Source organism: Flavobacterium sp. KACC 22758 (genome assembly GCF_028736135.1).
Taxonomy (GTDB): domain Bacteria; phylum Bacteroidota; class Bacteroidia; order Flavobacteriales; family Flavobacteriaceae; genus Flavobacterium; species Flavobacterium johnsoniae.
On record NZ_CP117878.1, the window covers coordinates 2,594,793 to 2,710,135 of the forward strand.

Consider the following 115,343-nt stretch of genomic DNA (forward strand, 5'->3'; position numbering starts at 1 on the left):
AGAACTGCTTGATGCACAGAACCAATGGGTGAATGCGCAGCTTAACACTAATATTTCGCTTTATAACTCCTGGATTGCTTTTGCAGAATTAGAAAGAGCCAACGCCACTTTTACTTTTAACTAAAAACAAAAAACATGAAATTAACGATTCACAAATATCTAAAAAAACATATCGCAGTCTCCAAAAAAGGGTTGGGTTTATTGCTTGCTTTAACGCTTTTTTACGCCTGTAAAGAAGAAAAAAAGGAAAATTCGCCCTTTGAAAGCGCAGATGTCATCCCGATTAAAACAGCTCCGGTCGAATCTTTTGCTCTTAACAATACCATAAGCGCATCAGGTTTAGTAACAACAGAAAATCAGGCCAATTACGGATTTAAAATAGGAGGGATCATCAGTCGTATTTATGTTGAAGAAGGCCAGTTTTTTAAGAAAGGCCAGCTTCTGGCATCATTAGACGAAACAGAGATAAATGCAGGATTGAACCAAACCGATTTGAATCTCAAAAAGTACGAGCGTGATTATAAACGAGCAAGCAATTTGTACAAAGACAGTGTGTATACATTAGAACAGCTTCAGAATACAAAAACGGGTCTTGACATTGCTAAAAAGCAGAAAGATGCAGTGGCTTTTAATGCACGTTATTCTAAAATTTATGCTGCGGCAGATGGTTTTGTTTCGAAAAAAATAGCAAACGAAGGAGAAGTAGTTGGCGCAGGATCGCCAATTCTAGCTATAAATGAAACCAGCCAGAACAATAATTATCTGCTAAAAGTAGGGTTGACAGACAAAGAATGGGCCGCGGTAAAAGTAGGGCATAAAGCCACTGTGACGCTTGACGGTTATCCTGATGAAAAATTCGATGCCTTTATTTTTAGAAAATCGCAGGCGGCAGATGCGGCATTGGGCTCCTTTCAAGTCGAATTAAAACTGAGCCTTAAAAAAAGTAAACCAGCGGTGGGAATGTTTGGAAAAGCCGAAATAAAGGCAGAACAATCAGAAGATTTCATCATCATTCCGTACAATTCACTTATTGAAGCTGACGGAAACAAAGCGTTTGTTTTTATCGTGGAAAACAACAAAGTAAAACGCCAGTCCGTGACCATTAATAAATTTGAGAACAATAAAGTATTCATAAAAGAAGGTCTTCAGAAAACAGATCAGATTGTGATCTCCAACAGTGCTTATCTCAACGAACAATCAACTATCAAGATCATTAAATAATCAGTATTATGAAAATAACAAACTTTGCTGTTAAAAATTATCAGTTTACACTGATTATCTTTCTGCTGGTTGCTGTGGTAGGGTATCTTACGCTGTTTACCATGCCCAGGGCGGAAGATCCTTCAACGCATCCGCCGCAATATTTAATTACGGTAATTTATCCCGGGACAAGTCCGAAGGATATGGAGGAGCAGGTTGTAAAACCAATCGAGAATAAAATTTACGGACTCGAAAACATCGAAAAAATATTAACCACAGTAGAAGACGGTGTTGCTGCTTTTCAGGTAAAATTTAAATACGGAGTAGATGTTGATAATAAATATCAGGAGATTTCTACGGAAATGAATGCCCTTAAAAACAGCGAACTTCCAAAAGATATTTATCAGATAAAAACCGAAAAAATTGCTTCTTCTGATGTGAAAATCCTTCAGATAGCGTTGGTTTCAGAAAATGCATCAGACAAAAAACTTCGTGATGAAGCGGATAAACTTAAATCTAAAATTGAGAAAATTACCAATCTGAAAGATGTAAAATATGCTGGAATTCCCGAGCAGGAAATTCGTATTGATTTACAGCTTGAAAAGTTGGCCCAATTAAAAATTCCGTTAAATGTAGTCATGGCAAGCCTGCAGAGCGAAGCGGCCGATATTCCAGGAGGAAGCATTGATTTAGGCAGTAAAGTATTTAATGTAAAAACCAGCGGTAAATTTAAAAATGCGGACGATGTATCCAATACAGTAATTTACAATGCTAACGGTAAAATAATCTATATGAAAGATGTAGCCGAAGTAGGCTACAAGTCGCAGGTTGTCGATCATATTACCCGCATCAACGGACACCGATGTGTACTGGTTACAGCAGGTATGAAAGACAATGTAAACATTACAGATGTGCAGAAAGAATTCCTGCCAATTGTAGATGAATTTTCTAAAGAATTACCCTCAAACATCAAATTAGTAAAAAACTTCGATCAGGCGAATATGGTATCGCAGCGTTTGGGACATTTAGGTTTTGATTTTACGCTGGCAATTGTTTTGGTAATTGTGACATTACTTCCATTAGGTTTAAGAGCTTCGGGAATTGTGATGATTTCCATTCCGTTATCCCTCGCATTGGGATTAATTGCAATGAATGCTTTTGGCTTTTCTTTAAATCAGTTGAGTATTGTTGGTCTTGTGGTAGCTTTAGGATTGTTGGTGGATGACAGTATTGTGGTAGTCGAAAACATAGAGCGATGGCTGCGGGAAGGACATTCTAAAATGGATGCAGTCCTTAAAGGCACCAAACAAATCGGAATTGCCGTTGTAGGCTGTACTGCAACACTTATAATTGCATTTTTACCGCTGGCTTTCCTGCCGGATGTTTCGGGAGAATTTATCAGAAGTCTTCCAATGGCAGTTATTACCAGTGTACTGGCATCGATGATTGTCGCTTTGACTTTGGTGCCGTTTTTAGGAAGCCGATTTTTAAAAACGCACGATCATGCGGGAGGAAATATTTTTCTTCAGTATCTGCAAAAATTCCTGACCAGAGCGTATCGTGATATTATGCCCAAAGCATTAAAATATCCTAGAACAACTATTGCTATTTCTATAGTTTTAAGCATCACTGCTTTTGGATTGTTTAAAGTAACGGGTTTTAAATTATTTCCAACTTCAGAAAAACCGATGTTTCTCATCAATATAAAAATGCCCCTTCAGGCCAATATTTCAGAAAGTGACCGTGTGACCAAAATTGTAGAAGCAGAGCTTAAAAATCATAAGGAAATTGTGTATTACACTTCGAACGTTGGTAAAGGAAATCCGCAGATTTATTACAATGTGCATCCCCAGGACAGAAAACCCGATTTTGCGCAGATTTTTGTCCAGCTCGAAGATGAAGCTAAGCCATCAGAGAAAACAGCTTTGATTGAAGAACTTCGAAATAAATTTAAAACGATGCCTTACGCAAAAGTGGAGGTCAAAGATTTTGAACAGGGAACACCATTAGAAGCTAATATTGTCGTAAGATTATTTGGTGAAGATCAGGAAGTGTTACGTAAGCTTTCTTCACAGGTAGAGACTATTCTTAGAAATCAGGAAGGAACCGTGTATATCAACAATGAACTGAATACGTATAAAACAGATCTTAAAGTTAAAATAAATAAAGAAAAAGCCAGAACACTGGGAGTATTGACAAGCGATGTAGATAAGGTAATCCGTCTTTCGGTAGCAGGATTAACTGTTGGCGATTATATAGATGATAGGGGAGATGCCAGAAATGTTACGCTGACATTGCCCCGAGATAAATTTTCGAACCTTGACGCTTTGAAAAACTTGTACGTAAATAACCTTCAGGGAACTCCGATTGCCCTAAACCAGATTGCTGAAATTTCGTTTGAAACTTCTCCAACGGCGATTAACCATTTTAATAAATCACGCTTTTCAAAAGTAACCGCTTTATCGGCAAAAGGGTATTATGCCAATGATTTATTGACACACATAGTTCCAAAACTGGATCAATTGAAAATGCCAAAAGGATATTACTATAAATTATCAGGTGAAAAAGAATCCGAAGGCGATGCGCTGGGCGGTAATTTTTTGGCCGTAATTATTTTGAGTACCTTTTTGTTTGTGGCGGTTTTACTGCTGCAGTTTAAAACTTTTAAAGGAATTATTATTGTATTATCTATTATTCCGCTTGGGATTTTAGGTGGCGTGTTATTATTGCTTCTCAATGGAAGCCCTATGTCTTTGGTTGCTATAATCGGTTTTATTGGTCTTTCGGGAATTCAGGTAAAGAACTCTTTGCTGCTGGTAGATTTTACCAATCAGCTAAGACAGGAAGGATATTCGATTGATGAAGCTATTGCAATTGCAGGAGAAACGCGTTTTCTGCCTGTAGTACTGACTTCAATTACTGCAATTTGTGGTTTAATTCCGATTGCATTAAACTCAAATCCTTTGATTGCACCATTGGCAATTGTGTTAATTGGCGGTTTAATCAGTTCTACAATATTATCACGAATTGTAACGCCCGTGATGTATAAATTGATACCTCCTAGTATTGAAAAGATGTAAGAAGAGAGAGAAGATTTTTTTTTAAAATTATGATTATTTTTAAAGCTGGCAGCGTGTATAGACTGCTGGCTTTTTTTCTTGAAAAAGATTGATAAGGGAAGACAGGAACTTATCAAATTAGGAAAATGTAAAACTTAATTCAGCTCTATTCTTGGTGTTTGAATCCTGTTAAGTTATCGAATGCTAAAATTAAATTTATCTTGTTTTTCATATAAATACTGTTTTTCTGAAGTTTGTTTATTTATGAAGAAAATAAAGCAAAAACGAGTCAAACTCATTTATTGATAAGGGTTAAATAAAAAAAAGGCGCCAATTGTCTTCAAATGGCGCCATTTGGCTTTGTGACCCCGACAGGACAAATTTCAACATTTTTTTTGGATGATTTGAAGAAATTGGCTTATTATATGTAGTTGTTTGTCTTCCAGTGGTTTTGGTAATTTGGTTTAGATGTCCTGTTGGGGATTGAAGTAAAGTTTACGCAGCTTATACATGATTTTAGCATAAAATTTATTCAGATAATTTTATATTCACCTAAAGGCCAAAAATAAATGTAGCTACATTTTGTAAACATAAGAATTAGCTAAGTAATTAAATTTCTGCAATATTATCTTTCTTGAAAAATTTTCTTCTTATGGTTTAATCCCCAATCTTTCATAGCGTATATGATAGGGGTCAAGGTATCTGCATAGGGTTCTAAGCAATATGATATTTTGACAGGATAATCGTTCGTTATAATCCGTTTGATCAGCTGGTGCTGTTCAAGTTCCTTAAGTTCTTTTGAAAGTACTTTGGGAGTTAATCCTGGAATGCTCTCTTGAATTTCAGTAAATCGGCTGTTTCCTACACCTACAGAAATAATGATGGATAATTTCCATTTTCCATTAATTACTTCAAGTGTGTCCCGTACTGGCTTAACGGTATTTAGGCACTCACAATAAGGTTTCTTTTTCGGCATGATAAATTATTTATTTCGCTTTCCTTTAGGAAAGAGCTATACAAAGGAAAGTGATTTTGTTTAATTTTGCAATATAATTAATCAAAATATTCATTTATGAATGCCGCAGGAAAAATGCTTATTGGACTTCATCTTGGAAATGGATACGGATCTCAATCGGGGGCTTGGCGTATGCCGGGAGTTGATCCCGAAAGCTATACGAGTTTTGATATTCGTGTAAAGCAGGCTCAGGCTGCAGAGCGTGGAAAATTTCAATTTATATTTTTGCCGGATGGTCCCGGTGCAGTTATGACAGATATTGAAACTGAATCTCCCGTTTTCAATCTTGATGTGATGATGACCCTCGCCGCAGTGGCCAGAGAAACTCAATATATTGGATTGGTCGCTACCGGATCAACCACTTTTAATGAACCCTTTAATCTAGCCAGACAATTTAAGGCTTTGGACATTATGAGCCATGGCAGGGCCGGATGGAATGCAATTACATCAAGCGGAGAAGATGTTGCAGCCAATTACGGAAAAAGAATTCCGTCGAGCCAAGATCGTTATGGACGTGCCCATGAGGCTATCCAACTCATTCAATCACTTTGGGGGAGCTGGGGAAAAGATGCCTGGATACACAACCAAAACAGTGGGCAGTTTGCAAAGAAAGATCAGATTCTTCCAATCAACTTACAAGGTAAGTACGTCGGTTCAAGAGGACCTCTATACATTCCACCATCAGAGCAGGGACAGCCAATTATCTTTCACGCAGGTGGCAGCCCTAATGCACATCAATTAGCAGGACGTTTTGCCAGCGTGGTAATAGGTGCTGCATTTACAATTGAAGATGCAAGAGCGCAGCGCAATGCATTTAGAGCGGCGGCAAAAAGTTACGGTCGTGATCCGGATGAAATCAAATACATTGCCGGACTGATGACCACCATTGCCAAGGACAGACGCACGGCGCTCGATCGCCGAATACAGTTAGGAGGCAGTTCACTTATACAAAAATTTGAGTACCTGCAAAAAATGCTGGGTATTCCACTTGATCTTTCCTTGATAAATGAACCAATTTCAGAATTGCAGCTGGAAAATGCCCGTCCATCTCCTTATGATCCTCGTTCTTCCAATGCATTGAAAATTGCTAGGCAAGGCTGGTCCGTTCTTGATATTCTTGCTCACGGCGTGATAGATTACCATCCTGTAATTGCAGGGCCGGGCGTAGAAGCGGCAGATCATATGCAGTCTTGGTATGAAGCAGGTGCCGCAGATGGTTTTTGGATTTCACCAGATGTTAATTCGGATGGAATTGATGCCTTTGTGGATCAGGTTGTTCCGCTGCTACAGGAGCGAGGGCTTTTCCACAAAGAATATGAAAGCAAAACTTTGCGCGGACACCTTGGAGTTCCGGATCAGTATGGAATTGATCCAAGGGTTTAAATTGAAAATTATAACAAATGAAACTTATATAATATGAAAATAGGAATAATTGGAACCGGTGCAATAGGCGGTACGATCGCAAAAAAAATGGCACAAGCCGGTCATGAAGTGAAAGTGAATAATACAGATCAGGCTGAAAAATTAGAGGCCCGTGCTGAGGAGTTGGGTGCTACAGCAGCAACACTAAAGAATGTTGTAAAAGATGTAGATGTCATTATTTTATCATTGCCTACCATAGCAATACCAACTTTGCCTAAAGATTTGCTGGCAGGCGTTCCGGAAAATGTAATTGTGGTAGACACATCCAATTATTATCCGTTCCGTGATGCCGATATTGAAGAGATCAAAAACGGAAAAGTAGAAAGTATCTGGGTATCCGAGCAATTAGGAAGGCCTGTTGTAAAAGCTTTCAATAATTTGCTGGCAGAGACGCTGGCAAACGGCGGAAAAAACAGCGGTGCTGAAGACAGAATAGCAATGGCTGTAGCGGGTGATGATCCGCAGGCTAAAAAAGTAATTGCCGCATTAGTTAATGATGCTGGTTACGATGCAGTTGACTCGGGCGGACTTTCTGAATCTTGGAGACATCAGCCTGGAACTCCTGCTTACTGCACGGAACTTAATGAAGAAGAATTAAAACAGGCACTCTCTGATGGTGTAAAAGAAGCAGCACCGTCATTAAGAGATAAGGCTATAGCTGATCTTTCTGCCCTGCCTTCCTATCCATCACATCCAGATGTCGTAGAATACAACAGAGGATTGTTTCAAAAAAATCCTAATTCAAAATAATTTATAATGACTGCACTGCAAAATCCCATCTCATTTATTGAAAGGGATTTTGTTTTTTTATATTCCTTCTTTGAAACAGTGAACCAGAGCCATTACAATTTCGTTAAAATGTTTCATTATTGCCTACTTTTGTATCACAACCGTCTGTACTATCTGTGCGAACTTTGTCCATATCAAAATATTAAGAATTAATATCATGGCAAAAACAATTTTTATAACAGGTGCTTCCCGTGGATTCGGAAGAATTTGGGCAGAGGCATTTTTAAAACGTGGCGATAATATAGTTGCGGCTGTTCGCAATCCTGAAACACTAACCAAGCTTAATAAAGAATTTTCATCATCTCTTTTGGTGCTAAAACTTGATGTTACTGATAGAAACGAAAGTTTTGAGGCAATTGAAACTGCAAAAAAGCACTTTGGCAGTATCGACGTGTTAATAAACAATGCCGGTTTTGGACATATAGGGGCGGTAGAGGAATTAAAAGAGCAGGACGTAAGAACTCAGTTTGAAACTAATGTACTGGGATCATTATGGACTATTCAGGCAGTTCTGCCTATCATGCGCCAGCAAAAATCAGGACATATCATTCAGCTTTCAAGTGCGCTGGGTTTGAATACGGTATCATTAATGGGGCTGTATAGTGCAACAAAATTCGCTGTTGAAGGCCTTACTGAAACACTCGCGGGTGAAGTAAGCGGATTTGGCATTAAAGTTACCATAGTAGAACCAGGTGGTTTTTCTACAGATTTCTTCGGGACCACTTCTCTTGCACTCAGCGAATCAATACCAGCTTACGACGGTGTACGAAAAGATTTTTATCAGCATGCCGGCGAGCAGGATTCAGGTAACCCTGCAGCCACTGCCAAAGCTCTTGTCAAGCTTGTTTATTCTGAAAATCCGCCACTCAGATTACTGCTGGGAAAAACTGCTTTTCCCTGGGTGCAGCACACTTACTCAGAAAGACTGAAAACATGGGAATCATGGCAGGATGTGTCGGTGGCGGCACATGGTTAATGGAAGTTTAAATTAGCAGAATCTAAATTTACCGGATCTGTTTTTACAATTAAGAACAATGATACATTTCAAAAAAATCAGCGATCTGCATGAAGCGCTCGATATCAAACCTCCCCAGCACCCGCTCTTTAGTGCCGTATATGGTGAACGGGACAGTTGCAGCGGTAATAGTATTCTAGAGTTTTCATCTGAATTTTATATTATAGGATTTAAAAAATTGAAATCTGGAAGCATGCAGTATGGCAAAACAAAATATGACCATGACCGTGGTTCCATGTCCTTTACAAAGCCCCAGCAGAAAGTAGTCTTTAAAAATGTGGAATTAGAGGAAAAGGGATTTCTAATTATGATTCATGAAGACTTTTTACCGGGAACAGTCCTTTATAACGAAATTAGGAAATATAGTTATTTTGATTACGAGGTTAATGAGGCTTTACATCTTTCACCTGCAGAGGAGGATATCATTTGGAATCTGTATTTCAATATTGAAAAAGAGTACAACAACAATACTGATGAACTCAGCAAAGCTATTATCGTAAGTCATCTAGATTCCATGCTTAAATATTCACAGCGCTTTTATAAAAGGCAGTTTATAAACCGTACAGAGCTCACCGGTTCTACAGTTACGAAGTTTAACGCTTTGCTTGCTGCTAATTTTGAAGAAAGAAAAACAAAAAATATTGGATTACCAACGGTATCTCTCATGGCAGAAAAGTTGAATGTATCTTCCCGTTATTTAACTGATTTGCTCAAACAGGAAACAGGAAAGACTGCTCTGGAGCTTATTCATCTTTTTCTAATCGGCGAGGCAAAAAACTTACTGACCGAAGGCGAACTGAATATAACTGAAATTTCTCATCTGCTTGGTTTCGAAAATACGACTTATTTTTCACGCCTTTTTAAAAAAGAAGTAGGAAGCACGCCAAATGAATTCAGGGCAAACATACTAAATTAAAAGTGGTAAACATCATAAAAAAAAGTAAGAGATATACTGAATAAAGAATTATTTAAAAATACATAAAGTTAAAAACAATAAAAAATGTCAAACAATCAAAATAAAATAGCATTAGTAACAGGCGCAAGTCGCGGACTTGGAAAAGATTCGGCTTTACAGCTGGCGAAAAAAGGATTTGATATCATCCTTACCTATCAGACCAAAAAAGAATTTGCGGACCAGGTGGTAAAAGAAATTGAAACTATTGGACAAAAAGCGTTTTCATTGCCTTTGGATATTTCTTCAACTGCCGGTTTTGACCAATTTGTAACTGAAGTAAAAGATGTTTTAGATGCTCAATTTTCTTCTGCAAAATTAGATGCGCTAGTAAACAATGCGGGTATCGGAATTAACCAAAGTTTTGAAACAACAACAGAAGAAATTTTGGATGCAATGACAAATATCCATTTCAAAGGCCCATATTTCTTAACTCAAAAACTATTACCATTACTGAATGATGGAAGCAGCATTGTAAACACTTCTTCTGGTTTGGCAAGATTCTCTTTTGCTGGATATTCCGTTTATGGCGCGATGAAAGCTGCAGTCGATTCATTATCAAGATACCAGGCATTGGAATTGGGAAGCAGAAAAATAAGAGTTAATTCCGTAGCTCCAGGGGCTATTGAAACTGATTTTGGCGGGGGCGTTGTACGTGATATTTCAGATTTGAATAAACATCTGGCTTCTGAAACTGCTTTATCAAGAGTCGGCTTGCCCGATGATATTGGAAGTGTAGTAGCCTTTCTTTGTTCTGATGATTCCAAATGGATTAATGCGCAGCGAATAGAAGTTTCGGGCGGATATAGAATATAATGGACCATCATAAAAAAAAAGCTATTGAGCTGGTTTCTAATGGTTTTATACGTTAGTTTTATCAATCCAAAGGCTTTTGTTTTGATTAATAAAACGAGTTAAGTTATTTATAGAGTAATAAAAAAAAAGGCGTCAATTGTCTTCAATTGACGCCTTTTGGCTGTTGTGACCTCCACGGGACAAATTTCAACAAAATTTATGGAAGATTTTAAGATTGGCGTATTATATTTAGTGTCTGTCTTTCATTGGCTTCATGAATTTTATTTAGATTTCCTTTTGGGCATTGATGTAAAAAATAGATTGTTTTATGGCTGTATACTAAAATACAATTCTACAAATATTTGGAGGATCTGAAAAGATTGTTATACTTAATGTAGAATTGTCTTTATTTGGCTCTATTGCTTATTGGCTGGGATTTTAAAATAAATCTATTTGGTTTGCGAAACCCTTTTTTAACATAATGATAATTTATTTGCTTAAATAAGTCTTCCTTGGATATTGCAGTAAAAATTTCATGGTTGAAGGCTAAAATTTATTTTACATTAACATTAGTTTTTTGCTTGTAAAAGTTTCAAGCCCTAATCTCAAAGTGCAGCGTTGTATAAAGACAAAGAGAAAATATTTCAAACTCCCGATGTCATCTATTTATTTCGTTCAAAAGAAAATCCACTCTCTCTCTTATCTTTATTTTTGGAACCTCAATGACTTTGTAGCCGTATTCTGAATATATTTCTTTCATTTTTGTAAATGTTAATTGAGCTTCATCCCAGCTCTGCTTCCTTTCATCATCGGTTTTATAAATTTCTTTCCAAGGTGGCAGTATAAAAACTTTTTTGTTATAGGCATACTTTTTTGATATCTCGTTTTTCTCTTTTGATATTGGAATGTTTTCCATTTTCATATAACAAATTGAATCTAAAATTCCTCTATCAAAGAAAAAGGGCATGGAACCTTCTAAATCTACTTCATCATAACTTCTCACCGAAGCATTAAACATTAATTCTGCATACAGCTCTTTATTTTTCCATGGCAATCCTTCACCGCTAACTGTAAGTTGCTGCTTAATTATTTTTCGAGCATCTTCTTGAACTACTTTAAAATTATACTTGGCCAGTTCATCTATTAAAGTTGTCTTACCAACTCCAGGACCGCCAGTAATAATATAAAAATTGTCTTTTTTCATTAGTTAAAAATTCTTTTAAATTTATTTCTACTTTTTTAAATTAACTAAATTATCTTCATCTAAACAAAGAATAAATCAACTATTAGCAACATTTGATTAGCAATCAATAACTGAAATAGGTGAGAGGGCAATTAGAATATAAGCCAATTTCTAAAATTATATAATGTAGTAAGTAGATGAAAATTAGTTTAGTACGATTTAAGAAGTGTTAATCTTGATTTAGATCATATAAGGTGATCGAATCCTGTTAAGTAATCGAATGATCAACTTAAAAACAATGTGTTACATTTCTTATAAATACATTTTTTATTTTGATTTAAAAAGACAAAATAAAAGCAAAAACGACTCGAAGTTAGTGTATCTATTAATATTAATAAAAAAAAGGCACCAATTGTCTTCAATTGACGCCATTTGGTAGAGTTCTTATGAAAAAGATATGCAAATGGCTACTGATTTTGCATAAGTAAAATAATGATTTAAAATAAAAAAAGAGACTCGAAAGTCTCTTTGGGAAATTATATATCTTCTATAAATTATTTATTTATCAATTTTTCAAGCCTCGCCATCATTTCATCTTTCTCTTTCAGCATACGTTCGTATAAAGCAATTTTTTCTTCGTGCAATTTAATAAATTGATCAATTTGATTTATTGTAGAATTGTAAAATACAGATGCAGGCTGCTGGCAATTATCAAATGTATTAGAAATAATATTTATCGCCTGCTCCTCATCAAAATTCTGAAAAGCTTCAACAGGAATTTTTAATACAGCTGAAATTTGTTTCAGAAGGCTTTCTTCAATTACATCTTTCTGCTCCAGCATAGAAATTTTCTTTTGATTCCATTCTTCTCCAAGATCATAAGCTAAAGCTTCCTGCTTTATATTAAGCATTTCTCTAAAACGTTTTACGTTTTTCCCCTGATGTATTTTCTGTTCCATAACGAATATCAATTTTTCTAAAGGCTTAAAGATAAAACCATTTTTTGAATTAAAACCTGTGTTTAAAAATAAAAAAAAAATCCCATTTCGTTAGAAATGGGATTTTTTTTTGTGACCTCGACTGGATTCAAACCAGTAACCTTCTGAGCCGTAATCAGATGCGCTATTCAGTTGCGCCACGAGGCCTTTTTGTTATCAATTAGCTATTTTTTTGTAGCTTTGTTGATTGCTTATTGCGGGTGCAAAGATAGACATAAATGTGACATATACAAACATAAAATAAGATAAAAATAAAAAAAAATGAAGATTGAAAATTATATACGTGATATTCAGGGATTTCCAAAAGAAGGAATTTTATTTAAAGATATCACTCCGCTGTTAAATAACGTTGAAGCCAGACAGGAATGCTTGTCAATTCTGGTAAATTCTCTAAAAGGACAGAAAATCGATAAGGTGGTAGGAGCAGAAAGCCGCGGCTTTTTCTTCGGAATGTTATTAGCGCAAGAACTAAAAGCAGGATTTATTCCGGTTAGAAAACCTAAAAAACTGCCTTTTGATATTATTTCAGCTTCATACGAATTAGAATACGGAACAGACAGCCTGGAAATGCACATAGATGCCATTAAAAAAGGCGATCGTATTTTAATTCATGACGATGTACTGGCAACTGGCGGAACAGCAAAAGCCGTTTGTGAATTGGTGGAAAAACTAGGCGGAGAAATTGTACAATGTAATTTCCTGATGGAGTTAACTTTTCTAAACGGACGTGAAAAAATTAAAGATTATCCGGTTTTTGCTGCGCTGGCTTATTAATTAGACAAATACAATTTTATGTTTAACAGCATACAGCACTAAACCTATTCTGGTTTTTATTTCTAATTTATCAAATAAACATTCCCTGTAACCGTCGATGGTTTTAGGACTCAAACACATTTCTGAGGCAATTTCTTTGTAAGTCATCTCGGTGCAGGCATGTTTAATAAAAACCAGTTCTTTTTCTTTTAAATTCACTTTTTTATTGTCGCTGTTGACTTTGTTAATAAGAATTCCTGAAACCAGTTCGGTGTAATAAAATCCTTTTTCAATAACACATTCAATGGCGTCTTTAAAAATATCTGGTGACGTATCTTTCAGCAGATAACCTTTTGCGCCATTTGTAATCATTTTGATGATTATTTCCTCGTCGTCATTTACAGAAAGGGCAATTACTTTTAAATCAGGTCTGTTTTCCTTAATCCATTTCATGGTGCTTAATCCGTCTAAAACAGGCATATTTACATCAAGTAAAACCAAATCTATATTGGTTTCCGGGTTTTCCTGCAGATAGGAAATAAAAACTTTTCCATTCTCAAATCGGTCGATAACTTCATAATCTCCAAAACTTTTTATTAAAAGTTCTAATGACTGAGAAAAAAGCTGATGATCGTCGACTATAATAATTTTACTTTTAGTATTCAGTTTCATTGGTTGTTGTTAAAGGGTATTCTAAGGTTACGGTTGTTCCTGATGCATTTGATTCCATGATTAATTGAGCGCCAATAAGTTTAGCTCTCAGTTTCATGTTGGTTAATCCTAATCCGGAATTTGCTTTGTTAATGTCATAGCCAATTCCGAAATCCTTTAATTTTAATTGAAAAAGCGTTTCGGTTGTTGTAATATTTACTTCGTATAAATCACTGTGGGAGTGTTTTAGGCTGTTGTGTAAAGCTTCCTGAAAAATCCTGTAAATGAATAAATCGTGTTCTTCATTAATTTTTGGAATTTCTCCGGTTAAAGTATAACGATAATGAATTTTTCTCAGTTTTTTTACACGTTCTAAATCTTGTTTTATGGCTTCTATAAAGTTGTTTTGAAGTAGATTATCTTTATTGATAATGCGGGATAAAATTCGGAGTTCGTCTAATGCTTTTGCCAGAACATCTTTAAGATCTTTTAATTCTTTTACCTGAATGCTTTTACTGCTGATAGACATATTGAGCTGCATTATGCCAACAGAAATAATCTGCCCAATGTTGTCATGAAGTTCTTTGCTGATTTCAGAAAGCGTCTGGTCTTTTATCTCAATTCTGGTTTTTACAAGTTCTGATTGGAAATACATTTCAGCTTCCATTTTTTCGACCAAGTAGTTGTTTTTCTTCTTTAAAAAATACAGGAAAAGAACCAATACAGTAACAAGTAAGGTTAAAAAAACGATACTTAATGAAATGACTAGTAATTGTATTTCTTTTCGCTCCATAGAAATCCGATTATGTAACAACTGTGCGCCAGAATATTTAGAATGAATAATACAAGGCTGAACACTGATTCATCTTGTTTGATGAGAAACCAGTTTATAGCCAGCATAAAAGGCGTAAAAGGGACATGAAAAACCAATATTCCTAAAATGTACCAGAAAAAAACAGATCGTTTAAAATTTAAAATTTTGTCTGAATTAAAAATCTCTACCAGATATAAACATGATAATATTAATACTAATACTACTCCAATCGCAAAACTATAGGTAAAAGAACGATTAGGATCTTCTTTAAAATACATGATGTTTAAAAAGAAGGAAAGTATAAATAGTATAAGAAAATAAACTGCGGTCAATCTGTAATTTATTTTTAGCAGAAGACTTCGCAGTAATAAAATATAGGCTGAGAAACTAACGAACATATAAAAATTATAGACATAATAATTTAATAAGCCCGTCCAATATGTAAAATAGTATCCTACAAATTCAATTAGTGCAGAAAACCAGATTAAAATTACTAAAAATTTAGCTTTCTTACCAGGTAATTTATGCATTGAAATTAATCCGATGCTTCCTGATAATAAAGCTAAATAAATGATATAAGATCTTAAAAATTCAAACATAAGTTAATTAATAGATTAAGCTTGGCGGTCTGCCGATATTTCCGTAATTCATAGGTTCAAGGCTTTGTATATCAGCTGGTGCTGTATCTTGAACTAAAGCAAAACTTTGAATTTTTGCGGTATTATCTTCGACTTTTTTTCCCGTTGGAACCAAGAATAGGGTTGTTAATCCGGCTTTTTCACCGTGTTTTTCATCATCTGGATATACGCCAAAATAAAAACGTATCCCATCTACGTTATATCCGTCTTTTGCGCCATGTGTTTTAATGTAATGGATATAACTTTCTAATGCTTCTAATGAATACCAAATAGCATTCGCATCTTCTTTTGCAGCTCCTTTTGCTGTTAAAGAAGCAGTTTTTTTATTGTTATAATTAACATTTAGCTGCTTTGCAAATTCTTTAGTTATTAACTGACTAGGTTTTGCGGGTGGATTTTTCATAATTATTTAAAATTTAATTGGTTAATGGTTTAGTTTACTGTTTTTTTTATTTGTTGATGGGACAAAATTATCTGAAACCCAAAAACACCACAAGGGGAAAAATACCCTTTTTTTGTTAGGTAAAATTATCTAAAAATTCGGGGTAAAGTATTGTATAGTAGTTAATTATAATTAAATAATTTTACAACATCAATTTAAGCACTAAATAGACTATTTAAATATGTTATTTATACGATGTAAAAATCAAGAGCTTGCCGGGTAACAAAACTTAAATTTTACAGCTCTTAATCTAAAAGCCTAAATGAATTTCAGTAAAAAATAATTCTAAATAAAAAGGCATGAGAACTATTAAATTAGGAGTAAAATCCAATGAAGTTTATTACTTAAATGAGCTTCTCGTAAAATTAGGGTACAGCGTTGTAGTTTCTGATAGTTTTGGAACGGCAACAGACAAGGCAGTAAAAAATTTTCAATTAAAAAACAATTTGGTTGTTGATGGAGTAGTAGGTTTGAAAACGTGGACAGTGCTTTTAGAAAAAAGTAAAAATAGTAAAACGTCAAATTCTAAGCTGCTTTCAGAGCAAAATCTTATAGATTTTGCTAAACAGTTTAATCTTGAATTGGCTGTCGTAAAAGCAGTGAATGAAGTTGAAAGCAACGGAAAAGGCTTTCTGGTTGACGGAAGACCAAAGATTTTATTTGAAGGTCATATTTTTTGGAAACAATTGGAAAATAGAAATATTGATCCGCATATTTACGTTAATACTTTAAATGAGAATATTCTATTTGAAAAGTATAACAGAAAATACTATGTGGGCGGAGCCGAAGAATACAGCCGTTTAGAAAAAGCAGCAAGTTTAGGTTCAGATAAGAAAATTAGAGATGCTGCTAATTGTTCGGCTTCGTGGGGACTTTTCCAGATAATGGGCTTCAATGCAGTGCCAATTGGTTATCAAAGTATTGATGAGTTTGTTATTAAAATGAATGAGAACGAAGGCGAACACTTAAAAGCTTTTGGGATGTTCTTAAAGAAAAATAATTTAATAGAAACATTACGAAGTAAAAACTGGGCAGCATTTGCTTTAAAATACAATGGTCCGGCTTATAAAACCAACAAATATGACGAAAAACTACAGCGTGCTTATTTGAAATATTCTAAATGATTTTTTTGTTTCAGGTTCCAAGTTTCAGGTTTCAGGTTTGTTGGGATGGTTAATCACGATAACTATTCGTAAATAAGTTGTTTAAGCTTTGCGGATCTTTGCGAACTTTACGGTAAAAACTATGTTCAAAGTCAAGAACCTGAAACCTGAAACAAAAAAACTGAAACAAAAATAAAACCCGACAAGTTTTAAAGTCTGTCGGGTTTGAATATTTATATAGATAAAACTATTATCTTAAGCTTGCGCCTAATTCAGTTTCAAAAGTCTGCTGTAATTTCGACATGATTTTATCGATTTGAGCATCTGTAAGCGTCTTTGTGTTATCCTGAATAGTGAAACTCAAAGCATACGACTTTTTCCCTTCCGGAAGCTTATTTCCTTGGTAAACATCAAATAAATTAATGTCTTTTAAAAGCGTTTTTTCAGTTTGTCTCGCCAAATTAAAGATGCTTTCGTAAGTTGTTTTTTCGTCGATTAACAAAGCTAAATCTCTTCTTACTTCTGGATATTTAGGAATTTCAGTATATTTAATTTTTCCGGTAATGATTTTTAAAATTAAATCCCAGTTGAAATCAGCATAATATACATCTTGTTTAATTCCAAAATGCTTTAAGATTGATTTTTTAACCACTCCCATTTCAACTAATGTATCATTGTTGTAGCAAATAGAAGTTCCTTCAGAGAAAACATCTGACTGAACCGGAGCATTTGAGATTTTCTCAATTCCTAAACGTGCTAAAATGCCTTTTACGTAACCTTTTAGTAAAAAGAAATCTGTTCCTTTTTGAGGAGTTGTCCAGCTTTCTTTATTTCTGTTTCCAGAGATAGATAGAGTTAAATGTTTGTGCTCTTCGTAACCGTTAAGGTATTTATGGTATGATTTTCCGAATTCAAATAATTTTAAATCAGAATTTCTTCTGTTAATGTTGTATGAAACTGCTTCTAATGCAGAAAACAATAAAGACTGGCGCATTGTTGATAAATCACTGCTCAAAGGATTTAACATCGTAACGTTGTGTTCTTCTTTTAAAGCTGTAGATAATTTAGCATACGCAGCTGTTGTTAAAGAGTTTGCCATCATTTCATGAAAACCTTGTGAGTTTAATTGAGAAGCAATAACATTTTGAACTTTGTAATCTTCTGTTCTTGGAGAATTGGCTACCGTTGCATTGAATTTTTTAGAAAACTCAATATTGTTGTAACCGTAAACTCTTAAGATTTCTTCAATAACATCAATTTCACGCTGTACATCTACACGATATGCAGGAATAGTTAAACCTAAACCAGTGTCAGAAACACTATTTACTTTAATATCTAAAGAAACTAATATTTTTTTGATTGTATCTTTCGGAATTTCCTGTCCGATGATTTTAGAAACATGACTGAAATTCAATAAAACAGAAAAATCTTCTACTTTTTTAGGATACACTTCTACAACATCAGAAGTAATTTTTCCGCCTGCAACTTCCTGAATCAAAAGTGCAGCACGTTTTAAAGCATATTCAGTTATAGTTGGGTCAATTCCTCTTTCAAATCTAAAAGAAGCATCTGTATTCAATTGATGTCTTTTTGCCGTTTTACGAACGCTTACAGCATCAAAATAAGCACTTTCTAAGAAAATAGCAGTTGTTCCTTCTGAAACTCCGGATTTTTTTCCACCAAAAACACCTGCAATGCAAAGCGGTCCTTTTTCGTCGCAGATCATTAAATCTTCTGCATGCAGTGTTCTTTCAACATCGTCTAATGTTGTAAACTTAGTTCCTGCTGGTAATGTTTTAACGATTACTTTACCGTTGATTTTTGCAGCATCAAAAGCATGAAGCGGCTGTCCTAATTCATGTAATACATAGTTAGTAACGTCAACGATATTATTTTTTGGTGTTAAACCAATCGCTTTTAAACGATCTTGTAACCAGTTTGGAGATTCCTGTACCGTAATTCCTGAGATAGTTACACCGCAGTATCTTGGTGCCAAAGTTGGTTCTTCAACATTAACATCAATTTTAAGCGTACGCATATCTACTCTAAAGTTACTTACAGACGGCGTAATTAATTCGATATTAACACCGCGTTGCAGCATTCCTGCTCTTAAATCACGTGCAGTTCCAAAATGGCTCATGGCATCGGCACGGTTTGGTGTCAATCCAATTTCGAAAACTTCATCATTTGCAATCTGAAAAACTTCAGAAGCAGGAGTTCCCGGAACCAGGTTTTCATCCAGAACCATAATTCCGTCGTGGCTTGTTCCAAGGCCTAACTCGTCCTCGGCACAAATCATCCCGTGGCTGTCCTGTCCGCGGATTTTACCTTTTTTAATAGTAAACTCAGCGCCTTCCTTATCATATAAAACAGTTCCAATAGTGGCAACGGGCACTTTTTGACCAGCAGCAACATTTGCAGCACCGCATACAATTTGTATAGGAGCTTCTAAACCAATATTTACAGTAGTAACTTTTAATCTGTCTGCATCAGGATGTTTTTCGCAGGTAAGTACATGTCCTACAACAACTCCTTCTAATCCGCCTTTAATAGACTGGTATTTCTCGACAACTTCAACCTCAAGACCTAAATCTGTCAATAATTCAGAAGTTTGCTCAGATGTCCAATCAGTTTTAATAAACTGTTTTAACCAGTTGTAAGATATTTTCATTTTAGTTTAATTCTTTTTATGAGGATACAAATATAAGAATTGAGAATTGTAGTAAGAAAGAAATTATTTGGTTTTTTCTCACTGCATTTTATTAGTGAAAAAGCTTACAGAAATAAGTATTTTATATTTTTAGTATTAAAATTTTAATAAAAAAACATTAAAAGAAACTTATAAAATCAAAAGTGTAATATTTGTGCTATTAGATGAACGAAAAGTGCTATTCTCTTCGGGAATATGAAGGTAAATTTGAAATAAATCCAAAATTTACTAATTATGAGCACAACCGCACAAAGACCTGAATTTAAGGCAAAATACGACAATTACATCAACGGAAAATTTACAGCTCCTATTACAGGCGAATATTTTGATGTAGTTTCTCCTATAGATGGAAAAGTTTTTACAAAAGCAGCACACTCTGGCAAAGAAGATCTTGAAAAAGCGGTAGATGCCGCGCACGAAGCGTTTAAAACATGGGGAAAAACTTCGGTAACAGACCGAAGTATTTTATTGAATAAGATTGCACAGAAAATCGAAGACAATTTAGAGTATATCGCTACGGTTGAAACGATCGATAATGGAAAACCAATTCGCGAAACCCTTGCGGCAGATATTCCGCTGGCAATTGACCACTTTAGATATTTTGCAGGAGTAATCCGTGCTGAAGAAAGTTCAATTGCAGAGCTGGATTCGCAGACCGTTTCGATTGCATTAAGCGAACCATTAGGTGTTGTAGCACAGATTATTCCGTGGAATTTTCCAATTTTAATGGCTGTCTGGAAAATTGCTCCGGCACTTGCAGCAGGAAATACAATCGTTTTAAAGCCAGCAGAAAGCACACCAATTTCTATAATGGTTTTAATGGAATTAATAGGCGATATTCTTCCTCCTGGAGTTTTAAATATTGTAAACGGCTTTGGTGCTGAACTTGGACGTCCGTTGGTTACAAACAAAAAAGTGGCTAAAGCCGCATTTACAGGTTCTACTACAACGGGACGTTTGGTAATGCAGTACGCGACTGAAAACATTATTCCGGTAACTTTAGAATTAGGCGGAAAATCACCAAATATTTTCTTCCCTTCTGTAGCAGATCATGATGACAATTTCTTCGATAAAGCCATTGAAGGCGCAGTATTATTTGCCTTAAATCAAGGTGAAATTTGTACTTGTCCATCAAGATTATTGATTCATGAAGATATTTACGACAAGTTTATTGCTAAAGTAATCGAAAGAACAGAAGCTATTATTGCCGGAAATCCGTTAGACAAATCAACTATGATTGGGGCGCAGACTTCATTGGTTCAAAAAGAAAAAATCCTGTCTTATATTAAATTAGGAAAAGAAGAAGGTGCGGAATTACTGACTGGAGGAGATGTTAACCATTTGGGAGGTGGTCTTGAAGGCGGTTATTATATCAAACCGACTTTATTGAAAGGCCACAACAAAATGAGAATTTTTCAGGAAGAAATTTTTGGGCCGGTTTTGGCAGTAACTACTTTTAAAACTACCGAAGAGGCAATCGAAATTGCCAATGATACTATGTACGGTTTAGGTGCAGGAGTATGGACACGTGATGCACACGAAATTTATCAGGTTCCAAGAGCGATTCAATCAGGTCGTGTCTGGATAAACCAATACCATTCTTATCCTGCAGGTGCTCCGTTTGGAGGATACAAACAATCCGGAATTGGTCGTGAAAACCACAAAATGATGTTAAGTCAATATCGTCAGACCAAAAACATGTTGATTTCTTATGATAAAAAGAAATTAGGTTTCTTTTAAATAGTTATTTGATTGGTTTAAAAGGTAAGTTTTCGGACTTGCCTTTTTTTAATTTAATAAAAAAATGTCATGATAAAAAGGTTAGATGCAACAAAAGACGCTATAGAATTAATACAAATTCTAAAAGAAAAACATGGTGATTTGATGTTTTATCAGGCAGGCGGATGCTGTGAAGGAACACAGCCGCAATGTTTTGAAAAAGGCGGTTATTACCAGCGAATGGGTGATGTATGTATTGGCACGATTGAAGATACTGAATTTTGGGTAGATAAAGATTTATTTGAATATTGGAAACATGCGCATTTTACTCTTAAAGTTATTGATGCTTTTGGCGTGGGAGGTTTCTCTCTCGAAACTCCTTTAAAAAAAACTTTTCAAATTGAATATAGAATTTTTACCGAAGAAGAAGAGAAGGATTTAGAACCTGTAATGGTTTTTGATTGAAGGAGGAGATTCAAAGGCTAAGAGGTTCAAAGTAACAAAGGGACAAAGTTTTTTTCTATAAAGACGCATTGTGAATGATGCGTCTTTTTTTATTTTTCAAAACAAACAGACAAGTCTGTCTATTTGTTTTGAAAAATTATTATATTTGTATTCTAATTTATTTGAAAATGCTCCCTAAAGAACGAATTTTAGAAAAGACTTTTACTTTATTTCACAAACAAGGTTATAATGCTACGGGAATCAATCAGATTATTGAGGAAGCGAAAGTAGCCAAAGCAAGCTTTTATCAGCATTTTAAATCAAAAGAAGATTTATGTGTGGCTTTTTTGAATCAGCGTCATTCTTTTTGGTTTGATGAACTGCAAAAATTTACTTTAAATGCAGGAGACTTAAATTCTAAAGTTTTAAGCTCTTTTGACTTTTTAATTTTCATGAATGCAAAAGAAAATTTTAGAGGATGCAGTTTCCTTAATATACTTTCTGAGATTCCGCCTGATAATACTAAAATACGCAGTGTTATTCAAAGTCATAAAAATGATTTACGGAATTATTTTGGGGATATTTTAAAAGAGGAACAACTATCAGATCATGTGTATTTATTATTTGAAAGCTGTATAATAGAAAGTCAGTTGTTTAAATCAAACGAGTTAATAGAACAGTCAAAAAAAATAATTCAAACTTTAATTTTAAAATAATGGAACAGAAATTACCATTGCCGCCTTTCACTTTAGAAACCGCAATAGAAAAGATTCAACTGGCAGAAGATGCCTGGAACAGCCAGGATCCAGAAAGAGTTTCAAAAGCTTATACTGTTGACAGCGAATGGAGAAACAGGGATAAGTTCGTAAACGGACGTGAGGAAATTGTTCTTTTTCTAACCGAAAAATGGAAGAAAGAGAGGAATTATAAATTAAAAAAGGAATATTGGGCTCATACTGACAACAGAATTGCAGTACGATTTGAATACGAATATCAGGATATTAACGGAAACTGGTTTAGAGCTTACGGAAATGAAAACTGGGAATTTGATGCTGATGGTTTAATGCAGAAAAGATTTGCCAGTATAAACGACCTGCAAATAAAAGAAGAAGACAGAAAGTTAAGATAAATTCTACGGAATAAATTAATTCATACTAGGCGGTTCAGGGATTTTTATCTTTCTCTTGATTTTTTTTACAATTAAAAGATAAAAAGTTATACCGCCTAAAACAATTAATAAAGCAATTTGCAATTGTCCTAAACTATTGTTTTTGCTGTACATAGCATTTGCATTTGCCAGTTTTGCTTTTCCTTCTTTTATTTGTATCTGCGATAAAGATTCTAACGTTTTCAGGGCTTCGGCACTTGAACTGGCAATTTTACTCCAGTTTTTATTTTCAACCTGTTTGTTGATTTCCTTACAGGAGCTTAAAAAAGTATCAAAGTATTGTTTTTCTTTATTGGTTAAAACTGTTTTGGCATACAAATCATCAATGTTATGAATAATATCAAGTGTATGAATTATTTCGCTTTTTTTGATGTTATCGCTTAAATCTAGTTTTTCGGCTTCGGCTTTTATGAAATGCAATTGTTTGGAATATTGAAAAATATAGTGGGCAACAACCAATCTGTCTTTGTAAATCGCGTTGATGTTTTCATTTACATTTTTAGAATTCCGGAGTGTATTAAAGTTTCCTAATAAGATGATAAGCATTACAATCAGCAATACAAAAGCCGCTTTGGTTTTATTGCTGTATTTTTTATGGTCACTCATAATGCTTTAGTTTAGGAAATTGCTTTTCTCAAAGATAGAAATTTGTTTCTGACTAAACAGTATTTTTGAAACTTGAAAACAAATGGAATAGCGTCATTTCGGCGAAGGAGAAATCACAATAGTATTTCCGCACAGTAATCAGAAAATCTTTGTAGATTTTCTAATGTGATTTCTCGTTCGTTGAAATGAAAAAATTATGTAATAACCAGAGATGTATTATTCTAATACGAGCTCTTCATCATTTGGTTTTCCTTTAAAGAATAAGAATTGCAATAAAAGCGACAATACAATAGTTAAAATCGCACCAATGAAATTCAGCCATAAATAGCCTAATTTTTCCTGACTGTAAATCATGTAATAATAAATTACAAAAATGGTTAACTGACTGATGATGGCGCTGATAAACATTGGCTTTGCCTGAACTCTTTTTAAATAAAAACCAACAAGGAAAATTCCCAGAACTGTTCCGTAAAAGATAGATCCAATGATATTTACAAGCTGAATTAAATTCTCAAACAAAGTTCCCACACAGGCAAAAAGTATTGCTACAACTCCCCAAAATAAAGTAAAAAATTTAGTTGCATTAAGATAATGTTTCTCTGATTTTTCGGTTTTGAGATTTCTTTTGTAAATGTCGATTGCGGTAGTAGAAGCCAAAGCATTTAATCCGGAAGCTGTTGATGACATGGCAGCTGAAAGAATCACGGCAAGCAGTAAACCAATTAATCCTTTTGGTAAATAATGCAGAATGAAATGGAAAAAGACATAATCTTTATCATTTGTTTCACTGTTGCTGTCGGCTCTTGAAATGATTTCTTTGGCGCGGTCGCGTAAATCTTTTTCTTTATTTGACAAATTCACTAATTCTTTTCTCAGAATTGGATTGTCGTAATCCTGATTTAACTGATCGATATACAGCAGATTAATTACTTTTTTATCTTCAGAAAGTTTACTTAGTTTTTTTTCTAAAGCATGATATTCTTCTTTATAAGCTGATTTTTCGATTACAACTTTATTGTTCGGATTAAAATTTAACGGAACTGGATTGAATTGAAAAAACACAAATACCATAACTCCGGTAAGAAGTATGAAAAACTGCATTGGAACTTTTAAAAGTCCGTTCATGATTAATCCCATCTGGCTTTCAGCAACTGATTTTCCTGATAAATATCTTCCAACCTGCGACTGATCTGTACCAAAATAGGCGAGGGCTAAGAAAAATCCTCCGGTAATACCGCTCCAAAAAGTATATTTTTCCTCTGGATCAAAAGAGAAATCCACAATGTTCATTTTATCGTTTGCACCAGCAATATGCAAAGCGCTTGTAAAAGTCATATCGTTTGGCAGATAATGCAGAATCAGGAAAAAGGTGATAAACATTCCCGACATAATAACAAACATCTGCTGTTTCTGCGTAACGTTTACGGCTTTGGTTCCTCCAGAAAACGTATAAATAATTACCATTACCCCAATTATAATATTCATAACGGTAAGGTTCCAGCCCAAAAGTGCCGACAAAATAATGGCAGGAGCATAAATGGTAAGTCCGGTTCCTAATCCTCGTTGTACTAAAAACAGGATAGCGGCAAGCGAACGTGTTTTTACATCAAATCGTTTTTCGAGAAATTCATAGGCAGTAAATACTTTGTATTTGTGATAAAGCGGAATAAATGTCAAACAAATCACAATCATGGCAATTGGAAGTCCGAAATAGAATTGAACAAATCCCATGCCGTCGTGATAAGCCTGTCCCGGTGTAGACAAAAAAGTAATGGCGCTGGCTTGTGTTGCCATTACAGAAAGTCCAACGGTGTACCACGGAGTTTCGTTGTTTCCTAAAATAAAGTCTTCAACGTTTTTGCTTCCTTTGGTTTTCCATGAACCATATCCAACAATGAATAAAAGGGTTACAATAAGTACGATCCAGTCAAATAGCTGCATAAGGTTATGAATAAAATTGCATGATTAAGAAAAAAATCACAATATAAATTGCATTTGCTACTAAAACATAGGTGTAGCTTTTTTTCCATTTTTTTGTTTTTTTAGCTTCCATATTGCGGTTTTTATTGCTTTATATCTTGTTTTGGGGCTTCAATTGGCTGTTTTAACGAAATAATATTCGATAGCAGTTTATAAGCGCCGGAAACACCTTCTGGTAATTCTCTAAAAAAGCTTAAACCGGTATAAATGTAATATCCTTTTCCGTAAGGTGCCACTAATAAAGCACCTTCTTTAGCTGATTCTCCTTTATCATGTGATGAAATAATGGGAGTAAAGGCAGGGTCAAATTCGTCTGGATAATATAAACCCTGTTCTTGTGTCCAGCCTTCAAAATCTTTAGACGTGATTTTGTTTGGCGTATTTAAAACCGGATGATTAGGAGCTAAGAATGTAACTTTTGCGTTTTCTTCGGTTACACGGTCATTTGATAGCTTTAACGGATAAGGTGCAATTTTATCGGTTACCAATTTCCCGTTGGTATTGTACTGCACGATCATGTTTTTACCGCTTTTTACAAAATTAAACAAGATGTTTTGTTTGTTTGCTAATGCATTTACGGTATTGTAAGCACGGATTCCTGTAATCACCGTGCTGAATGAATCTAATTTTTCAGGAGTAATTTCTTCTGGTTTTAAAATAGAAACTTTGTAACCCATTTGGGTTAAACTTTCCGGAACTTCGTCACCTGCGCCCATAATATAAGCGATCGCATCGCCAGAAGTTTTTAAATCTATTCTGATACATTTTGATTCTGCCGGTTTTAAAACCATTTGTTTCGTAATATGATTAAAATCAATAATGGTTTGGTCTCTGTCAAAACGCTTATTGTCTACAACGGCAATGCTTTTTGCGACAACTTCTTCTGGATTAACGGGCGGTGTAACTTCAAAATAAAAGATTTGTTCTGTTCCTTTTTTGTCTAAAGTAAACGGAATTTGTTTTGGAGATACACTCCAGCTTTTTGGAAGTTCTAATTGCAAATTTCCTTTTATATCATCTTTTCCTGCACGTACTTTTACCGGAATCATTTTGGTTTTAGTATCTCTAAAAACCAATACTTTCTCTAAGATCGAGGTTGTAACTTCTGGCACTATATCCAGAAAATTATACATTTCGCCTTTTACACCGTCATTGTATTTGTAAACTACAGTTCGTTCAAACGGAATTTCAACACCGCTTATTTTTACATTAAAAACAACTTTTACTTCTCTAATAATATCAGGAATTCCAATATTTAATTGGTTAGAAACAGTGTACATTCCAACTGAAGCCTTTTCTTTTAACCAATATGGCTGTGTATATTCAATATTATTTGGAAGCTGTATCTGCAGATTGATTCTTTGATCGTTATTGTCTTTTAAAACACTGTTTTGAACTGTCGTTTTATTGTCCGGCAATGTTGTAATGCTTGTTAACTGCATTTCAACAGCACATCGGTTAATGGCTTCAAGACTTAATTTTATAGTGCTTCCCGGAGTCGCTTCCTGTTCGCTTGCAACAGCTTCAAGGTATAAACCAGAGCAGGAAGCAATAATATTTTTAATAGCTGCTGCTTTTACAGTTTTCCAATGCGTATCATCTAAAGCTTCAATCATAGAATACGCTTTTACCAAATCTGGAATACTGGCAGATGGATTATTGAAATTGTATTTTTCAATAATTGCCGAAATCAAATCTCCAATTGGTTTTCCGTTTTTAATGCGGTTCCAGCTGGTGTCAATTCCATCAAATAAATTATCACGGTCTTTTGGAGCTTCGCCATTAATAAGTTCAAGGTATTCAGTTTCTAAACCGCGAACTCCGGTACTTCCAAAACCTTGTGATTGATGACGGCTTCGGCTTAAAGCAGCAATTTCCTGATTCGATTTTCCTGTTCCTGTATAATAAACTCCTGTTTCGAGTTTAGTAAATTTAGATTTATTAGCAGCATCAAATTTTTCCTGGCTTCCGTAAAACCACCACGATGGGTTAAAAAACTGGCGTTTTACCTGCCACGGAGCAACATATTTAAGCTGTTCAGGATATATTTTTGGATCGTTTGTTAATTTAAAACTTTCAACGCTCAGCATAGCAGATGATGTATGATGCCCGTGAGTAGTTCCCGGCGAACGATGATCGAATCGGTTAATGATAATATCCGGCTGAAAATTTCTGATGGTCCAAACCACATCGGCAAGGACTTTATCTTTATCCCAAATTTCGAGTGTTTCGTCTGGATTTTTAGAAAAACCAAAATCGTTTGCTCTTGAAAAGAATTGTTCTCCGCCGTCAATTTTTCGGGCTTCGATTAATTCCTGAGTTCTAATAACTCCAAGTAATTCACGTAATTGCGGGCCAATTAAGTTTTGTCCGCCGTCGCCTCTTGTTAACGATAAATAACCTGTTCTGGCATTCATTTCGTTGGCCAGATAAGAAATCATACGGGTATTTTCGTCATCAGGATGTGCGGCAAGATACAATACTGAACCTAAAAAGTTTAGCTTTTTAATTTGATTGTAAATTTCAACAGAATTTGGTTTTTGAGGCTGTTGTGCAAATGTGATTTGAAAACCTATAAAAAATAGAAGAAGAAATGAAACCTGTATTTTTCGCATGGCAGAGTTAGATGTTTTTTTGAAATTGTCCCAAAAATACTAATTATTTTATGGAAGATTATTTAAATGAAATGTTAACGCACAATAATTATACCTTAATTTTAAGAATAAAATAAAAAAAGCTGCCAGAAATAAATCTGACAGCTTCTCTATATTAAGTTGTAAAGTGCCTTAACGCTTACAATTTTATTTTAATTTGTTCTCGGTGTCTTTGTAATTTCCTGTTATAGTTACGTTGCTTCCTTTAGTTACTTTTCCGTAAATAGTAATAGAAGAATCGTTTCCGATAAAATTAATTTTGGCACCGCTGTTTAATCTTAAATCTCCCCAAATTACAACTGAACCTTCAATTTGCAATAGTGAATTGCTGTTGATAATAAGTTCTGTTGGGTTTGACTGCTGGTATTTACCCTGAGATAAACTTCCTCTCATATTAAAAGTACCGCCGCTGTTTAAAGTTAAGTTACTTAAAACTGAGATAGCACCGCAATGTGTTAATGTTGCTCCAGAATTTATAATTGCTGAATTTATAGAAGTTGCCCCCTGATACGATTTAATTTCATTTGAATTCAGGATTAAATCTTTTCCTTGATTGTATAAACCATAAGTTAAACAGCTTGCAAACGTCGTGTTTGGTTTTTCCATCTTAATGATTTTTAAACCGCCTGTTCCGCTGGCAACATAAATGTAATTACCGCTTGATTTTACATAGTTTGATGAACCTGCAATTCCTACAGATCCTAATAAACTGTATTGTGTTCCCGGCTGGTAAACATTAAGACCTAATGCACCGTTAGCAAGAAATGCATATCCGTCGTTTATAGAAACTGCATTAGTAACATTATCTTCTCCGGCTGTCGCAATTGCAATAGTCTGTAATTTAGAACCGCTGTTAATATCATACACGCCAAGACCGTTTGGACCTTCAGAAACTAAAAGTTTTGTTCCGTCAATATCCATAGTTCTTTTTGCACCGCTTACATCTGTAGATGTTGTAAAGCTTTTTTGCAAAGCAAGTGTTGTTTGATTGTAAATATTAACGCCTTTAGTACCGCTTAAAGTCACAACTTTATCAGATGTTAAAGCAATCGAACGTAAATCTGCCATTGCAGTTTTTCCTGTAACTGCTTTTGTTGAAGTGCTTATTTTGAATAAACTTCCGTTATCTCCGGTTACGGCAAAATAGTTAGAAGTATTTGCGGCAACATCTGTTGTTACTCTGCTTTCTAAATAATTAGTAGTTAATTTATCTGTTAGTAATCCTGAGCTTAACGGCATATTAAAAACTACGGCAGGATTGCTGCCCAATAACGGATCTTTGTCTACATCTTTTGCAGCACCAATAATAAGGTTTCCGTTAGAGTAGGTAAGTGAGGTAATATCTGTATTAGGGATTAAAGCTGATGTAACTAATTTTGGTTTATAAGGATCTGAAACATCAATAACATCGATTGCACCAGAATATACATCGCCTCTTGTAATATAAGAAACATAAGCGTAGTTACCGTTTACAGTAACATGGCTTGCCTGTAAAGTTTTTCCATTAGCGTCTACTGGTGGTTTTATTTCAGCAATCTGGACTAAAGGGAAAGAAGTAACGGTGTTTTCGGCAGTTTTACCAGTTAATGAACCGTTTTCGATAGCAATTACTCCTGAGTTAGTGTAATCAAGTCTTTGATTTAAAGTGTTTTGATCTGAGGTAATTGTAATACTGTCTAACGATTGATCGTTTTTGTTGTCATTATTATCGTCACAAGAAATTAATAATGACAATGCTAAAAATGAAAATAAATAGACATTCTTTTTCATAATTGTGTTTTTTGGATTTTGAAATTCGCTGCAAATGTATGTTATAAATCTAAAAAAACAAGTTTGTTTTGTTAATAAATGGCTTTAAATCATTGTGTTATGCTATTTATGCGAAAAGCTTACTGTTTTAACTAAAGTTATTGAAAATAATAGTTAAAAAAAAGAGAGTATCAATAATTTTGATACTCTCTTACTGTTAAAACTTAGTAATTTGATATTATCTTCTTCCAGGACCTCCGTGTCTATGATCATCATCATGGTCATGTCTGTCGTGTTTTCCATGGTGTTTATCATGTTTGTCATAATGTTTGTAATCTCTGTGGTCATGACGATCATTATATCCATAAACCGGTCTTGGTTTGTAAGGTCTTTGCGGTGCACCGTGATATCCTCTATAATATTTTACTTTATGACGGTCAAAATATACATAAGGAGTTCTTCCGTGATAATCTGTTAAAACTACTTTGTATCCTCCGTATAAATCATAGTTTCTGTATTGTCTTGGTAAATAAGTTGTTCTAACCCATTTTCCTCTTCCGAAATAGATGAATTGTGACGCACGTACATCATAATAAGCCTCAATGTCTGGAAGATAATAATATTCCATTTCAGAATATCCTGCAGGTCCCCAAGCTGGAGGTGTTCCTATATTAACGTTGATTGATACCTGAGCTTGTGTGGCATTTGCAACCAAAAGAAATAATCCGGCGATTGCTATTTTTATTGTTTTCATCTTTTCTAAAATTTAAAATGTTAATCTTGTTTAGAGATTTTCATATACCGTGCCAAAAATAAAAAACAACTGCATTTCGTCGAATAAAATATGTGTTTTGTCGAGTAAAATAAAGGTAAGTTTATTGTAAAATATTGATTTTTAAAGTGTTTGTTAAGTGTTAAACAAATCAAAAAAAATCAAAATATTTTTAATTATTTATATTCTACAGTTCTTGGTTTTGCAAGTTCAAAACTTTGTAAACCATAGTCAGTTGTTTCAAAAGTATTGGTTTTGAAAACATTATCGCCCTGAAGCGGAATACTTGGATAGTATGACAGTGACAGCTGAAAGGAACTAAAAACCAAATAGTCATTACTGATTAATAGTCCTAAAGTTATTTTAGAATACGATTTGCTGTCAAACATTGCGCTGTTTGGATTTCCTAAAAATGCGATCGAATAATTAAAAAAGGGATTTAAACGAAATCCCCAAAGTGCATGCGGAGAATAGGTTTGAGTCTGCAAGGATAAAACTGTTTTACTTGTTCCGTATAATGCAGTCCTAAATCCTGCCAGACCATTTTCTTCATTTACGTTAAGCTGATCTCCTATAATATTTTCGTGATTTGCTCCAACAACTACTTTTGGATTAACGAATTGTCGTAATTTCCAGTTTCCTATACTAAAAAGCTTAGTAAAATAATTGGCTTCAAATAAATAAGATGTCTGATACGTTTTTGATTCATGAAAATAAGTTCCAGCTTCAAAATTCATACTTAAAAAACCTAAACGATAATAGTTTCCAAAAGAAAATTGTGCCCCGGCATAAGGTCTCCAGATATTATTTTTATACTGGTAGCCAAATGTAACTCCATAAATTCTCCCAATAGGAACGTCTTCAATCTGACCGTTTCTAAAAATATAGCTGTCTTTGATAAATTTACGTCTGTTAAGTCCAACGCCCATTAAGAGCAGTTTTTCATCAGAATAGAAGTGGGTAGGATCGTATAATGAATCTGGCGATTCGCTGTAATTGACATTTAAAAATCGGGCAGAAGTAATTAAATTAGTAATAGCTTCATTATCATCTTCATAAACCTTTGTGGCTTTACCAACCCATAAATCCTGAAAATTGTTTTTGAAAGTTTGAAAAGCAAACGATTGATCTGGTGCCTGCAGAGTATCTTTCCTAAAATTCTGGCCTACAAAAACACCGCCTGCCCATTTAGTCAGCGGAGAATAGAAATCTCTTTCAATATCAATACTTTTAGTATAATTATTATCTAAATCCATATTGTAGTGAAGGACGGTCGAGATATAGGTGTTTTTTATATTAGGAACGGTGTATGTAATATCGTTACCATTTGCTCCATCATCAAACCTGTTTGTAAAGCGATATTCAAGCTGTTGCCCTGAACCAAAAAAATCTTTTTCTTTAAATCCTACAGAAACTCTGCTGCTGGATATTGAGAAACGCGGAATTGTACTCCAGGAATCCAAAACTCTGATCGTTACATCAACAGAATCTGAAGCCGGACTTGCCAGTTCGTTAGTAATTCGAACTGCTGTAACATATCTTTGGGCACGAATTAAACGCTCAGATTCCTGTACTTTGTAAGTATCGTATACGCTGTTTCGTTTAAATAAAAGCAGGTTGTAGATTGCTATTTTCTTGGTTTTTAAATGCAGTCTGTTTCCGGTTCTTTCTCCCCAATTTTTTGGTTTTGCAGTTGTATCTGTAATCGAATATCCAAACGGATCCAGTGTAACAATATTTATATTTCGAATAATTTTGCCTTCATAATTTTGAGAATCTGTAGGTATAATAATTTCCTTTTTTTTAGGTCTTTTGGTTCTAAAAAGCAGTTTATGAAGTGTTTGCGTAAATTTATTTTTCTTAGAATAATTTTTAATCTTGGTATAAATCTCCGTACTGTCTTTTTTGGGAGGATTTTCCTTTTTTGTTTTATCTGTCTGAGCGCAAATGCTTTGTAAACAAAAGCATAAGGAAATAAAAACAATTATTTTTTTATTTAGTAACATTCAGATCGATTTAAAACTTTATTTTAAGGCAGATTATTCTATGAATTTAAGATAAATAACAGATATATTTTAATAATCAAGAGATTATTTTACTCCTGTGTTTTGGTTCTTCGGACTCTCCATGCAAATTTTCTCGGAATATGATTTCCCATTAAATATCCCCATGGTTCAAGCGATTCGATTCTGTCAAAGATGATTTTTAATATCGCTAAAAGCGGAATTGCTAGAAACATTCCGGAGATTCCGGCGGCGGCTCCGCCCACAATAATTCCCATAATTGAGACAAAAGCATTGATTTCTACTTTTGTGTTTATAATTAATGGAACAAGCAGATTGTTGTCAATAAACTGAACAATAATATTTACTATTAAAATTCCTAAGATCATCGAAATCTCGGCAGAACCTGTCAATGAAGCCAAAACAGTTATAATTCCGGCAACTAAAATTCCGATATAAGGAATAAGATTTAATATTCCGGTTATCAAGCCTAATAAGATAAAATATTTAATACCGATAATCCACAATCCTAAGCCGGTTAACACAGAAACAACGATCATTTCAATTATTAAACTAACAATGTAATTGTTTATAGAAACTTTGATTTGAGAAAGAATATCTTTTAAAACAGAATGGTTCTCTTTACTTATAAGTTTGGCTAAAAACAGTTTAAAATGTTCTTTATAGATTAAAAACAAAAACGTATAAATTATAATAATAGTACTGTCTAAAAGAACATCGCTTATAGATATTATGGCCGATCCTAATTTTGCCTGGCCATTTTTAACTGAATCCTTTGTAACTGAGTCAAGATATTTTTTTTGATCTCCAATGCTGATCTCAAAATTTTCTCTGATAAACTTATGAATTTCAATAATAAATGAATTGGCGTTTTTCTTTATGGTATCAAAATCGTTAGCCATATAGGTAACCTGATAGGAAATAAACACTAAAATGCCCACAATAAAAGAGAGGAAAACAGCCATGCAGATTATTGCTGCCAGATGTCTTGGGAACTTAAGTTTTGTGTTTAAAAAAGTAAATATCGGCAGTAATAAAACAGCAAATAAAAATGCCAGTAATACGGGAGTCAAAATATCTTTTGCAATGCAGAAAATGTAAGCAAAAGAAATTAAACTTACTAAAATACAAGCAAGCTTTGCATAAAACGGCAGCTTTAAAGGTTGAGTCATTTTGGTGAAATTTTATAAATAGATATACAATTGGTAAAGCAAATATTATAATATAATTAAATTATAACGTTCCAGCTTTTTGTATATACTTTATAAAATTCCCATTCAAAAATTAGTCAAAAAATTCTTTCTCTTCGTAATGTGCAGGCATTATTGAAATTCCCTTTTGTAACAGGAGATTATTTGGAAAAATAATTTTTTCGCCTTCTTTAGTTCGTAAGCTTACATGAAAGGTGTTTATGTCTTCTATTTCGGCTTCAATTGGAAAATCTTTATCGTGAATTTTTATAGTATCGCCAATTCTGAAAGGAAACGAAAAAAACAAAATCATTCCAGAAGTAATATTGCTCAAAATAGACCATTGTGCAAACATGGCAACACCAATAACGGTTGCAATTGATGAAACAGTAATGAATATATCTTTTGTTTCTACTCCCCAAATTACAATTAGACTAATTGTTACCAAAATATTCATAAATACATGAGTGTATTTGATAACTAAATTAGTACGATGTTCTAATAAGTGGCTTGAGGCGGCAAAACGGCGGATTAATTGTGCAGTAATCATTCGTAAAGCGACTAAAGCTAAAAGAAGAATTATTGTGGCAAGTATTTCCTGAGTATATTCTTTTAAAGAAAACATAAATAAATTTTTACACTAATGTAGTCAAATATTCGTAAACTTTGGCTGTTGGAAGTCCCATAACATTGGTATAAGAACCTTCTACTTTTGTAACTGCCATAAAACCAAACCATTCCTGAATGCCATAAGCTCCGGCTTTGTCGTAAGGTTTATAGTTTTCGATATAATATAAAATACTTTCATCTGATAAATCTTTGAAAGTAACTTTTGTAACATCATGTAAAAGGGTAGAAGCAGTGTTAGTTTTAAAACAAACCGATGTAATAACTTCGTGAGTAGTATTCAACATTGATTTGATCATTTGAAAAGCATCTTCGGCATTTTTTGGTTTGCCCAAAGCTTTATTCTGATGCCATACAATTGTGTCGCTTGTTACCAATATTTCATTTTCTTTTAATTCTCCTTCAAAAGCATTTGCTTTTAACTCTGCCAGAAAATTGGTTATTTCGACTGCTTTTAATTCAGGCGGATAGATTTCTTCTACATCTTTTAATCGAATTTCGAAATCAAGATCCAGATCTTTAAAAAACTGCTGTCTGCGTGGCGATCCCGAAGCCAGTATAATTTTATATTTTTTGAGTTTTTCTTTAAGCATTGTATTGATGGTTTAAGCTGATTACTAAAATTGATAAAATTCCGAAGAACAAAATCAATTTTAAAATAGTACTTAAATGATGAAAATCCTTTTTTGTTTTAGCGCCGAATATCTTTACTATAAAATACAATAAAGGCGCAAGGACAAAAACAAACGTATAAAACGTCACGATTAACAGATTATTTTGAAAGAAATATTTATTGATGTAAAGCAGCGATAAAATAAACGGAATTATAGTAAATCCCAACGCAATTTTAGCAGCTCTGTTTTTCCCGATAGCAATTGGCAGCGTGTTCATTCCCTGATTGTAATCGCCGTCCATGTCTTCAATATCTTTTACTATTTCGCGCACAAAATTGATCATAAAGGCAAACAAAGCATAATCAACTAATATTGAAAATAAGCTGGCCATTTGAGCCTGATTTTCGGTAGTTGTAGCTGGAAATAAATCAAATACACCAATAATCAAAACACTAATAGAAAGGAGTAAAGCAACCACAAAATTCCCCAGAATCATGATCTGTTTTAGATTAGTTGCATAAAAATAAAGAAGTGATGCAATAAAAATAAACAATGAAGCAAACATTGGCCTCATGATCACATTTGAAAGGTAAAATCCTAATGCTACACCTGTAATGTTTAATCCTATATAAATATTGTACGCTCTGGTTTCAGAAATTCCTTTACCAACAACAACATTTTGTGGTTTATTGATAGTATCTGTCGGCACATCAAAAATATTGTTAATCACATAACCTGCTGCTGCAAGTAAAACTGTACTTAAAACCAAAAGTCCGTATTGCCAGTCAGCCAATGCTAAAGGAATATCTTGTTGTTTTAAAAAAGCATAACGAAATAAAACCTGCATAAAAGCAAGCATGAGTAGATTTTTATATCGAATTAGTTTTAGGTATTTCATTTTTTACGTTCTGAGTGGCTAAGATGCTAAGGTTCTAAGTTTTTTAATTAACAATTTATCATTAACAATTCACAATTAGATTTAATCGTGTTTTCCGTTAAAATATTCCATCCATTTTCCCTGTACTTTCATTACCTGTTCGATAACGTCTCTTGCTGCGCCTTTTCCGCCTTTTACGTGAGAAATATAACGGCAGATGTTTTTAATTTCTGGAACCGCATCCTGCGGAGAAGTTGGCAAACCTACTAATTTCATTACATGAAAATCCGGAATATCATCTCCCATATATAAAACCTGTTCTGGTTTGATGTTGTTTGCTTCTGTATACTCTTTAAATGTTTTAACTTTATCAGGAGTTCCTAAATGGATATCAGTAATTCCTAAATTTTGAAGTCTTACGCGGACACCTTCGTTGCTGCCGCCAGAAATAATGCACACATTGTAACCGCTTTCTACAGCCGCTTTCATGGCATAACCGTCACGAATATTCATCGTGCGAAGAATTTCTCCTTCTGTGGTTACAAAAACCGAACTGTCTGTAAGTACGCCATCAACATCAAAAATAAATGTTGTAATGTCGTTCATCATTTCTTTATAACTTTTTGCCATTATTCTGTATAGATTGTGTTAGTATTTTATAAATATTTTTTTGATTTTCATTGGTAATAAAATCCAAATGTGCATCGGTTGTAACCGAATCATGACGTTTTGCCGGACCGGTTTGAGCATCAATTGGATCTAATGTTTTAATTTTTTCGGCAGTTTCCTGAATTAAAGGTCTTAAAACTTCAAAAGGAACCTGATGTTCTTCGCATATTTCCTGACCAATCTGGTATAAATGATTGGTAAAGTTGTTTACAAAAACGGCTGCAACGTGCAAAGCCTTTCTTTGCCCAGAACTTATGGAGAAAACAGCATTTGAAATACTTTTTGCTGTATTTTCTAAAATTGCATAATCATTCTGATTTTCAGTTTCTAAACAAATCGGAATTACTGAAAAATCAACTTCTTTTGTTTTTGAAAATGTCTGCAGGGGATAAAAAACGCCTTTTCTGTTTTTGGAATCTAAAACCTCAATTGAAGTTGTGCCGGAAGTATGAACAACCAATTGGTTTTCAAACGGTAATTGACTCGAAACTTCTGAAATGGCATTGTCTGAAACCGATATAATGTATAAATCGGCCTTTTTTAAAGCAGAAAATTCGGTTACAATTTTCTCTGAATCAAGAAGATGAATCAAAGCTTCTTTTTTTCTCGAAAATGCCTGTACAATTTCGACAAGAGGATTTGCTGAAAAAGCTTTTATCAGATGCTGTGCAACGTTTCCGGAACCAATAATTGTGAGTCGAATCATACCCGCAAAATTAACATTATTTCTTTTTAAGAAAAGTGCTTTTGATTATAAATAACTATTCTTCTAGTTATTTATAAAATATTTGGTTTAACCTAGAATTATAAATAGTTATTATATATTTGAAGGAAAATAATTGATAATATGAGAAATAATATTTTAAGAATTATACCTTTATTTATGATTCTTACAACAAATGCACAACAAATTGGTGATGGGCTAGCACCTGGAAAAGATAATTTTATTGGAGCAATTAATTCAGGAGTTTATAGCGGTATCAATGCTATTGGTGGAATTCCAGATACAAGTCATGACTGGAGCCATCTTTTTGTGATTAGACATGGTAACCCAAATAATGTGTTTCAATTGCAAATTGCTTCTTCTTATACTGAAAATGATAGATTATTTTTTAGAAAGACAAGAGATGAACTAAATCCTGTTTGGATGGAGTTAGCAACAAGAGGAAAGAATAGTTTTGTTGGAGATCAGATTTTTAATGGAAATATTGGTATAGGGACTACTCCTCCTAGAGCAGTTTTGGATATAACTAAAACAACAGGTAATGGTATTTTATCTACTGTATTTGCTAGACTATCGGAAGGGGATAATATTGGTGATGGCACTTTTCTTGGAGTAAGGGCATATGGCACATCAGTTATCGAAGGGAAATCATTCTCAATTGAACACAGCTTTTATAATGTTACGAACAGTTCTATTAATTTTTTAAGAGGTGGTAGTACCAGTGGTGGTGGAATATCTTTTAATACTAATGATAATAAGGAACAAATGAGAATTGATTATTTTGGTAATGTTGGTATTGGTACATTAACTCCAAAAAATAAACTAGATGTCAACGGTACAATTCATTCTAAAGAAGTAAAAGTTGATATGACAGGCTGGTCAGATTTTGTGTTTAAAAAAGAATACAATCTGCCAACATTGACAGAAGTAGAAAATCATATTAAAGAAAAAGGACATTTAGAAAATATCCCAAGTGAAGAAGAAGTCCTTAAAAACGGTATCAATTTAGGAGAGATGAACGCTAAACTTTTACAGAAAATTGAAGAGCTAACATTATATTCTATTCAACAATCAAAAGAAATAGAAATATTAAAAGAAGAAAACAAGTTATTTAAAGCACTTTCTGAAAGACTCTCAAAAGTTGAACAAAAAATAAAATAGTTTTTAGCCGAAGTTATACAAACCTTTATAAATCAGTTTAGTCTTTTTTGTAGATTAAATTGATTTCTATTTAGTTATATTTTTTCTAATCACAAAATCTCTCCTATTAAGAAATTAAAATCGAAATTATAACTGTAATTAGTCTAATCTGAGTGTGATTATAGACCCCTATTATTTGGTTTTTATTAACAAATAAGATTTACCCTCAATCAACATTTTTAAGTATTTTTGTGGCACTTTTATACAATGTAATTCCTAAGAAATGGATAAAAAAATATTCTCTTTTTTGTTTTCTACACGATTAATGGCCGTTCTTTTTCTAACATTCGCAATTGCAATGGGTGTTGGAACTTTTATCGAAAGTAAATACAATACCGATACAGCCAGAATTTTAATTTATAATACCTGGTGGTTTGAGGCAATAATGCTGGTGTTTGTGATTAACTTCTTCGGAAATATCAAACGCTACCAATTGCATAAAAAAGAAAAATGGGCCACTTTATTACTTCACATTGCTTTTATTTTTATCATTTTAGGAGCTTTTATTACACGTTATATTAGTTATGAAGGAATGATGCCAATTCGTGAAGGTGCGGCAGAAAACCAAATTTATTCAGATAAAACATTCTTAACCGTTTTTGTTGACGGTGAATATAAAGGAGAAATGAAGCGTAGAGTTTTTGAAAAAAGCCTGCTGCTTTCTCCTGTTACCGATAACGATTTTTCTATTGACGGAAAATTCGATCAGACTCCGTTTGAGGTTACCTATTCTAAGTATATAATGGGAGCCAAAGAGGTTGTAAAAGAAGATCCAAACGGAATTTTATATCTTAAATTAGTTGAAGCAGGAGCAGGCGGACGTGAAGAACATTACCTGAAAGAAGGTGAAGTTCAAAACATTCACAATGTATTGTTTGCTTTAAATAAACCAACAGACGGCGCTATTAATATTAATACAACCGGAAAAGAATACACTATTCAGACTCCGTTTGAAGGTGAATTTATGCGAATGGCAGATCAGTTTAAAGGAAAAGTTACTAAGGATAATGTACAGCCTTTAATGATGCGTTCGTTATACAGTATTGGTGATATTCGTATCGTTTTTCCTGAACCGCCAATTAAAGGAAAAGTGGATTATGAATCAAATAATGACTTTAAAGCAAAATCACATACAGATGCTTTGATTGTAAAAGTAAAAGCTGAAGGACAGGAAAAAGAAGTAATGCTGATGGGTTCTAAAGGAAGTATTGGAGAACCAAAAACAGTTAAAATAGGAAATATTGAATATTCTTTATTCTACGGAAGTAAAGCGTATGTATTGCCGTTTAAAATAAAATTAAACGATTTTATTGCAGACAAATACCCTGGAACAGAAAAAAGTTATTCTGCTTTTAAAAGTAAAGTAACAGTTCAGGATTCTACAGAAACTTTTGATGCAGATATTTTTATGAATCACGTTTTGGATCATAAAGGATATCGTTTCTTTCAGTCTTCATTTGATCCGGACGAAAAAGGAACTGTTTTATCAGTAAACCACGATTTTTGGGGAACTAATATTACTTATTTAGGTTATTTTCTGTTATACATTGGTTTAATGGCAATTATGTTTACTAAACATTCTCGTTTTGGAGATTTGAAAAAGAAATTAGAAGCGATTCAAAAGAAAAAAGAAAAACTAATTAAAATATTGGTTTTATTTATTGCTTTAAATGGTTTAAGTGGTTTTGCTCAGGAAGCGCCGCACGTTCATACACCGGGACATGTTCATGAACACGAACATAATCATAGTACAGATCCAAATGATCATGCTAATCATGTTACAGCACCGCCAAGCCAAAAACAATTAGACTCATTATTGAATATTTACAAAGCGCCGGAATCTCACGCAGCAAAATTTGGACGTTTGATTATTCAGGATGCCGGAGGAAGAATGAAACCTATTAATACGTTTTCATCTGAATTACTTCGAAAAGTAAGCCACAGTGATAAATATAACGGAATGAATTCTGATCAGGTTTTCTTGTCTATGACGCAATATGGGCAGGTTTGGATTCAGATTCCTTTAATCTATATTAAATCAGGAAACGATAGTATTCGTAAAATTATCGGAATTGATTCAAAAGATCAATATGCTCCATTTATAAAATTCTTTGACGAGCAGGGAAATTATAAATTATCTCCTTATTTAGATGCAGCTTATAAAGCAGCAAATCCGAATAACTTTGAGAAAGATTTTGTTGAAACCGATAAAAAAGTAAACTTAATGGAATCTGCTTTAAGCGGCAGCATTTTGAAAATTTTTCCAATTCCAAATGATCCAAACCACAAATGGGTTTCATACTTAGAGCGTGATAATAACAATTTTAAAGGAATGGATTCTACGTATGTAAAGCAAATCCTTCCGTTGTATTTTAGCGCTTTAAATAATGCTTCAATTTCAAAAAACTGGGATACAGCAGATCAATTAGTAGAAAGCATTAATGGTTTCCAGAAGAAATTTGGAGCTAAAGTACGCCCGTCAGAAGATAAAATCGATGCAGAGATTGCTTACAACAAATATGATGTTTTCAAAGTATTGCCATATTGGTATATTACAGCATCTATATTGATGTTAATGTTTACGATTTTAAATATTTTCTTCGAGAAAAAATGGCTTCGTATTACCGTTAATGGTTTCCATATTATTGTAGGATTGTTATTTGTTCTTCATACATTGGCATTAATTGCCCGCTGGTATATTTCTGGCCACGCGCCTTGGAGTAACGCTTACGAATCTATAGTTTACGTAGCCTGGTCAACAATGTTCTTTGGACTGGCTTTTGACAGAAAATCAAAATTAACTGTCGCTTCATCTGCGTTTGTTACCGCAATGATTTTAATGGCGGCTTATATGAACTGGATTGATCCTGAAATTGCAAACTTACAGCCCGTTCTTAACTCATATTGGTTAATGATTCACGTTGCCGTAATTGTAGCAAGTTATGGTCCAACAGCATTAGGAATGATTTTAGGCTTTGTAGCTTTAATATTGATTTTCTTTACCAATGAGAAAAACAAGGCAAAAATGGATTTACATATTAAGGAAGTAAGTTACATTAACGAAATGGCTTTAACAATTGGTTTGATCATGCTGACTATTGGTAACTTCCTTGGAGGACAATGGGCAAATGAAAGCTGGGGTCGTTACTGGGGCTGGGATCCAAAAGAAACCTGGGCATTAATCTCGATTATGGTTTATGCGTTTGTAATTCACGCACGTTTTGTACCTGCTTTAAGAGGAAAATGGTTCTTTAACTTAATGAGTATGTTTGCCTTTATCTCTATTTTGTTTACTTATTATGGAGTAAACTTCCACTTAGTTGGTTTACACTCTTATGCAAGCGGAGAAGCGCATTCATTAAACTGGATTTATTATTGTTTGGCAGTAATTTCAGTAATTGGAGCAGTTACATACCCAAAATACCACAAATATTATAAAAAGAAATAATATTCGATTTTAAATAAATAAAAAAGGTTCAACAATTAAGTTGAACCTTTTTTTATTTTACTTATTTACTTTTTTACTATCATTAGGAGCTTCATTGCGGTCAAACATTCCATAGTCTCTAACCACATTAGCAATTCGCAGATTATAGTCTTTAAATATAAAATCCCTGCCAGTTGATTGTGCGTTTCTATGACTTTCCAGATTACGCCATTTTTCAATAGCTTTTTCATTTTTCCAAAAAGACAATGATAGTATTTTTTCTGGATTAGAAATACTTTGAAATCTTTCGATAGAAATAAAGCCTTCTATTTTTTCTAATTCAGGTTTAAGATTTAATGCGATATCAAGATAATTTTGTTTATAAGCAGTATTTGGAATGACCTCGAAAATTACAGCAATATCGTGTTCTTTATCCTTCAAAGTATTTTTATTGTCTTTCAGGAAACTTAAAGTTTCGTTGTACAAATCATTTCTGCTCTTTTCTAAATGCATAACATGTGTTCCTTTTTCAATAACAACATATTTTTTTGATGCCGCATTTTGTAATGAAACAAACAAGTCTTCAGCGTCATTATTATCAGGGTATTTATCCCATTCACCTCTTATAATCATCGTTTTGGCAGTGATTTTTTTTGGATCATAATATGGGTTACCGTGTAATAAATCCTGAACGTCAGCTGAAGGTCCGGAAGGGAAACCAACAGCCACATTTTCGGATTTCAGAGTTAAAGGATCGCTTTTTTTCCAAATTTCTCCCCAAGATTCAAATATTTCCGGTTCTAATTGACATTCTCTGTTTACTGGCGTTAAACTCTTCATGGCACTTATACGCTGTTGGGGAGTCATTTCTTCAAATGAATTTGATGTCTTTTCAAATTCTGTATTTTCATTTCTAGCTGTTATTGCAGCAAACAGAACTAATTTTTCTACGTTATCAGGAATTTTAGATGCGTATAAAGCTGCAACAGAACCTCCCCAAGAATGACCAATTAAGTAAATTTTATTTTTACCTGTTTCTTTTAAAATAAAATCTACTGCTTTTTCTACGTCCAAAGAAACTTCAGCTGCTCTTCCAACAATTTTGTTTGACGGGCTTTTCATTTCTGGATATCGATCAGAATTTCCATAACCTAAAAAATCTAATGCATAAACATTATATCCATTTTCAGATAAATTTTGCATCCACGAAGAATTGTTCATTTTAAAACCAAATGAAAGTTCAGCAGGAAACGATGACCCATGAAGAAAAAGAACAGGATAATCATTAGAAGCTGTTTTTGGAATTATATGGTTAATTGCAATTTTGAGTTCGGGAATATGGCTTTGAATTTTTAAAATTTCCATAGAATCTGAGTTTTTTGAATTTAAAATTTTAGTGTTGTTTTGAGCATTTATCAATGAGGTTAAAAACATAAACAAATGCAGAATACTATTTTTTTTCATTGTATTTTTTTTACAAAAATAAAATTGGAATAACTTTGACAGTTAAATAGAAACTTAACTATGATTGCAGGGTATGAATAATGAAATTAGCAGAATAAGTACAATAATTGGTGACCCGGTGAGATCTGTAATTTTATGGACACTATTAGATAATAGGGCATATACAGCAATTGAACTTGCTAATGTTGTTGAAACATCGCCGCAAAATATCAGCATTCATTTATCTAAACTGGTAAATGCTGACTTACTGACTGTTGAAAGCCAGGGAAGACATAAATACTACAAATTATTAAATCCCGAAATTGCTGGTGTTATTGAAGGAATTGCAAATTTAGTTCCCAAAGAGAGACAAAAAAAGGTAACAGATAATAATTCTGGAATTAAATATTGCAGGACTTGTTATGACCATTTAGCAGGAAAAATTGGCGTAGAAATTACGGCGAAATTAATAGATAAAAAATATATTGTATTAGATAATAAGTCTTTTTTAGTGACAGACGAAGGGAAAACCTTTTTTGAAGATTTGGGAATAGATCTTGAAGCATTAAAAAAGCAAAAAAGAATTTTCGCAAAGCCCTGTCTTGATTGGAGTGAACGAAAACATCATTTTTCGGGTTCATTGGCGGCAGCACTTTTAAACAAAATGTTTGAGATGGACTGGATCAGAAGAATAGATAATTCCAGAGCTGTATCGATAACAGCAAACGGACAAAAAGCGTTATATGATAAGTTGAAGTTAATTGTATAATTTTTAATTTAAAATCACTTAAAAAAATAAGAAAAAACTTGTATTTGTTTACTTTTGCAAAGTGTTAAATTAATGTAAGTTTATCAATGAATACTCAAAAACCTATTTTAGTAATTGTAGTTCAAGGTGAAAAATTTTTTGATTTTTTTAAAAATGAAGTTGAAAATATCTGGCCTTCGCATTCCATATATTTTTTAGAAAATTATGCTGGGCAGGTTTTATATAAGTTTAATTATCCTGCTAATACTGATCTTTTAGAGTTTCCTTATATTACTGAACCTTCATGGAAAAATTATAAAGAAGATATTGGATATGTATGGCATCTTGAAAATATGGAAGTTGTAAAAACAGATTACAGCAATACATCCATTCTTAAATCAGCAGAAAAGATTATTTTCATGTGTCCATATTTGTGTCAAGTTGATGCAATTGCATTTGAAATACTTATAAACCAAACTCTTGGTAAAGCAGATAAACCTTGTTTATATTGCAGTGCTGAAAGTTTTGATAGAGAAAAAATTAAGCTTTCTATGAGAAATCCGGTCGCTGTAACTGATGATTTTTTTCAGGATAGTGTAACATTTTATACTGCCAAACGCTTTTTTGAATATAATTTTAATTTTAACTCTTGTGTTCTATTTAGACCAGCTTTAAAAAAAGCGGGCATTTTGAATAATGATTTTGTTTTTACCAAATATGTTTTTCAGATTTTCTACGCACTAAAAAATAAATCTGATTTTAGCTTCGATGATATGTTTGATATGATATATTATTGGAAAGGTACAGGTTTATATCCAGAAGCCTCAAGTTTTTATTCATATACTATAGTTCAAAACTTAATTGACGCCGGATTGATAGAAGATAATGGAAATGGTACAGAAGGTAATAAACATTATGATTTTACTGAAGAAGGAAAAGCTTTATTCAAGTTTATTAATCCAGAATGCTGGGATATAGATATGCTGGGAAAATTAATAGTATGGCTGCAAAACTGGCCCGAATGTAAAAAAGAGACGGAAGATTATTTAATACAATTTTTTAGAAAACAAATGGAATTTAATGGGTAAGAAGAATAATGCCCTTGGCGATTCTTAAAAGTAAAGTTCCGTTCATAATTTTGATTTTTAGTTTATAAAAAAAGCACATATTAAAATTAATTAATATGCGCTTAAAATTTATAATTAATTTCGTTTTTAAACTTTTCCTAAAGTGTACAATTGTTCCATTGTAGGCGTTGGACTTCCGCCTGCAGGTTCTAAAGTAATCCCGAAAGCTTCTGCTGAATCTGTCTGGCTTACAGCAAAGATTTTTTGAGAATTTCCTTCAAAATTATCCAATAAACCAATACTTGTTGGTGTAAGAACCGGACTAAGCTTTAAAGACCAAACCTGATAAACCATTCCTTTTGGCGGTGTTGGTAAACCCGCAGCATCAATATAAGTTGTTTTTGTCTGTTTGTTCCAATACACTTTTGCAAAAGATGTTGGGGAAACCGCCTGACCGCCAAGTGTTACGCCTGTATTTTTAATATCTCTAACGATACTTAGGTTTTTCTCAGTCTGCTTATTCTGCTGATCTAAGAACGCGTATTCTCTTTGAATTTTATTTTTCTCACTTCCAACTGTAGAAATAGCTTGTTTTGATTTTGTAAGCTCTAAAGTCTGGTATCCAAAACCTAACAATAATAACACCGCAGCTGCCCAGCCCACATATTGTGTCCAGTTTGACGTTGGTTTCAACTCGACTACTTTGCCATGTTTAAGTTCTAAACGAGCTTTAATTTTTTCAAAATTTTCAACAGAGTGGAAAGGAGCAAAGCTGGATGATAAAGCTACAATAGCTTTTTCTATCGCAATAATTTCCTGATCTACATCTTTATTATTCTTAGCCAGTTCGGCTATTTCCAGATTCTCTTTTTCGGTTAATAAACCGTAAACATAAAGTTCTAGAATTCCTGATTCAATATATTCTTGTGCTTCCATTATATTTTTAGATAATTTCTTAAATCGTTAATACAGTTTCTGTTTTGAGTTTTGATAGTTCCCAGTGGCAGTGCCAATTCTTCTGAAGCTTCTTGCTGGGTATATCCTTTAAAAAATAACAAATCAATTATTTCGATACATTTTGGTTTCAGTTTTTTTACGAACTCCTGAATTCCTATTGTATCAATTCGATTAGTTAATTTATTACTGTCATCTAACAGATTTACGAAATTATCTGAGGAAAGGTTTTTTTGGCTGTTATTAAAATTTTTAGATCTCAGCTTGTCAATAGACGTATTCCTAGCTATATTAAGGATCCAGGTGTAAAATCGGCCTTTGCTTTCATTATATGAATCGATGTTTTTCCAGATTTTTACAAAAACTTCCTGCAAAACATCTTCGGCTTCTTCGCGATTTTTTATTAGAGCATTAATAACTGAGAATAAACTTTTAGAGTACATATCGTACAAATGGGTAAAAGCTCTTTCGTCTTTTTTGTAAATTAATACTAACAATTCTTCTTGACTCATAGATTTGGATTTAAAGCTTAAACAAAAATTATCGAACATATTTTTATAACCTGAGATAAAGATAATTCATTTTTTTGTGAAAAATACTATTTTTTTAGTAGCCAAAAACTTAGGAAAATTAAGGCTTGAGAAAAAAAAGTAAAAAAAAGTGCAATTTTTTTTACTTTTTTTAAATCCAAAAGCAAACCTCTTACGTATATAACCTTAGATATGAAAATGATAATTAAAATGTTCTCGAATTTCTTTAAAAAAGAGTATTTATGATCAGGATAGAAATTTTGAAAATATTAATTGTTGGTTTAACAGCAGTTTTATCATTAATTAATTTTAGCAATAGTGATTTTAAAAACGAAATCACAAAAAAGCAGGCTGAATTGAATTTGAAATTTTAGAAAAACATATTGAATAGTTGATGTCCTCGGACTTCCAACTGAAAATTATAATAAAATTACACATTTTCCAAGAAGAAATTTTCCACACATACACGCCATAAATAAATTGAATTAGTGTGATTTAAATAAAAGAAAATGATTTTCAATACAACCGGGGCATCAACTATAATTTACAATATATAAGGGTAACAATCATTAATTCATGGTTTGATTTGTTTGTATGGGGGGAAGCCTGGCGTCTGATTAACGCCAGGCTTCAATTTTTATTTAACTTATTATTAATAAAAATAAAGGTTTCAAAATCATACGCCTGAAATACTTTTTAATTAATTTTATAAAAAATTATACAATGAAAAAAATACTATTTATAGCTTGCAGTGCCATTTTTTTTCTAAGTGCACAAGCTGAGGCTCAAACAAGCAAGAATAAATTATCTAAATCAGATAAGGCTATGGCAAAAGAAACAATTTACCAGTTTAAAGTAGAAGATTTATCAGGAGACACTTTTGATTTTGCATCTTTAAAAGGCAAAAAAATCTTAATTGTAAATACAGCATCAAAATGCGGCTTAACGCCTCAATACAAAGATCTTGAAGCTGTTTACAAAGAATACAAAGATAAAGGGTTTGTAATTGTTGGTTTTCCTGCAAACAATTTCGCATCACAAGAGCCTGGAACAAACAAAGAAATTGAAACTTTCTGCCAGCAGAATTACGGTGTAACTTTTCCTATGATGAACAAAGTTTCTGTAAAAGGAGATGATATGTGCGATGTTTACAAATTCCTGACTCAAAAATCTAAAAATGGTTTACAGGATTCTGAAGTTGAATGGAATTTTCAAAAATACCTGATTAATGAAAAAGGTGAATTGGTTAAAGTAATCAAACCTAGAACATTGGTAACAGAGCCAGAAGTAATTAATTGGATAAAAAGCTAAATTAAAACTATCTGAACCGAAAAAATCCACAAATTTGAGTTTATCAAATTTGTGGATTTTTTTTTAGGTGCTAAGGTACTGAGATTCTAAGGCACTAAGGTTTATCTTTCTTACGTCCTAAATGGCACAATCAGCAGAAAGAAAACTTAGGACCTTAGCATCTTAGCATCTTAGAACCTCAGCACCTCAGTACCTCAGTACCTTAATTAACATAAAGTAACTGATATTGTTTCGGCGTAATTCCTTCGTGTTTTTTAAACAAGCGTATGAAATAATTGGCATCTTCAAAACCAGATAAATAACAAACCTCGTTTATTTGAATTCCAGGATTTCTAAGCAGTTTTTTGGCGTGCTTTATTTTTTCATTTAAAATATATTCAATCGGGCTCATTCCTAATTCTCTTTTAAAAAAGCGATAGAATGATGTAGTACTCATGCAAGCTTTTTCGCTTAGGATTTTTAGATTTATATTTTCTTTTAAATTGAGTTTTATAAATTCAGTTACTTCATAAATTGGATTGTTGGATTGAATTACAATGCCTTCATCAATAGATTTTGCAGTTTGTGTCTGGATAATTCTAATTAATAATTCCTGTAAAGTTAAATCGGCAAGAGCATCTTTTGTTATTGAGGTACTCATGCATTCTTTTATAAGTTTGTTGATCGTTGCGGCAAGATCTACATTGTTATAAAAGAAATAATTCTGATAATTTAACTGCCAGAAAGCATCAGTTCCTTCTTTTGGATATCGCTCGTTTAAGAAGTTTAAAGTTTCATTAATTTTAGTATTATCAATAGCTAAAGCGAGACATTGAGTGGGATTTTCTCTGGATGCTTCCGGAAAATCGATTTTCATTTCGATATTGGATGGAACAACTACAGTTTCTCCCGGAAGGTAATCAAAAGCGGGTTCATCAAAAAGATGCATGATTTTTTTACCGCGAAGCATACTTGTCACTACAAAATCATTGAATTTGAGCGGTACAAGATTAGACGATTCGTAAGTTTCAAAAAGATTTAATTCGCATTGGTTAAGCGTGTAAACGCTCCTGTTTTCAACAAGTGTTTTTAATGATTTTTCATTTGATAAATGAGGCGGATTTATTAAAACACGTTGATTATGCATTGCCGTTAAATTTAAAGTGTAAACTCTAAATTTAATAAAAATATGTTTAGAAAATTATGATTTAACGTTTTATTAAATCAGCTCTTCAATGTGTTTTTTAATGTTTTCAGAAATCTTTTTGGTTGGAAGATCATTTTCGTCATCTCCAAAAGGATCTTCGATTTCTTCTGCAATAAGTTCCAAACTTGCTAGAACATAAAATATAAAAACAACAACCGGTGCTACAAAATATCCTAAACTTACAGAATATCCAAAAGGAAGTGTCATCGTATAAAAGAAGATGAACTTTTTAATAAAAGCACTGTAAGAGTAGGGAATAGGCGTGTTTTTAATACGCTCGCAGGCACCGCATATATCTGTAAAAGCAGTTAATTCTTCGTTTAAAGTAATAAGCTGTTCGCCGGATATTTTTTTAGCATCATACAAATCGTTGATTTTATGATACATTATTCTTTTCAGCTGATTGGGTTTATGTTTATGCTGATCAATTTCTAATTCAACATCTTCAAAAAGCTGTTTGCTGGTATCGGTATCTTTTAAATGTTTATGCAGGATATCAGCATATAATGGAATATATTTTCTGAAAAAGTTTCTGTCATTTTCATCTTTCAAAACTGCCGAAAGTTTAATAGCAAGATTTCGGCTGCTGTTTACAAGACCTCCCCAAAGTTTACGGCCTTCCCACCAGCGGTCATAGGCCGTATTGGTTCTAAATACAAGCAATAACGAAATTACAAAACCAAGCATTCCGTGCATAATTGGAATGTTGTGGATATAATCGTTTTTATTAACTTTAAAATAATGAATTTCAAGATATCCTACTAAGGCAGAGTAAATCCCGATGGCAATCATTATGGGAAATAATTTTCTAACGGTATCTGACTTGTGAAAATGGAATATAAATGTAAACCAGTCTTTGGTATTATATGAAATCATCTAAGTTTGTTTTGAACAAATTTAGTTTAAAAATTAATATTTCCTGCTAATTCTTTTAATGCAATTTCAGATAGTTTTGCTTCGTATTGTGCGTTGCTGTAACGTACTTTTGCGTTTACATAATTGAGCTGTGCCGTTCTAAAATCGATAGTTGTAATTGTTCCTATTCTAAATTTATCTAAGGTAATTTCTAAGTTTTGCTTAGCGATTGCTTCGTTGTTTTCTTCCAGATCTATTAACTCTAAATTGGTTAAATAGGTTTGAAAAGCAGTACTTAATTGTGTATTTAATATTGAAGTTTGTTGTTCAACAGCAATTTTAGAGTTTTCAATTTGAAGTTTAGCAACTTTTTCATTTCTGTGCTGATTAAATCCGTCAAAAATGTTCATGCTCGCATTAAAACCATAATTAAAACCTCTGGAAGATGTTTCGCTGGTAAAACCTAAACTAGACTGACTTTCTGCAAAATTATAGCCAGATGTTAATCTTAAAGTAGGATAACGATCTGCTTTTACTTGTTTAAGCTGCAGTTCGGCAATTCTTTTGCTTATTATCTGTGACTCTAATGCAGGGTTTTGTTTTTGTGCAAGATCCATCAAATCTGCTAAAACAAGTTTATTGTCTACATTAACCTCATCAGTTACTTTGAAATCAATCTTTGGATCGCGAGCCAGATATTGATTCAACAATATTTTAGAATTTGCATAAGATTCTTTTTGTCTTAATAATGCAACCTGATCTGAGTTTAAATCAACATGAGCATTTAAAACTTCTAATTTTGAAGCTTTTCCAATTGTAAAACGATTTTGAGCTAACTCTAATCTTTGTTTAGAAATTACAATTGTTGTGTCTAAAGCCGCTAATTGCTGCTGTTGCTGCACTAAATCATAATAAGCCGAATTTACCTGACCAATTTTAACCAATATGGTTCTTTTTAATTCAGAATCACCTAATTTTTGAAGCTCTTTTAATTGATCTAATCTGGCAAACATTTTTAATCCGTCAAAAACAGTCCACCCAAGACTAACTCCGTAATTTAAACTATTGTTTTTGGCATTGTTTAAAGATGTCGAAGTTCCATCCTGACGGGTTTGAGATGAATTTGTTACACTATTGTTGTCTGTAACAGAAGCAGTTGCTGTAGGCAGCATTCCGGCATTTCCAACAGTAACATTGGTTTCGCTTATTGTAGAGTTGTTTTTAGCAATTTTGATCTCAAAATTGTTCTCTAAAGCGATTTTCATAGCATCTTCAATAGTTAAAACTTCTTGTGCATTTGTTTTAAAAACGCACAAAAGAATAATTAGTAAAGCGCTGTATAGTTTTTTAATATTCATATTTGTTTTCTTTGACTTGAAAATCACGAATTTTAATTGAGTAAAATTCGTGATTTTTTGGACAATTATTTGATACTTTCTTTTTCGTATTCGTCGATACGATCAAATTCAGGATAATGTTTTCGGGCTTTAGACCACATAAAGTAAATCGCCGGAATAACAAAAAGTGTTAATGCAAGAGAGAAAATAGTTCCTCCAACAATTACAACTCCCATACCAATTCTACTGGTTGAAGCTGCTCCAAGTGACATAGCAATTGGAAGTGCTCCTAATGCAATAGCTAAACTGGTCATTAAAATTGGACGTAAACGCGCTTCAGATGCTTCAAGAATAGCTTCCATTTTCGGTTTTCCTTGTTCGCGTAACTGATTGGCGAATTCAACAATCAAGATACCGTTTTTGGTTACCAGACCAATAAGCATTACAGTACCAATCTGACTGAAAATATTCCAGGTTTGATTGAACAGCCATAATGAAAATAATGCTCCTGCAACGGCCATTGGCACCGTTAAAATGATAATAAACGGATCGATAAAACTCTCAAATTGTGCTGCAAGAATCAGGAAGATTAATAATAATGCTAATCCAAAGGCAAAAGATGTATTCGAGCTGCTTTCTACGAAATCTCGTGATTCTCCTGCTAAATCGGTTGTGAAACTTTCGTCCAGAACTTTAGCTTTAATTCGGTCCATTTCCTGAATTCCTTCTCCTAAGCTTTTTCCTGGAGCCAGACCTGCAGAAACAGTAGCCGACATATAACGGTTGTTGTGGTATAATTGAGGCGGATTACTCTGCTCATAAACTTTAACTACATTATCCATTTGAATCAATTCACCATTTTTGTTTTTCACAAACATCGAAGTTAAATCTAATGGCTTCGATCTGTCTTTTTGGTCAAACTGTCCAATAACCTGATATTGCTTTCCGTTTTTAATGAAATATCCAAAACGCTGTCCGCTTAACGAAAGCTGTAATGTCTGTGCAATGTCAAGAATAGAAATTCCTAAACTTTCGGCTTTTGCTCGGTCGATAGTTACGTTGATCTCTGGCTTATTGAATTTTAAATTCACGTCAGTAGTAGAAAACACATCACTTTTACCAACTTCATTCATAAAAACAGGGATTTTCTCTCTTAATTTATCAAAATTTGGAGCCTGTATAATATATTGAATCGGCAAACCGCCTCGTCTGTTAACTGCAATTGTAGGCTGTTGTGTTACAGAAGTTTTAGCATTTGGATATTGCTTAGTCCATTTGGTTAATTTATCAGCAATTTCTTTTTGTGATTTTTCTCTTTCATCAACATCTTTTAATGTAAGTCTAACTAATCCGCTGTTTACAGAGTTTGAACTGAATCCTGGAGAAGTAATTACCAGACTCACTTTTTTCTCCGGGATAGAATCATCAATTAACTTTGAAATTTCCTGCATAAAACGATCTGTATATTCGTATGAAGATCCCTCAGGAGTTGTCATACGCATGGTTACAGAGCTTCGGTCATCATAAGGCGCGGTTTCTTTTGGAAGAATAGTAAAAAATAAATAAATCAATCCAAAACAAGCAATTAAGATTGGAAAACTAATCCATTTTCGATCCATGAATTTTGTTAATGCCTCTGCATAACTGCTGTTCATTTTTTCAAAAAACGGTTCGGTTTTAATATAGAATTTAGATTTTTTCTGTTCGCCGCCTTTCATTAAATACGCATTCAGCATTGGCGTTAAAGTCAAGGATACAAAGGCAGATATTAATACGGCTGCTCCAATTACAACCCCAAATTCCCTAAAGAGTCGGCCAACGAAACCTTCAAGGAAGATTACAGGTAAAAATACTGCAGCAAGAGTTACAGAAATCGAAATTACGGCATAAAAAATCTCGTTTGAACCCTTAATTGCGGCTTCAATAGGCGACATTCCTTCTTCGACCTTTTTAAAGATATTTTCGGTAACTACAATTCCATCATCTACAACCAAACCAGTTGCCAATACGATAGCTAATAAGGTTAATACGTTGATAGAGAATCCAAAAAGCCACATAATAAAGAAAGTAGCAATTAACGAAACCGGAATATCAATTAAAGGCCTGAAAGCAATTGCCCAGTCTCTAAAGAACAAATAAATAATGATAATAACCAGAACGATAGAAATTCCCAAAGTTTCAGCAACTTCAAGTACAGATTTTTTTACGAAAATGGTATTATCAAGAGCAATATTTAGTTTGATATCTTTTGGAAGATCTTTCTTTAAAGTTTCGTACTTTTTGTAGAATTCTTTCGAAATATCTAAATAATTGGCTCCCGGCATTGGTACAATAGCAAGACCAATTAATGGAAGCCCTGACTGACTTAATTTGGTTTCTAAATTTTCCGGTCCTAATTCAGCACCTCCAATATCGCTTAAACGAACAATTTTATCACCATCAGTACGAATAATAATATTATTGAATTCTTCTGGTTTAGAAAGATTTCCAACAGTTTTTACGGTTAATTCAGTATTGTTTCCGGTTAACTTTCCTGAAGGTAATTCAACATTTTGAGAATTTAATGCCGTACGTACGTCAGCTACGGTACAGCCATAAGCAGAAAGTTTTGCAGGATCAATCCATAAACGCATTGCATAACGTTTTTGTCCCCAGATTTGAACGGCACTGACTCCGGGAATCGTTTCCAATCGCTGCGAAATAACATTTTCTGCATAATCACTTAATTCTAATGAACTTCGTGTATCACTTTGAACCGTCATCGAAATAATCGCATCACTATCAGCATCGGCTTTTGATACAACCGGAGGAGCATCAATATCCTGCGGTAAGCTTCTAATTGCCTGCGAAACTTTGTCACGCACGTCATTTGCGGCTTCTTCTAAATCTTTATCAAGATTAAACTCGATTGTAATGTTGCTGCTTCCCTGATTACTTGAAGAAGTTATATTTCGGATTCCGTCAATTGCATTTACTGCTTTTTCAAGAGGTTCTGTAATTTGTGATTCAATAATATCAGCATTTGCTCCGGTGTAATTGGTTCTAATTGAAACCTGTGCCGGATCGATCGAAGGAAATTCTCGTACGCCGAGAAAAGTATAACCAATAAAACCGAATAAAATAATTAATAAATTCAGTACGATGGTTAAAACAGGTCTTCTTATACTTGTAGTTGATAAACTCATGTGTAATTTTAGATTTTAGATTGTCGGTTATAGATTTCAGATTTATTGCTAAATCTTACTACTATCTTTAAATCTATATTCAAGTCTTTATGACTATTTTACTTTAACTTTAATTGGTGCTTCGTTTTTTAATGACATAACACCGCTGGTAATTAAAGTATCTCCGGCTTTTAATCCTGATAAAATTAGAATTGAAGAATCGGTTCTTGTTGTAGCATCAACCATAACTTCCTTTGCTTTACCATTATCGGCAATAAAAACTTTTTTACCGTCTTGTATTGGAATAATAGCTTGAGAAGGAACAACTATAGCATCTTTAATAATGTTTAAAGGTAATTTGATGTCGGCAAAAGTTCCAGGGAAAAGTTTTCCGTCAGTATTGTCGGCAATAGCACGAATCTGCAGCGTACGGGTTGCAACGGCTATTTCAGGTTCTATGGCATATATTTTTGCTGTATAAGTTTTATTTGATCCCGAAACCGTAAAATCTATAGTAGATCCTGATTGTACCTGCGAAGCATATTTTTCAGGAATAGAGAATGTAATTTTAAATTTACCTGTATTTACTAATTTTGCTACCAAAACAGTTGGTGTAATATAAGTTCCCGGTGAAATAGAACGAAGACCAATTTTTCCTGAAAATGGTGCTTTTACAGATGTTTTAGATATTTGCGCTCTTATTAATTGGCTTTGTGCCTGTGCAGAAGCATGGTCTGCTCTTGCAACATCAGCTTCTTCCTGACTGATGGCTTCTTTTTGAAGTAAAAGTTTAGCTCTTCTTTCATTTTCTGCAGCTAAGCCTTCTTTAGTTACAGCTTGTCTTAACTGCGCTTTTAATTCGATATCATTTACTTTAAAAAGTACCTGACCTTTATTCACATAAGTCCCTTCATTAAAATAAATACCTTCTACAATTCCAGAAACTTCACTGTGAATTTCAATTTGTTCATTGGCTTCGATAGAACCAGATAATGACAAATTATTATCAAAAGTAGTAGTTTGAATTACTAACCCTGTTACTGTGGTTGGTTTGTCTTTATCGCCAAATTTTTTTGACTCGTCGTTTTTTCCTTTGTTGGATATTATTCTATAGGTAATAAAACCTCCTAAAACGATGATTATCAAGGCGTAGATTAGATGTTTTAATTTCATAAAAATTTAGGTGAATGTGTGTTTTTGGTGTATGTTTTTGCAACTGGCAAATTTAACTTTTTGCGTTGAAACCGAAAGATGTTAGCTTTTATTTAACATTTGGATTGCAATAATTTTAAATTGTATTTAGTATGCATAGTTGTAAAGAGTTTGCTTTTAGATATTGTTTTTAATAAAAGGTTTAAAGATAAAAGTTGATTTTTTGCTTTTTTTGATGGTTTGTCTTGTATTTGGTTTTAAATCAGAAAGATACAGGTTTTATTGTTTCGTTTTTTTTATGCTCTATTTTTTTTGAAAACTGTTATTTATATTAGGAAAGAATAAAAAAATAGTATTTGTCTGATTTTTTTGCAGTTTGTCGAATTTATTTGTATTATTGATATGTTAAACAAAATGATAGTTTTATCAGTGTTTGTTAAAGAATACTCTTATTTTTATTGTTAAAATAGTAGGATTGGTGTATTTTTTTGGGTTTTTTAAAGAATTTGATTGATAATTGTATTAACAAGTGTTTATATTTTCTATTCTTAATTGCTAAAAAATATTTATGAAGAAAAAATTACTCCTATGTGTATGGTTCACATTACTATTTGCTTCAATCGGCTTTCTTTTCTGGCAGAACGAGTTTAAATACAGTCTGCCAACGCCAATTCCCAAAAACTATCATGACATAGCTATGGGAAGTAAAATAAATTTGTCGCAATGCTGTCCTTTCGACAACAAGCCGGTTTTCTTTCATTTTTTTAATCCTGACTGCCCATGCTCGCGCTTTAATGTACCTCATGTAAGTGATCTCATAAAAAAGTATGGGGATAGAATTAACTTTAAAATAGTTGTTTTAAATAAGCACAAAACTTTTACTATTGAAGAAATCCAACAAAAATTTGGAGCCCGGATTCCAGTATATTTTGATGAAGGAATTGCAGAAAAATGCGGTGTAATTTCAACGCCTCAGGCTGTTCTTTTAGATCCTTCTCATAATTTATATTACCGGGGTAATTACAATAAAACAAGATATTGTACAAATGCAGAAAGTAATTATGCTCAAATGGCGATCGATTCGCTGTTAAAACAAAACAATTCGCCCTCATTTAATGCTTTAGCTCTAAGAGCTTACGGATGTTCGTTACCAAATTGCACTAAATAAAATCTATCACTAACTTAATTTTTTACCTATGAAAACAAAAGCCAGTTTGAATGAGCAAGATTATCTGCATAATTTTATGTCTACAATGACGCAAAAATCAGATACTATTATTAATTATGTTCTTGTTGTTTATTTTCTTCTCGGAATTGGATTATCATTTAAGTACGATACATTCGAAATAGGAGTGGGAGTAGGAACTCTTAATCTCTTAGCGTATTATTCTGCCAAGTTTTTTATGAAGAATTCAAAATTCTATCAGTATGTTTTGTCTGTTATACTGGCAATTTTTATGGCGCAGTACATTTACCAAATGCATGGTTTGTTCGAGATGCATTTTACGGTTTTTATTGCAAGTACTATTTTGATTATTTACCAAAACTGGAAATTACAAATTCCGCTCACACTTTTAGTTATACTGCATCATGCTGGTCTGGCTTATTTGCAAAATTTCGTTTTTAACGATGCAAACGGTCTTCAGGTTTATTTTTCTCAGGTAAACTTTGATTTAGAAACACTCATTATTCATACTGTTTTAGCAGCAGTTGTATTTTTTATGAATGGGTATTGGGCCTATTATTTTAAAGAACACAGCCAGAATCATATTTCTAAAATTTCTGATGAATATGAATTAGAAAACATGAAACTTGCTTCGGCAAAATTCAGTTCAATGTCGGCTACAAAAGAATACAATGATTTTATTCATAGAACAACTTTAGATTTAAAGCTTCCGGTTAACTCTGTTTTAAAATTAATTGATGTTTCAAAAGGTCATACAGATAATGATAAACTGCTGACTTATTTGGATATGATGCGTGAAAGTGCTAAAAAAATCGATGATCTGGTAAATGATATTCATGTAAAATCAACTAATACCAGACATTAAATATTTAAAAAACCAACTTCCAAAAAAATACACGCAGCACTACCATTGTTTGTTAATTATTAATAAAAAATTTATGGATACTAGATTTACCCGCCCAACTCCATCAGACCGAGAAGTCGATTGGAATAAAAATAAAGTATTACTAAGTAAAACAGATAAGCACGGAACAATTCTATATGCCAATGAAGATTTTATAGATGTTTCCGGATATGATGAATTTGAACTTATTGGACAGCCTCACAGTATTGTGAGGCATCCTGATATGCCAAAAGTAATTTTTAAGTTCTTGTGGGATAGCATTAAATCAAGTGAAAATATTCATGTAATTATAAAAAATATGGCCAAAACAGGCCGTTATTACTGGGTTGTAACCGATTTTAAAATTATAGCCGATACAAATGGAGACGGTGATATAGTTGGATATTTCGGAACCCGAAAATCTGTTCCTGAACCTATTATTACAAAATTCATAGAACCTTTGTATAAAAAACTGCTGCAAATCGAGCAGACCAGCGGGATAATAGCTTCTGAGGAATATTTGGTTGGTTTTTTAGAAGAACGCAAGAAAACCTATATGGAATATGTAGATCATTTGATTGCGACCGGAAAAGACGATAAAAATAAAGTAAGCAAGGGTTTATTCAGCGGATTATTTGATAAAACACCTCCTAAAAAATAATAAATCACAAAAAGTTATACTTCATTGTGTCGGCAATATTCAAAAACAAATTTGCCCCCAACAAATCTAAATCACCTGAATATTTTAACTTATTAAAGTTAGATGCAGTGAAGTATTTTTTTTAAGCTGCTAAGGTTCTGAGTTGCTAAGCTTCTAAGTTTTTTTAGCATATTGAGCGAAGATTCAAAAGCAGCAGGATTTTGTAAAGTTTGAATAAGTAAAAGATTAAATTTAAATGAAGCCGAAGGAAAGCTTAGAAGCTTAGCACCTAAGAAACTTAGACATTAAGAAATATAATTCCAAATATTTTTTCTTTTCGTTAATTCTAAGAAAACAGTTTTTAAAATAGCGTGTTCGGGTTTTTGTAACGGTGGATCTTCTTTTAAGATTTTCAGGGCATAATTTCTGGCGAAAGACAAAATCTCCCTGTCTTTTACAATATCTGCAATCTGCAGGTTTAAAACACCGCTTTGCTGCGTTCCCATTAAATCTCCCGGTCCGCGAAGTTTAAGATCGACTTCGGCAATTTCAAAACCATCATTGGTCTGCACCATAGTTTCCATTCGGGTTTTACTATCAGAACTTAATTTATGCCCGGTCATTAAAATACAGTAACTCTGTTCGGCGCCACGGCCTACACGTCCGCGGAGCTGATGCAGCTGCGAAAGACCAAAACGTTCAGCACTTTCGATAATCATAACACTGGCATTAGGGACATTTACACCAACCTCAATTACGGTTGTAGCGACCATAATATTTGTTTTTCCTTCAGAGAAACGTTTCATTTCTGCATCTTTGTCGGCAGGTTTCATCTTTCCATGAACAATCGAAATTGAGTATTGCGGCAGCGGAAAATCCCTTGAAATACTTTCGTAACCATCCATCAAATCTTTGTAATCCATTTTTTCAGATTCCTGAATTAATGGATAAACAATATAAATCTGTCTTCCTTTCGCAATTTCATCACGCAGGAATTTCCAGACTTTTAAACGGTTTGTATCAAATCGATGAACGGTTTGAATTGGTTTTCTTCCCGGCGGCAGTTCATCAATTACAGAAACATCCAGATCACCGTATAAACTCATTGCTAAAGTTCTCGGAATCGGCGTTGCTGTCATGACCAAAACGTGCGGCGGAATCTCATTTTTTTTCCACAATTTAGATCTTTGTTCTACCCCAAAACGATGCTGTTCATCAATAATAGCAAGACCTAAATTCTTAAATTTAACTTTATCTTCTAATAAAGCGTGAGTTCCTATTAAAATCTGAAGACTTCCATTTTCGAGATCTTCATGAATAATTCTTCTTTCAGAAGTTTTGGTCGAACCGGTTAGGATTTTTATGCTGATGTTTAAAGTATTGGCAAACTCAGATAAACCAATAAAATGCTGATTTGCTAAAATTTCTGTCGGCGCCATCAAACAAGCCTGGAAACCATTATCTATAGCCAAAAGCATGCTCATAAAACCCACAATTGTTTTCCCTGAACCTACATCTCCCTGCAGTAATCGGTTCATTTGGGCGTTGCTTCCCATATCAGAACGAATTTCTTTTATTACTCTTTTTTGAGCATTTGTTAAGTCAAACGGAAGATGATTTTGATAAAATTCATTAAAAAGTTCACCCACTTTTGTAAAAGGATGACCTTTAATTTTATGTTTTCTAATTAGGTTTTTAGTAATTAACTGCAGCTGAATGAAAAATAATTCCTCAAACTTCAATCTAAATTGTGCTTTCGCTAAAGCATCGGCACTTTTAGGAAAATGTATGTTGAATAAAGCGGCTCTTTTTGAGATTAGTTTTACTTCTTCAAGCAAATAAGGTGGAAAAGTTTCTGTAAACAAAGCTCCGGTTTCAATAAATAACTGCTCCATCATTTTGTTTATTGTCCTGTTAGAAATACCACGGTTTGTGAGTGTTTCTGTTGAAGGATAAACCGGCTGCATGGCAGAACGCAGGCTTTTTTCGTGTTCGCTCAACAATTCAATTTCCGGATGCGCCATGCTAAACTGGCTTCCGTATAAAGAACATTTTCCAAAAATAACCAGCTGCTCATTTAATTTTAAACTTTCGCGAATCCATTTATGTCCCTGAAACCAGTTAAGTTCAATCTGTCCGGTTTCGTCAACAAAAGAAGCCACAAGACGTTTTTTATTCTTAGCAAATTCGACTGTTTTTATGTTGATGATTTTTCCAATAATCTGAACTTCACTTCCAGTATTCTGAAGCTCATTTATCTTGTAATATCTCGTTCTGTCGATGTAACGATTTGGATAAAAATTTACTAAATCTCCATATTTATGAATTCCTAATTCCTTACGAAGCAATTGACCACGACTTGGGCCAACACCTTTTAAGTATTCGATAGGAGTTTCAAGAAGATTGTTAGACATGAAGAATTGTGAATTTTAGATTTTAAACTGTAGATTTTAGATTTTTGATTTTAAATAAAAATAATCTATATTCTTAGTTTTATGCTCTTTTATATTTTGAAAAGCGAAGATAGATTTTAATTAGTAAATTTGAAAATCGAATGTTTAACAGAACCTTAAAATGTTTTTTTGACAATGTTATCTTATGTCAATTAATCTCCTTTTAGAAGTTTATAACTAAAATATATAATTGATCTTCAAAAACTCTGCTGTTTTTCCGTCAGAGTTTTTAACTATTTAAAGTAGGTATTATTTTAATAAATGAAGATAATTTCTACATTTGTTAAAAATGATATAAGCCCCAATATGAGCAAAGAAGAAAAAATTCCTTTTGAAACCATTCAGTTTGCAGGTGTTACTTTTAAAGTCATTAATCGACACCAGGCCCATGAAATTATCGGTGATCTTATTAATTTTCAAGATCAGAAAATCTACAATGTTTTTGAAGATACCTGGCGTTTTCCTGATTATGAGGAAAATCCAATATTTCTTTTAGCAGAAGATGATGTAGAAATGGATTCATTTGAAATGGATTTTAGTACAGAAGAGCATTCGGATATTTTTATACTAGGATTTATTTTTAAAGGAAATCTTAAAGTTACTAAACTTATAAGTTCTTATGATACAGATAATTCGCCTGCTTTAATCGTGTTTGGAGAAACTGAATCTGTAAATATTAATTTGTTTGGAAACGTGCATTATTTAGGCGGAGGCGTAAAATGCGATGCACTTTTAGGAGAATACAATCATGGAGAACTTTTTGTAAAAGGAGATGTTACAGCCTGGCTGATTTACAGCGACGATATGCTGATGCATTTTGAACGTTTTACAGATGTTCAGGCCATAATTAGTATAAACAGACCCGATGTCTTAATCTGCAGCAATGTTACCGATGCTGACGGTTCAATTTTGACTATCGAAAACTATTTTCCGTCAACTCATAAATTATCTGATATTGCAGCCGATTCTTTTGTCAAATTTTCAGATTATGGAACAGCCGTTTTAGACCATTACCATGATGCTTTAAAAGAAGGACTTTCGATTCTGGATTATGATAAAACAGAAAAATATGCCTATGCTAATTTCCGAGAAGAATTCATAAAAATGGTTCAGGTATTGTCTGAATTGGAATATGTGAAACATATTGGCAGAATCAGCAAAAAAGTTGGAAATAATGAATATTCTTTTATTCCTTTTGAATATGAAGGGAAGAAATACAGTCAGATTTCTGAAGAAATAGGAAATGGTTTTAATATCAAATTACGCGCGTTATGGTGTCATGATGATGAAGAAATTACGCTTGTTCTTGAATATCTGTATGACGACGGAAATCCAAAATACCAATGGGCAAATAATGAAACTGCAGAAGGAATAGAAATGTATTGTGTAAAACGTGCTGCAATAGAAGCTTTTGAAGTACTTACCGCAGCACCTTCTGAAGATGACGATGACGATTATGATGATGAAGACAGCGAAGATGAAACAGAATATGAAGAATACGATAATAGTTTTTCATTAGAAGAGTATGCTGTTCAGTTTGGAAATTATACTTTACCGGAAGATTTAGTAAAACTATATGAATTTGACCAGAAATACGGATCTGAAACGTATTCTGAATGTTTTGGTCTTACGATAACCGAAGAAAAAACCGGTATAAAAACATGGTCTGAAGAAGAAGAATTCTATAACAGTTTTATTGAATTTGCCGGAGCAAATGGTTCAGGAAGTTCTTATGCTTATTGGCTTATTGATAATGATTTGAATAATTGTCCGATAGTAGTTTTTGGAGACGAAGGAGGTATTCACGTTGTGGCAGAAAACATCCGTAAATTAATTCACATTTTAACTCTGGATACCGAAATTTCAGTTGATTTTGATTCTGCTTATTTTTATAAAGATGATGAATATTATGATGAAAACGAAAATAAAGCAGAGTTTCACGAATGGGTTAAAAATGAATTTAATCTGGATCCGATAGAATCAAACGAAGAAACGGATGAAATTGTAAACCAGGCCAAAGAAAAGTATAAAAAACGTTTAAACGATTTTTTAACGAAGTTTGATATTGAAATAGGAGAAGACGAAGAAGAATAGTTTTTTATCTTTGAATAAAAATTAAAAGAATGGCAACACATTTAGCACTTTTGCGCGGTATAAACGTTTCCGGTCATAATATGATGAAAATGGAAGCTTTAAAAACGATGCTGGAAAATATTGGTTTTAAAAACGTTCGAACCTATCTGCAGTCCGGAAATGTTTTTGTAGACAGCGAAGAAGAAGCTTCAAAAATTGGTTTCATGATTAAACAGGAAATTTTCAAAGTTTTTGGACATGAAGTTCCTGTATTAGTGCTTTCAAAAAAAGATTTAGAATTGTCTTTTGCCAATAATCCTTATTTGAAAGAAAAAGACATTGATATTAAAAGATTATATATAGTTTTTGTTTCAATTGCTTTAAAAAAAGAACACATTCACGATTTAAAAATTAGTCAGTTTAAACCCGATGAAGCAAGCATTGACGAAAACAGAATTTTTATTAAATATGCTGTTGGCGCCGGAAAAACAAGATTAGAACTTAAATATATCGAGAAAAAATTAAATGTAATAGGAACGATGCGAAATCTTAATACCATTACGAACCTGCTTAAAATGTACGAAGAATAATGAAAAAAATAATTGCAATCTTATTAATTGCTTGTTTCTGCCAGTTAACGGCAGCACAGGAAAAAACTAAAACCAACAGTGAAAATTTCAACTCTTTTCTTAAGAAATTTAATGAAGATAAAAATTTTCAATTAAGTCGTGTAAAATTTCCTTTTGCAATAAAAACTCTTAATGATGATTTAGAGGAAGTTAGTGTTACTATGACTCAAAAGAATTATAAGATTCTAAAATTAGACGATAAAGGAATGGAGTTTAAACAAAAAATTATACTGAAACAAAAAAGCGCAGTTATTGAGCAGCGCGGCATTGATACTGGTATATATGCTGATTATATTTTTGAGTTAAAAGATAATAAGTGGTTCCTTAAAACATGGGTTGATCAATCAACTTAATTTTTAATCCCGAAGCCATTTTTGCATAGCCGGAAAAGGAGATTTATTTTCTTTTTCGGCTCTTTCATTTCCAACACACAATCCCATCCATTCAAGAAACGGCAATCCGATATAAGTACCGCTGTTAAAATTCGAAATAAACCAGTCAGACTGATTTCTGTAACCATTTGGATGAAATACAAACTCTATTGGTAACTGCAAGTAATGCAGCGCGGCAAAAGACCATAAAATAGCTGCGATTTCTTCTCCTTGAGTCGGCCAGTCTGCAGGAATTTCAGCTGTACCAATCAAATTTCTGTTAGAAGCTGTCGTTACTGCCAAATGTCCGGCTTCGTGTAATATGTCGCCGGGATATAATAATTTTTCGTAATCAATATAAATACAGTTTGGACCTAATTCTAATCCCGGTAAAAAAGTAGAATCTAATGGTTTTTCGATTACATCAATTTCTATTTCTTCAAGAAACTGAAGCACTTTTTTTACTTCAATATTTTCTTTTAAAGCCATATTAGTTTGTTTTAATCTTGATTTTTTTCAAATAAATCGTATCGGCATTATGCAGACTTCCTTTTCTGGCACCTCCGCCAAACGGATTCATAAATTGAATATTTTGAGATTCATAACCTTCTTTTTCAATCTTTTCGTTTACAGATAAAGGCGGCGCTTCAAATCCAAAAAATGTAAACTGACGGTATCTTTTTTCGTTGAGCGTAAAATAACCGTTATTACCGCTGATTGTTTCACCTACATTGCAATTCTCAATAGGTTTATGAGATTCAAAATCATAAATATAACCCGTAATTTGAGGTCTTTTACAACGGCTGGCTAAACAGCTTTGTAAAGTATTAATCGCTGCAATGAGCAGTATAAAAACAATTACTTTTTTTAGATAAAATCTATTCATTATTCTTTAATTAAATCACAATACCAAAATCCGTAATCAAATGCATCAGAGGTATTTGTGTCGCATGCTGCATCCGAAGAATTCTGATTTTGCGGTTTTTCATATTTTCGGTAGACAATCTCTCCGGCTTTAAAATTGATAGGTTCAGAAAAGATTGGACCATCAAAAGTAAAAGTATGAAATTCACCATTTTCTCCGCAGACATCTACATTTTCAGGTAAATCATTTATAAAATCCTGATCGATTATGCGGCCCACAAAGCTTTTGTCTAAATAACGTTCATTTACACAAACTACAATAGTTTTAAATCCGAGGGAAATGAATTCCTGAATCAAATCGTGCGACGGAATTTTCCAAATTGGAAACACACCTTCAAAACCTATTTTTACTAATTGTTCTTCACGATATTTTCGTAAATCTTCCAAAAAAATATCCCCAAAAACAGAATAACTAATTCCTTGATTTTTAAGTTCTGTCAAGGTTTCTGTCATTACATTTTCGTAAACCTCCATTGTTGGCATTTCAGGAATCTGCATAACTTTTAAAGGAATTCCAATACTTTTAGATTGTGCTTCCAATAAATCTACACGAACACCGTGCATAGAAATCCGCTGATACTGCTGGCTTACACTGGTAAGCAGATATTCAATTTTGTAATCTGGATTGTGTAAGATTTTGTATAATGCAAGAGCAGAATCTTTTCCGCTGCTCCAATTAAATAAGGCTATTTTAGGTGTAGACACGTTTGTTTTTTTTCTATCGTAAACTTACAAATTTCATTCGATTTGTTGATCAAACCTTTGTAACTTTGGAATTTCGCCATTAATTTATTTTCAATGAAATATATCTTCCTTTTAATAACCACCTTCGTTTTTGCACAGCAAACCAAATATGTTGACTTTAAAACGGTTTCAGGACAATTAACAATAAACGATTCCCAAAAAACGATTTCCGGATATGTAGATTATGAATTTGATGTGCTGCAGCCCATTGATACTATAAAAATTGACGGGAAAAATATGGAATTTACAAATGTTCAAATTGATGGTAAAGACGTTATTTTTTTGAACACTACTAAAGAACTGCAAATCCTGAATAATTTTCAGAAAGGAAATAATCACCTTACTTTTAATTACAATGTAAAACCGAAACAGGCATTGTATTTTGTTGATATTGAAAATAATGAGCATCAAATCTGGACGCAGGGACAAGGAAGGTACACCAGTAATTGGTTTCCGAGTTTTGATGATGTAAACGAAAAAGTGATTTTCAATATTGGTGTAACTTATAAAAAAGACTATCAGGTTGTTTCAAACGGAGTTTTAAAAAGCAAAACCGATAAAGACGATCAAATTCATTGGCAGTATCAAATGGAAAACCCAATGAGTTCTTACTTATTAGTGCTTTCTGTTGGAAAATACGAGAGAAAAGATTTTACTTCAAAATCAAAAATTCCGTTAGAATATTATTTAGAGAAAAAAGACACTGCACGTTTTGAGCCTACTTACCGTTATTCAAAACGTATTTTTGATTTTCTTGAAAAAGAAATTGGTGTGAAATATCGCTGGAAAGTTTTCAGGCAGATTCCTGTTCGTGATTTTTTATATGCCGGAATGGAAAACACAACTACAACGCTTTTTACAACACGTTATGTGGTTGATGATGTTGCTTTTATTGACAGAAATTATACAAATGTTGATGCTCACGAATTAGCACATCACTGGTTTGGAGATTTAATTACGGCAGAAAGCAGTACACACCATTGGCTTCAGGAAGGTTTTGCGACCTATTATGCACTATTGGCTGAGCGTGATATTTTTGGCGATGATTATTTTTATGCAAAATTATACGATACAGCCCAGCAGATAAAATTTGCATCGAGAACAGATGCAATTCCGGTTTTAAATGCCAAAGCGAGTTCGCTTACTTTTTATGAAAAAGGAGCGTGGACGCTTTTCGTTCTGCATGAATCTATTGGCGACAAAGCATTTAAAAAAGCAATTAAAAGTTATTTAAAAAAGTATGCATTTAAGAATGTAAACACGCAGAATTTCTTCGACGAAATTAAAAAAGTTTCTGATTTTGATGTGGTTCAGTTTCAAAAAACCTGGCTTGAATCTACCGCTTTTGATACGCCGACAGCAAATGCTTTATTGAGTAAAAATAAAGCAATAAAAGCTCGATTAGAGGTAGATAAATTGAAGAAAACACCTTTAATCGAAAAGATTGATTTTTTAAAACAGACTTTAGATTCTGATGTTCATTTTTCTGTAAAACAAGCTGTTATTTCTCAATTACAAGCTGAAAAATATGAGAATAAAAAAGAATTGTTATTAAAAGCACTGCAGCAAAACAATATTCAACTTCGACAAACTTTAGCAGGAACTCTGCCAGCTATTCCAGAAGATTTTAGAAAAGAATATGAAACACTGCTGGATGATAAATCGTATGAAACGCAAGAAATAGCCTTGTTTTATTTGTGGAAAAATTTTCCAAACCATAGAAAAGAATATTTAGACAAATCAAAAGAATGGATTGGTTTTAACGATTACAACCTGCGTACTTTATGGTTGTCTCTTGCTTTATCAACGCCCGAATATAGTGAAGAACCTGAGAAACTTATAAATGAATTGGTTTCTTTTTCGACTCCAGAATATGAAGCAACAACACGTCAAAATGCTCTGGAAAAACTAATCGCATTTAAGTTTATAAATGATGCTGTTTTGACTAATCTGGTTAACGCTACAACGCACCATATGTGGCAGTTTTCTAAGTTTGGAAGAGAGACAATCAGAGTTTTATTGAAAAATTCAGAAATGCGTACTTCATTTAATAGAATTTTGCCTAATTTGAACCCCGATGAGCAGTTCCAATTGGATCGTTTATTGAAAGAATAAAACATAGAGAATAAAACCTACTTTATATATTTTATGAGAGCATTAGTTATTTCTGGCGGAGGAAGTAAAGGCGCATTCGCCGGAGGAGTTGCACAATATTTAATAGAAGAAAAAAAACATGAATACGATTTATTTATAGGAACTTCTACAGGAAGCCTTCTCATTCCGCATTTAGCTCTCGGTCACATTAAAAAAATCCATTCAGTTTATACTAATGTAACAATGACAAGTATTTTTAATATTTGTCCGTTTGTAGTAAAAGTAAAAGAAGGAATTGATATTGTAACCATCAACCACTTTAATGTACTTCGTCAGTTTTTTAAAGGAAAAAGAACTTTTGGAGAAAGTAAAGGTTTGAAGAAATATATTCAGAATAATTTTTCGCTTTCTGATTTCAATAAACTTAAAAAAATGGATAATGACGTGGTTATTACTGTCACTAATTTTACCAAAAACGAATCAGAATATAAGTCGGTTAAAGATTGTACTTACGAAGAATTTTGCGAGTGGTCCTGGATTTCCAGTAATTATGTCCCGTTTATGAGTTTAGTAACTAAAAATAATTACGAATATGGTGACGGCGGTTTTTCGAGCCTGGTTCCAATTCGTGAAGCAATTAATCGCGGCGCAACCGAAATTGATGTTATTATTCTTGAAACTGAAGTTAATACCAGTAAAATGGTAATTGGTAAAAATCCATTTTCGTTGATGATAGATTTGTTTAGAATTGCTTTAGATCAGGTAGAAAAACATGATATTGCTATAGGAAAACTTATGGCAAACAGTAAAGATGTGAAGCTTAATTTATATTACACACCAACGAAGTTAACTGATAACGCTTTGATTTTTAATAAAGAAGTAATGAAAGAATGGTGGGAGCAGGGATACGAATATGCTCAGAATAAATCTGAAGTTATGAGTGATAACAAAATAACTTAAGATGGAAAAATTTAGATTTTAGATTTAATGTCCATAATCTGAACTCTGCAATCTAAAATCTAAAATATTTTTTACCAAAGTTCTGCAACTTCGTTTTTAATATAGCTCAAAGCAGCATTGCTTGGAGATTGTTTTTCTAATAAGTCGTTTAAAATAACTTCACGAAGTTTATCGGCGCTGTCAACGCGATCGCTCATAGCAGCTTTGCGAATCATTTGTATTGTTGAATTTTTGGCAGTTGTGATAATAGTCCAGCATTCTTCAGACATATAAATTTGCTGCGTTAAATTGTGTTCGAATTCTTGTTCGATTTGGTCAATTACAAAATTTTCGTAATCGTGTTTATCTGGAGAAATTGGACTAATTCTGATTAATAATTTAGTCAAATTAATACGCTCTAAAAACAAAGTCATACGCTCATAAGCTTGTAGACGTATTGGAAGAGATTGTTTTTGATAATCTCTGTTTAATAAAAAAGCACGTTTCTTATCGTTGTTTTTAATATGCAGTTCAAAAAAACGATAAGCTACAAATCCAGTAACAATTGCAGGTAAAGTATAACTGGCTAATTCTATAATTCTTGTAAAATCCATTGGGTCAAATTTTTTAGCAAAAATATACTTTTTGATGAGAAATCCACTTTAAATTTATCTCAATAAACAAAATGGAAGCTGTACTTTTGCAACTTGTTTTTTTAATTTATTGAAACACACTTTTAATGGATTCATACATAATACTTTTTCTTTGTTTAGCTGCTTTTGCGGCGGGATTTGTTGATGCAATTGTGGGTGGCGGCGGACTAATCCAGACACCAATGGGATTAATTTTACTGCCAAACCTCCCAGTTTCTAAAGTAATAGGAACTTTAAAAATTCCAGCTTTCAGCGGTACTGCTTTTGCTGCTTTTCAATACCTCAAAAAAGTAATTATTCAATGGAAACTGCTTTTAATTATGATGTTTCTTGCAGTTCCGTCTGCATTTTTAGGTTCTACCGTTTTAACACTTGTAAGCAATGATTTTATGAAACCGCTTTTGCTTGTGGTTTTGTCGCTGTTGTTTATCTATACTTATGCAAAGAAAAATTTTGGACAGCATGCTGCTAAAGATCATTCGCAGACAACTCAAATAATTTATGCCGTCGTTATTAGTATAATTGTTGGTTTTTATGACGGATTTATTGGTCCCGGAACAGGAAGTTTTTTTGTTGTAGCTTTTATTGCTCTTTTAGGTTTTGATTTTTTACATGCTTCTGCGAATGCTAAAATGGTAAATCTGGCTACGAATTTTGGTTCAATCTGTTTGTTTATGATAAAAGGAAAAATAATCTGGACGATTGCGATTCCTATGGCCGTAAGCAACGGACTTGGCGGATGGCTTGGTGCAAAACTCGCTATTAATAAAGGAAATGGTTTCATCAGGATTTTCTTTTTGGTTGTGGTTGTTGGAACACTGATTCGTTTCGCTTATGATGTTTTTTATAAATAACCCTATCATAAAGTTTTAGGATTGATAATCTCATATGTAAGTAGTTTTTTAACTTTATTATGTTTAAATTATCATTTAGTTAGAGTATATTTGTAAAATAATAATACTAAAAGTATCATTTTATGATAGAAATAGTTGAAAATTACGAGAATTACATTAATAGTTTGCCTGAACTAATAGGTAAATCTTACTATAAAGCTGAGTTTTTTATACAAAAATTAGGCTTAAAGCATGCGACATATTACAGAAAATTAAAATCTAATAGTTTTACACATCAAGAAGTAAAATTGATTACTACTTTGCTGTTCCCAGAAGATATTTTAATACAGGAATTGAAAAAAAGTGAGGAAGATATAGAAGAAGGGAGAACTATTACTTTTGAAGATTTTAAGCAAAAATTAAAAACTAAGTATAATATCTAACTCAGTTGGATTTCTTTTATTATCCCAGAATAAAGCAACGTAGATTATTTCTTTTTCAATTGTATAAAATAAGTAAACTTGATTTGATATTAGAAACTTACGAAAACAAGTTTTTTTATACTTAGAACCAATATAATTGTTTTGTATAATCATTTGTATCGTTACAAGAGTTTCATTTGCAAACTTTATTGATTTAGAATCGCTGTAATTGCTAATAATTTGAAAAAATGTTTTTTCTGCAGTTTTTGTTAATTCTACATTCATTTATATTTTTAGTAAGTAATACAAATATATAATTTTTTAAAGATTTTTCTTTCAAAAAAAAACAAAAAAAACAAAAAAAACAATTTAACGATATCTTAAGATGCCTGTTCTTTGGCTTAATAAAATAAAAACTTAGCATCTCAGAACCTTAGTATCTTAGTAGCTATTTAGAGTATTAATTCTTAATTTTGCATAAAAGGAGAAAAATTACATGCAGAAATATATTGACCAGCTCAACGAAGCGCAGAGACAGCCTGTTCTAAAAAAAGACGGGCCAATGATTATTATTGCTGGTGCAGGTTCGGGAAAAACTCGTGTTTTAACGATTAGAATTGCTTATTTGATGGCGCAGGGAGTTGACGCCTTTAATATTTTATCGCTGACGTTTACTAATAAAGCGGCACGTGAAATGAAGCACAGGATTGCAGATATTGTAGGAGCATCTGAAGCAAAAAATCTTTGGATGGGAACTTTTCACTCGATTTTTGCTCGTATTCTTCGCTCAGAATCAGATCATTTGGGGTATCCTTCTAATTTTACTATTTATGATTCTCAGGATTCGGCCAGATTAATTTCTTCTATTATTAAAGAAATGCAGCTGGATCGTGATGTTTATAAACCAAAACAAATTTTAGGACGTATATCTAGTTATAAAAACAGTTTAATTACTGTAAAAGCATATTTCAATAATCCGGAATTGGTTGAAGCCGATGCAATGGCAAAACGACCAAGATTGGGAGAAATTTATCAGCAGTATGTAGAGCGTTGCTTTAAAGCTGGTGCAATGGATTTTGACGATTTACTGCTAAAAACCAACGAACTATTAACTAGATTTCCAGAAGTTTTAGCCAAATATCAGGATCGTTTCCGTTATATTCTGGTTGATGAGTACCAAGATACAAATCACTCTCAGTATTTGATTGTTAGAGCTTTATCAGACAGATTTCAGAATATTTGCGTGGTTGGAGATGATGCGCAGAGTATTTATGCTTTCCGTGGTGCGAATATTAATAACATCTTGAATTTCCAAAAGGATTATGAAGGCGTAGTAATGTTTCGTTTAGAGCAAAATTACCGTTCAACCCGAAATATTGTAGAAGCGGCAAATACGGTAATGGAGCATAATAAAACCAAACTTGATAAAGTAGTTTGGACTGCGAATGAATTTGGACCAAAAATTAAAGTCCACAGAAGTTTGACAGATGCCGAAGAAGGCCGTTTTGTTGCCAGTACGATCTTTGAACAAAAAATGCAGAATCAGCTTCATAATGGATCTTTTGCTATTTTGTATCGTACAAATGCACAATCGCGTGCTATGGAGGATGCTTTAAGAAAAAGAGATATTCCGTATAGAATTTATGGAGGATTGTCATTCTACCAGCGTAAGGAAATTAAAGATGTTTTGTGTTATCTGCGTTTAGTAATTAATCCAAAAGATGAAGAAGCATTGATTCGAGTAATCAATTATCCTGCTCGTGGAATTGGAGATACAACGGTTGAAAAACTTACTATCGCGGCCAATCACTACAAACGTTCGATTTGGGAAGTGATGGTAAACATTGATAAAATTGATTTAAAACTGACTTCGGGTACAAAAAACAAACTAAAGGATTTTGTTACCATGATTCAGAGTTTTCAGGTTATTGATCAAAATCAGGATGCATTTTATATAACAGATCATGTTGCCAAGAAAACAGGTTTAGTTCAGGAATTGAAAAAAGATGCTACTCCGGAAGGAATGGCAAAAATTCAAAATATCGAAGAACTTTTAAACGGTATTAAAGATTTTACAGAAGGACAAAAAGAAATTGACGGTGCAAGAGGAGCTTTATCTGAATTTATGGAAGATGTGGCACTCGCAACCGATTTAGATAAAGATACAACTGATGAAGATCGTGTAGCGCTTATGACCATTCACCTTGCAAAAGGACTTGAATTTCCTCATGTTTTTGTAGTTGGAATGGAAGAAGATTTATTTCCTAGCGCTATGAGTATGAGCACCAGAAGTGAACTTGAAGAAGAACGTCGTTTGTTTTATGTTGCATTGACACGTGCAGAACACCAAGCGTATTTGACTTATGCGCAATCTCGTTACCGCTGGGGGAAATTAACAGACAGTGAACCGTCTCGTTTTATTGAAGAAATTGACGGACAATATTTAGAATATCTAACTCCAGCTGAAACGAATTACAGATATAAATCGCCTATCGATGGAGATATTTTTGGAGATATTGATAAATCAAAGTTAAGATTAGCAAAACCGGTAGGAGGAACTCCGCCAAAACATATTACAGATAATAATCCAAAACCGGATTTGAATATTCGTAAATTAAAACCTGTTTCAGGAAATGCGCCAGCAAGTTCAGGTGCTAATTTGTTTGATAATAAATTAACGATTGGGAATGTTGTAATGCATGAACGCTTTGGAAAAGGAGAAGTGATTAATTTAGAAGGTGTTGGAGCTGATAAAAAAGCCGAAATTAAATTTGAAGTAGGAGGGATTAAAAAACTCTTGCTGAGATTTGCTAAATTAGATGTGGTAGGATAAATTAAAATTTCAAGTTTAAGGTTTCAAGTTCCAAGTTGTTGGAACTTAGACCTGAAATTTGAAACAAATGAAAACTTGAAACGAAAATTATGGCTGAATTTATAAAAATATACCCAGATAAACCTAGCGAAGCTGCTATTGCAAAAGTGGTAAAAGTGCTTCAAAACGGCGGTTTAGTTATTTATCCAACAGATACCGTTTACGGTTTAGGTTGTGATATTACTAATTCCAGAGCTTTAGAGAAAATAGCAAAAATTAAAGGAGTAAAATTAGAAAAAGCTAATTTCTCATTTATTTGTCATGATTTGAGTAACTTATCAGATTATGTGCGTCAAATCGATACTTCAACTTTTAAAATATTAAAAAGAGCTTTACCTGGGCCTTATACTTTTATTTTACCAGGTAATAACAACCTGCCAAAAGAGTTTAAAAAGAAAACTACTGTGGGTATCCGTGTTCCTGATAATAATATTGTATTAGAAATTGTACGACAGTTAGGAAATCCTATAGTTTCGACTTCGATTCGAGATGAAGATGATGTGATTGAATACACAACAGATCCAGAATTGATTTTCGAAAAATGGCAGAATTTAGTAGATATGGTAATTGATGGCGGCTACGGAGATAATGTGGGTTCAACCATAATTGATTTGTCAGAACATGAACCAATTGTTGTTAGAGAAGGTAAAGGTGATATTGATATTTTGTAAATAAACACTGAAATTGTGTAAAAAATTAAAAAATATAACTAACTTTAGTATAGTTAAAATTTAGTTAGTTAATAAAAATAATGCTATTCTTGATTTATATTTAATTGGTTATTAAAAAAATTAAGGATACATAAAAGCAGGTCAATTGACCTGCTTTTTCTGTTTAAATAGTATGTGAAACAAAGAATTATTTCGCTTGTTTTTTCATTTCTTTTTCGATCATATCGTAGAATTGATCGATTTTTGGCATAACAACGATACGAGTTCTTCTGTTACGAGCTTTGTTTTCAGCAGAATCATTTGCAACTAATGGCACATAAGAACTTCTACCTGCTGCAATTAATTTAGCTGGATTAACTCCAAGATCATTAGTTAAAACACGAACGATAGAAGTAGAACGTTTAACACTTAAATCCCAGTTGTCTAAGATAATTCCATTGCTTTTGTAAGGAACGTCATCTGTGTGACCTTCAACCATACATTCAAAATCTGGTTTGTCATTTACAACTTTAGCAACTTTAGCTAAAACAGATTTAGCTTTGTCACTTACGTCATAGCTTCCGCTTTTAAATAATAATTTATCGGCGATAGAGATAAATACAACTCCTTTTTCAACATTAATTTCGATATCTGGGTCGTTGATTCCAACTGCACCTTTTAAGCTTGTAACTAAAGCTAAAGTTACACTGTCTTTTTTAGTAAGTGCATCTTGAAGTCTAGAGATTTTTAAATCTTTTTCTTTCAGGCTTTCTAAAGATTTTTCAAGGTTTTCAGCACCTTTTGTAGTTAAAACTGTTAGATCTTTAGAGCTGTTAATTAAGTCTTGATTATGTTGTTTATAGCTTTCAGCTGTTGCTGCTAATCCTGCTTTTTCTTCTAGACAAGAATTTAATTTAACTGTGCAAGAGTTTAATAAATCTTGGGTTTCTTTTTGCTTAGCCTCCAGTGCTGCATATTCCTTTTTCGATACACACGAAGTTAAGGCCATTAATACTGATAGTGCGATAACTATTTTTCTCATAGGTATTATATTTAATTAAACGTTGATTACAAATTTAGTTTTTAATATTTTGATTAGTGTTAAAGATTTCTTTAAAAACCCTTATTTTCTTAATATAATACAGGAAAACGATACTTTTTACAGTATAGTATTGCTGTATTTGAAAATCTTTTCGTTCTCTTAGATATTTTAAAGATATACAATAAAATGAAAAATGTGCTTTTAAAATTGCAATTGTATGACTAAATTTTCCTTGTATAAGAAAACGGATACCGGCAATTCCATCTAAAACCATTCTGAAAAAAATCACAAAAAATAATCCTTTTTTCGGAAGGTTTTTAACAAGCATTAACAACGAATTTCTAAAATTTAAATACGTCTTTTTTGGATTTCCCTGTTGCAATGTAGCACCGCCGACATGGTAAACCACCGACTTTGAATTGTACTTTATAATGTGTCCTTCATTTGCTGCACGCCAGCATAAATCTATCTCTTCCTGATGCGCAAAGAAAGTTTCATCAAAACCTTTTAATTCATGGTAAACTTCTTTTCTAATAAAGAAACAAGCCCCGGATGCCCAGAATAATTCACAATCATTATTATATTGTGCGTTGTCTTTTTCTAATGTTTCAAAGATTCTTCCTCTGCAAAACGGAAAACCATATTTATCAATAAAACCTCCAGCTGCTCCGGCATATTCAAAATATTCCTTGTTTTTAAAATCAAGAATTTTTGGCTGGATAATTGCGGTTTGTTTTTCTTTATCAAAAGTTTCGATAATTGGTTTCAGCCAGTTCTCAGTAACTTCTATATCAGAATTTACCAGGGCATAAATTTCTGCTTCTACATTTTGAAGCGCATCATTATATCCTTTTGCAAAACCGTAATTTCCAGTGTTTTGAATGATTTTTACCGACGGATAATTTTCTTTAACAAAATTTACAGAAGCATCTGTTGATGCATTATCGGCAACATAAATCGTAGCTTCTTCTGAATATTGCAGAACAGACGGTAAAAATTGTTCTAACAATTTTACTCCGTTCCAATTTAAAATGACAACTGCTATTTTATCCAAAAGTATTCTTTAATTTATTTAATAATAGTATAATCGGGCAGACTCTGCAAAAACTGATATTTTTCATTTTCAAAGTCCATTTGACAGTAAAAATGACTCAGTCCGTTTGTGACATTCAAAAACCGTGCCTTCATTGTCATATTATAACGGGCAATTTGATCAAAAGTTGCCTGAGATATTTTAACCTCAGGGGCTTTACACTCTACTAATATATGTATAGAACCATCCGGATTAAAAACCACTACATCATATCTTTTTCTTAATCCGTTGACTGTTAAAACTTTCTCTACATTAATGAGGGATTTTGGATATTTTTTTTCATTAATTAAATAATGAACTACATGCTGGCGAACCCATTCTTCTGGGGTGAGAATTATAAATTTTTTCCTGATTTCATCAAAAATAGACACTTTATTTTCGCTATTTTTGAATCGGAAAGTATATGTTGGGAAATTTAGTTTTAACATAAAGCAAAAATAAAAAATAGTTTGAGGTTTCAAGTTTAAAGTTTCAAGTTTTGAAGCAGAACCTGAAACTTTAAACTTGAAACAAAAAGATTGAATGGACGAAGTAATTAAAATTGTTAACGATATTAAGGCAGGAAATATAAAGCCTATCTATTTTTTAATGGGTGAAGAACCTTATTATATAGATAAGCTGTCTGAATATATCGAACAAAATGTTTTGGCTGAAGAAGAAAAAGGTTTCAATCAAACTGTTTTATATGGAAGGGATGTTAGTGTAGAGGATATAGTTTCAACGGCCAAGCGCTATCCTATGATGGCTGATCGTCAGGTTGTTATTGTAAAAGAAGCACAAGAATTGTCCAGAACAATTGATAAAATTGAAGCCTATGTAAATAACCCGATGGAATCTACAGTTTTGGTTTTTTGTTATAAATACAAAACGTTAGACAAGAGAAAAAAAGTAACTAAACTTTTGGCTCAGAACGGGATAGTTTACGAAAGTAAAAAATTATATGAAAATCAGGTAGGAGATTGGATTAAACGAGTTTTAGCCGGAAAAAAGTATACAATAGACCCAAAAGCCAATGCCATGCTTGTTGAGTTTTTAGGAACTGATTTGAGTAAAATAAATAATGAACTTGAAAAACTGCAAATTATTCTTCCTCAGGGAACTATGATTACGCCCCAGCATATTGAAGAAAATATAGGTTTTAGTAAAGACTATAATGTATTTGAACTTCGAAAAGCAATTGGTGAACGCAATCAGCTGAAAGCATATAAAATTGCTGAAAATTTTGCTAATAATCCAAAAGAGTATCCGCTTGTAATGACAACCGGACTTGTTTTTGGTTTTTTTGTACAGCTTTTAAAATACCACGGATTAAAAGATAAAAATCCAAAAAATGTAGCTTCTGTTTTGGGTGTAAATCCGTTTTTTCTTAAAGAATATGATTTAGCTGTAAAAAATTATCCAATGCGAAAAGTCAGCCAGATTGTTGGGGCTTTAAGAGATATTGATGTTAAAAGTAAAGGTGTAGGTGCCAATGCTTTACCTCAATCAGATTTACTAAAAGAAATGCTTTATAAAATATTTAATTAAGCCGTTAAAATTCACGATATTTGCCTTTCTAAAAAATGCTTTAAAATAATAATGACATAATTATGGGGATGAATAAAAATACCGTTTTAGGATGGGCTACTTTAATAATGGTGCTCATGGGATTACTGCTTATAGGTCTTGGAGCTTTTAGATACAGAGATGTATCTGGCTGGGGATTTGCGGCGGCAGGTGTTGGTTTTTTTGCCAATGCTTGGGTTTTTAATGCTTTGAAAGGAAGAGTTTAAAATATTTAGCAATTACAATTGCATTTTGAATAGATAAAAAAATAAATAATTAAAATTTAAAATAAAAAATGTCAGACGATAAGAAAGTAATTTTCTCAATGCAGAAATTGAGTAAAACCTATCAGGGAGCAGACAAACCAGTACTTAAAAATATTTATTTGAGTTTCTTTTACGGAGCTAAAATTGGTATTTTGGGTCTTAACGGTTCTGGAAAATCTTCTCTTTTAAAAATTATTGCAGGTGTAGATAAAAACTATCAGGGAGATGTTGTTTTTCAGCCAGGATATACTGTTGGATATTTAGAGCAGGAACCAATTCTTGATGATTCTAAAACTGTTATCGAAATTGTTCGTGAAGGTGCTGCCGAAACTATGGCAGTTTTAGAAGAATACAACCAAATTAATGATTTATTCGGTCTTCCGGAATATTACGAAGATCAGGATAAAATGGATAAATTGATGGACCGTCAGGCAGCATTGCAAGATAAAATTGATGCGCTTGGTGCTTGGGAAATCGATACAAAACTAGAAATCGCAATGGATGCACTGCGTACTCCAGAAGGAGATACGCCAATTAAAAACCTTTCAGGAGGAGAGCGTCGTCGTGTAGCTTTATGTCGTTTGTTATTGCAGCAGCCAGATGTATTGCTTTTAGATGAGCCTACCAACCACCTTGATGCTGAATCTGTACTTTGGTTAGAGCAGCACTTGGCACAATATTCTGGAACTGTAATTGCTGTAACGCACGACCGTTATTTCCTTGATAATGTGGCTGGTTGGATTCTTGAATTAGATAGAGGAGAAGGTATTCCGTGGAAAGGAAACTATTCTTCTTGGTTAGATCAAAAATCAAATCGTTTAGCTCAGGAAGAAAAAGTAGCTTCTAAACGTAGAAAAACTTTAGAGCGTGAGTTGGAGTGGGTTCGTCAGGGAGCTAAAGGTCGTCAGACAAAACAAAAAGCACGTTTACAGAACTACGACAAATTATTAAATGAAGATCAAAAACAATTAGATGAAAAATTAGAAATCTACATTCCAAATGGTCCGCGTTTAGGAACAAATGTTATTGAAGCTAAAAATGTTGCAAAAGCTTTTGGGGATAAATTATTATACGATAATTTGAATTTTACTCTGCCTCAAGCAGGTATTGTTGGAATCATTGGACCAAACGGTGCTGGTAAATCTACTATTTTCAAAATGATTATGGGAGAACAAGCAACAGATAGTGGAGAATTTTCTGTTGGTGATACTGTAAAAATTGCTTATGTAGATCAGTCTCACTCAAACATTGACCCTAATAAATCTATTTGGGAAAACTTTGCCGATGGTCAGGAATTGATTATGATGGGAGGGAAACAAGTAAACTCAAGAGCTTACTTATCTCGTTTCAACTTTGGCGGCGGTGAGCAAAACAAAAAAGTTTCAATGCTTTCTGGTGGAGAACGTAACCGTTTACACTTAGCAATGACTTTGAAAGAAGAGGGTAACGTACTTTTACTGGATGAGCCTACGAATGACCTTGACGTAAATACACTTCGTGCACTTGAAGAAGGTTTAGAGAATTTTGCTGGTTGTGCTGTAATTATTTCTCACGACAGATGGTTCTTGGATAGAATTTGTACACACATTCTAGCTTTTGAAGGAGATTCTGAAGTTTATTTCTTCGAAGGAAGTTTCACTGATTATGAAGAAAACAAAAAGAAACGTCTTGGCGGTGATTTAACTCCAAAACGTTTGAAATACAGAAAATTGATTAGATAAATTTTCTAATAAATTTCAAATAAAAAAAATCCCAAATTCCTCCCGAAGCCTCGGAATTGCGAATTTGGGATTTTTTTATTTATCCTTTTTTGCGTTAAGTTTGTCATTTCGAGGAACGAGAAATCTTCGCAAGAAACTCCATAAAGTATATCAAATTGGAATTTAGAATTTTTGTATTGGAATTTCTTAAAGAAATTTCGATTTCAATTCTGGAGTTGGTATCATACAGCTTTCTTTTTTACCGTACCAATTGTATCTGTTTTTTGCAACATAATTATAAATCCTGTCACTAATGAAAATTGGAACAATTCGAAAAATTGGAACAATCTTCCAAAGTCCGCCAAAATTTCTGGCTATTTCAATAACCGCAGAAGATTTATAAAAATAAGCTGTTCCAGGATCATACAAAATAATACTATCCATTTTAGAAAAACTGATTCCTAGGTGTTTACAAATTGAAATTCCCAATTCTGATTGCAACGCTACAAATCTAAAAATATCTTTTTTGTCATGCTTGATGATGTATTGAACCGCTGAACTACAGAGGTTACAAACTCCGTCAAAAAGAACTATTTTTTTATTTTTTGCAGTCATTGCGAGGAACGAAGCAATCTCACGATGTTTTTCCATTACAATTTTATTGTTACATAGTCATTATATTTTCTATTTCATCAAATAGATCTTCCCATTTTGGATTTTTAGAACGTATTAAATTATTTTTTGCTTCTCTAGATCCTGATCCTGCCTTTATTTGTTTCTCTCTTGCAATTGCATCCTCTATCTATTGAAATTGTTCGTAGTAGACAAGAATATCGAGATTATATTTTGCTGAAAATGATTTAGGATATTTTTTGTTTTTATGTTCTAAGATTCTTTTAGGGAGATTTGATGTTACTCCAACATATACTACTGTTTGATATTTGTTTGTTATAATGTATACAAATCCACGTTTCATATTCTCTTTTAAATTTTGTGAATTTGGAGAACGATCATACTTAGTGTGGTTGCTTCGTTCCTCGCAATGACAAAACTAACGAAAATATTTTTTTTGTAAGTTTTTTATTATTTATAAATATTACTTATTGATTTTTGTTGTTTAATAATTTTTTCAAATCAAAAATAGCTTCGATATTTTAGTTTAAATCAACTTTTAAAAAATATTAATATCTTTTATTGTATTTTTTTAGATCAGGTCTAAAATCGCTTTATTTTAATTTTGTTTAAAATTTTTCACTTTTTAAGTTTGAAAAACTGCCCTTACGACTAAAAACTAATAAAACTTATTTTTTAACAGCTTCCACTAATTCCAATTCGTCCAAACTTACTTTTGAGGTAAATATGCCATAATTTACTGTTGCTTTATTTTTTTCAATTATATCAATACTACCAATAGATCTTCCATCAAGCATTCTTACTCGATCACCAACTTTTAAAATTGGTTTGGGTTTTTCAATAACCGGCTTTAATTTCTTCTCTTTTTTCTCTTTTCGAATTTCTTCAACTTTTACCTGTACTTCGGCAATAATTTCTTTTTGTTTTTCAACTTTTGCCTTAACTTCTTTTGGAGTTGCTTTTTTACGTTTAGAGTTTTCGATCTCAACAATTTTCAAAAATTCACCAATAAGTTCTTTTTTGTTTTTGTTGTTGAAATATTTTTCAGCTATATCGTCAATTTTTTGTCCTATATATATAATCTTCTGATTGCTGTCGTATAGTTCTTGATAGCTTTCCAGTTTCTGCTGAATTTTAGTATTGATGTTTTCCATCTTTTTACTTTCTTCACGCGCTCTGGTTTCTTCTTCTTTTAAATTTAAAGAAGTTTTTTCCAGTTTTGAACGCTCTTTTTGAAGTGTTGCAATGGTCTTGTCAAAACGAACTTTTCCAACTTCAATTTTCTTTTTCGCACGATTGATCAATCCAAACGGAATTCCATTTTTCTGAGCCACTTCAAAAGTAAACGAACTTCCAGCCTGACCCAAAGCCAGTTTGTACATTGGTTCAAGAGATTTTTCATCGAACATCATATTCGCATTTGTTGCGTATGGTAATTCGTTTGCTAGAATTTTTAAATTAGAATAATGTGTTGTAATAATTCCGAATGCCTCTCGATGATAAAATTCTTCTAAGAAAATTTCAGCTAAAGCTCCACCAAGTTCAGGATCAGAACCTGTACCAAATTCGTCAATTAAAAACATGGTTTTGTTATTACATTTCTTTAAAAAGTAATTCATGTTTTTTAATCGGTAACTATAAGTACTTAGGTGATTTTCAATAGATTGGTTATCGCCAATATCAGTCAGGATTCTGTCAAATAAGAAAGTCTCGCTGCGTTCGTGAACCGGAATCAAAATTCCAGATTGCAGCATTAATTGCAATAAACCGACCGTTTTTAGGGAAATGGTTTTTCCTCCAGCATTTGGTCCCGATATTACAATAATTCTATTTTCTTGTTTTAACTCAATGGTCTGCGGATGCGTAACTTCTTTTTTCTGTTTATTGTTTAGATACAAAATTGGATGATACGCTTCTCTAAAAAATAATCGTCTTTCTTCTGTTATTGCTGGAAGAATTCCGTTAATGCGATTAGCATATTTTGCTTTTCCGGCAACTACATCAATATCACTTAAAAACTCCTGATATTCAATTAATAAAGGAAGATAAGGACGAATTACGTTTGATAAATTTTTTAATATTCTCGTAATCTCTTCTTTTTCTTCGTATTCTAAATTGGCTAATTCTCTAGAATATTTTAAAGTAGCTTCTGGTTCTATATAAGCAATGCTTCCAGTTTTGGAACTTCCTAAAATAGAACCTTTTACTTTACGACGATACATTGCTAAAACTGCTAGAACTCTACGATTTTGTACAAAGCTTTCCTTTATATCATCTAGATATCCTAAGCCGTTGTATTGAGTCAGTGCTAAACCAAAACTTTGGTTTACTTTACCACGAACTAAATTCATGTTCTGACGAATTCCGGCTAGAGCAGGAGAGGCGTTGTCTTTTATTTCTCCGTATTTATCTACAATGGCATCAATTGCTGTTATAATATCTTTCGTTAATTCTACACGAGATGCTCTTGCATTTAAGTTTGGATAATAATCATCAAACTTTTTCAGGAAATTTAATAAGACATTTGTTGTTGCAGAAAGGTTTGCAATTTTTCTAAAACTTCCTACTTCAAGAAAGCTGTCTTCAATAGCCAGAAATTTAATTTCATGAGTTATGGCATCAAATCCGTGATTTGGAATTGCGTTATTATTTTGAAAAGAAGAAACATATTCTGATGTCTGCATCAGTGACTGCATTAATTCTTCTTTATTTCTAAATGGTTTTATTTGTAAAGCTTTTTCTTTTCCAATATCGGTATTGCATCCATCTGAAATGGTTTCAAGTACGGTTGGAAATTGTAAGTCTTGTAATGTTTTTTCGGTAATACTAATCATTTAATTTCTTTAAGAAAGTACACGCAAAAGTACAAAAACATAATGATTGAATTCTACTAGTTCGTGTCTAAATTTTGTTATGTGTAAATATGATTTTAACTTATAATTTCTGATATTCGCTAAAAAAATGTTATGGACGTAAAAATGCATTCTTCTTGGAAACCAATTCTAAATGAAGAATTTCAAAAACCATATTTCAGCGAATTAATTTCTTTTGTAAAATCAGAATATACCACTAAGGTTTGTTATCCAAAGGGGAATCAGATTTTTTCTGCTTTTGATCATTGTCATTTTGATGAAGTAAAAGTGGTTATCATTGGGCAGGATCCTTATCACGGACCAAATCAGGCAAATGGTTTATGTTTTTCTGTAAATGACGGAATTCCTTTTCCTCCTTCTTTGCATAATATTTTTAAAGAAATAGAAACTGATTTAGGTAAACCAATGCCATCAACCGGTAATCTTGAGCGTTGGGCAGATCAGGGTGTATTTCTCTTAAATGCAACTTTAACGGTTAGGCAGTCTGAAGCGGGAAGCCACCAGGGAAAAGGCTGGGAAAAATTTACAGACGCTGTTATTAAACAAATTTCTGCCGAAAAAGAAAATGTTGTTTTTCTTCTTTGGGGCGGATTTGCTCAAAAGAAAGCTGCTTTGATTGATGCATCAAAACATCATATTTTAAAATCCGGACATCCTTCACCTTTAAGTGCAAACAGAGGTTTTTGGTTTGGAAACAAACATTTCAGCCAGACAAATGATTTCTTAAAATCAAAAGGATTAAAACAAATTGAATGGTAAATGATTAGAGGTTCTTTTTTATTCTAATAATTAAGGACCTCAAATTTTTCACCTGATACTCTAAAAATACTTGGGTCTACTGTGCAGTTTTGAAGTATTTTCCAATTTTCTTCTTCACTAAGACCGTAACAAAAATATATTCCGTCAAATTTTACTTTGCTGATATTGGCTTCAAAGCTTTGTTTGAATTCATAATCTCCATAATACGTTCGTGCGATTTTTCCAGTCCAGGAAATTTCAAAAGTATTATCAGCGTTTCTGTTTAAAACTATTTTATGATCGCAGCAGCTGTCGTGTCCTAATAAATAGATGTAAAAAGCTAAATCCTGAAAATCAAAATTATCTCCTAACGGTAATTTATCAGCAGTAAGGGTTTCGTGATTGAATTTAGAAAAATCAAATTTAATTTCGGGAGTTCCCATTACAATTCCGCCAGAATGCCATTCGGTTGACGATAATATACAATTATGGTAATTTTCCCAAACAGTTTTAGATTTCCAGTCAGAATCTGCCTCTTCTTCATCATCAGAATCATCTTCTGCATAATAAGAATCTGTCCTTAAATGAAAATCAAATAACAATCCTCTTTCCGGATCGACTCTTGCACTCCAAACAAATTCTTCTAAAGTATGTCCTAACGGATATGGATTATCATGGAAGAAAATTCTATTGGTTTTGTTCATGAGTCAAAAATAAAGAGAGATTATTTTTTTATGATTTCTTCTAAAACAGCTTTCTTTTCGTAGTTTACTACTTTTAATATAATTTCTTGATTTTTAGCTGTTTTTCCTTCAATTATATAAAGTTTTCCCTTTTTAAAAGGAATATTGCTTTGGTCAAAGTCAACATCACCGTACGTTAAAGTACTTTTGATGTCAGCGGTATCAATCCATTTTTCGTTTAAAGTCTGAATTGCTTTATCTGAATATTGAAAAGGTTTAGTTCTTAGATTATTTAAAACTCGGGCATTTGGAAAATAGTTGCAGCGAGTGTCTTTACCACTAAATACAAGGGCTACAAAAAAGCATCCCATAACTAATCCAATCAAATAATAGGCAAAACGGTGTACGAACTTCATGAAATAAAATTTTTGCAAAGGTACATTAAAGTTCCTTTAAAATACAAGTAAATTAATATCGTTGTCTGGCAGGTCGAACCAGTCGCCAATAGCTTTATTTGTTAGAATTCCATGATATAAATAAATTCCGTTTTTTAAGCCTTTATTGCATCTTATAGCACTTTCGATACCACCATCTTCGGCTATCTGATGAAGATAAGGTGTTAAGATGTTACTTATTGATAATGAGGCAGTTTTAGAATAACGAGAAGGTATATTTGGTACACAATAGTGTAAAACATTGTTTTTAATGAAAGTTGGTTTTTCATGAGTTGTTACTTCAGAACTTTCAAAACAGCCGCCCGTATCGATACTTACATCAACAATTACGGCACCTTTTTTCATGTGTTCTACCATGGTTTCACTAACAACAATTGGACAGCGTTCTTTTCCACGCATAGCGCCAATTGCCACATCACAACGTCTTAAAGCTTTTAATAATGCTTTTTGCTGAATGGTAGAAGTAAAAATTCTTTGGCTTAAATTATTTTGCAAACGGCGTAATTTTGTAATTGAATTATCAAAAACTTTTACATTTGCTCCCAATCCAATTGCAGTTTTTGCAGCGAATTCTCCAACTGTTCCAGCTCCAAGAATTACAACTTCGGTAGGCGGAACTCCGGTAATGTTCCCGAATAAAAGCCCTTTTCCAAATTCATTTGTAATCATTAATTCGGCAGCGATAAGAATAGAAGCCGTTCCTGCAATTTCACTTAAAGATTTTACGGCAGGATAAGAGCCATCTTCATCTTTTATATATTCGAAGGCAAGGGCAGTAATCTTTTTTTGTGCTAAAGCTTCAAAGTATTCTCTTTTTTTTGTTTTTAACTGAATAGCCGAAATAATTACTGTTTCAGGATTAATCATTTCAATTTCAGCTAATGTTGGCGGTTCTACTTTTAATAAAAACGGACATCCAAAAACTCTTTTCGTATCTTTTGTAATTTCTGCACCAGCATCTGAATATTCCTTATCTGTATAACTCGAACTTTCTCCGGCACCAGATTCGATCATAACACGATGTCCTTCATAAGTAAGAGAATTTACAGCATCCGGAGTTAAGCAGATACGACGTTCCTGATAACTTGTTTCCTTAGGGATTCCTATAAAAAGTTCTCTTTTAAAACGACCAACCTCAAGTTTTTCTTCTTGCGGAATCAATTGTTGTTTTGTAAATGGAGTTAAGGTAATTGACATGGATAATGCAAAAAATTAAGGGTACAAATTACGTAAAAAGTTTTAAAATTAGTGTAAAAATTGTGCTAATACTAATGTTGAATGTTAAGTTATTTTTTGCGCCATTTTTTTGCGGTTGCTATACATTTTATGGCCAGACAAAAATAGATTTATCTCTTATTCGTCATCATTATATTCTGAATTATTACGGACCCATTCATCGCCAATTAATTTTCTCTGGGCTTCTTCTCCATATTCGAGATCAAATAATTCATTTAGCGTTTTGTCTTTTAATATTATTTGTTCCAAAGCAACAATTATAATATTTTCAGTTGATATTTCATCATCTGTCAAAAACTGCCAATCACCATCATTATCGTGAATAACCTTTACAACTGTTTTTCCTTCTTGAAGCCATTGTCTCGTTGTAAAAGTCGTGAGATTTTTGGGTTCTCTAAATTTGAAATCACTATTTCTGTCTAATAGTGGTTGTCTGTAAAGAAATTCTTCTTCGAAATTTTCTTCCCAAGGGAATTTATTACTTCTGTCTGTCCAAACTAATTGCAATGCCGGAATATCCTCCCTTTCATAGAAATTAATTGCAGTTCCAAAATAGTCTGAAATATTATTGGGATGAACTTTTAAAAATTCAGCTCTACTGTTTTTAAAAATATTTGTATAGTTTTTTCCTTCAACAATTGTTTCATTCTTTTTGATTATTTCGGCAACATCATTTATAATGGTATGTAAAAGAGAAGTTGATAATCCAAAGCAGATAATTTCAGGATGATTGTATTCTTTCCAAAGCCCTATGCTGTAAGCAAATGAAGGTAAGTAATCAGTTGATTCAATTAGGATAACTTGAAGACCATATTTTTCAATATTAATTTTAGTATCCCTGATTAATTTATTAGTATCAATACAATTATGATTTTTATCTGAGGTCATACGATCAATTTAACTTTAATTCTCTTTTTCCGTCTGCCAATAATTCAATTGTTATGGTCGAAGTTTCTTCCGGAAGTAGATTAGCAATTTTTTCAGACCACTCAATAAAACACCAGTTTCCTGAGTATAAATAATCATCAACGCCCATATCAAGAGCTTCGGTTTCTTTGTTTAATCTGTAAAAATCAAAATGATAAACAATTTGATTATTAGAAGTGTAATACTCATTTACCAAAGAAAAAGTGGGACTGCTTGTTGCATCTTCTACACCTAAACTTTTGCATAACTGCTTAATTAAAGTTGTTTTTCCAACTCCCATTTCACCATTAAAAAGTATGATTTTTTTAGGATTTGAAGCAATAATCTGCTCTGCAGCTTCTTGAATTTGATCTAATGAAAAAACGATATTCATTTTTATGTTTATTTATTTTAGTCTCAGTCGCAGTTTTAAGTCTCAGTTCAAAGCTGTAAACTACGACTGCAACTAAAAACTTTTCATTTAGTTTTATTGTTTTCCGCGAAAGCGAAATTCTTTATTTGCCGCAGATTAAAAGATTTTCAAGGATTTTTAATCTGTTTTAATCCTTTAATCTGTGGCAAAAATATTTCTAAATAGGTTTCAAGTCCTCTCTAAAAACTGAGACTGCGACTGAAAACTTTTTTATTTAGGGTTAAATACCAAAAACGGAATAATCATTTCTTCTAACGAAATCCCGCCGTGCTGATATGTGTTTTTATAGTAACTTACATAATGATTGTAGTTGTTTACATAAGCCAGGAAAAAATCATTTTTGGCAAAAATAAACGAACTGCTCATATTTATAGCCGGTAAACCAATTGTTTTTGGCTCTTTAACTACATAAACATCCTTTTGTTCGTATGTTAAACTACGTCCGGTTTTGTAACGCAAATTTAGACTTGTATTTTTATCTCCCACAACTTTCGACGGATTTTTTACATTAATTGTTCCGTGATCTGTTGTTAAGATTAATTTGAATCCTAAAAGCTGTGCCTGCTGAATAATTTCTAATAATGGAGAATTTTTAAACCAGCTTAGTGTAAGTGAGCGATATGCTTTGTCATCAGAAGCTAATTCTTTTACAACTTCCATTTCAGTTTTTGCATGCGAAAGCATATCGACAAAATTGTAAACAACTGTTACTAAATCATTGCCTTTTAAGGCTTTGAAGTTTTCTGCCAGCTTTTTCCCGCCTGCATAATTGGTGATTTTAAAATAATCTTCCTTAATATTTAAACCTAAACGTTTAATTTGTGCCGAAAGAAATTCAGCTTCATAAAGGTTTTTTCCTCCGTCTTCAACGTCATTTTTCCAGTATTGCGGAAATTGTTTTTCCATATCCAAAGGCATTAAACCAGAGAAAATTGCATTTCTGGCATATTGTGTTGCAGTTGGAAGAATAGAGAAATACGGAACTTCTTTTTCTAATTTGTAATAGTTAGAAATTACAGTTTCAAAAGATTTCCATTGATCGTATCTAAGATTATCAATTACAACAAACAAGATTGGTTTGTCTTTCTTTTTAATTTCCGGAACAACTAACTCTTTAAATAAATTATGAGATTGAATTGGTTTATCTGCTTTTGGAGCAAACCAGTCTTCATAATTTCTTTCGATATATTTCCCGAATTGTGAATTGGCTTCAACTTTTTGAGATTCAAGAATTTCAATCATCGCCTGATCGTTGATATCTTCGAGTTTTAATTCCCAGAAAAGTAGTTTTTTGTAGAGTTCAACCCAGTCTTCATACGAATTAACCATAGCTAATTCCATCGAAATTTTGCGGAATTCTTTTTGGTAATCTAATGTTGTTTTTTCTGTAATCAGCCTTGAATCATCCAGATTCTTTTTTAAACTCAGTAAAATTTGATTTGGATTTACTGGTTTTATCAAATAATCTGCGATTTTAGAACCAATTGCTTCTTCCATTATATATTCTTCCTCGCTCTTAGTAATCATAATCATCGGGATAGCTGATTTTTTTTCTTTCATTTCAGAAAGTGTTTCTAAACCGCTCATTCCCGGCATATTTTCATCAAGAAAAACAATGTCAAAGTTTTCTTCTTCAAACAAAGCAATAGCGTCAAGACCATTGTTGCTTGTTGTAACTTCGTAATTCTTTTTTTCGAGAAATAATATATGTGGCTTTAAAAGATCGATTTCATCATCGACCCAAAGTATTTTTATCTTATCCATAAACAGTTTTAATTTTAATGCAATTTAAATGTATAGAACTTAAAAAGTATTAAAAATAGTATAAAATTAGGAATGCTGAAATGAAATTTATTTTGAATTATTTTTTGGACCTGATTAATGTTTAAGAAAATACTGATATTAAATATCAACTTTTTAAGTTAAAAACTAAAATGTGTTTATACTTATTTACTTATATTTGTTGACCAAAAAAATAACCAACTTGTGACTCAAATTAATAAATTAAAAATATTTAACGACCCAATTTATGGGTTTATTACTATACCGAACGAGCTCATTTACGATTTAATCCAACATCCTTATTTTCAGCGTCTACGCCGTATTTCACAAATGGGATTATCGTATTTAGTTTATCCAGGAGCAAATCATACACGTTTTCATCATGCTTTGGGATGTATGCATTTAATGAAAAAAGCAATCGATACACTGCGTTTTAAAGATGTTGTTATTTCTGAAGAAGAAGAAAATGCTCTTTTAATAGCAATTTTGCTCCATGATATTGGTCATGGGCCATTTTCGCATGCAATGGAGAAAAGTATTGTTGAAGATGTACATCACGAAGCGATTTCGCTGTTGTTTATGAATCAGCTTAATGAAGAATTTGATGGAAGATTAAGTCTGGCAATTCAGGTTTTTAAAGGAGAATATCACAGGAAATTTATGCTGCAGTTGATTTCAAGTCAATTGGATATGGATAGAATGGATTATTTAAAAAGAGACAGTTTTTATACTGGAGTTGCCGAAGGAAATGTAAACTCAGAACGTTTGATCCAGATGATGAATGTGGTTGATGATGTTTTAGTAATTGAAGAAAAAGGAATTTATTCTGTCGAAAAATTTCTGCTTTCAAGAAGATTAATGTACTGGCAGGCGTATTTGCATAAAACTAGCTTGGTTGCCGAATTAATTTTAATGAAGGTATTAAAAAGAGCCAAAGAGCTTACTCTAAAAGGAGTTAAACTTCCTTGCAGTGAACCGCTTATGTATTTCATGCAGAATAAAATTACTTTAGAAGATTTTGATGCCGAAAAATTAGATTTGTTTTCTCAATTAGATGATTTTGATATTATAAGTGCACTAAAATCTTGGCAGAGACATCCGGATTTTATACTTTCAACTTTAAGCAAAATGATCATTAATCGAGATTTGTTAAAGATAAAACTTAGTGCAGATAAAATTCCGATGGAGGAATCACAGTCTTTAAAAGAAGAGTTTGCAGAAGCGCATAATATTTCGGCTTTAGATGCGGGTTATTTCATATTTAGAGGTAAAATTAAGAATCAGGCCTATAGTAAAGCTGCCGAACCAATACGAATTTTGAAAAAAGATAAAACAATTGAGGATGTTGTTGAAGCTTCTGATCAATTGAATTTGAAATCGTTATCTAAATTGGTGACAAAATATTATATCTGTTTTCCAAAACAACTTATCTAAAATTAACATTTAAAATCTATTTTTTATATTTTTGTCGCGATGAAATTTACAGCAGAACAAATAGCAGGAATTTTAGAAGGAGAAGTTGTTGGAAATCCCAATGCAGAAGTTTCTCGACTTTCTAAGATAGAAGAAGGTGAGGAGGGATCTCTCACTTTTTTGGCTAATCCCAAATATATCAATTACATATATAGTACAAAGGCAACTGTTACAATTGTTAACGACACCTTTATTCCTGAACAGGAAATTACTACTACACTAATAAAAGTAGAAGATGCATATGCAGCGTTTTCTAAACTTTTACACTTTTACAATCAGGTAAAATTAAATAAAAACGGAATCGAGCCGCAGTCATTTATGTCTGAAGGAACTAAATATGGAGAAAATCTTTATTTGGGAAGTTTTAGTTACGTAGGGCAAAATGTCGTTTTGGGAGATAATGTTAAAATTTATCCTAACAGTTTTATTGGAGATAATGTAACAATAGGTAATAATGTGTTTATTTTTGCCGGCGCAAAAATTTATTCAGAAACTGTAATTGGAAATAATTGCACTATTCATTCAGGAACTATTATAGGTGCAGATGGTTTTGGTTTTGTACCAAATGAAGAAGGAGTTTACAGTAAAGTACCGCAGATTGGCAACGTTATTATTGAAGATAACGTAGATATTGGTGCAAATACAACAATAGACAGAGCAACTCTTGGTTCTACAATTATTAGACAAGGAGTAAAATTAGACAATCAAATTCAGGTCGCCCATAATGTTGAAATTGGTAAAAACACAGTAATTGCGGCACAAAGCGGCGTTGCAGGTTCTACTAAAATTGGTGAGAATTGTATGATTGGAGGGCAGGTTGGTATCGCAGGCCACTTAACTATTGGAAATAATGTGAGACTTCAGGCGCAGTCTGGGGTTGCGAGAAACATTAAAGATGATGAAATTCTGCAGGGAACGCCATCTCTTGGATATACTGACTTTAATAAATCGTATGTTCACTTTAAAAATCTTCCTAAGATAGTTGCCGAAGTTGAAGAAATAAAAAAACAAATAATAAACCCAAAAAATGGAAATAATGGTTAAACAGAAGACCATCAAAAATGAAATTTCACTAACAGGAGTTGGATTACATACTGGAAAAGAAGTTACTATGACTTTTAAACCTGCTCCTATTAATAATGGTTTCACTTTTGTAAGAGTAGATTTGCAAGGCCAGCCAGTCATTGAGGCTGACGCTAATTATGTTGTTAATACGCAAAGAGGAACTAATTTAGAAAAATTAGGTGTTAAAATACAAACTCCTGAACACGTTTTAGCTGCAGTAGTTGGTTGCGATTTGGATAATATTATTATTGAATTGAATGCCTCTGAACTACCTATTATGGATGGTTCATCAAAATATTTTGTTGAAGCAATTGAAAAAGCCGGAATTGAAGAACAAGACGCAAGCCGTAATGTTTATGTAGTAAAAGAAGTTATTTCGTTTACAGATGAAGCAACAGGAAGCGAAATTCTTGTTATGCCAAGCGATGAATACCAAGTCACTACTATGGTAGATTTTGGTACAAAAGTTTTAGGTACTCAAAATGCAACTTTAAAAAGTTTATCAGACTTTAAAGAAGAAATTGCAAGTTCTAGAACATTCAGCTTTTTACACGAATTAGAATCATTATTAGAACACGGCCTAATTAAAGGCGGTGATTTAAATAACGCAATTGTATATGTAGATAAGGAAATCTCTGAGTCTACTATGGAGAATTTAAAGAAAGCTTTTGGTAAAGATGAAATATCTGTAAAACCAAACGGCGTTTTAGACAACCTTACTTTACATTATCCAAACGAAGCTGCAAGACACAAATTGCTTGATGTTATTGGAGATTTATCTCTAATTGGAGTTCGCATTCAAGGAAAAATTATTGCAAATAAACCTGGGCATTTTGTAAACACTCAGTTTGCTAAAAAACTGGCAAAAATCATTAAAATAGAGCAAAGAAATCATGTTCCTGTTTACGATTTGAACCAAGAACCATTGATGGATATTCACAAAATCATGTCAATGCTTCCTCACAGACCACCATTCTTGTTAATTGACAGAATTATCGAAATGTCTGATCGTCATGTGGTTGGTTTGAAAAATGTTACTATGAATGAGAATTTCTTCGTAGGACATTTCCCTGAGGCTCCAGTAATGCCTGGAGTTTTAATTGTAGAGGCAATGGCACAAACGGGAGGAATTTTAGTTTTAAGCACAGTTCCAGATCCGGAAAATTACTTAACATATTTCATGAAAATTGACAATGTTAAGTTCAAACACAAAGTACTGCCGGGTGATACGTTAATTTTTAAATGTGAATTGATTTCTCCTATCAGAAGAGGAATCTGTCACATGCAGGCTAATGCTTATGCAAATGGAAAATTAGTAACTGAGGCAGAATTAATGGCACAAATTGCAAGAAAACAATAATTAATCAAATTTATTGTTTAGGTTTGTTGCCCTAAAATTAGATTATTTTAATTTAAAATATAAAACATAGATGAATCAACCATTAGCATATGTTCATCCTGGCGCGAAAATCGCTAAAAACGTTGTAATTGAGCCTTTTACAACAATTCACAATAATGTTGTTATTGGTGATGGTACTTGGATTGGTTCAAATGTAACCATTATGGAAGGAGCTCGAATTGGAAAAAATTGTAACATTTTTCCAGGAGCTGTAATTTCTGCTGTGCCTCAGGATTTAAAATTTGGCGGTGAAGATTCTTTAGCTATTATTGGTGACAATTGTACAATTAGAGAGTGCGTAACTATTAATAGAGGAACAATTGCTTCAGGACAAACTATTCTTGGAAACAATTGCTTAGTTATGGCTTACGCTCACATTGCTCACGATTGCGAAATTGGTAATAATGCAATTATTGTAAACGGTGTAGCATTAGCTGGTCACGTAGTTGTTGGTAATCATGCCGTAATTGGCGGTTTGGCAGCAATTCACCAATTTATTCATATTGGAGATCATGCTATGATTTCTGGCGGATCTCTGGTAAGAAAAGATGTTCCTCCTTACACAAAAGCGGCTAAAGAACCATTGTCGTATGTTGGTATCAATTCAGTTGGTTTAAGAAGAAGAGGATTTAGTACTGAAAAAATTAGAGAAATTCAGGAAATTTACAGAATTTTATATCAGAAGAATTACAATACTACACAAGCTTTAAGTATTATTGAAGCTGAAATGGAAGCAACTCCTGAGAGAGATGAAATTCTTGATTTTATCAGAAATTCATCACGAGGAATTATGAAAGGTTATTCGGGAAACTATTAAAATAAAAGTTTAATTGTTTATTTGTTTAATCGGTTAATCGAAAAAACAGTTAAACGGTTCAACGATTCAACAAAAAATAAATAAAATTAAAAACAAATGGCGTCTACATCAGATATTAGAAACGGATTGTGTATTAAATTTAATCACGATATTTATAAAATTATTGAATTTCTTCACGTTAAACCTGGAAAAGGTCCAGCTTTCGTAAGAACGAAATTAAAAAGTTTAACTTCAGGAAAAGTATTAGATAATACTTTTTCAGCAGGTCATAAAATTGACGTTATACGTGTTGAAACACATACATTTCAGTTTTTATATCCAGAAGGTGATGAATTTCACTTTATGAATGCCGAAACTTTTGAGCAGATTTCTTTAAATAAAAATATCTTAGATGCTCCGGATTTATTAAAAGAAGGAACAAATGTAATGGTTCAGATTAATACTGAAACTGATTTGCCTTTATCTGTAGATATGCCTGCATCAGTAATTTTAGAAGTTACTTATGCTGAGCCGGGAGTAAAAGGAAATACTGCAACAAATGCTACTAAAAACGCTACTGTTGAAACAGGTGCAAATGTAAACGTTCCTTTGTTCATCAACGAAGGTGATAAAATTAAAATTGATACAGCTTCTGGTTCTTACATGGAGCGTGTAAAAGAGTAGTCTTTTAATTAAGATAATTTGGACAATGAGTCAATTAGATAATTTGTGAATCGACATAATTTTGTATATTCACATTCTAATTGACTCATTTTCTAATTGACAAATTTTCTAATTATTATATATGAAATTTCCAAAGAGTCATTCTTTACAAGAAATTGCCAATTTGCTTAACTGCAAATTTATTGGAGACAAAGACTTTCAGGTTTTAGGTATGAACGAAATACATGTCGTTGAACCTGGAGATATTGTATTTGTTGACCATCCAAAATATTACGATAAAGCTTTACAGTCTGCAGCCACTATCGTTTTAATTAACAAAGAAGTGGAATGCCCGGAAGGTAAAGCTCTTTTAATTTCTGATGATCCTTTCAGAGATTTCAATAATTTAACCAGACATTTTAAACCATTTCAATTTGCTAATGTTGCAATCTCAGCTACAGCACAAATTGGAGAAGGAACTGTAATTCAGCCAAATAGTTTTATTGGTAATCATGTTAAAATTGGTAAGAACTGTTTGATTCATTCAAATGTGTCAATTTACGATCATACCGTGATTGGTGATAATGTTATTATACATGCCGGAAGTATTTTAGGAGCCGATGCTTTTTATTATAAAAAACGTCCGGAAGGATTCGATCAGTTAATATCTGGCGGTAGAGTTATTATTCAAGACAATGTTGGCATTGGTGCTCTTTGTACAATTGATAAAGGAGTTACTGGAGATACAACAATTAAAGAAGGTACAAAACTGGATAATCAGGTTCATGTTGGACATGATACAGTTATCGGAAAAAAATGTTTGATTGCATCACAAACAGGTATCGCCGGATGTGTTGTTATTGAAGATGAAGTTACAATTTGGGGACAAGTAGGAACCACCAGCGGCATTACGATAGGAGCAAAGGCTGTTATTATGGGTCAGACAGGTGTTACTAAATCTGTAGAAGGAGGGAAATCATACTTTGGAACTCCAATTGAAGAATCAAGAGAAAAATTAAAGCAGCTGGCTAATATCAAAAAGATTCCTGAAATTCTAAATAAATTGAAGTAATATGTCTATAAAAGAGTTTGTTCAAAAATTTTATAAGTCGGATGCCTTGATTGATAGTGAAGTTCTAAAAACTTATCTGCATCCGGATGTTATCATTGAATGGAATAGCAGTAAAGGATTCATAGAAATGAATCATGATTCGATTTTAGAAATGGCAAATGAACTTAGCAGGGCATATGTACGATCTAAAGTGAGAATAAGCCATATTATTGCCGAAGATGATTTAGTATCAGTACGTTATTCTCATTATGTAAAAACAATCGAGAACCCTCGTGAAGAGATGCTTCTGGCACATTTTTCAACGATCTGGCAGATAAAAGATGACAAACTTTACAGAGGTTATCAGATGAGTCAATTTTCTTAATATTTTTTTGACAATAAAAGAGGCAAAATACATTACAAAACCTTATTTTTGCAACACAAATTTAAAAACTACATAAAATATATATCATGAGTGTTTTAGTTAATAAAGATTCCAAAATAATTGTTCAGGGATTTACAGGAAGCGAAGGAACTTTCCACGCTTCTCAAATGATTGAGTACGGTACTAATGTTGTTGGTGGTGTTACTCCAGGAAAAGGAGGTACAAGCCATTTAGACCGCCCGGTTTTTAATACAGTAAAAGATGCTGTTGATCAAGCTGGTGCTGATACTTCTATCATTTTTGTTCCGCCGGCTTTTGCTGCTGATGCAATTATGGAAGCTGCTGATGCTGGAATTAAAGTAATTATTGCTATTACAGAAGGAATTCCTGTAGCAGACATGATTAAAGCAAATAATTATGTTAAAGAAAGAAGTTCAAGATTAATTGGACCAAACTGTCCGGGTGTTATTACTCCAGGTGAGGCTAAAGTTGGAATTATGCCAGGTTTCGTTTTCAAAAAAGGAACTGTTGGTATCGTTTCTAAATCAGGAACTTTAACTTATGAAGCTGCTGACCAAGTTGTAAAACAAGGTTTAGGAATTACTACAGCTATTGGTATTGGTGGAGATCCAATCATTGGAACTACAACTAAAGAAGCTGTTGAATTATTAATGAACGATCCAGAAACTGAAGCAATCATCATGATTGGTGAAATTGGAGGTCAATTAGAAGCTGATGCTGCAAAATGGGTAAAAGCTGATGGTAACCGTAAACCAGTTATTGGTTTTATCGCTGGAGAAACTGCTCCTGCTGGTAGAACAATGGGTCACGCAGGTGCAATCGTTGGAGGTTCTGATGATACAGCTGCTGCTAAAAAACAAATTATGAGAGACAACGGAATTCACGTTGTTGATTCACCAGCTGAAATTGGTAAAAAAGTAAAAGAAGTATTAGGATAATCTCTAATATCAAAATAACAAATTCCAAAAAAAGTCTCAATATCCTGTTGAGACTTTTTTACATTTTAAAAACTGAGGCATAGATAGAAAAATTTAGCATCGGAGAATCTCAGTCCCGATAGCTGTCAGGATAGAAGCTTAAAAAGAAAATATGTACAAAGAATTAGAAAAATTTAAATCAAGTAATAGTTTTACTTTTACTGTAAATGATAGTTTAGAAGAAGTTTGCAATGCTCCGGAAGGAAGTGCAGGGATTTTTGTGGTTTATGAAATTGACGGAGATTCAAAAGAATTAATCATGGCTGGTTCTACTGGAACAGTTCAAAATGACGGAACTCTTAAAACTAAAAATGGAGGTTTATACGATAAAATTGTAAACGGACATCAATTTGCTAAAACAGGGAGAAAATATTCTTGGCCGGCACAAATGAAATTAGAGAACATTTCTGTTCTTGAAGTAGTTTGGTACGAAACATTTAATGCAGATGTAAAAGCTATTCCGACTGCAGTTGAAGGACAGATCTTGCAAAACTTTTTAGATGAAAATGCAAAATTGCCTAGATGGAATGTAGCTTTTTAAAAAGCGATAAAAATAGCGACAGCAATACATTAAAGCCTTATAGATTCTATAGGGCTTTTTGCTTTTTATGTTGTGTTAATTCTTGAAATACTGTGTTTTTAAGTAAATAGTTTATCGATGTAAAATCTTATAATTTGAGATTATTTCTTAATTCTGAATAATTTTAACATTTCCTTAAGACCCTAGTGATACCAAAAGAAAGAGAGAGTTTTCTATGTTAGAGAACTGTCTCTTTTGTGTAAAATAATTGGTTTTAAATATTTGCTTTTATATATTTATCGAACAATTAAAAGTAATAATGTTAAAATAGTGTATTTTTTACATTAAGAAACCTACTGCTTTTAGCAGTTATAATTCACTATTATGAAGACCCGAATCCTACCAGCCAATTTAATCGATGACAATACACTTTGGAATGATTTAATATTAGGAGATGAGAAATCATTTTCCCTATTATTTGAGCGTTATTATGGTGATCTGGTCAGTTACGGGAATTCACTTTCACCTTATGCAGAAAAAGTACAGGATTGTGTTCAGGATGTTTTTACCGATATCTGGGTATACCGCAGTTCTTTGCAGAGCAGTGTAGTAGTAAAAGCTTACTTATTATCGAGTGTTAGAAAAAGAATTGCACGTTTATTTGAACGTGATCATATTTTTAGAAAAACCGCAAGTACAGACGATATTGCTTTTCTTTTGGAATTTTCTGTAGAAAATGATCTTTTGGATGATGACTATGTTACAAAAGAAAAAGTTTCTTATCTAAATAAATTGTTAAACGAATTGCCTGCAAGACAAAAAGAAGCTTTATATCTTCGTTATCATCAGGCACTTTCGGTTGAGCAAATTGCCGAGATGCTGGATGTTAATTATCAGTCAGCCAGCAATTTACTTCATCGTGGTTTACTTACTCTTCGTAAAGAATGGAAGGGTAGTTTTGCCTTAATTACTCTATTGTTTTCAAGCTCTCTTTAAAAAAAGTTAAAAAAGTTTAAAAAAAATCATAATTTGGTGAGTATATAATAAGAAAACTGTCCTCTATGTTTTTGTAACCTTATTTTTAGATGCAAAAACGTAATAAATATACCGAAATAGAAGATTTCTTATCAGATGAATCATTCCAACAATGGGTTTTATCAAGAGTTGATGAAAACGGATGGGAAGAATGGACTTTAGAAAGTCGTCAGCGTGCGAAATTAGTTGAAGATGCAAGATTAATGCTTCTCGCAATGAAAATTCCAGAGAACGAATTGACTAAATCTGACATTCACAGAGCGTTGCAAAACACATGGCTCAAAATTCGTGAAAAAGAAAATCAAAAGAACGTTAAAACTTTAAAGTTAAATTCTTTCAGAAAAAGATTTCTTTCTGCTATAGCTGCAACACTAGTTATTGGTTTAATGTCAGCCTGGTTTTATAACAATCATTTTAAAACTGAAAACAAAATTGTAACCTACAAAGAACTTATTGATGAAAACAGTGAGGGATTAGTAGAACAAACCAACAATTCTAACAAACCACAAATTATTACTCTATCAGACGGCAGTTCTGTTTTACTGCAGCCCAATAGTAAATTGAGTTACCCTAAAATCTTTACCGGGAACGAAAGAAAGGTGTATTTATCCGGCGAAGGTTTCTTTGAAATTAGTAAAAATCCTAAAAAGCCTTTTTTCGTTTATGCGAACGAGATTGTTACAAAAGTAGTTGGAACCAGCTTTAGAGTTAAAGCTTATTCTGATCAGCCAGATGTAGAAATTTTAGTACGTACCGGTAAAGTTAAGGTAAAATCTAACGAATTAATTTCTAAATCAGACGAAGAAGAAATTGTGCTTCTTCCAAATCAGGCACTGAGATTTCTGCGGAACGATATGAAATTCAATAAAATTACAAATATCACTCAAGATCCTGTATTGGTTCAAAACGTTGGAAATATTGAACAATTGAGCTTTGAATTTAACGATATTCCGGTATCACAAATTTTTGAGACTATAGAGCAGGCGTATCTTGTAGATATAGATTATCCGCAAAATAAATTAAAAGAATGCCATTTAACCACATCACTGAGTGATCAGCCTTTAACAGAGAAATTAAAAATTGTCTGTAAAAGCATAGGTAATAATACCAGTTTTGAAATGAATGGAAATCAGATTATCATAACTTCAGAAGGCTGTAATTAATTTTATGTAACTGTAATTACATAGACAAACTATTTTTTAATGACTTCTTTTTTGAAGTGTAATCCTATTTTTTTGAAAATAAACGCGGCTAATTTCTATGTTTTTTATCAAAAATATTAACCAAAAACTTAACTCAACCAGAAATAAATTATTGCCTATGTAAAAAATGTACTGCAAAAAAAAGTGCCGAAATGCTGTAACATTATCGACACTTATAAAATTGAATTGCTTTCTGTAAAAAGTAATTCATCGTTTCTTAAAAATACACTCAAATTAGTATTAATCAAAACAAATCAAAATTATGAAAAAACCAGTTGTTAAACAACGATTACTCCATAGAATCATGAAAATAACACTATTTCAGTTTGTCTTGGCACTTGTGTTTTCGAGCTTTGCCGTGGCAAATAATGTAAATGGGCAAAAAAAATTAGATACAAAAGTTACCATTATAGTTGAAAATTTGACTCTTGATAATGCTTTATCTAAAATTGAAAAATCGGCTCATGTAAAATTTTCGTACAATTCAAGGCTCCCTCAATTAAGCCGAAAAGTTAGTATAGAAGCGAATCAGGAAACGCTTTCTAGCATTTTGAGCCGAATTTTGGTGCCATTTAATATTACTTTTTCAGAAGTGAGCAATCAAATTATTCTGCAAAAAACCACCGCAGATCCATTTGCAAGTGCAGATAATCATGATTCACTTTTTGAAGTACTAACCGCCGGACCAATTATTAAAGGTAAAGTAACAGATCAAACAGGAAGCCCGCTTCCGGGAGCTACAGTAATGGCAAAAGGAACAAAAGTTGCCGTTCTGACAGACTTTGATGGAAATTTCTCTATCGAAATGCCTGCAAATGCAGATAAACTTGTAATTTCTTACGTAGGTATGGAAACGAAAGAAATTGGAATTACTAACGTTACACCAACAGTTGTTCTTACAGAAGCAGGTCAAAACTTAAAAGAGGTTGTAGTTACAACAGGATATGAGAAAACATCTAAAAGAACATTTACAGGAGCAATCAGTAAAATCTCTGGTTCAGAGTTAAAAGTTGACGGTGTTGTTGATGTAAGCCGTATGATTGAAGGTAAGGCGGCAGGGGTTACAGTACAAAACGTTACAGGATCTTTTGGTGCTACTCCTAAAATTACAGTTCGTGGATCTTCTTCAATTTTTGGAGATACAAAACCATTATGGGTTATTGACGGTATTGTTCAGGAAGATATCATTAATGTTTCATTTGCAGACTTAGCTTCTGGAAATTCAGCAACATTATTAAGTTCTGCTGTAGCTGGATTAAATGCTAATGACATCCAAAGTATTGAAATCCTTAAAGATGCATCAGCTACTTCTATTTACGGTTCAAGATCTTTAAATGGAGTTGTGGTTGTTACGACTAAACAAGGGCGTAGAGATTCTCCATTAAAAATTAATTATACTGTAGAAAATACAGTAAGAACAGTTCCTAGTTACACTCAATATGATATTTTAAATTCTCAGGAATCTATGAGTGTTTTTCAGGAAATGAGAACAAAAGGATACTTAGATCAGAGTTCATCATTAACATCTAGATTTAGTGGTGTTTATGGTATTCTGGCTAAGCAAATCAACCTTTACCAAGAGTCAAATGGTTTATATGGTGTTAAAAATGAACAGCCTTATGTTAATGAATTCTTGAAAAAATATGAGTTAGGAAATACAGATTGGTTCAAAGTTTTATTTAGACCATCTATTACTCAAAATCATTCGTTAAGTTTTTCTGGTGGTGGAAAAAACAATACATTTTATGCTTCATTAGGATATTATACAGATCCGGGATGGACTTTGGCTGATAATGTAAAACAGTTATCATCAAATATTAAAGGTACATTTTTTATCAACGACAGATTAACAGTTACATTATCTACATTGGGATCTATTCGTGATCAGGAAGCTCCTGGAACCTACGAAAGTAAAAATGATGTTGTGTTTGGTAAAATTACCAGAGATTTTGACATCAACCCATTTAATTATGTATTAAGTACAAGTAGAACATTGAGACCTTACGATGAGAACGGTAATTTGGAGTACTACCAAAATAACTGGGCACCCATGAATATTCTTAATGAATTGAAAAATAATACGATGGACATTAAGGTACAGGATGTTCGTTTTCAAGGTGATCTAGATTATAAAATCAACAAGAACTTAACGTATAATTTTACAGGTTCTGCTCGTTATGCTAATACATCAAGAGAGCACAAAATTTACGAAGGTTCTAACGTTGTTGGAGCTTACAATGCAGGAGTTGGAGCAAACCTAAATACTCAAATTCAAAAAGATAACGTCTTTTTATATCAAAATCCAAACGATTTAACAGCACCAAAAATTTCGGTATTACCAAATGGAGGATTCTTAAGAAAATACACTAACGATATGACATCATATAATGTTAGAAATAGTATTACTTACAGAAATACATTTAATGATAAACATGAAGTTGAAGGATTCTTCGGGACAGAGTTTAGATCTGTAGATAGAAATAACGACAACTTTACTGCGGCTGGTATTCAATTTGGAAAAGGACTCAGCGCATTTACTGATCCTAAATTAATTGAAAAATTAATCAATGATGGAAACTCTTACTATGATTTTGGAGCAGAAAGAGAGCGTACAGTTGGTTTCTTTGGAAAAGTAGGATACACATACGATCGTCGTTATACTGCTTCTGTTACTGGACGTTATGATGGATCTAACAGACAAGGTGATAGTGGTTCTTCTAGATGGCTGCCAACTTATACAGTGAGTGGTAAATGGAATGTTAAAGAAGAAAGTTTTATGAAAGATGTAGAATCTGTAAATACTTTAGCACTTAGAGCTTCTTACGGTTTAACAGCTACAGCTGGACCGGCTACAAACTCATTGGCTATTTACAAAAGTTATATCACAGACCGTTTCAACACTGGTGACAGAGAAAACGCAATTCGTATTGAAGATTTACAAAACAAAGATTTGACTTGGGAGAAACAATATGAAACAAATATTGGTTTAGACTTAGGAATGTTCAGAAACAGAGTACAACTTACTACAGATGTTTATCGTCGTAAAGCATTTGATTTAATTGATTACGTAATTACATCAGGAATTGGTGGACAAGAAGTTAAGCAAGGAAACAATGCAGATATGGAGACAAAAGGTCTTGAGGTAGGTATTACTACTCAAAATATTACTAATCAAGATTTTAAATGGTCTACTACATTGAACTTTTCTATATATGATCAAAAAATTACAAAATTGGCTAACAAACCAGCTGTATTTGATTTAATTGCTACAAATGGTGGTAATACAGTAGGACATCCTAGAAACTCATTGTACTCTTACCAATTTACAGGGTTAAACAATCAAGGATTACCAACTTTTAAATTACAAGACGGTGCTGAAAGCAATATTACAGATGCTAACTTCCAAGATACTAATAATGTAACAAATTATTTGAAATACGAAGGATCTGTAGAGCCAAATAAATCAATTGGTCTTGCAAATACATTTACTTATAAAAATGTAACGCTATACGTATTTGTCGTAGGATCTGGAGGGAATAAAGTAAGATTAAACCCTGTATACAGTAATGCTTATAATGATCAAACTGTTTTTACAAAAGATTTTGCTAACAGATGGATTAATCCTGGTGACGAAAACTATACAAATGTTCCAGTTATTGCAGATAGATTGTTGAATAGAAATTATGGAGCGAGCGATTTACAAATTGCGTATAATACTTATAATTTTTCTGATGTTAGAATTGCAAGCGGTGATTTTGTAAGATTGAAAAATATATCTCTTGCATGGGAATTTCCAAGTGATTTCAAGAGAAAATTAGGAGTAGGAACTTTCAATTTAAAAGGATCAGCAGTTAACCCATGGTTGATTTATTCTGATAAAAAATTAAACGGTCAAGATCCTGAATTCCGTAACACAGGAGGTGTAGCATTCCCTATTACGGCACAATATACATTTGCAATAAATCTTTCATTTTAACAATAAAATTGATTATGAAAAATATAAAAATAACACTGTCATTATTATTAATGATCGGACTTAGCAGTTGTGATGATTTTCTTTCAGAAATACCAGATAACAGAACACAAATAGATACGCCGGAAAAAGTATCAGAATTACTAGTTACGGCTTATCCTAACAGATCGTATCTGCCAATTGGAGAGGTAATGTCAGACAATGTTTTTGATACTGAATCACAAGTTGTAACTAGTATTATTAATGAGGAAAGCTTTAACTGGGAAATGCATTCACAGATTGGGAATGATAGTGAAAATGCATTCTGGACAGCATCTTACGAAGCAATTGCAGCGGCAAACCAAGCCTTAGAAGCAATTGAAAAATTAGGAAACCCAGCTACTTTAAATCCACAAAAAGGAGAAGCATTAATAGCAAGAGCTTACAATCATTTTATGCTGGTTCAGTTTTGGTCAAACCGCTATAATCCAGCAACGGCAGCTACAGATTTAGGAGTGCCTTATATAACAAAACCAGAAACAGAATTATTAGCAAAGTACAAACGTAATACTGTTAAAGAAGTGTTCGATTTTATTGAGCAGGATATCAATGAAGGTTTAAAATATGTTACAAATGAGTATAAAGAACCTAAATTCCACTTTAACGTAGATGCATCTAAAGCTTTTGCAGCCCGTTTTTACTTAATAAAAGGAGATTGGGATAAAGTTCTTGAATTTACGGAGTCAATTGGTTCTAAACCAACAAAAATTAGAAATTGGACAGCTTTTAATGCAGTAGCTTTTGCTACAATGCCTATTGAATATTCTAGAGCAGAACAAGAAACTAATTTATTGATTAGCTATCCAAATTCAATTGCTAACAGAGTTGCAACTTATAGATTTAGTCTCCCTGGGAATAAATCTGATGAATTATTAGGAACTCAGACAAACATGTGGGGCAAAGCCAATTTAATTAGAGCTAATGGTCAATATTTTGGAGGTACAAATGTATTTACACCTAAACTTTACGAGTATTTTAAATATACTAACTTAACATCTGGTACAGGTATACCTTACACTGCAACAGTATTATTTAGTAATGACGAATTGTATTTGAATCGTATTGAGGCATTAGTAATGAAAAATAGAATGGCAGAAGCTAATACGGAATTAGGATACTTTTTAGGAACAAGAACCAGTGGGTATAATCCAGCAACAGATTTACTGAATGAAACAGTAGTGACAACAAAATATCCAGTAATTCCAAATGAATTTACTCCGTTTTATACATTAACTCCTGTTCAGACTTCTTATATTAAAGCAATAGCCGAAGCAAGAAGAAAAGATTTTCTTCGTGAAGGTGCTAGATGGTTTGATATTAAACGTTTTAACCTTGTTGTAACGCATAATACGCTTCAATTTGGTAAAATTACCAGAAGTAACGTTTTAGAAAAAGACGATAAAAGAAGAGCATTGCAGATTCCGCTTAGAGCTTCAGACAATGGTATTGAAAAAAATCCTAGATAAATTTTTAATTAGAAAGTATTATGAAAATATTCAAAACATATAAAATAGCAGTAATTGCTGGAGTTTTTCTTCTTGCATCTTGTGCTCAGGAGGATCAGCCAAAAGAAAGTCAATTAGATTTTTCAGTACCGGAGAAAACAGATTTAGACAAATGGATTGGTACTAATTTCTTAGATCCATATAACATTGCGGTATACTATGAGTGGAACCAAAATCTAGTAGACTTTAATAAATATTTATATCCGCCTTTAGTATCAAAAGTACAGCCGGCAATGGAAGTAGTTAAAAAAATCTGGATCGATAGTTATACAACTATTGGAGGAGTAAATTTTGTAAAAAAAGTAGCTCCAAGAGAATTTGTACTTGTTGGAGGTATAAACTTAAATACAAATGGTACTGTTACTTTAGGTCTTGCAGAAGCCGGCCAGAGAGTTTCTCTTTTTCAAATTGATAACCTGAATAAAAAAAGCAGATCAAGTGTAACTCAGTTTATTCACACTATTCAGCACGAGTACGTACATATTTTAAACCAGACAAAACCTTTTGATGAGCAGGCTTGGGCAAAACTTACACCATCAGGATATACTTCAACATGGTATAATGAACCAATTGCCACTTCAAGATCATTAGGATTTATAACAAGTTATGCGAGATTGAATATTTATGAGGATTTTGCTGAAACTGCTGCCACAATTTTAACAAGTTCAAAAGCAGAATATGATGCAATATTGGCTGGCGTTACAGATGCAACTGCTAAAGCTAACATTAAAGCAAAAGAAGCAATTGTAGTTAAATATTACAAAGATGCTTATAACGTAGATTTTTATGCTTTAAGAGATGAAGCTCAGAAAAATACAGATGCTGTCATAAATAATTAAGATATTAATTTTTATAAAAAAACAATATTATGAAAGTAAAATATATATATAAATGCTTAATGATTTCTTTCGCAGCTTTGCTGTTAGGGTCATGTTCAAGCCCAGAGGTAGATGCAAAATTTGATCAAAATGCTACTGAGCGACTAAGCGGCCGTCAAAAAGAATTAAACGACGTATTGCTTTCATCGGCTGATGGATGGAAAGCTGTTTATTACACAGATAGTACACAATTAGGAGGATGGACACATTTATTTAAATTCCTTCCTGCAGGAAAAGTTGAAATGGCATCTGATTTTAATAGCGATACAGGAGTTTATACAAGCCAGTATGATATTCAGGTAGGAAGTACAGTGAGTTTGGTTTTTACAACAGAAAACAGAATTCACCTTTTATCTAATGCTGCAGATTATCCTACAGCAGGTCTTCTTGCAAAAGGTTATTTAGGTGATTTTCAGTTTTACTACTACGGACAAAAGAATGGAGATATCATTTTTAGAACAAATAGAAATGGACATTTCTTACGTTTTGTAAAAGCAACACCAAAAGACTGGGAAGATTTACCAAAAAATACACCGATTATTAAAAACATTACTGGTGATATGACAAGTCCATTGTTTAGATTGTTGGAAATCAATGATGGAAGTACAACTAAAAGCTATGATTTTGATTACAATACTAATGCACGTTTTGGTACAGGATATTCTTTGGATCCATCAACTCCAAACGAAAGTTATGATTTAGCTTTTTCATTTAATCCTACAGGTGCTTTTACCAAAATTCCATTAACAGTTAAAGATCAAAAACTTTCGGATTTTGTTTATGAAAGTGCGACAAACACTTTTGTAGCAACAGGAAAAGATGGAGTTAAAGCTACTATTAAATATACAAATGCCCCGCCAATAATAACGGACGATTATACAAACTTTGTAAACGGAAAACCTCAGATGGTTGTAGGGTATATTGCTGCTAACTTATACAATGCTCCAACAACTTCTGATTATTTCAGATTCTTGATTAATAAAGTAAATGCAACTTTGCCCGCCAATCAATCTATAGCAAGGATTCAGGTGTATTTTAATTCTGCTTTTGGAGATTATATCGAATATCGTTTTAATGGAGGAAGACCATCGGTTTATCATAACTTTACAACAAGTCCTAATAATACAACTAAAATATTGGTATTAACTCATGATTCATGGGATAATGGAACAGCAATTATTCCTGCTCCGGCATTCTTAAAAGATATTGACGAACAATTTTTTACAACTGCAGGTCTGTATGTTAAAAAAGAAAATTTTAAAATTTCATTTACAAACACTATTTATACCCTTACTAGTGCTTCAAGCAGTTTTAGAATGACAACATATCAATTAAATTAGTTTTAATTTTTTATTTTTATTTAGGAAGAAAGCAGTTCATTATTTGAACTGCTTTTTTTTTTAATACTAAAAACCTATTAATATGTGTTTTATCGTGTGTTTTTTCTTATATTATATAAGAATCAAGCACATTTAATTTCTGTCTGAAACTGACAGACAATAATGATTGAGTAACTAAAATAAATAAACTAATTACTATGTTAAAATCACTTTTAAATTTCAATAGAATTGAAGTTTTAGGCAAAGACGAACAAAAGTCAATCGTAAGCGGAACTAAAACTCCTCCAAATAAAACTTATTGTGTTGTATCGTGTTCGTTTCCAGAATCTATTAAAGGCTAATTAAAATGATACAAATTGAAAAATACTTAAGACCTATCAATATTTTTATCTTTTTTTTGGGTTTAATACTTATTACGATATCAGTATTTTATCCTAATTATAAAAGGTATTATTTATATCTTTCAATTGTAATAATTATTCCAATAGCAATAGCAGGCCTTATAAAACAAAAGAAAGATGACAGATTCAGGATACACACAACTTTAAAAACGCAATTTATAGAATGTTATTTATAGCTGTTGTATTGATAGTTATTTTTTTTGTAACGAAACAAAATCACTTATAATAATTTACTATTTATAAAAAAACAGCTCAAAAAATGAGTTGTTTTTTGTTATTAATAGTAAGAATCACGACCATTTTTTATATTACAAATTTTATTAAACGCCCAAATAATCTATATTTGTATTTCGAAAAATAAAACGAATACCTTAATATGAAATTACTAGAAGGAAAAGTAGCAATCATTACTGGCGCTAGCCGCGGAATTGGTAAAGGAATTGCAGAAGTTTTTGCTAAACACGGAGCAAATGTAGCATTTACATATAGTTCATCTGCAGCGTCTGCTGAAGCTCTTGAAAAAGAATTAAATGCTTTAGGAGTAAAAGCAAAAGGTTACCAATCTAACGCAGCTGATTTTAATGAAGCACAAACTTTTGTTGATGCAGTTTTAGCTGATTTTGGAACTGTTGATATTTTAATTAACAATGCCGGAATTACAAAAGATAACTTACTTATGCGTATGTCTGAAGCTGATTTCGACCAAGTTATTGATGTTAACTTGAAATCTGTTTTCAATATGACAAAAGCAATCCAAAAAACTTTCTTAAAACAACGTGCAGGGTCTATTATCAATATTAGTTCTGTTGTTGGAGTTTCTGGAAATGCAGGGCAGACAAACTATGCTGCTTCAAAAGCCGGAGCAATTGGTTTTACAAAATCAGTAGCTTTAGAATTAGGTTCTCGTAATATTCGCTGCAACGCAATCGCTCCAGGTTTCATCGAAACTGAAATGACTGCAAAATTATCTGAAGATGTAGTAAAAGGATGGAGAGAAGGAATTCCGTTGAAACGCGGCGGAACAACAGAAGATGTAGCAAACGCTTGTCTTTTCTTAGCTTCAGACATGAGTGCTTACATTACAGGACAAGTTCTTAATGTTTGTGGAGGAATGCTTACCTAAAAAGGTACTGAGGTTCTAAGTTACAAAGGTTCAAAGGTTTTAGTAATCAGTTTTTATCTGACTCTAGAATAAAAGCTGAACACTATAGTCATAAAATAAATTGACTTTTTTAATCTGATTATTGTAAACTGATACTGAATACTAAATAAATATGACTACAAACACGATTTTATTATTATTACTTTCTTTAGTAATAGCGGGTGGTTTGTCGTACTTTCAATACTTTTATAAAGCCAAAAACAAATCAAATCTGATTTGGTTTTTGGCTTTTTTACGTTTTCTGGCCATCTTTGGATTATTGGTTTTATTGATAAATCCGATAATTTCTAAAAGTTCGCTTCAAATAACCAAAACACCTTTGGCAATTGCCGTAGATAATTCAAGTTCAATCGCTGCTTTAAAATCAGATAAAAAAGCCCTTGAATTATACCAAAAATTAATATCCAATCCGGCTTTAAAAGAAAAATTCGAAATTCAGTCTTATCAATTTGATGATGAATTTAAAACATCAGATAAATTTGATTTTAAAGGAAACCAGACTAATCTGGATGAAGCTGCCAAGAATTTAAAAAGCATCAACAAAAACCTGACTTTCCCAACAGTTATTATTACTGACGGAAATCAAACTACAGGAAACGACTACGTTTACAGATTCGATCCTGCTAATAAAGTTTATCCTTTGGTTGTGGGAGATACAACCACGTTTTTTGATTTAAAAATAAATCAGCTGAATGTAAATAAATACGCTTTTCATAAAAATAAATTTCCCGTAGAAGTTTTTCTACAATATGCAGGAGACAAACCAGTAACGGCAGATTTTACAATTTCACAAGGAAATTCTGTTGTGGCAAAAGAAAAAGTATCTTTTTCATCGTCTAAAAAAACAGCCTCTTTAAATTTACTTTTACCGGCTGATAAGGTTGGGCTGCAAATTTTTAGAGCCAATATATCTTCAAACGCAAAAGAAAAAAACAGTTACAATAACATCAAAAATTTTGCTGTAGAAATAATCGACCAAAAATCTACAATTGCCATTGTTTCTGCTATAAATCATCCAGATATTGCAGCTTTAAAACGTGCTGTAGAAGTTAATGCACAGCGTAAAGTGATATTGGTTAAACCAAACAATATTAATCAGTTACAAGAAGCTTCGGTTTTAGTTTTATATCAGCCAAATTCATCCTTCAAACAGGTTTTTGATAACAATAAAGCAGCAGGAAGAAACACTTTTATTATTACCGGAAACAGCACTGATTTTAATTTCCTGAATCAGCAGCAAAACAATCTGGTTTTCAAAATGAGCGGACAAGTCGAAGATTATTTGTCTGAATTTCAATCGCAGTTTAATTTATTTGCTATAGATAATATCGGATTTGAAAATTTCCCGCCTTTGCAGAATTTATTCGGAACAATTTCAACAAACGGAAACGTTTCAGTTTTACTTTCTTCAAAAATTAGAAATGTTTCTACAAATGCGCCTTTATTGGCTTTTGCCGAAAACCAGGGAAAACGAACTGCTTTTCTTTTAGGAGAAAACAGCTGGAAATGGCGTTTACAGAGTCATATCGATAATCAGTCGTTTGAGAAATACGATGTCTTTGTAGATAAAGTAATCCAGTATTTAGCAACATCGGCTTCAAAAAAATCTTTGGTTGTAACACACGAAAACTTTTATAATTCTGGAGAAGAAATTGTAATCAATGCGCAGTATTTCAATAAAAATTATGAGTTTGATGAAAAGGCAAGACTAACGATTACGGTTACAAATGCCGAAACCAAACAAGCAAAAAACTACGATTTATTAAAAGGAAATAATTCTTTCTCTGTAAATTTAGAAGGGTTAACAGCCGGGAAATACAATTTTACAGTAAAAGAATTAAATTCGAACACTTCATATTCTAGTCATTTCGAAATTTTAGATTTTGATATCGAAAAGCAATTTGTAAATCCTGATGTTTTAAAATTGAAACAATTGGCCTTGCAAACCAATGGAAAAGCCTTTTTTGAAAACGAGGAAGAAGATTTGATTAATACACTTTTAGAGAATAAAGAATACAAATCAATCGAAAAAAATGTATCAACCAAAACTCCAATAATTGACTGGGTTTGGTTATTGATTTTAATTGCCGCTTTATTAACTACGGAATGGTTTGTTAGAAAGTATAATGGATTGTTGTGATAAATATAATTGAATTCCTTCTGACATTTTGTAATCTTGTGATTGTAATTAAAAGTATAAAATTATGAAAGTTAAATTCTTTTTTATCGCAGCAATTTTAATGGTAATTTTTTGTTTTTTTTCATTTTCAGAGACAAATAATACCAATAAAGCCAATCTTTTTGAAAACACGATTCAGCAGCGTTTTCAACTGCCTCAGGGATTTGTGAGAGAAGAAGAATCTAAAACTTCGTTTGATTATTTTTTACGAAATCTTCCATTAAAACCATTGGGTTTAAATGTTTTGTATTTTAATGGAACTACAAAGCCAAATCGAAATGTTTATGAAGCGGTTGTGGATTTACCCATTGGAAGACAGGATTTGCATCAATGTGCTGATGCTGTGATGCGTTTACGAGCAGATTATTTTTATAGCCAAAAGCAGTACGATAAAATACATTTTAATTTTACAAATGGTTTCCGAGCCGATTTTAGTAAATGGGCGGCAGGTTACAGAATTGCAATTAAAGGAAATAAAACCAGCTGGATTAAAACTGCAAAACCATCCGACAGTTATGAAACTTATTGGAAATACTTAGAAAAGGTTTTTATGTATGCAGGAACGGCTTCGTTAGAAAAAGAATTGAAACCAATTAATGCTTTAGACATAAAAATAGGGGATGTTTTTATAAAAGGAGGCTTTCCAGGTCACGCTGTTATTGTAGTTGATATGGCTGTGAATCCAAAAAACAATCAAAAAATTATGCTTTTAGCACAAAGCTATATGCCGGCACAGGAAATTCAAATTTTGAAAAATCCAAATAATAGTTCGTTGAGTCCTTGGTACGCTGTCGATTTTGGAACCTCTCTGCAAACACCAGAATGGACTTTTAGTTCTTCACAATTAAAACGTTTTTAAATGAAACGATTCTTTTTTTTTATCCTTATATTTCAAAATGCTTTTTCTCAAGAAATTCCATTGAATGTTCAAAAATTAATTAAAGCATATCCAGATCAAATTGTTGATTATAAGGATAATAAAATTATTTTTAGTGATAAATCAAGCTTAATTTATGATGATTTTAAAAATAAAACGAATCAGGAATTATTAGATAATCCTGATATTGAGGATCAATTTAAGTTTGTTTATAATAAAGCAGATAAGAATTTAATTCCAAAGGAAGATGCAGGAAGAATTCGAAATGAAGCTTTTTTTAAGAAAATCTACGGAAATTCGAAATCAGAAGTTGAATCAAAAATGACTGAAATTATTTGGTGTCCGAAATTAGTCAATCAAAAAGTAAAAGTAACAACCGTAAATGGAATTGATAAAATAGTAAAAAAACTCTCAGCAGAATTAGATAATAATCCAGAATTTAAAAAATACATTAATGTTATTGGAGGAACATTTAATTGGAGAAAAATTTCAGGAACAAACCGATTGAGTATGCATAGTTATGGAATGACAATAGATATTAATGTCAAAAATTCTAATTACTGGCAATGGGATTGTAAATGCAAAAATGAAGAAGTTACGCTTTTATATAGAAATCAAATCCCCCTCAAGTTAGTTTCAATTTTTGAAAAATATGGCTTTATTTGGGGAGGAAATTGGAAACATTATGACACAATGCATTTTGAGTATCGACCTGAACTTTTGTTATAAATTTCGAAATTATTTCATTTTAAAAAAAAGTACAGAGAAAAGAAGATTACGAATTTAAAAAAATATAATTATGGATTTCAGGCTGAAAGTATTTTATACCGTTGCGCTGCGCCTTAATTTCACTAAGGCGGCAACCGAATTGTATATAACACAGCCAGCAGTTTCTAAGCATATTCAGGAACTAGAAGAAACCTATAAAACCAAACTTTTTGAACGAAACGGTTCAAAAATTGCGTTAACTCCAGCAGGAGAAATTCTGCTAAAACATACAAAAGAAATTTTCGAAATTTACCGCGAAATAGATTTTGAAATGAGTTCCTTTATCAGCGAGCGTCAAGGATTACTGCGATTAGGTGCAAGCACAACTATTTCGCAATATATAATTTCTCCAGTTTTGGCCCGTTTTCATCAAAAACAAAAAGATATAAAAGTCAATTTGTTAAACGGAAATACAGAACAAATTGAAAATGCCTTAATTAATAAAGAAATCGAAATTGGAATTGTAGAAGGACAGTCAAAAAATCAATCTATAAAATACATTCCTTTTTTAAAAGACGAATTAGTTTTAGTCTGCAGCAGTAAAAATCCGTTTGTAAAACAAAATGAAATTTCAGTAAACGATTTAAAATCAATGAAATTCATTACTCGCGAACGCGGATCTGGAACACTTGAAGTTATAGAATTTGCACTTAAAAATGTCGGTTTAAAATTTAGCGACCTGCAGATTGAAATGCAGTTAGGAAGTACAGAAAGTATAAAATCGTATCTGCTTAATTCAGATTGTTTTGCCTTTATTTCTATTCATGCAGTAAGCAAAGAATTGAAAAATAAGGAATTAATTGTTTTGGATGTTGAGAAATTATCCATAGAAAGGTACTTTTATATTATCACTTTACTAGGAAAATCTGATCCTTTATCAGAATTATTTATTCAAAACATTGCGAATCATTATAACTTGAAGTTATAGTCAATTGTATTTTACGATTGGCGATTATCATTTAATCGTCGGAACTTTGCAGGGTAATTATCAATTATCCTATTTTGAAAACAAAACAACAATCCGCATCACAACTATTTGAAATTAATCATTATTTACAGCAGATCATTTTTGCAGCAATTGTTCTTTTGTGTCTGTTTTCGATTATTTCGCCTCCAGTAGCACTATTACTTGGAGTTATCATTGTGAATGTTTTTGGAAATCCATTTATAGAATTCAATCACAAAGCCATAACTTTGTTATTACAGTTTTCAGTAGTCGGTCTGGGTTTTGGAATGAACGCATCGAGTGCATTATCAGCAGGAAAAGAAGGATTTGTATTGACAGTTTTTTCTATTTTCAGCACCATAATTTTTGGTTTGCTTCTTGGGAAATGGCTTAAAACAGAGAGAAAAACATCACACTTAATTTCCTGCGGAACTGCAATTTGCGGCGGAAGTGCCATTGCAGCGATTTCTCCCGTTATAAAATCAAATGAAAATCAAACTTCAATTGCTTTGGGAGTTATTTTTATTCTAAATTCAATTGCATTATTTGTTTTCCCGTTTATTGGGCATCAGCTTGATTTATCACAAAAAGATTTCGGTTTATGGTGTGCAATCGCTATTCACGATACAAGTTCTGTTGTTGGAGCGGCAAATAAATACGGAGCCGAAGCTTTACAGATTGCAACAACAGTAAAGCTTGCAAGAGCTTTATGGATTATTCCTATTTCTCTTTTAACAGCTGTAATTTTTAAAAACAAAAACAGCAAAATAAAAGTTCCATATTTTATCGGCTTGTTTGTTTTAGCAATGCTTTTAAATTCTTATGTGCCGCAAATTTCTGTTATTGCGCCAGGCATTGTAACTTTAGCTAAAATAGGTTTAACAATAACACTGTTTTTAATTGGTGCAACTCTAAATATAAATACTTTAAAATCAGTAGGTATAAAGCCTTTATTGCAGGGAATATTTTTATGGATATTTATTGCCGGCTTAAGTTTAACAGCAATTATTTACCTGAGTTAGATTTATTTTACGTTTGAAAATTTTACAATAGGTTTATCTATCATTTTATAGAATTTTCCTTTAAATGAAAATCGTCTTTCGATCTCAAAACTAAATGCTTTTTTTGTTTTTGCCATTTCTGCTATTTCCGCAGGAAAATCAACATCAAAATCATCTTCGGCTCTTGCTGTTTTGTTATAAGATCC

Annotated in this window: 103 protein-coding genes and 1 tRNA gene (2 of these 104 cut by a window edge); 58 read left to right on the forward strand and 46 right to left on the reverse strand. The window is 32.7% G+C overall.

The genetic code is table 11. The annotated features are described in order from the left end of the window. The 3 genes in view from PQ462_RS11140 to PQ462_RS11150 are tightly spaced (at most 11 nt apart) and all read left to right on the forward strand, a layout consistent with a single transcriptional unit that may run on beyond the window. Positions 1-124 carry the end of a TolC family protein gene (locus tag PQ462_RS11140; RefSeq protein WP_274253546.1) on the forward strand. The gene continues 1,208 nt to the left of window position 1, outside the view, so the window shows 124 of its 1,332 coding nt (coding positions 1,209-1,332); its start codon lies beyond the left edge, outside the window; its stop codon occupies positions 122-124. Positions 125-135: 11 nt separating this feature from the next. Then, a complete protein-coding gene (locus PQ462_RS11145) occupies positions 136-1,221 on the forward strand; it encodes an efflux RND transporter periplasmic adaptor subunit (RefSeq protein ID WP_274253548.1) in 1,086 nt (361 codons plus the stop codon). 8 nt (positions 1,222-1,229) lie between these two features. Further along, complete coding sequence (locus tag PQ462_RS11150) at positions 1,230-4,280, forward strand: efflux RND transporter permease subunit (protein ID WP_274253549.1); 3,051 nt, start codon at positions 1,230-1,232, stop codon at positions 4,278-4,280. A gap of 604 nt (positions 4,281-4,884) precedes the next feature. Here PQ462_RS11150 and PQ462_RS11155 read toward each other — a convergent pair. After that, the gene (locus tag PQ462_RS11155; RefSeq protein ID WP_089051453.1) at positions 4,885-5,235 is read right to left on the reverse strand and encodes a winged helix-turn-helix transcriptional regulator; all 351 of its coding nucleotides are present in this window, start codon (positions 5,233-5,235) and stop codon (positions 4,885-4,887) included. 96 nt (positions 5,236-5,331) lie between these two features. Here PQ462_RS11155 and PQ462_RS11160 point away from each other — a divergent pair, with 96 nt between their 5' ends. From PQ462_RS11160 to PQ462_RS11180, 5 genes are all read left to right on the forward strand, one after another. Next, on the forward strand, positions 5,332-6,657 hold the full coding sequence (locus PQ462_RS11160; protein WP_274253550.1) for an NtaA/DmoA family FMN-dependent monooxygenase: 1,326 nt from the start codon (positions 5,332-5,334) through the stop codon (positions 6,655-6,657). A gap of 33 nt (positions 6,658-6,690) precedes the next feature. After that, on the forward strand, positions 6,691-7,446 hold the full coding sequence (locus PQ462_RS11165) for an NADPH-dependent F420 reductase (RefSeq protein ID WP_274253551.1): 756 nt from the start codon (positions 6,691-6,693) through the stop codon (positions 7,444-7,446). 196 nt (positions 7,447-7,642) lie between these two features. Then, positions 7,643-8,461: an SDR family NAD(P)-dependent oxidoreductase gene (locus tag PQ462_RS11170; RefSeq protein WP_274253553.1), complete on the forward strand. Its 819-nt coding sequence runs from the start codon at positions 7,643-7,645 to the stop codon at positions 8,459-8,461. Between the two features lie 58 nt (positions 8,462-8,519). Next, positions 8,520-9,416: a helix-turn-helix domain-containing protein gene (locus PQ462_RS11175; RefSeq protein WP_274253554.1), complete on the forward strand. Its 897-nt coding sequence runs from the start codon at positions 8,520-8,522 to the stop codon at positions 9,414-9,416. 84 nt (positions 9,417-9,500) lie between these two features. After that, entirely contained in the window at positions 9,501-10,268 is a 768-nt protein-coding gene (locus PQ462_RS11180) for an SDR family NAD(P)-dependent oxidoreductase (protein WP_274253556.1), read from the forward strand. A 637-nt stretch (positions 10,269-10,905) separates the two neighbouring features. Here PQ462_RS11180 and PQ462_RS11185 read toward each other — a convergent pair. The 3 genes from PQ462_RS11185 to PQ462_RS11195 all read right to left on the reverse strand — a co-directional run bounded on the left by PQ462_RS11185 (position 10,906) and on the right by PQ462_RS11195 (position 12,575). Next, positions 10,906-11,451 (reverse strand): AAA family ATPase, encoded by a 546-nt coding sequence (locus PQ462_RS11185; protein ID WP_274253557.1) that lies wholly within the window; start codon positions 11,449-11,451, stop codon positions 10,906-10,908. A gap of 533 nt (positions 11,452-11,984) precedes the next feature. Continuing rightward, positions 11,985-12,389 carry a helix-turn-helix domain-containing protein gene (locus tag PQ462_RS11190; protein ID WP_274253558.1) on the reverse strand — a complete coding sequence of 135 codons (405 nt, stop codon included), beginning with the start codon at positions 12,387-12,389 and terminating at the stop codon, positions 11,985-11,987. 112 nt (positions 12,390-12,501) lie between these two features. Next, positions 12,502-12,575: transfer RNA gene (locus tag PQ462_RS11195), tRNA-Arg, on the reverse strand. A gap of 114 nt (positions 12,576-12,689) precedes the next feature. Between PQ462_RS11195 and PQ462_RS11200 the strand changes: the two genes are divergently transcribed. Continuing rightward, positions 12,690-13,202, forward strand: coding sequence for an adenine phosphoribosyltransferase (locus tag PQ462_RS11200; protein ID WP_274253559.1), 513 nt, complete (start codon positions 12,690-12,692; stop codon positions 13,200-13,202). Here the strand turns inward: PQ462_RS11200 and PQ462_RS11205 are convergent, their stop codons facing one another. The 3 genes from PQ462_RS11205 to PQ462_RS11215 all read right to left on the reverse strand — a co-directional run bounded on the left by PQ462_RS11205 (position 13,203) and on the right by PQ462_RS11215 (position 15,687). Then, positions 13,203-13,853 carry a response regulator transcription factor gene (locus tag PQ462_RS11205; protein ID WP_274253560.1) on the reverse strand — a complete coding sequence of 217 codons (651 nt, stop codon included), beginning with the start codon at positions 13,851-13,853 and terminating at the stop codon, positions 13,203-13,205. It abuts the gene before it with no gap. After that, the gene (locus PQ462_RS11210; RefSeq protein WP_274253561.1) at positions 13,837-14,625 is read right to left on the reverse strand and encodes a sensor histidine kinase; all 789 of its coding nucleotides are present in this window, start codon (positions 14,623-14,625) and stop codon (positions 13,837-13,839) included. The genes PQ462_RS11205 and PQ462_RS11210 overlap by 17 nt, the downstream gene beginning before the upstream one ends. A gap of 627 nt (positions 14,626-15,252) precedes the next feature. Beyond that, a complete protein-coding gene (locus PQ462_RS11215; RefSeq protein WP_274253562.1) occupies positions 15,253-15,687 on the reverse strand; it encodes a hypothetical protein in 435 nt (144 codons plus the stop codon). Positions 15,688-16,025: 338 nt separating this feature from the next. Between PQ462_RS11215 and PQ462_RS11220 the strand changes: the two genes are divergently transcribed. Beyond that, positions 16,026-16,850 (forward strand): N-acetylmuramidase family protein, encoded by an 825-nt coding sequence (locus tag PQ462_RS11220; protein ID WP_274253563.1) that lies wholly within the window; start codon positions 16,026-16,028, stop codon positions 16,848-16,850. Between the two features lie 229 nt (positions 16,851-17,079). Here the strand turns inward: PQ462_RS11220 and pheT are convergent, their stop codons facing one another. Further along, positions 17,080-19,500: a phenylalanine--tRNA ligase subunit beta gene (pheT, locus tag PQ462_RS11225; RefSeq protein WP_274253565.1), complete on the reverse strand. Its 2,421-nt coding sequence runs from the start codon at positions 19,498-19,500 to the stop codon at positions 17,080-17,082. Between the two features lie 273 nt (positions 19,501-19,773). Between pheT and PQ462_RS11230 the strand changes: the two genes are divergently transcribed. The 4 genes from PQ462_RS11230 (at position 19,774) to PQ462_RS11245 (ending at position 22,831) form a co-directional block, all read left to right on the forward strand. Beyond that, entirely contained in the window at positions 19,774-21,279 is a 1,506-nt protein-coding gene (locus tag PQ462_RS11230) for an aldehyde dehydrogenase family protein (RefSeq protein ID WP_274253566.1), read from the forward strand. Between the two features lie 69 nt (positions 21,280-21,348). After that, positions 21,349-21,723, forward strand: a complete 375-nt coding sequence (locus tag PQ462_RS11235) for a DUF779 domain-containing protein (RefSeq protein WP_274253567.1) — start codon at positions 21,349-21,351, stop codon at positions 21,721-21,723. 167 nt (positions 21,724-21,890) lie between these two features. After that, complete coding sequence (locus PQ462_RS11240; RefSeq protein ID WP_274253568.1) at positions 21,891-22,418, forward strand: TetR/AcrR family transcriptional regulator; 528 nt, start codon at positions 21,891-21,893, stop codon at positions 22,416-22,418. Continuing rightward, complete coding sequence (locus PQ462_RS11245; protein ID WP_274253569.1) at positions 22,418-22,831, forward strand: nuclear transport factor 2 family protein; 414 nt, start codon at positions 22,418-22,420, stop codon at positions 22,829-22,831. Before PQ462_RS11240 ends, PQ462_RS11245 begins: the two co-directional genes overlap by 1 nt. A gap of 15 nt (positions 22,832-22,846) precedes the next feature. On the opposite strand, the gene PQ462_RS11250 is transcribed toward PQ462_RS11245, so the two are convergent. From PQ462_RS11250 to PQ462_RS11305, 12 genes are all read right to left on the reverse strand, one after another. Beyond that, positions 22,847-23,476: an MCP four helix bundle domain-containing protein gene (locus tag PQ462_RS11250; RefSeq protein WP_274253570.1), complete on the reverse strand. Its 630-nt coding sequence runs from the start codon at positions 23,474-23,476 to the stop codon at positions 22,847-22,849. A gap of 216 nt (positions 23,477-23,692) precedes the next feature. Beyond that, positions 23,693-25,417 (reverse strand): sodium:solute symporter, encoded by a 1,725-nt coding sequence (locus PQ462_RS11255; protein ID WP_274253571.1) that lies wholly within the window; start codon positions 25,415-25,417, stop codon positions 23,693-23,695. 122 nt (positions 25,418-25,539) lie between these two features. Beyond that, positions 25,540-28,071 (reverse strand): PIG-L family deacetylase, encoded by a 2,532-nt coding sequence (locus tag PQ462_RS11260; RefSeq protein ID WP_274253572.1) that lies wholly within the window; start codon positions 28,069-28,071, stop codon positions 25,540-25,542. Positions 28,072-28,257: 186 nt separating this feature from the next. Beyond that, positions 28,258-29,880: a hypothetical protein gene (locus tag PQ462_RS11265; protein WP_274253573.1), complete on the reverse strand. Its 1,623-nt coding sequence runs from the start codon at positions 29,878-29,880 to the stop codon at positions 28,258-28,260. A 217-nt stretch (positions 29,881-30,097) separates the two neighbouring features. Continuing rightward, complete coding sequence (locus PQ462_RS11270; protein WP_012025018.1) at positions 30,098-30,613, reverse strand: hypothetical protein; 516 nt, start codon at positions 30,611-30,613, stop codon at positions 30,098-30,100. Positions 30,614-30,807: 194 nt separating this feature from the next. After that, positions 30,808-32,637: a hypothetical protein gene (locus tag PQ462_RS11275; RefSeq protein WP_274253574.1), complete on the reverse strand. Its 1,830-nt coding sequence runs from the start codon at positions 32,635-32,637 to the stop codon at positions 30,808-30,810. 89 nt (positions 32,638-32,726) lie between these two features. After that, positions 32,727-33,827: an AI-2E family transporter gene (locus PQ462_RS11280; protein WP_012025016.1), complete on the reverse strand. Its 1,101-nt coding sequence runs from the start codon at positions 33,825-33,827 to the stop codon at positions 32,727-32,729. A gap of 112 nt (positions 33,828-33,939) precedes the next feature. Next, positions 33,940-34,470, reverse strand: coding sequence for a mechanosensitive ion channel domain-containing protein (locus PQ462_RS11285; RefSeq protein ID WP_149207447.1), 531 nt, complete (start codon positions 34,468-34,470; stop codon positions 33,940-33,942). Positions 34,471-34,480: 10 nt separating this feature from the next. Next, complete coding sequence (locus PQ462_RS11290; protein ID WP_274253575.1) at positions 34,481-35,065, reverse strand: Maf-like protein; 585 nt, start codon at positions 35,063-35,065, stop codon at positions 34,481-34,483. Continuing rightward, positions 35,058-35,984: a geranylgeranylglycerol-phosphate geranylgeranyltransferase gene (locus tag PQ462_RS11295; RefSeq protein ID WP_274253576.1), complete on the reverse strand. Its 927-nt coding sequence runs from the start codon at positions 35,982-35,984 to the stop codon at positions 35,058-35,060. The genes PQ462_RS11290 and PQ462_RS11295 overlap by 8 nt, the downstream gene beginning before the upstream one ends. Positions 35,985-36,065: 81 nt before the next feature. After that, on the reverse strand, positions 36,066-36,593 hold the full coding sequence (locus PQ462_RS11300; protein WP_274253577.1) for a KdsC family phosphatase: 528 nt from the start codon (positions 36,591-36,593) through the stop codon (positions 36,066-36,068). Continuing rightward, a complete protein-coding gene (locus PQ462_RS11305) occupies positions 36,577-37,338 on the reverse strand; it encodes a Rossmann-like and DUF2520 domain-containing protein (RefSeq protein ID WP_274253578.1) in 762 nt (253 codons plus the stop codon). The genes PQ462_RS11300 and PQ462_RS11305 overlap by 17 nt, the downstream gene beginning before the upstream one ends. A gap of 141 nt (positions 37,339-37,479) precedes the next feature. Here PQ462_RS11305 and PQ462_RS11310 point away from each other — a divergent pair, with 141 nt between their 5' ends. Both PQ462_RS11310 and ccsA read left to right on the forward strand, forming a co-directional pair. Continuing rightward, positions 37,480-38,517, forward strand: a complete 1,038-nt coding sequence (locus PQ462_RS11310; protein WP_274253579.1) for a hypothetical protein — start codon at positions 37,480-37,482, stop codon at positions 38,515-38,517. Positions 38,518-38,779: 262 nt separating this feature from the next. Further along, the gene (gene ccsA, locus PQ462_RS11315; RefSeq protein ID WP_274253580.1) at positions 38,780-42,004 is read left to right on the forward strand and encodes a cytochrome c biogenesis protein CcsA; all 3,225 of its coding nucleotides are present in this window, start codon (positions 38,780-38,782) and stop codon (positions 42,002-42,004) included. 57 nt (positions 42,005-42,061) lie between these two features. On the opposite strand, the gene PQ462_RS11320 is transcribed toward ccsA, so the two are convergent. Continuing rightward, complete coding sequence (locus PQ462_RS11320; RefSeq protein ID WP_274253582.1) at positions 42,062-43,447, reverse strand: alpha/beta fold hydrolase; 1,386 nt, start codon at positions 43,445-43,447, stop codon at positions 42,062-42,064. Between the two features lie 73 nt (positions 43,448-43,520). Here PQ462_RS11320 and PQ462_RS11325 point away from each other — a divergent pair, with 73 nt between their 5' ends. Together PQ462_RS11325 and PQ462_RS11330 are read left to right on the forward strand one after the other, a co-directional pair. After that, complete coding sequence (locus PQ462_RS11325; protein ID WP_274253583.1) at positions 43,521-44,195, forward strand: ArsR/SmtB family transcription factor; 675 nt, start codon at positions 43,521-43,523, stop codon at positions 44,193-44,195. A gap of 86 nt (positions 44,196-44,281) precedes the next feature. Further along, entirely contained in the window at positions 44,282-45,262 is a 981-nt protein-coding gene (locus PQ462_RS11330) for a hypothetical protein (protein WP_274253584.1), read from the forward strand. A 126-nt stretch (positions 45,263-45,388) separates the two neighbouring features. Here PQ462_RS11330 and PQ462_RS11335 read toward each other — a convergent pair whose 3' ends face one another. Further along, positions 45,389-46,177: an anti-sigma factor gene (locus PQ462_RS11335; protein WP_274253585.1), complete on the reverse strand. Its 789-nt coding sequence runs from the start codon at positions 46,175-46,177 to the stop codon at positions 45,389-45,391. Then, complete coding sequence (locus PQ462_RS11340) at positions 46,177-46,707, reverse strand: RNA polymerase sigma factor (protein ID WP_274253586.1); 531 nt, start codon at positions 46,705-46,707, stop codon at positions 46,177-46,179. The genes PQ462_RS11335 and PQ462_RS11340 overlap by 1 nt, the downstream gene beginning before the upstream one ends. Before the next feature lie 260 nt (positions 46,708-46,967). Between PQ462_RS11340 and PQ462_RS11345 the strand changes: the two genes are divergently transcribed. Together PQ462_RS11345 and PQ462_RS11350 are read left to right on the forward strand one after the other, a co-directional pair. Continuing rightward, positions 46,968-47,099, forward strand: coding sequence for a hypothetical protein (locus PQ462_RS11345; RefSeq protein ID WP_274253587.1), 132 nt, complete (start codon positions 46,968-46,970; stop codon positions 47,097-47,099). 349 nt (positions 47,100-47,448) lie between these two features. Continuing rightward, positions 47,449-48,036, forward strand: coding sequence for a glutathione peroxidase (locus PQ462_RS11350; protein ID WP_121361292.1), 588 nt, complete (start codon positions 47,449-47,451; stop codon positions 48,034-48,036). A gap of 202 nt (positions 48,037-48,238) precedes the next feature. On the opposite strand, the gene PQ462_RS11355 is transcribed toward PQ462_RS11350, so the two are convergent. From PQ462_RS11355 to PQ462_RS11375, 5 genes are all read right to left on the reverse strand, one after another. After that, positions 48,239-49,162, reverse strand: a complete 924-nt coding sequence (locus PQ462_RS11355; protein ID WP_274253588.1) for an AraC family transcriptional regulator — start codon at positions 49,160-49,162, stop codon at positions 48,239-48,241. A gap of 72 nt (positions 49,163-49,234) precedes the next feature. Next, a complete protein-coding gene (locus tag PQ462_RS11360) occupies positions 49,235-50,098 on the reverse strand; it encodes a bestrophin family protein (protein WP_274253589.1) in 864 nt (287 codons plus the stop codon). A gap of 26 nt (positions 50,099-50,124) precedes the next feature. Then, entirely contained in the window at positions 50,125-51,435 is a 1,311-nt protein-coding gene (locus tag PQ462_RS11365; RefSeq protein ID WP_274253590.1) for a TolC family protein, read from the reverse strand. 65 nt (positions 51,436-51,500) lie between these two features. Further along, entirely contained in the window at positions 51,501-54,599 is a 3,099-nt protein-coding gene (locus tag PQ462_RS11370; RefSeq protein WP_274253591.1) for an efflux RND transporter permease subunit, read from the reverse strand. 93 nt (positions 54,600-54,692) lie between these two features. Continuing rightward, the gene (locus tag PQ462_RS11375; protein WP_274253592.1) at positions 54,693-55,751 is read right to left on the reverse strand and encodes an efflux RND transporter periplasmic adaptor subunit; all 1,059 of its coding nucleotides are present in this window, start codon (positions 55,749-55,751) and stop codon (positions 54,693-54,695) included. Between the two features lie 547 nt (positions 55,752-56,298). Here PQ462_RS11375 and PQ462_RS11380 point away from each other — a divergent pair. The 3 genes from PQ462_RS11380 (at position 56,299) to PQ462_RS11390 (ending at position 58,460) form a co-directional block, all read left to right on the forward strand. Continuing rightward, the gene (locus PQ462_RS11380) at positions 56,299-56,898 is read left to right on the forward strand and encodes a peroxiredoxin family protein (protein WP_274253593.1); all 600 of its coding nucleotides are present in this window, start codon (positions 56,299-56,301) and stop codon (positions 56,896-56,898) included. A 28-nt stretch (positions 56,899-56,926) separates the two neighbouring features. Continuing rightward, positions 56,927-57,781, forward strand: a complete 855-nt coding sequence (locus PQ462_RS11385; protein WP_274253594.1) for a hypothetical protein — start codon at positions 56,927-56,929, stop codon at positions 57,779-57,781. Between the two features lie 73 nt (positions 57,782-57,854). Next, positions 57,855-58,460: a PAS domain-containing protein gene (locus tag PQ462_RS11390; RefSeq protein WP_121361288.1), complete on the forward strand. Its 606-nt coding sequence runs from the start codon at positions 57,855-57,857 to the stop codon at positions 58,458-58,460. A 284-nt stretch (positions 58,461-58,744) separates the two neighbouring features. Here PQ462_RS11390 and recG read toward each other — a convergent pair whose 3' ends face one another. After that, the gene (recG, locus tag PQ462_RS11395; RefSeq protein ID WP_274253595.1) at positions 58,745-60,853 is read right to left on the reverse strand and encodes an ATP-dependent DNA helicase RecG; all 2,109 of its coding nucleotides are present in this window, start codon (positions 60,851-60,853) and stop codon (positions 58,745-58,747) included. 345 nt (positions 60,854-61,198) lie between these two features. On the opposite strand from recG, the gene PQ462_RS11400 reads away from it, so the two are divergent. The 3 genes from PQ462_RS11400 to PQ462_RS11410 are packed head-to-tail and all read left to right on the forward strand — an operon-like array spanning position 61,199 to position 63,947. Continuing rightward, positions 61,199-62,986, forward strand: a complete 1,788-nt coding sequence (locus PQ462_RS11400; protein ID WP_274253596.1) for a hypothetical protein — start codon at positions 61,199-61,201, stop codon at positions 62,984-62,986. A gap of 29 nt (positions 62,987-63,015) precedes the next feature. Then, a complete protein-coding gene (locus tag PQ462_RS11405; protein ID WP_274253597.1) occupies positions 63,016-63,555 on the forward strand; it encodes a DUF1697 domain-containing protein in 540 nt (179 codons plus the stop codon). Next, positions 63,555-63,947 (forward strand): hypothetical protein, encoded by a 393-nt coding sequence (locus PQ462_RS11410; RefSeq protein WP_274253598.1) that lies wholly within the window; start codon positions 63,555-63,557, stop codon positions 63,945-63,947. Before PQ462_RS11405 ends, PQ462_RS11410 begins: the two co-directional genes overlap by 1 nt. 3 nt (positions 63,948-63,950) lie before the next feature. On the opposite strand, the gene PQ462_RS11415 is transcribed toward PQ462_RS11410, so the two are convergent. Genes PQ462_RS11415 through PQ462_RS11425 form a run of 3 tightly spaced genes read right to left on the reverse strand, consistent with a single transcriptional unit; the run spans position 63,951 to position 65,594 of the window. Continuing rightward, positions 63,951-64,454, reverse strand: a complete 504-nt coding sequence (locus tag PQ462_RS11415) for a hypothetical protein (RefSeq protein ID WP_274253599.1) — start codon at positions 64,452-64,454, stop codon at positions 63,951-63,953. Position 64,455: 1 nt separating this feature from the next. Next, positions 64,456-64,851, reverse strand: coding sequence for a hypothetical protein (locus PQ462_RS11420; protein ID WP_274253600.1), 396 nt, complete (start codon positions 64,849-64,851; stop codon positions 64,456-64,458). Then, positions 64,851-65,594, reverse strand: a complete 744-nt coding sequence (locus PQ462_RS11425) for a diphthine--ammonia ligase (RefSeq protein ID WP_274253601.1) — start codon at positions 65,592-65,594, stop codon at positions 64,851-64,853. The genes PQ462_RS11420 and PQ462_RS11425 overlap by 1 nt, the downstream gene beginning before the upstream one ends. 93 nt (positions 65,595-65,687) lie before the next feature. Between PQ462_RS11425 and PQ462_RS11430 the strand changes: the two genes are divergently transcribed. Together PQ462_RS11430 and PQ462_RS11435 are read left to right on the forward strand one after the other, a co-directional pair. Beyond that, the gene (locus tag PQ462_RS11430; RefSeq protein WP_274253602.1) at positions 65,688-67,748 is read left to right on the forward strand and encodes a M1 family metallopeptidase; all 2,061 of its coding nucleotides are present in this window, start codon (positions 65,688-65,690) and stop codon (positions 67,746-67,748) included. A gap of 33 nt (positions 67,749-67,781) precedes the next feature. Beyond that, on the forward strand, positions 67,782-68,687 hold the full coding sequence (locus PQ462_RS11435) for a patatin-like phospholipase family protein (protein ID WP_012024986.1): 906 nt from the start codon (positions 67,782-67,784) through the stop codon (positions 68,685-68,687). A gap of 71 nt (positions 68,688-68,758) precedes the next feature. Here PQ462_RS11435 and PQ462_RS11440 read toward each other — a convergent pair whose 3' ends face one another. Beyond that, positions 68,759-69,280: a DUF7935 family protein gene (locus PQ462_RS11440; RefSeq protein ID WP_121361282.1), complete on the reverse strand. Its 522-nt coding sequence runs from the start codon at positions 69,278-69,280 to the stop codon at positions 68,759-68,761. Between the two features lie 125 nt (positions 69,281-69,405). On the opposite strand from PQ462_RS11440, the gene PQ462_RS11445 reads away from it, so the two are divergent. The 4 genes from PQ462_RS11445 to PQ462_RS11460 all read left to right on the forward strand — a co-directional run bounded on the left by PQ462_RS11445 (position 69,406) and on the right by PQ462_RS11460 (position 74,117). After that, a complete protein-coding gene (locus tag PQ462_RS11445) occupies positions 69,406-70,173 on the forward strand; it encodes a sulfite exporter TauE/SafE family protein (RefSeq protein WP_274253603.1) in 768 nt (255 codons plus the stop codon). Between the two features lie 122 nt (positions 70,174-70,295). Then, entirely contained in the window at positions 70,296-70,595 is a 300-nt protein-coding gene (locus PQ462_RS11450; RefSeq protein ID WP_274253604.1) for a hypothetical protein, read from the forward strand. 475 nt (positions 70,596-71,070) lie between these two features. Beyond that, complete coding sequence (locus PQ462_RS11455) at positions 71,071-73,407, forward strand: ATP-dependent helicase (protein WP_274253605.1); 2,337 nt, start codon at positions 71,071-71,073, stop codon at positions 73,405-73,407. Positions 73,408-73,496: 89 nt separating this feature from the next. Beyond that, the gene (locus PQ462_RS11460; protein ID WP_012024981.1) at positions 73,497-74,117 is read left to right on the forward strand and encodes an L-threonylcarbamoyladenylate synthase; all 621 of its coding nucleotides are present in this window, start codon (positions 73,497-73,499) and stop codon (positions 74,115-74,117) included. A gap of 187 nt (positions 74,118-74,304) precedes the next feature. Here the strand turns inward: PQ462_RS11460 and PQ462_RS11465 are convergent, their stop codons facing one another. The 3 genes from PQ462_RS11465 to PQ462_RS11475 are packed head-to-tail and all read right to left on the reverse strand — an operon-like array spanning position 74,305 to position 76,659. Further along, positions 74,305-75,138: an OmpA/MotB family protein gene (locus PQ462_RS11465; protein ID WP_121361279.1), complete on the reverse strand. Its 834-nt coding sequence runs from the start codon at positions 75,136-75,138 to the stop codon at positions 74,305-74,307. A gap of 34 nt (positions 75,139-75,172) precedes the next feature. Beyond that, the gene (locus PQ462_RS11470; protein ID WP_274253606.1) at positions 75,173-76,192 is read right to left on the reverse strand and encodes a glycosyltransferase family 2 protein; all 1,020 of its coding nucleotides are present in this window, start codon (positions 76,190-76,192) and stop codon (positions 75,173-75,175) included. A gap of 14 nt (positions 76,193-76,206) precedes the next feature. Further along, positions 76,207-76,659: a type I restriction enzyme HsdR N-terminal domain-containing protein gene (locus PQ462_RS11475; RefSeq protein ID WP_121361277.1), complete on the reverse strand. Its 453-nt coding sequence runs from the start codon at positions 76,657-76,659 to the stop codon at positions 76,207-76,209. Between the two features lie 94 nt (positions 76,660-76,753). Between PQ462_RS11475 and holA the strand changes: the two genes are divergently transcribed. The 3 genes from holA (at position 76,754) to ettA (ending at position 79,763) form a co-directional block, all read left to right on the forward strand. Next, a complete protein-coding gene (holA, locus tag PQ462_RS11480) occupies positions 76,754-77,758 on the forward strand; it encodes a DNA polymerase III subunit delta (protein ID WP_274253607.1) in 1,005 nt (334 codons plus the stop codon). A 62-nt stretch (positions 77,759-77,820) separates the two neighbouring features. Further along, positions 77,821-78,003 carry a CAL67264 family membrane protein gene (locus tag PQ462_RS11485; RefSeq protein WP_012024976.1) on the forward strand — a complete coding sequence of 61 codons (183 nt, stop codon included), beginning with the start codon at positions 77,821-77,823 and terminating at the stop codon, positions 78,001-78,003. A 68-nt stretch (positions 78,004-78,071) separates the two neighbouring features. Next, entirely contained in the window at positions 78,072-79,763 is a 1,692-nt protein-coding gene (ettA, locus tag PQ462_RS11490) for an energy-dependent translational throttle protein EttA (RefSeq protein ID WP_012024975.1), read from the forward strand. Between the two features lie 186 nt (positions 79,764-79,949). Here the strand turns inward: ettA and PQ462_RS11495 are convergent, their stop codons facing one another. The 3 genes from PQ462_RS11495 to PQ462_RS11505 form a co-directional block, all read right to left on the reverse strand. Next, the gene (locus tag PQ462_RS11495; protein WP_012024974.1) at positions 79,950-80,393 is read right to left on the reverse strand and encodes a thiol-disulfide oxidoreductase DCC family protein; all 444 of its coding nucleotides are present in this window, start codon (positions 80,391-80,393) and stop codon (positions 79,950-79,952) included. 151 nt (positions 80,394-80,544) lie between these two features. After that, on the reverse strand, positions 80,545-80,718 hold the full coding sequence (locus tag PQ462_RS24010) for a GIY-YIG nuclease family protein (RefSeq protein ID WP_337992973.1): 174 nt from the start codon (positions 80,716-80,718) through the stop codon (positions 80,545-80,547). A 325-nt stretch (positions 80,719-81,043) separates the two neighbouring features. Continuing rightward, positions 81,044-83,209, reverse strand: coding sequence for an endonuclease MutS2 (locus PQ462_RS11505; RefSeq protein ID WP_274253608.1), 2,166 nt, complete (start codon positions 83,207-83,209; stop codon positions 81,044-81,046). A gap of 132 nt (positions 83,210-83,341) precedes the next feature. Between PQ462_RS11505 and PQ462_RS11510 the strand changes: the two genes are divergently transcribed. After that, positions 83,342-84,007 (forward strand): uracil-DNA glycosylase, encoded by a 666-nt coding sequence (locus PQ462_RS11510; protein WP_274253609.1) that lies wholly within the window; start codon positions 83,342-83,344, stop codon positions 84,005-84,007. 23 nt (positions 84,008-84,030) lie between these two features. Here the strand turns inward: PQ462_RS11510 and PQ462_RS11515 are convergent, their stop codons facing one another. The 6 genes from PQ462_RS11515 to porX all read right to left on the reverse strand — a co-directional run bounded on the left by PQ462_RS11515 (position 84,031) and on the right by porX (position 89,463). Beyond that, the gene (locus PQ462_RS11515) at positions 84,031-84,690 is read right to left on the reverse strand and encodes a hypothetical protein (RefSeq protein WP_274253610.1); all 660 of its coding nucleotides are present in this window, start codon (positions 84,688-84,690) and stop codon (positions 84,031-84,033) included. A 20-nt stretch (positions 84,691-84,710) separates the two neighbouring features. Next, positions 84,711-85,085 carry a DUF4258 domain-containing protein gene (locus PQ462_RS11520; RefSeq protein WP_274253611.1) on the reverse strand — a complete coding sequence of 125 codons (375 nt, stop codon included), beginning with the start codon at positions 85,083-85,085 and terminating at the stop codon, positions 84,711-84,713. 36 nt (positions 85,086-85,121) lie between these two features. After that, positions 85,122-86,321: an alanine dehydrogenase gene (locus PQ462_RS11525; RefSeq protein ID WP_012024968.1), complete on the reverse strand. Its 1,200-nt coding sequence runs from the start codon at positions 86,319-86,321 to the stop codon at positions 85,122-85,124. 156 nt (positions 86,322-86,477) lie between these two features. Continuing rightward, entirely contained in the window at positions 86,478-87,248 is a 771-nt protein-coding gene (locus PQ462_RS11530) for a DUF4262 domain-containing protein (protein WP_274253612.1), read from the reverse strand. 4 nt (positions 87,249-87,252) lie between these two features. Further along, on the reverse strand, positions 87,253-87,660 hold the full coding sequence (gene tsaE / locus PQ462_RS11535) for a tRNA (adenosine(37)-N6)-threonylcarbamoyltransferase complex ATPase subunit type 1 TsaE (RefSeq protein ID WP_274253613.1): 408 nt from the start codon (positions 87,658-87,660) through the stop codon (positions 87,253-87,255). 249 nt (positions 87,661-87,909) lie between these two features. Continuing rightward, on the reverse strand, positions 87,910-89,463 hold the full coding sequence (porX, locus tag PQ462_RS11540) for a T9SS response regulator signal transducer PorX (protein WP_274253614.1): 1,554 nt from the start codon (positions 89,461-89,463) through the stop codon (positions 87,910-87,912). 222 nt (positions 89,464-89,685) lie between these two features. Between porX and PQ462_RS11545 the strand changes: the two genes are divergently transcribed. The 22 genes from PQ462_RS11545 to PQ462_RS11650 all read left to right on the forward strand — a co-directional run bounded on the left by PQ462_RS11545 (position 89,686) and on the right by PQ462_RS11650 (position 115,158). Continuing rightward, a complete protein-coding gene (locus PQ462_RS11545; protein ID WP_073410478.1) occupies positions 89,686-90,915 on the forward strand; it encodes an HD domain-containing protein in 1,230 nt (409 codons plus the stop codon). A 39-nt stretch (positions 90,916-90,954) separates the two neighbouring features. Further along, on the forward strand, positions 90,955-91,998 hold the full coding sequence (lpxD, locus tag PQ462_RS11550) for a UDP-3-O-(3-hydroxymyristoyl)glucosamine N-acyltransferase (RefSeq protein WP_274253615.1): 1,044 nt from the start codon (positions 90,955-90,957) through the stop codon (positions 91,996-91,998). Beyond that, positions 91,991-93,379: a bifunctional UDP-3-O-[3-hydroxymyristoyl] N-acetylglucosamine deacetylase/3-hydroxyacyl-ACP dehydratase gene (locus tag PQ462_RS11555; protein WP_274253616.1), complete on the forward strand. Its 1,389-nt coding sequence runs from the start codon at positions 91,991-91,993 to the stop codon at positions 93,377-93,379. Before lpxD ends, PQ462_RS11555 begins: the two co-directional genes overlap by 8 nt. 70 nt (positions 93,380-93,449) lie before the next feature. Beyond that, positions 93,450-94,235: an acyl-ACP--UDP-N-acetylglucosamine O-acyltransferase gene (gene lpxA, locus PQ462_RS11560; RefSeq protein WP_012024961.1), complete on the forward strand. Its 786-nt coding sequence runs from the start codon at positions 93,450-93,452 to the stop codon at positions 94,233-94,235. A 96-nt stretch (positions 94,236-94,331) separates the two neighbouring features. Further along, a complete protein-coding gene (gene efp, locus PQ462_RS11565) occupies positions 94,332-94,898 on the forward strand; it encodes an elongation factor P (protein ID WP_012024960.1) in 567 nt (188 codons plus the stop codon). A 121-nt stretch (positions 94,899-95,019) separates the two neighbouring features. Next, positions 95,020-95,949 carry a UDP-3-O-(3-hydroxymyristoyl)glucosamine N-acyltransferase gene (locus tag PQ462_RS11570; RefSeq protein ID WP_274253617.1) on the forward strand — a complete coding sequence of 310 codons (930 nt, stop codon included), beginning with the start codon at positions 95,020-95,022 and terminating at the stop codon, positions 95,947-95,949. 1 nt (position 95,950) lies between these two features. Beyond that, positions 95,951-96,313 carry a nuclear transport factor 2 family protein gene (locus PQ462_RS11575; RefSeq protein WP_012024958.1) on the forward strand — a complete coding sequence of 121 codons (363 nt, stop codon included), beginning with the start codon at positions 95,951-95,953 and terminating at the stop codon, positions 96,311-96,313. A gap of 86 nt (positions 96,314-96,399) precedes the next feature. Continuing rightward, the gene (gene sucD, locus PQ462_RS11580) at positions 96,400-97,272 is read left to right on the forward strand and encodes a succinate--CoA ligase subunit alpha (protein WP_012024957.1); all 873 of its coding nucleotides are present in this window, start codon (positions 96,400-96,402) and stop codon (positions 97,270-97,272) included. Between the two features lie 151 nt (positions 97,273-97,423). Continuing rightward, entirely contained in the window at positions 97,424-97,852 is a 429-nt protein-coding gene (locus PQ462_RS11585; protein WP_274253618.1) for a hypothetical protein, read from the forward strand. 363 nt (positions 97,853-98,215) lie between these two features. Continuing rightward, entirely contained in the window at positions 98,216-98,827 is a 612-nt protein-coding gene (locus PQ462_RS11590; RefSeq protein ID WP_274253620.1) for an RNA polymerase sigma factor, read from the forward strand. Between the two features lie 89 nt (positions 98,828-98,916). Further along, positions 98,917-100,029, forward strand: coding sequence for a FecR family protein (locus PQ462_RS11595; RefSeq protein ID WP_274253621.1), 1,113 nt, complete (start codon positions 98,917-98,919; stop codon positions 100,027-100,029). Between the two features lie 301 nt (positions 100,030-100,330). Beyond that, positions 100,331-104,044, forward strand: a complete 3,714-nt coding sequence (locus PQ462_RS11600; RefSeq protein ID WP_274253622.1) for a SusC/RagA family TonB-linked outer membrane protein — start codon at positions 100,331-100,333, stop codon at positions 104,042-104,044. 14 nt (positions 104,045-104,058) lie between these two features. Then, complete coding sequence (locus PQ462_RS11605; protein ID WP_274253623.1) at positions 104,059-105,546, forward strand: RagB/SusD family nutrient uptake outer membrane protein; 1,488 nt, start codon at positions 104,059-104,061, stop codon at positions 105,544-105,546. Positions 105,547-105,566: 20 nt separating this feature from the next. Beyond that, complete coding sequence (locus PQ462_RS11610; protein ID WP_274253624.1) at positions 105,567-106,424, forward strand: zinc-binding metallopeptidase; 858 nt, start codon at positions 105,567-105,569, stop codon at positions 106,422-106,424. A 29-nt stretch (positions 106,425-106,453) separates the two neighbouring features. Continuing rightward, a complete protein-coding gene (locus PQ462_RS11615; RefSeq protein ID WP_274253625.1) occupies positions 106,454-107,803 on the forward strand; it encodes a DUF4302 domain-containing protein in 1,350 nt (449 codons plus the stop codon). A 197-nt stretch (positions 107,804-108,000) separates the two neighbouring features. Beyond that, complete coding sequence (locus PQ462_RS11620; protein WP_274253626.1) at positions 108,001-108,144, forward strand: hypothetical protein; 144 nt, start codon at positions 108,001-108,003, stop codon at positions 108,142-108,144. Positions 108,145-108,580: 436 nt separating this feature from the next. Continuing rightward, positions 108,581-109,327, forward strand: a complete 747-nt coding sequence (gene fabG, locus PQ462_RS11625; RefSeq protein ID WP_012024948.1) for a 3-oxoacyl-[acyl-carrier-protein] reductase — start codon at positions 108,581-108,583, stop codon at positions 109,325-109,327. Positions 109,328-109,478: 151 nt separating this feature from the next. Then, a complete protein-coding gene (locus PQ462_RS11630) occupies positions 109,479-111,506 on the forward strand; it encodes a hypothetical protein (RefSeq protein ID WP_274253627.1) in 2,028 nt (675 codons plus the stop codon). Positions 111,507-111,570: 64 nt separating this feature from the next. Next, positions 111,571-112,404: a DUF4846 domain-containing protein gene (locus tag PQ462_RS11635; protein ID WP_274253628.1), complete on the forward strand. Its 834-nt coding sequence runs from the start codon at positions 111,571-111,573 to the stop codon at positions 112,402-112,404. Beyond that, complete coding sequence (locus PQ462_RS11640; RefSeq protein ID WP_274253629.1) at positions 112,405-113,151, forward strand: M15 family metallopeptidase; 747 nt, start codon at positions 112,405-112,407, stop codon at positions 113,149-113,151. A 70-nt stretch (positions 113,152-113,221) separates the two neighbouring features. Then, positions 113,222-114,118, forward strand: coding sequence for a LysR family transcriptional regulator (locus PQ462_RS11645; protein ID WP_274253630.1), 897 nt, complete (start codon positions 113,222-113,224; stop codon positions 114,116-114,118). Positions 114,119-114,192: 74 nt separating this feature from the next. Further along, positions 114,193-115,158, forward strand: coding sequence for a YeiH family protein (locus PQ462_RS11650; RefSeq protein WP_274253631.1), 966 nt, complete (start codon positions 114,193-114,195; stop codon positions 115,156-115,158). A 2-nt stretch (positions 115,159-115,160) separates the two neighbouring features. Here PQ462_RS11650 and PQ462_RS11655 read toward each other — a convergent pair whose 3' ends face one another. Further along, on the reverse strand, positions 115,161-115,343 hold the end of the coding sequence (locus PQ462_RS11655) for a hypothetical protein (protein WP_274253632.1). The gene runs 768 nt beyond the window's last position; 183 of the gene's 951 nt are visible here — the last part of the coding sequence; its start codon lies off the right edge, out of view; it ends in the stop codon at positions 115,161-115,163.

What these genes read in the sequence shown, in the direction of transcription:
- PQ462_RS11145 (WP_274253548.1), top strand. Translation starts at nt 136, where the DNA reads ATGAAATTAACGATTCACAAATATCTAAAAAAACATATCGCAGTCTCC.
- PQ462_RS11150 (WP_274253549.1), top strand. Translation starts at nt 1,230, where the DNA reads ATGAAAATAACAAACTTTGCTGTTAAAAATTATCAGTTTACACTGATT.
- PQ462_RS11155 (WP_089051453.1), bottom strand. Translation starts at nt 5,235, where the DNA reads ATGCCGAAAAAGAAACCTTATTGTGAGTGCCTAAATACCGTTAAGCCA.
- PQ462_RS11160 (WP_274253550.1), top strand. Translation starts at nt 5,332, where the DNA reads ATGAATGCCGCAGGAAAAATGCTTATTGGACTTCATCTTGGAAATGGA.
- PQ462_RS11165 (WP_274253551.1), top strand. Translation starts at nt 6,691, where the DNA reads ATGAAAATAGGAATAATTGGAACCGGTGCAATAGGCGGTACGATCGCA.
- PQ462_RS11170 (WP_274253553.1), top strand. Translation starts at nt 7,643, where the DNA reads ATGGCAAAAACAATTTTTATAACAGGTGCTTCCCGTGGATTCGGAAGA.
- PQ462_RS11175 (WP_274253554.1), top strand. Translation starts at nt 8,520, where the DNA reads ATGATACATTTCAAAAAAATCAGCGATCTGCATGAAGCGCTCGATATC.
- PQ462_RS11180 (WP_274253556.1), top strand. Translation starts at nt 9,501, where the DNA reads ATGTCAAACAATCAAAATAAAATAGCATTAGTAACAGGCGCAAGTCGC.
- PQ462_RS11185 (WP_274253557.1), bottom strand. Translation starts at nt 11,451, where the DNA reads ATGAAAAAAGACAATTTTTATATTATTACTGGCGGTCCTGGAGTTGGT.
- PQ462_RS11190 (WP_274253558.1), bottom strand. Translation starts at nt 12,389, where the DNA reads ATGGAACAGAAAATACATCAGGGGAAAAACGTAAAACGTTTTAGAGAA.
- PQ462_RS11200 (WP_274253559.1), top strand. Translation starts at nt 12,690, where the DNA reads ATGAAGATTGAAAATTATATACGTGATATTCAGGGATTTCCAAAAGAA.
- PQ462_RS11205 (WP_274253560.1), bottom strand. Translation starts at nt 13,853, where the DNA reads ATGAAACTGAATACTAAAAGTAAAATTATTATAGTCGACGATCATCAG.
- PQ462_RS11210 (WP_274253561.1), bottom strand. Translation starts at nt 14,625, where the DNA reads ATGGAGCGAAAAGAAATACAATTACTAGTCATTTCATTAAGTATCGTT.
- PQ462_RS11215 (WP_274253562.1), bottom strand. Translation starts at nt 15,687, where the DNA reads ATGAAAAATCCACCCGCAAAACCTAGTCAGTTAATAACTAAAGAATTT.
- PQ462_RS11220 (WP_274253563.1), top strand. Translation starts at nt 16,026, where the DNA reads ATGAGAACTATTAAATTAGGAGTAAAATCCAATGAAGTTTATTACTTA.
- pheT (WP_274253565.1), bottom strand. Translation starts at nt 19,500, where the DNA reads ATGAAAATATCTTACAACTGGTTAAAACAGTTTATTAAAACTGATTGG.
- PQ462_RS11230 (WP_274253566.1), top strand. Translation starts at nt 19,774, where the DNA reads ATGAGCACAACCGCACAAAGACCTGAATTTAAGGCAAAATACGACAAT.
- PQ462_RS11235 (WP_274253567.1), top strand. Translation starts at nt 21,349, where the DNA reads ATGATAAAAAGGTTAGATGCAACAAAAGACGCTATAGAATTAATACAA.
- PQ462_RS11240 (WP_274253568.1), top strand. Translation starts at nt 21,891, where the DNA reads ATGCTCCCTAAAGAACGAATTTTAGAAAAGACTTTTACTTTATTTCAC.
- PQ462_RS11245 (WP_274253569.1), top strand. Translation starts at nt 22,418, where the DNA reads ATGGAACAGAAATTACCATTGCCGCCTTTCACTTTAGAAACCGCAATA.
- PQ462_RS11250 (WP_274253570.1), bottom strand. Translation starts at nt 23,476, where the DNA reads ATGAGTGACCATAAAAAATACAGCAATAAAACCAAAGCGGCTTTTGTA.
- PQ462_RS11255 (WP_274253571.1), bottom strand. Translation starts at nt 25,417, where the DNA reads ATGCAGCTATTTGACTGGATCGTACTTATTGTAACCCTTTTATTCATT.
- PQ462_RS11260 (WP_274253572.1), bottom strand. Translation starts at nt 28,071, where the DNA reads ATGCGAAAAATACAGGTTTCATTTCTTCTTCTATTTTTTATAGGTTTT.
- PQ462_RS11265 (WP_274253573.1), bottom strand. Translation starts at nt 29,880, where the DNA reads ATGAAAAAGAATGTCTATTTATTTTCATTTTTAGCATTGTCATTATTA.
- PQ462_RS11270 (WP_012025018.1), bottom strand. Translation starts at nt 30,613, where the DNA reads ATGAAAACAATAAAAATAGCAATCGCCGGATTATTTCTTTTGGTTGCA.
- PQ462_RS11275 (WP_274253574.1), bottom strand. Translation starts at nt 32,637, where the DNA reads ATGTTACTAAATAAAAAAATAATTGTTTTTATTTCCTTATGCTTTTGT.
- PQ462_RS11280 (WP_012025016.1), bottom strand. Translation starts at nt 33,827, where the DNA reads ATGACTCAACCTTTAAAGCTGCCGTTTTATGCAAAGCTTGCTTGTATT.
- PQ462_RS11285 (WP_149207447.1), bottom strand. Translation starts at nt 34,470, where the DNA reads ATGTTTTCTTTAAAAGAATATACTCAGGAAATACTTGCCACAATAATT.
- PQ462_RS11290 (WP_274253575.1), bottom strand. Translation starts at nt 35,065, where the DNA reads ATGCTTAAAGAAAAACTCAAAAAATATAAAATTATACTGGCTTCGGGA.
- PQ462_RS11295 (WP_274253576.1), bottom strand. Translation starts at nt 35,984, where the DNA reads ATGAAATACCTAAAACTAATTCGATATAAAAATCTACTCATGCTTGCT.
- PQ462_RS11300 (WP_274253577.1), bottom strand. Translation starts at nt 36,593, where the DNA reads ATGGCAAAAAGTTATAAAGAAATGATGAACGACATTACAACATTTATT.
- PQ462_RS11305 (WP_274253578.1), bottom strand. Translation starts at nt 37,338, where the DNA reads ATGATTCGACTCACAATTATTGGTTCCGGAAACGTTGCACAGCATCTG.
- PQ462_RS11310 (WP_274253579.1), top strand. Translation starts at nt 37,480, where the DNA reads ATGAGAAATAATATTTTAAGAATTATACCTTTATTTATGATTCTTACA.
- ccsA (WP_274253580.1), top strand. Translation starts at nt 38,780, where the DNA reads ATGGATAAAAAAATATTCTCTTTTTTGTTTTCTACACGATTAATGGCC.
- PQ462_RS11320 (WP_274253582.1), bottom strand. Translation starts at nt 43,447, where the DNA reads ATGAAAAAAAATAGTATTCTGCATTTGTTTATGTTTTTAACCTCATTG.
- PQ462_RS11325 (WP_274253583.1), top strand. Translation starts at nt 43,521, where the DNA reads ATGAATAATGAAATTAGCAGAATAAGTACAATAATTGGTGACCCGGTG.
- PQ462_RS11330 (WP_274253584.1), top strand. Translation starts at nt 44,282, where the DNA reads ATGAATACTCAAAAACCTATTTTAGTAATTGTAGTTCAAGGTGAAAAA.
- PQ462_RS11335 (WP_274253585.1), bottom strand. Translation starts at nt 46,177, where the DNA reads ATGGAAGCACAAGAATATATTGAATCAGGAATTCTAGAACTTTATGTT.
- PQ462_RS11340 (WP_274253586.1), bottom strand. Translation starts at nt 46,707, where the DNA reads ATGAGTCAAGAAGAATTGTTAGTATTAATTTACAAAAAAGACGAAAGA.
- PQ462_RS11345 (WP_274253587.1), top strand. Translation starts at nt 46,968, where the DNA reads ATGATCAGGATAGAAATTTTGAAAATATTAATTGTTGGTTTAACAGCA.
- PQ462_RS11350 (WP_121361292.1), top strand. Translation starts at nt 47,449, where the DNA reads ATGAAAAAAATACTATTTATAGCTTGCAGTGCCATTTTTTTTCTAAGT.
- PQ462_RS11355 (WP_274253588.1), bottom strand. Translation starts at nt 49,162, where the DNA reads ATGCATAATCAACGTGTTTTAATAAATCCGCCTCATTTATCAAATGAA.
- PQ462_RS11360 (WP_274253589.1), bottom strand. Translation starts at nt 50,098, where the DNA reads ATGATTTCATATAATACCAAAGACTGGTTTACATTTATATTCCATTTT.
- PQ462_RS11365 (WP_274253590.1), bottom strand. Translation starts at nt 51,435, where the DNA reads ATGAATATTAAAAAACTATACAGCGCTTTACTAATTATTCTTTTGTGC.
- PQ462_RS11370 (WP_274253591.1), bottom strand. Translation starts at nt 54,599, where the DNA reads ATGAGTTTATCAACTACAAGTATAAGAAGACCTGTTTTAACCATCGTA.
- PQ462_RS11375 (WP_274253592.1), bottom strand. Translation starts at nt 55,751, where the DNA reads ATGAAATTAAAACATCTAATCTACGCCTTGATAATCATCGTTTTAGGA.
- PQ462_RS11380 (WP_274253593.1), top strand. Translation starts at nt 56,299, where the DNA reads ATGAAGAAAAAATTACTCCTATGTGTATGGTTCACATTACTATTTGCT.
- PQ462_RS11385 (WP_274253594.1), top strand. Translation starts at nt 56,927, where the DNA reads ATGAAAACAAAAGCCAGTTTGAATGAGCAAGATTATCTGCATAATTTT.
- PQ462_RS11390 (WP_121361288.1), top strand. Translation starts at nt 57,855, where the DNA reads ATGGATACTAGATTTACCCGCCCAACTCCATCAGACCGAGAAGTCGAT.
- recG (WP_274253595.1), bottom strand. Translation starts at nt 60,853, where the DNA reads ATGTCTAACAATCTTCTTGAAACTCCTATCGAATACTTAAAAGGTGTT.
- PQ462_RS11400 (WP_274253596.1), top strand. Translation starts at nt 61,199, where the DNA reads ATGAGCAAAGAAGAAAAAATTCCTTTTGAAACCATTCAGTTTGCAGGT.
- PQ462_RS11405 (WP_274253597.1), top strand. Translation starts at nt 63,016, where the DNA reads ATGGCAACACATTTAGCACTTTTGCGCGGTATAAACGTTTCCGGTCAT.
- PQ462_RS11410 (WP_274253598.1), top strand. Translation starts at nt 63,555, where the DNA reads ATGAAAAAAATAATTGCAATCTTATTAATTGCTTGTTTCTGCCAGTTA.
- PQ462_RS11415 (WP_274253599.1), bottom strand. Translation starts at nt 64,454, where the DNA reads ATGGCTTTAAAAGAAAATATTGAAGTAAAAAAAGTGCTTCAGTTTCTT.
- PQ462_RS11420 (WP_274253600.1), bottom strand. Translation starts at nt 64,851, where the DNA reads ATGAATAGATTTTATCTAAAAAAAGTAATTGTTTTTATACTGCTCATT.
- PQ462_RS11430 (WP_274253602.1), top strand. Translation starts at nt 65,688, where the DNA reads ATGAAATATATCTTCCTTTTAATAACCACCTTCGTTTTTGCACAGCAA.
- PQ462_RS11435 (WP_012024986.1), top strand. Translation starts at nt 67,782, where the DNA reads ATGAGAGCATTAGTTATTTCTGGCGGAGGAAGTAAAGGCGCATTCGCC.
- PQ462_RS11440 (WP_121361282.1), bottom strand. Translation starts at nt 69,280, where the DNA reads ATGGATTTTACAAGAATTATAGAATTAGCCAGTTATACTTTACCTGCA.
- PQ462_RS11445 (WP_274253603.1), top strand. Translation starts at nt 69,406, where the DNA reads ATGGATTCATACATAATACTTTTTCTTTGTTTAGCTGCTTTTGCGGCG.
- PQ462_RS11450 (WP_274253604.1), top strand. Translation starts at nt 70,296, where the DNA reads ATGATAGAAATAGTTGAAAATTACGAGAATTACATTAATAGTTTGCCT.
- PQ462_RS11455 (WP_274253605.1), top strand. Translation starts at nt 71,071, where the DNA reads ATGCAGAAATATATTGACCAGCTCAACGAAGCGCAGAGACAGCCTGTT.
- PQ462_RS11460 (WP_012024981.1), top strand. Translation starts at nt 73,497, where the DNA reads ATGGCTGAATTTATAAAAATATACCCAGATAAACCTAGCGAAGCTGCT.
- PQ462_RS11465 (WP_121361279.1), bottom strand. Translation starts at nt 75,138, where the DNA reads ATGAGAAAAATAGTTATCGCACTATCAGTATTAATGGCCTTAACTTCG.
- PQ462_RS11475 (WP_121361277.1), bottom strand. Translation starts at nt 76,659, where the DNA reads ATGTTAAAACTAAATTTCCCAACATATACTTTCCGATTCAAAAATAGC.
- holA (WP_274253607.1), top strand. Translation starts at nt 76,754, where the DNA reads ATGGACGAAGTAATTAAAATTGTTAACGATATTAAGGCAGGAAATATA.
- PQ462_RS11485 (WP_012024976.1), top strand. Translation starts at nt 77,821, where the DNA reads ATGGGGATGAATAAAAATACCGTTTTAGGATGGGCTACTTTAATAATG.
- ettA (WP_012024975.1), top strand. Translation starts at nt 78,072, where the DNA reads ATGTCAGACGATAAGAAAGTAATTTTCTCAATGCAGAAATTGAGTAAA.
- PQ462_RS11495 (WP_012024974.1), bottom strand. Translation starts at nt 80,393, where the DNA reads ATGGAAAAACATCGTGAGATTGCTTCGTTCCTCGCAATGACTGCAAAA.
- PQ462_RS24010 (WP_337992973.1), bottom strand. Translation starts at nt 80,718, where the DNA reads ATGAAACGTGGATTTGTATACATTATAACAAACAAATATCAAACAGTA.
- PQ462_RS11505 (WP_274253608.1), bottom strand. Translation starts at nt 83,209, where the DNA reads ATGATTAGTATTACCGAAAAAACATTACAAGACTTACAATTTCCAACC.
- PQ462_RS11510 (WP_274253609.1), top strand. Translation starts at nt 83,342, where the DNA reads ATGGACGTAAAAATGCATTCTTCTTGGAAACCAATTCTAAATGAAGAA.
- PQ462_RS11515 (WP_274253610.1), bottom strand. Translation starts at nt 84,690, where the DNA reads ATGAACAAAACCAATAGAATTTTCTTCCATGATAATCCATATCCGTTA.
- PQ462_RS11520 (WP_274253611.1), bottom strand. Translation starts at nt 85,085, where the DNA reads ATGAAGTTCGTACACCGTTTTGCCTATTATTTGATTGGATTAGTTATG.
- PQ462_RS11525 (WP_012024968.1), bottom strand. Translation starts at nt 86,321, where the DNA reads ATGTCAATTACCTTAACTCCATTTACAAAACAACAATTGATTCCGCAA.
- PQ462_RS11530 (WP_274253612.1), bottom strand. Translation starts at nt 87,248, where the DNA reads ATGACCTCAGATAAAAATCATAATTGTATTGATACTAATAAATTAATC.
- tsaE (WP_274253613.1), bottom strand. Translation starts at nt 87,660, where the DNA reads ATGAATATCGTTTTTTCATTAGATCAAATTCAAGAAGCTGCAGAGCAG.
- porX (WP_274253614.1), bottom strand. Translation starts at nt 89,463, where the DNA reads ATGGATAAGATAAAAATACTTTGGGTCGATGATGAAATCGATCTTTTA.
- lpxD (WP_274253615.1), top strand. Translation starts at nt 90,955, where the DNA reads ATGAAATTTACAGCAGAACAAATAGCAGGAATTTTAGAAGGAGAAGTT.
- PQ462_RS11555 (WP_274253616.1), top strand. Translation starts at nt 91,991, where the DNA reads ATGGTTAAACAGAAGACCATCAAAAATGAAATTTCACTAACAGGAGTT.
- lpxA (WP_012024961.1), top strand. Translation starts at nt 93,450, where the DNA reads ATGAATCAACCATTAGCATATGTTCATCCTGGCGCGAAAATCGCTAAA.
- efp (WP_012024960.1), top strand. Translation starts at nt 94,332, where the DNA reads ATGGCGTCTACATCAGATATTAGAAACGGATTGTGTATTAAATTTAAT.
- PQ462_RS11570 (WP_274253617.1), top strand. Translation starts at nt 95,020, where the DNA reads ATGAAATTTCCAAAGAGTCATTCTTTACAAGAAATTGCCAATTTGCTT.
- PQ462_RS11575 (WP_012024958.1), top strand. Translation starts at nt 95,951, where the DNA reads ATGTCTATAAAAGAGTTTGTTCAAAAATTTTATAAGTCGGATGCCTTG.
- sucD (WP_012024957.1), top strand. Translation starts at nt 96,400, where the DNA reads ATGAGTGTTTTAGTTAATAAAGATTCCAAAATAATTGTTCAGGGATTT.
- PQ462_RS11585 (WP_274253618.1), top strand. Translation starts at nt 97,424, where the DNA reads ATGTACAAAGAATTAGAAAAATTTAAATCAAGTAATAGTTTTACTTTT.
- PQ462_RS11590 (WP_274253620.1), top strand. Translation starts at nt 98,216, where the DNA reads ATGAAGACCCGAATCCTACCAGCCAATTTAATCGATGACAATACACTT.
- PQ462_RS11595 (WP_274253621.1), top strand. Translation starts at nt 98,917, where the DNA reads ATGCAAAAACGTAATAAATATACCGAAATAGAAGATTTCTTATCAGAT.
- PQ462_RS11600 (WP_274253622.1), top strand. Translation starts at nt 100,331, where the DNA reads ATGAAAAAACCAGTTGTTAAACAACGATTACTCCATAGAATCATGAAA.
- PQ462_RS11605 (WP_274253623.1), top strand. Translation starts at nt 104,059, where the DNA reads ATGAAAAATATAAAAATAACACTGTCATTATTATTAATGATCGGACTT.
- PQ462_RS11610 (WP_274253624.1), top strand. Translation starts at nt 105,567, where the DNA reads ATGAAAATATTCAAAACATATAAAATAGCAGTAATTGCTGGAGTTTTT.
- PQ462_RS11615 (WP_274253625.1), top strand. Translation starts at nt 106,454, where the DNA reads ATGAAAGTAAAATATATATATAAATGCTTAATGATTTCTTTCGCAGCT.
- PQ462_RS11620 (WP_274253626.1), top strand. Translation starts at nt 108,001, where the DNA reads ATGTTAAAATCACTTTTAAATTTCAATAGAATTGAAGTTTTAGGCAAA.
- fabG (WP_012024948.1), top strand. Translation starts at nt 108,581, where the DNA reads ATGAAATTACTAGAAGGAAAAGTAGCAATCATTACTGGCGCTAGCCGC.
- PQ462_RS11630 (WP_274253627.1), top strand. Translation starts at nt 109,479, where the DNA reads ATGACTACAAACACGATTTTATTATTATTACTTTCTTTAGTAATAGCG.
- PQ462_RS11635 (WP_274253628.1), top strand. Translation starts at nt 111,571, where the DNA reads ATGAAAGTTAAATTCTTTTTTATCGCAGCAATTTTAATGGTAATTTTT.
- PQ462_RS11640 (WP_274253629.1), top strand. Translation starts at nt 112,405, where the DNA reads ATGAAACGATTCTTTTTTTTTATCCTTATATTTCAAAATGCTTTTTCT.
- PQ462_RS11645 (WP_274253630.1), top strand. Translation starts at nt 113,222, where the DNA reads ATGGATTTCAGGCTGAAAGTATTTTATACCGTTGCGCTGCGCCTTAAT.